This window comes from Cognatishimia sp. MH4019 (assembly GCF_020177595.1).
Taxonomy (GTDB): domain Bacteria; phylum Pseudomonadota; class Alphaproteobacteria; order Rhodobacterales; family Rhodobacteraceae; genus JAHTBL01.
The window spans coordinates 449,205-564,547 of the sequence record NZ_JAHTBL010000001.1; the positions used below are offsets into that span (position 1 = coordinate 449,205).

Below are 115,343 nucleotides of genomic sequence, written 5' to 3' on the forward strand. Positions count from 1 at the left end.
AGGGCAGGGGCGTGAACGTGGTTAAGGTGGGCGACGCTTGGGCGATGCGCACGGCTGGCGATCTGGGCTTCCTGATGCAAAAGGAAACTGTCGAGACGCGCAAGCTGAGCCGTGCCGCGATCGAGACCTTGGCCATCATCGCCTATCACCAGCCCGTGACGCGCGCCGAGATTGAGGAAATCCGCGGTGTAAGCGTCTCGCGTGGGACGATTGATCAGCTGTTGGAGATGGAGTGGATCAGGCTGGGCCGCCGCCGCATGACCCCCGGACGGCCCGTGACGTTTGTGGTCACGCAGGGCTTTCTGGATCACTTCGGCCTTGAAGCCGCCCGCGATCTGCCGGGGCTCAAGGAACTGCGCGCCGCAGGGCTGTTGGAGAACCGCCCACCCCCCGGCACTGGTTTGGGCGAGGCAGGCGACCTAGATGACAATGAAGACGACGATCAAAGCGAACTCTTTGAGGAGTAAAAGCAATGAATGCCAATCAGATCATCAATATGGTCCTGCGCATGGTGATGCGTCGGGTCATCGGCATGGGGGTCAACAAGGGGATTGATATGGCCACGAAACGCGGCGCGAAAGACCCCAAGGACATGACGCCGGAAGAGCGGATGCAGGCCCAGCAGGGGAAAGAGGCTGCGAAGAAAGCGCGTCAGACGGCGAAACTACGGCGGATGGGGCGGTTTTGAGGGGACAGGGTTCTTGCGTTGTTAAGAGATCATGTGAATTAGAAACAGACAACGAAGCGTATTCCGTTGTTTATAGATTCCCCTCCAAGTTTAAGTGCCCGAGCAATGATTTTTATAAGCTACGTTAGTGAAGACAGATCACGTGTCATGCCGTTTTACGATTTGTTGGACGCGCATAATTTAAACCCATGGATGGATCATAAGAGCATACTGAGTGGCCAGAACTGGGACTACGAGATTACAACAGCGCTTGAACGCTGTGACATCATAATCATTTTCGTTTCTCAGAATTCTGTGGATAAGAGAGGGTATGCACAGAAAGAAATCAGCTTTGCGCTAGAAAAAATCAAAGAGAAGCTGAAAGGTGATATTTACGCGATCCCGGTGCAGCTTGATCGCGTTGACTTCCCGGAACAGTTAAAAGGCATTCAATTTCTTCAGGCATACAATAAAGAACAGTCAGAAGTTGAGGCAGAGCTGCTGAGGTCTCTCAATGCCGCACAGAAAAAGTCGCTAGAGATAGCCTCGGATGCGCAATTGAAAGCAGAGGTACGTTGGCTGATCGAAGACTCCGAACTCAAGTACAATGGTATTCCTGGCTTTTCTACAAGTGTTCAACGGATCCGACTGTCCTCTACCAAATACGCTCAGCTCAAGGACATTGAAGATCACATCAATGGATCATTAGCTCGACATGCGATGGATGCTCGTTATTCCACACTCGAACCGCAGCCCTCGTTTTATAACTTGATGCAAGATGAGTGGAAAAGAACCAATACCTTCGACGCCATCTTTGGATCGGCAGATGTCGTCGGCAGAGTAATTTCGGTTGGGTACAGCCTACACTGGTATAGCGCTGGCGCGGCACACCCCGTACATGCGCCAAAGTCATTCAATTATCTATTAGAGCCAATCATACACTTACCTTCAATCAGAAACTTGTTTCAAAGCGATGATGCGCTCGGGCCGGTTCAAGCTCATGTGCAGCGGTTACTAGCGTCAGAACTAAAATTGAATGAAGCTGATTCATTCGATTTGAATTGGGTATGCGAAGGAACAAAAGACTGGGATTCTCTGTCCAATTTCATGCTCACCAAAGATGGCATTACCGTTGTTTTTGGATCATACCAAGTGGCTGCCTATGCTCTTGGAATGCCAAGAATAACTATCCCCTATGAGTTAGTTGTTGATTTACTTAATGAAAGTGTACTTCACGCTTTAGGACTGTACCGTACTGCGTAGTGCAAACCTCACGAAGACCCGTCGAACCAGCGCCTAGAGAAGTTAGCACGCACTGAAGCAGTCTTATACCCACTAAACCGCCTTAAAGTGCTTGCTCAACTTCAACCCTTGGCCTTGATAGTTCGACGCGATGCCGGCACCGTATAGCTGTTCCGGCACCTCGGCCATGCGCTCATAGACCAAACGACCGACGATCTGGCCGTGCTCCAAGACAAACGGCGCCTCATGGCAGCGGACTTCGAGGACGCCGCGCGAGCCTGCGCCTCCGGCGTCGTCATGGCCGAAGCCGGGGTCGAAGAAACCGGCGTAGTGGACGCGGAATTCGCCGACCATGGCGAGGTAGGGCGCCATTTCGGCGGCGCAGTCAGGGGGGATGGTGACGGCCTCTTGGGACACCAGAATGTAGAATGCACCGGGATCTAGGATGATGCAGCCCTCGGTCGTGTGGATGGGCTCCCAGTATTCCGACGGCTCGTAATGGGCGATTTTGTCCAGATCGATCACGCCGGTGTGGGGCTTGGCGCGGAAGCCGACCAGATCGCCAACCTCGGGGCGCAGATCGACGGAGAAGCCGAGGCCTTCGTCGATATGGGCGTCGCCGGAGACAAGCGATTCCTGTGCGTGTAGGTCGCGGAGTTCCAGATCGGACAGCACGGCTTGACCCTTGCGGAACCGGATCTGGTTGAGGCGTTGGCCGGGGCGCACGACGACGCTGAAGGAACGCGGGCAGATTTCGGCATAAAGCGGACCGGTGTAGCCGGGGGCGATGCGGTCAAACTCGACCCCTTCATCAGTGATCGTGCGGGTGAGCAGATCGAGCCGCCCGGTGGAGCTTTTCGCGTTGGCGACGGCTTGAACGCCATCGGGCAACGCAAGGCTTTCCATCAGCGGCACGACATAGACCGCGCCTTTTTCAAGGACTGCACCCCCGGTGAGGTCAATGCGGTGCATCTCAAATTCGGACAGACGGTCCTCGACCGTGTTGCCAGCACCTGCGAGAAAGGAGGCGCGGACGCGGTAAGCGACTGTTCCCAAACGCAGATCAAGGCTGGCGGGCTGGATTTGCTCAGGTGTGATGGCGGGGCTGCCGGACAGGGTGCCATCTGCAATCATGGCTTTGAGCGCTTGGCTGGGTAGAACGCCGGTCATGGTTTTAGCCCCTTCAATATGCAAACCGCCCGCAGCGCTGGGTGCGCGGCGAGCGGTGTGATTTGGTCGGGCTAGCAGGACTCGAACCTGCGACCTTCCGTCCCCCAGACGGACGCGCTACCAGGCTGCGCCATAGCCCGACTGGCGTGCAGTCATAACGATTTTGCGGCAGGGGGCAAGCGGGGAATCGCAGCAATTTAGCCGCGCACGCCGTGGTCGGTCATTTGCGCGCGCAGCGCTTTGAGACGTGTCAGAAGCGGGATGATCTGATCGGCTTTGGACGCAAGCTCTGCCGGGGTGCGGGAGAGTGCGAGGCCAATGGCAGAAGCCGCGTGCGGTGCGTCACCGGGCGTATCGTCGGGGATATCTGCGATCTCTACAATGCGCGGCTTGGGCGCGGTTGGCTCCGGCGCTGGGTCTTGCACGGCAGGGGCCGGTTCTGGCGCGGCCTCTTGCGGCTCTGGCTCGGGTGCGGGGCCGGGCGCTGGCGGTGTGGCAGGCTCAGTAGCGGCGGCAGGCTCTGGCGCGACTGTCGGCTCGAACGCGACGACATTGTCGTCTTCCGCAGTTTCAGGCGTTGCTTCGTGAACGATGTCATCAGCGCCATCAATCATCGGCGAATGCGCGGTGACCGCGCTGATCCCATCTTCGCGGATCATGCTTTGGACAGCCTTGATCGTTTGCCCCTGATCATGGAGCAACATTTTGATTCCGCCCAGTAATTCCATATCTGCCGGACGGTAATAGCGCCGCCCGCCCGCCCGTTTGACGGGTTTCACCTGAGTGAACTTGCTTTCCCAGAATCGCAACACATGGGGGGCCACATCGAGCCATTCAGCGACCTCGGAGATGGTGCGGAAGGCGTCGGGGGCTTTGCCCATGATGCGGTGTCCTACTTGCTGTTTCCGGTCGCCACGCGATCTTTCATAAGATGCGAGGGGCGGAAGGTGAGCACGCGACGGGGATGGATCGGAACTTCCTCGCCGGTCTTGGGGTTGCGGCCCACGCGGGCGGCTTTGTCACGCACGCTGAACGTGCCGAAGGAGGAGATTTTCACCGTCTCACCCGCTACCAGCGCGTCAGACATGTGATCCAGAACCGACTCAACCAGTTGAGAAGATTCGTTTCGAGACAGACCCACTTCGCGGAAAACCGCTTCGCTCAAATCCATCCGAGTCAGCGTTTTATCAGACATGTCACCCCCTTAGCTTTCCAGTCACACTAAGGCGCGGGCAATTTCCGAGTCAATATCAATGACTTGCGAATGGCTGTTACCAGCGCAAAACCACCGCGCCCCAGGCCAAACCACCTCCGATTGCTTCGGTGACGACCAAATCGCCTTGCTTGATCTGGCCACGGGCCTTGCCGACCGACAGCGCCAGCGGGATCGACGCGGCAGAGGTGTTGCCGTGATCCTGAACAGTGACCACGACCCGATCCATCGGAACGCCCATTTTTTGGGCAGTTTTGGTGATAATGCGCAGGTTGGCCTGATGGGGCACGATCCAGTCCACATCATCGCCGGTGAGGCCGATCTTTTCGAGGGCGGTGTCGGCGGTTCTGGCGAGCTTTTCGACCGCGTGTCGGAACACCTCTTTGCCCTGCATGCGCAGATGGCCGGTGGACTGGGTGGAGACACCGCCATCCACATAAAGAATATCGCGCTGACTGCCGTCTGAATTCAGATCGACCGACAGGATGCCGCGATCGCTCGGGGTGCCTTCGCCCTCGGCGGCTTCAAGGATCAACGCGCCTGCACCATCGCCAAAAAGTACGCAGGTGCCGCGGTCGGTCCAATCCATGATCCGGCTGAAGGTTTCGGCTCCGATCACCAGAACCCGCTTGGCTTGACCGCTTACAATCAACGCATTGGCATTGCTGAGAGCAAAAACGAACCCCGCACAAACGGCTTGCACATCAAAGGCATAGCCTTTGGTCATGCCAAGCGCGTGTTGCACCATGGTCGCGGCAGAGGGAAAGGTTAGATCGGCGGTGGATGTTGCGACGATGATCGCGTCGATATCGCCTGCGGTCAGACCGGCATCCTTTAGCGCTGCAGTCGCGGCTGCCGTGGCCATTTGCGATGTGGTCTCGCCATCAGCGGCCAGATGCCGGCGTTCAATGCCAGAGCGCGAGCGTATCCACTCGTCGCTGGTTTCCAGGCTTTCTTCAAATTCGCTGTTCTCGACAATGCGTTCCGGCAGGTAATGCCCAACGCCTTTGACAACTGCCCGAACGCTCATGCGTCTTGTCCGTTCTTCTCAAAATCCTGCAGTCCGTGCTGCGCCAAAAGAGCCGCTTGCGCGACCCGGGCGGCCAATTTCTCGGAAAAGCCTGCCTGACCCAGAGTAAACGCCAATTGCACGGCAGAGGCCACACCCAAAGCGTCGGCAGAGCCGTGTGATTTCACCACAGTGCCGTTCAGGCCCAAAAATACGCCACCATTGACGCGGCGCGGGTCGATCCGCTTGCTGAGGCGGCGCAGGGATGTCAACGCGAGAAGGGCTGCAATGCGCGAGAGCGGCGTGGCCTTGAACGCGTCCTGCAGGAAATCGCGGATCAGGCTGGCGGTGCCTTCGCCTGTTTTCAGGGCGATATTGCCGGTAAAACCATCGGTGACGATCACATCGACCCGGTCGGAGGGGATATCACCGCCCTCGACAAAGCCGACATAGTCAAAATCGGCAGAAGGTGCGATGGCCGCGATCATGTCATTGGCGACTTTAAGTTCAGCGCGGCCCTTATGCTCTTCCGTGCCGACGTTCAGCAGACCGATCCGCGGGCGTTTGAGGCCCAGACCGTTGCGCGCGTAAGACGCGCCCATCAGCGCATATTGCAGCAGATCCTGTTCATCCGCTTTGATATCGGCGCCTACGTCCAGCATGACATTGAAGCCACCGGCATTGCGGGATGGCCAAAGGCAGGCGATGGCGGGGCGGTTCACGCCCTCGACCTTGCGCAGACGGATCATCGACAGCGCCATCAGCGCGCCGGTATTGCCGCAAGACACCGCGACAGAGGCGTCGCCCGCGCGTACCGCTTCCACGGCAGACCACATCGAGGTGCCTTTGCCGTTGCGCATCACGTGGCTGGGTTTGGCATCCATTGTCACGACATCGGTCGTGTGGCGGATCTCGCAGCGGTTGGTCAGCTTGCGTTTTTCGACAAGCGGTTTCAGCTGCGCCTCATCCCCATGCAGAATGAACCGGATTGCTTCATTCTTGGAGGCCGCACGCGAAAGACCCGCAACAACTGCTGCGGGCCCGTTGTCTCCGCCCATGGCGTCGACAGAAATTGTGGTGCTTTGCCCGGTGGAGGTGTCAGATGACGTCATCGGGCGCGCGCCGCTGGATTATGCCGCGTCTTCTTCATCCAGATCGACTTCGTCGACCATCGCGACAACCTCGCGGTCATCGTAGTGGCCACAGGCCGCACAGACGTGATGCGGGCGCTTGAGCTCGCCGCAGTTCGGGCACTCGTTCGGATTGCCAGCGACCAGCGCGTCATGTGCGCGGCGGTTGTTGCGGCGCGATTTCGAAATTTTATTCTGAGGGACAGCCATGTCACAACCTCGGTCTATCTGGGCAAAAGCCCTGTTTCCTTGGGGTATCGCGGACGGATACGCCGTAGCGCGCATCCTGTCTACCCCTTTGTCAGAGGTGCGCGAACATACTGCGATTCCTCTGTAGCGCAACCCTTTTGTCTGACCCCTAGAAAACGCGATTATTCGCCTTTGTTTTCAAGTTGATCGCGCAGCCCGGCAAGGCCGGCGAAGGGTTTGACGTCTTCATCGGTCAGCGCGGCTTTTCCCGGCTCTGTGAAGACGGCTTGGCCAACCTCGGCCCCATCCGCGCGCGGATAGAGTGGAAGCGCCAAGGCCAGCGCCTCGGTCATAACGCCGCCAAGGTCGATGACGGCGGGAAGAGGCTCTACCGTATCGTCCTCGGGCATTTCTACCTCGCTGCCATCGGGGGCGGGCGTGTAATCAGTCACGTAAGAGCGGCTGACAACCTCGTCGATCCGGGTGGTCACGGGGGCCAGCGTGACAACGCAGGCCTGCACCACGGTCGCGCCCAATGTGCCGTCCAACTGCCAGTCGCGTTTACCCATCGGCTTCAACGTCACGTCAAAACGCAGCTTGCGCACCGCTTCGATGCCCAGATCGGCCGCGATGGCCTCGCAAACCTCTGCATCCGGGGACAGTGTCACGCGGCTGGGTTTGCGTGAAGGCAGATCGGCCACGCGCACAGGATGGGTGAAAGCAGGGGTGCCGGACGGGGTGTCAGACATAATCAGGAGTTTCCTTTCTTGAACCGCGCGCCGCTCGTGTGTAACCAAAGCACAGAAGAGGCCGGTGAAACGCGGTCACGAGCATGGGGAAGACAATGGCAAACTGGCCCGGATTGGTAAAGCAACTCGCAGCAGCGACGGTGATCTTGTCGCTGGCCGCATGTTCGGCGATCTATCGCAATCACGGGTATGCGCCCACGGATGATGAGTTGTCCTTCCTCGTGGTGGGCGTGGATACGCGCGCCTCGGTCGAGGAGAGCGTTGGCCGCCCCAGCGCGACGGGCGTTCTGAACGAAAGCGGATGGTATTACGTCTCTAGCCGCTGGCGTCACTTTGCATACCGCGCCCCCGAAGTGATCGACCGTCAGGTTGTTGCGATCAGTTTTGCCGGTGAAGAAGGCACGATTACCAATATCGAGCGGTTTACGCTCGAGGATGGTCAGATCGTGCCTCTGTCGCGCCGGGTTACGGATAGTTCCGTTCAGGGCATTAGCTTCCTGCGTCAACTGCTTGGTAATATTGGAAACTTCAACCCCGCGGGCCTTCTGGATTAATCGCTCTCGGGCTCAAATTCGAGCGCAACACCGTTGATGCAGTAGCGCAGCCCTGTGGGCTGCGGTCCGTCGGGAAAGACGTGTCCCAGATGCGCATCACAGCGGTTGCAATGCACCTCTGTGCGACGCATGAAAAAGCTGCGATCTTCTTTCTCGCCGACCATGTCGCCATCCACAGGCGCGTAGAAAGAGGGCCATCCCGTGCCGCTCTCAAACTTGGTGTCCTGATCGAAAAGCGGCGCACCGCAGCAGACACACATATAGGTGCCAGGATTTTTCGGAAAATTCTCATGGGTGCCGGCCCGCTCGGTGCCGTGTTTGCGCGTTACTTTATAGGCTTCAGGGCTAAGCTGTTCGCGCCATTCTGCATCGGATTTGATGATTTTGTCCATTTAGACCTCATTCGCCGTTTTCTGTCATCGCGATGACATCACTTGTGTGCCACGCCTTTGACACCATAGATATGGTGGTGGTCGCAAAGGCCAAGGGACGATCCAGAAACGGAGCGCCGAAAGATGATCTCACTCGGACGCGGGGCGTATAAGGCGCGCTTTACCAGCGAGGCTGTAGATGTCGCGGCCTGTCAGGCGCTGCGCCATCTTGCGTTTCACGGAAGTGAGGGGCGCGATGCGGATCCGTTTGATGCGACCTGCACCCATGTGATGGTCGAGCGGGGCGAGACGCTGGTTGCCTGCTACCGGCTACTGCGGCTGGAGAGCGGGCGCGAGATTGCGCGCAGCTATGCAGCGCAATTCTATGACCTCGGGGCATTGGAGGCTTTTGATGGTCCGCTGGTCGAGATGGGGCGCTTTTGCGTGCATCCCGATCATCCAGATCCGGACATCATCCGTGTCGCTTGGGCCGCGCTGACGCGCTATGTGGACGCGGATGGCATAAAGATGCTGTTTGGCTGCGCATCGTTCGAAGGGACACAGGCCGCGGATTACACCGACGCCTTCGCCATCCTCAAAGCGCGTCATCTGGCCCCGAAGCGGTGGTTGCCACGGGTAAAAGCGCCAAATGTTTTTCGCTATGCCAAACAGTTGCGCGGTGAAGCTAATGTCAAATCAGGTATGCTGCGGATGCCGCCATTGCTACGCACCTATCTGACGATGGGCGGTTGGGTCAGCGATCATGCGGTGGTCGACACGCAGATGAACACGCTGCATGTCTTCACCGGGGTCGAAATCGCAGCAATTCCGCCTGCGCGCGCGCGTCTTCTGCGCGCTGTCGCGACTTGACGGCGCGCACGCAGCCGCATAGCTGCGGCCCATGGCGCGTGCACCTCTTTTACAGCTTTCCGACATCTCCCTGACTTTCGGCGGGGAGCCGATCTTTTCCGATCTTGGACTGGTCGTCCAGCAAGGCGACCGGGTCGCCCTGGTGGGCCGCAACGGCTCTGGCAAATCGACATTAATGAAGGTCATGGCCGCACTGACGGAAGCCGATAGCGGCTCTCGCGTCGTGCCGCCCGGCACCTCGGTTGGCTATATGGAGCAGGACCCGGACATGTCGGGTTTTGCGACTATCGGCGATTACGCAGCCAGCGGATTGGACGAGACTGAAGCCTATAAGGTGGACATGGTGGCGGATGGGTTGAAGTTTGACCCCGCAACGCCTGTTGAAACTGCGTCCGGCGGGGAAAAGCGTCGTGCGGCCTTGGCGAAACTGATGGCTGAAGCACCGGATCTGATGCTTCTGGACGAGCCGACAAACCATCTGGATATCCAAGCGATCCAATGGCTTGAGGATGAATTGAAGGCGACACGGACGGCTTATGTCTTGATCAGCCATGACCGCGCATTCCTGCGCGCGCTGACAAAAGCGACGCTGTGGATTGATCGTGGTGCTGTTCGTCGTCAAGAGCAGGGCTTTGACGCGTTCGAGGCGTGGCGCGACAAGACCTGGGAAGAAGAGGACGACCAGCGCCACAAGCTCGATCGCAAGATAAAGGCCGAGGCGCGATGGGCGGTCGAAGGTATCTCGGCCCGACGCAAACGTAATCAAGGGCGCGTGCGCGCGCTGCAAGAGTTGCGCAAAACGCGCTCCAACATGATCCGGCGGCAAGGCGCTGCGGATATGGCGCTGGAGAGTGGGCCGAAATCCGGCAAGAAGGTCATCGAAGCGGAAGGTATTTCAAAGACCTACGGGGAGAAGCTCATCCTGAAGCCGTTTGATCTGAAGGTGCAGCGCGGGGATCGTGTGGCCTTCATTGGACCCAATGGTGCAGGCAAGACCACGCTTCTGAAGATGCTGATCGGACAGGAAGAGCCGGATACGGGCACTGTCAAAATGGGCACGAATCTGGAACTTGCGGTTTTCGATCAGACCCGCGCGCAACTGAACCCGGATATGACGCTTTGGGATAATCTGACGCTGGATCCTGAGATGGCGGTTTCCGGCAGGTCTGATCAGGTGATGGTGCGCGGGACGCCGAAACATGTGGTTGGCTATCTGAAAGACTTTCTGTTTGATGAACGGCAAGTGCGCGCGCCGGTGCGCAGCCTTTCGGGCGGTGAGAAGGCGCGGCTGCTATTGGCGCGGATCATGGCGCGGGAAAGCAATCTGCTGGTGCTCGACGAACCGACGAACGATCTGGATATCGAAACGCTCGATCTATTGCAGGAATTGCTGGACGACTATGACGGCACGGTGCTGCTGGTCAGCCACGACCGGGATTTTCTGGATCGTGTGGCGACGACGACCATCGCGATGGAGGGGCAGGGCCAAGCCACGGCCTATGCAGGGGGCTGGTCGGACTATCAGTCCCAGCGCGGCACAGTGGATGCGATGCCGGACCCGGTGAAGCGAAGGGCCAAGCAAGAAGAGGCGGCAAAGCCTGTTGCGACGGCAGATGCGTTGTCCTTCACCGAAAAGCACCGGTTGGAGGAATTGCCGACGGTGATCGAACGGCTGGAAGCGGAGATTGCCAAGCTTGAAGAGTTCCTCATGGACCCGGACCTTTTCACCAAGGCGCCGGTGAAGTTTCAGAAAGCCACCGATGCCTTGGTGGAACGGCAAGCTGCGTTGAGCGCGGCCGAAGAGGAATGGATGCTGCTGGAAGAAAAGGCTGGTTAGGGCATTCTAAGCGCACCATCGAGGCGGATCACCTCGCCGTTCAGATAGGGGCAGGTGACGATGAATTTCGCAAGATTTGCGAACTCTGCCGGATCGCCGAGACGTTTGGGAAAGGTCACATCGGCTGCAAGCCCGTCCATGATTTCCTCGCCCAGACCTTCAAGCATCGGCGTGCGAAAGATGCCCGGCGCAATCGCCATAACGCGTACCCCAACCGATGCCAGATCGCGGGCCATGGGCAGGCTCAATCCTGCGATACCGGCCTTTGAGGCCGCATAGGCGGCCTGACCCTTTTGGCCGTCAAACGCTGCAATAGAGGCGGTATTGATGATCACCCCGCGCTGACCATCCATGTCGGGATCGTTGGTGGCCATGCGTTCAGCCGCAAGACGAGCGACGTTGAAACTGCCCGCAAGGTTGATCTGCAGTGTCTTCTGAAAGCGCGCAAAATCATGGGGGCCGTTTCGGCCAAGCGTCTTCTCGCCAGTCGCGATCCCTGCGCAATTGACAGCTACATTCAGCCGACCGTGACGCGCGAGGGTGGCATCCAGTGCGGCGCTGACGGAAGCGGGGTCAGTGACATCGGTCTGGACGAACTGCGCCACGATCTCTGCGGCATAGGCCGTGCCTTGGTCTGCATCAAGGTCAAGAAGCGTGACGTCCGCACCTGCGGCGCGAAACGCCTTTGCAGTCGCAGCACCCAGACCGGACGCACCCCCTGTGATGATTGCGGCTACCGCGTTGAAATCCATGTCACCCTCCACTTTGTCTCGGGTTTTTCATACGATGTTCCTGCGCTAAGCGAAACCTCGCCATCAGGGCATTGACGCCGCCAGATCAGAGGTCTAGACCCCCGCCATTGGCCGGTGTGGCGGAATGGTAGACGCAGGGGATTCAAAATCCCCCGATAGCAATATCGTGTCGGTTCGAGTCCGACCACCGGTACCAATTTTCTTAAAAATTGATTCGCTCGTTTTGACGCAACTTCGCCAGCGCACGGCGGCTAATTTCGGAAAAAGAGCGGAATTATGCTCAATCCATGAACAGATGTCTTGACCGGGGTAAAAAAAGTGATTTGCGGCGCGCGGCGTTGCATTTTGCAAAGCAATTGTTTCTTGCGAAGAAACATACCGCTGCGGCGTGTTCTTGCAGGTTGTTAAAACCATGTCACGCGAGACGGGGAAATGCCGTTAATCCAATGGCGTATACAAAAGTGTTCATGAAGAAACGAGCCTACTTTGACGACCGGTACTGTCGCTAAAGTGCTGTTAATACTCTCCTTTAAGTAGAGCATGATTATGTCACTAAAAAGGCAAGTCCAGCGCAGTTAACCAGATTTTGGACACTTTCATGACAATTTCCCCTTTGTTTGAGGAAACCGCCCGCGTATTCAAATCAAGCCCAACTGGGGGGCGGATATTGGCGCTGGGGGGTGCTAAGGCCGACAGATTTGAAGTCGGAAACGATGTCTGCATGGGGTCATTTCTCCATAACGATTTTTTTTAAGAACGCCGAGCGCGTCGCTTGTGACCTTCGGGTTATGACTACGTGTCTCTTGTGACGATGGGATGGGGGACATTTTTATGTCTGACTACGTAATTAACTGGGGTCAGGTCGGCAATAACGGCCAGACAACGACGCTGCAGGATGGCAGCAACACGCTGGATGTGACGGTTTCGACACCGACCAACAGCGATCATCAGGAATTCGACACAACGCATGTCGATGGCAAAACCGTTCTGGAAGCGCGCTGCGTGGACGATCCGGTCAAGACGGTCATCACATTCGGTGAGCCGGTCAGCAATATCAGCTTTGACCTGCTGGATGTCGATCAGGGTCACGGGTGGGACGACAAGGTCACTATCATCGCACGCGACGCCCATGGCAACATTGTGCCGGTCTCGTTCAGCGGGCTGACCCATCATGACGTCGATAACAACACTGTGGAGGGCGGCGGCTCTTCGGGTGCAAATACTTCCCTCACATCGTCTGACAATGTGCATGTCTCAATCGCAGGTCCCATCGCCTCGCTTGAGATTGTTCTGGACGACGGCGCATCCGCTCATGAATCCGGCACCGTCGGAATTGGCCACATCTCGTTTGACGCTGCGGCAACGCCCGACGGCTATGTCAACGGCACCGACGCCGGCGAGACGATCGGCGCAGGCTTTATCGACACTGACGGCGACGCGATTGACGCCAACGACCAGATCCTGCCGGGCGAGGCCCTGAATGACGACATCATCCTCGCCGAAGGCGGGAATGACACGGTCTATGCGGGCAACGGCAATGACGAAGTGTTTGCCGGCACCGGCGATGATGTTGTTTATGGCCAGAGCGGCAATGACTACCTGAATGGCGGCGAGGGCAATGACATGCTCTTCGGTGGCAGTGGTGACGACGGGATCGTTGGCGGTGCTGGAGACGACAAGGTCGAAGGCTCGAAAGGCGATGACGCGATTGCAGGTGGCGACGGGGTTGACGATCTTTGGGGCGGCAAGAATGACGACGTGGTCAGCGGTGGCCGTGGCGATGACACTATCGACGCGGGCGACGGCGACGATCTGGTGTTCGGCGGCCAAGGCGCAGACACGATCACAGGCGGCGCAGGCAATGATACAATCTCAGGTGGGTCGCAGGACGTAAACGAGAATATAGACTTCAACGACCTGGCTGCAGGCGATCTGGTCACCACGCAGTTCATCGACAAAGGTTTCACGGTCACCAGCAGTGATCCAGCAAACCCGGTCATGGTCTTTGACAGCGCCAACCCCACGGGCGGTGATGATGATCTGGCGACGGATAATCTGGGCAATGTGCTGATCCTGTCCGAGGATCGCGATCCGACCGACCCCGATGACAATGGCTCGGGCGGCTCTTTCATCTTCGATTTCGAGAACCCGGCAAATATCGTCAATCTCGGTCTGCTCGATATCGAGCGCGGTGCCACGATTGATCTGACCTTTGCAGATGGCTCGACCCAGTCGATTGATGTTCCGGCGACCGCTGATAACGGTCAGGTCACGCAGTGGCTGAACGCCGACAATGTCATGCAGATGACGGTTTCAATCCCGACAAGCGGTGCGATTGATAATCTGTGCTTTGCAATGGATGCCGATGCAGGCGACGGCGACGATATCATCGACGCGGGCGCAGGCGATGACCTGGTCTTCGGCAATGCCGGTGACGACCAGATCACGGGCGGCGCGGGGGCTGACACGCTAGTGGGCGGTGACGATGCCGACACGATCTTTGGCGGCGCAGGCGATACGGTCGACGGCTCGGAAGGTGGTGATGACAATGACACGCTTGATCTGACCGGTCAGGGTCCGATCCGCGTGACCTTTGATCCCGACAACAACGAAAACGGCATGGTTGCGTTCCTTGATGCGGACGGTAACACCACCGGCACGCTCACCTTCACGAATATCGAGAATGTTGTGGGTGAGATCGTTGAGGATGGCGATGGCATCGTCGAGGGCACAAGCTCTGACGATCTGATCGACATCACCTATGAAGGCGATCCGGACGGCGACAAGATCGACAGCAATGATGCGCTGATTGGCAATGTCGGCTCAAACGACGATATTGTCGTGGCCAAGGGCGGGGATGATACCGTTCTGGCAGGCGAAGAAGATGACGTGGTCTATGCAGGCTCGGGCAACGACACGGTTGATGGCGGTGCGGGCGATGACACGATCTTCGGCGACAGCGACTTGGCTGGTACGGGCGAGCCCGTGCGCGAAAGCTTTGAGTGGGATCTGGCGGGCGCTGGCAACGATCAGGCTCTTGGCGGCTTCACACAGAATACTGGCAACGTGGATGTGACCTTCTCGGTCACCAATAGCGGCACTGATACCGCGTTTGAATCCGACGATCAAAACATCGACATGATCGACACGGGCGCTGGCCCGGCCGATGACAACAGCTCGCTCTACAGCGAGACTGGCGGGCAGGGAAACAGTGCGGAATATGCGCTCGATTTCTCGAACCTGGTGGAGGATGTGTCCTTCCGCATCAATGATGTGGATGGCGACGGTGTGGTGAAAGTCACAGCCTTTGATGCCGATGGCAATCCGGTCCCGGTCACGTTGATGGGCGGCAGCGATGTCACCATCTCGGACAGTGACGGCGCCAATGGTGTCGACACGATCGACAGCGATGGCGGCTATGCGCCCGATACCAGCCCGAATTATTCGACGCTTGTCAGCATCGCAGGCCCGGTTTCGCAGATCGTGATCGAGCACACGCAAGATGGTCCGAACAACTCCGGCATCAATGTCACTGACATCTATTATGACGCCTTCCCGGTTGATGATGGCCCGGCGGGCAATGATACGCTGATTGGCGGTGTCGGCGATGACACGCTCTTTGGTGAGGGTGGCGATGACACCCTGTCCGGCGGTGCGGATGACGACACGATTGAGGGTGGCGACGGCGACGATACGATCACGCTTGAGGATGGCTTCGGCAACGACACCATCGACGGCGGCGAAAACGGTCAGACAAATGGCGACACGCTGGATGCCTCCGCAGTCACCGAGGATACCACCGTTGTTCTGAGCGATCCTGAGGATGGCACGATCTCGAACGGTCCCGATACCGCGACGTTCGAAGAAATTGAGAACATCGTTTTGGGTTCGGGCGACGATACAGTCACCGGCTCGGATGGGGACGACACGGTTACGACAGACGCTGGTGAAGACACGGTCGAGGGTGGCGCAGGCGACGATACGTTCGATCTGGGCTCTGGTGCTGGCGGACCGGATGGCGATGCTGATACGGTCGTCTTCAGCGATGGCGACGGCAATGACACGCTGGTGAATTTCGACACGCCGATCACAAACCCGGACGGGACGCTGACCGGTGTGGATCAGCTGGACGTGTCGGATCTGACCGATGGGGACGGTAACCCCGTCTCGACCGAGGATGTCACTGTCACCGGTAACCCCAACGGCGATGCGGTCCTGACTTTCCCGAATGGTGAAACGATCACGCTGATCGGCGTCACGCCGGATCAGGTGGATGACATTGACGAGCTGGTGGCCATCGGTATCCCCGATGGGCGCGACGGGATCGTTCAAGGCACCGATGCGGGTGAATTGATCGACGTCAATTACGACGGCGATCCAAATGGCGACTTCGTCGACAATGGCGACGCGCTTCTGCCTGGTGAAGTTGGCGAGGACGACATTATCCAAGCCGGTGGTGGCGATGACAGGGTCATCGCAGGCGCAGGTGACGATGAAGTCTTTGGCGGCACTGGCGACGACCGCATCGAAGGCAATGTCGGTGATGACGAGCTCTTTGGTGAAGAGGGCGATGACCGGATTATCGGTGGGCTCGGCGATGACACCATCGACGGCGGGACCGGCAATGACGATCTGTCCGGCAATGTGGGCAACGACACCATCGACGGCGGTGAGGGTAACGACGAAATCGGCGGGGCCGAGGGCGATGACACGCTTCTGGGCGGCGCAGGCGAAGACACGATCACCGGCGGCTCGGGCGACGACACCATTGATGGTGGCGACGACAACGACACGATCGACGCAGGGTCTGGCGACGATACGATCGAGGGCGGTGCTGGCGATGACACAATCACCGGTGGCAATGGCAGCGATACCGTCACAGGTGGTGACGGCGACGACGTAATCAACACCTCTGGCCATCTGCCTCTGCTGGATCTGGGTTTCCCCGGCTATCCGAGCACCGGTATTCCGCCCATTCCCGCAGATTTCGCACCGAACAATGATGTCGACTTTGTCGACGGCGGTGCAGGGAATGACACGATCATCACAGGTGACGATGCCGACACCATTCTTGGTGGTGATGGTAACGACACGATTGATGCGGGCATCGACGCCGACACGATTGATGGTGGCGCAGGCGATGACCGGATCGTCGGTGGCGAAGGCTCTGACATCATCGACGGTGGCGATGGCGATGATACCATCTACGCTGGCATCGACCCCGATCTGGGCCTGCCCGATGATCTGGACATCCCCGATAGCGGCATCAACCAGCCTGCGGACCCCGAACAGGACAACGGTCGGGACGTGGTCAATGGCGGCGCTGGCAATGACACCATCTTCGGTCAGGACGATGATGACACGCTCTTTGGCGACGAAGGCGACGACTTCATCGATGGCGGCATCGACGAGGACACCATCTCGGGTGGTGAAGGCGACGACACCATCATCGGTGGCGAAGGCGCGGATACGCTGACGGGGAACTCCGGCGAGGATACGTTCCTTGTGGGCAGCCCGGAAGAAGGTATCGGCGACGTCATTGACGGTGGTCAGGCCGCCAGCGGTCCGGATGACGAGATTGATACGCTTGACCTGACCGGGTCCGGCAACATCAAGATCACCTACACCTCGCCCGATCAGGAAGACGGTTTTGTCGAGTTCCGTGACGAGAATGACGTCACCACCGGCACGCTAACCTTCAGCGAGATAGAGAACGTGATTCCCTGTTTCACGCCGGGCACGACAATCGCGACCCCGAAGGGCGAGCGTCTGGTCGAAGAGTTGCGGGTTGGTGACAAGATCATCACCCGTGACAATGGTCTGCAGGAAATCCGCTGGTTGGGCGCCAAGACGATGGACTGGAAAGCCCTGTCCGGTGAGCCGCATCTCAAGCCGATCCTGATCCGTGCGGGTTCGCTTGGAAATGGTCTGCCGGAACGCGATATGCTGGTGTCGCCGAACCACCGTGTGCTGGTCAGCAATGACAAGACTGCGCTTTACTTTGAAGAGCGAGAGGTGTTGGCAGCGGCCAAGCATCTGGTCAACAACAACGGCGTTCACGAAGTGGACACGATGGGGACGACCTATATCCACTTCATGTTCGATCAGCACGAGGTGGTGTTGTCGAACGGCTCGTGGACCGAGAGCTTCCAGCCTGGTGACTACTCGCTCAAAGGTATCGGCAACGCGCAGCGTAACGAAATCTTCGAGCTCTTTCCGGAACTTCAGAGCGCCGAGGGCATCGAAGATTATCGCGCAGCCCGCAAGACGCTGAAGAGGCACGAAGCCAGGCTGCTCATCAGCTAATCCAAATATGCAGCTCGGCCGCCCTTAGCGGGGCGGCCAAAGCCAAAGTGTCAGCCCTGTCGGTCGAGCAGGGCTGATTCCATTTTTTGCAAATTATTGTTTCAAAATCGCGGACAATTCTCTACACGCTGCAGTTTAGTGCATCTGCAGAAACACTTTTCGCAAGAAATTGCTCAGAAATTCGCCTATCACGCAACGTTGCAAAAATTTGGGCGAAATTCCCCGTAAGATGCGCCTAAGAACGGTTTAAGTTGATACCAACAGCGCTTTCCTGCATGGCGCGCTCTGTTTTGACCTCTGGGGGGTCTTTGGATGGCCAAGATTATTGGGACAGACGGCAATGACGCGCTGTCCGGGACCAGCAACAATGATGAGATACAGGGCCTTGGCGGCTCTGACACCATCAGTGGTGGCAATGGTCGCGATGTCATCTATGGCGACAGCGCCGCAGGTGCGAACCCTGATGCACTGGTTTACACACCGACCACCGGGCGTTTTACCTATGCCACGGGCAGCAATCTTGGGAACGGCAATCCGGGTGGCTCAAACCACCGGGCCAATGTGGCGGACAGTCAGGTCTCGAACCTGCAATTGATTCTGCCGACCGGTGATCTTACCTTGCAAGAAGGCGAAACCGTCGGGTTTTCCTTTGTCGATGAGAACGGCAACACGATCTACGTGGAAGAGGCGGAGATCCAGCAGACGGCCTTTGCCGCTCCGGGTGCCAATGAAACCGGCGTGCTGACGGCGCAGGGCGTCGATCAGAATGGCCGCGAGGTCGCCTTGTTGCTGGCATTCAACAACAATGACGGGACACCGCCGAACCCGCTACCGGCGGGAGCTGCATTTTTCGACAATGACAGTGACCCGGATCGTTTCAACGGCACCGATATCGAGCTGCCCGCCAGCGCGGTGCAGCCCATCGCGTCTCTGGACGGGGACGATGTCATCAACGCAGGCGGCGGCGACGATCAGGTCTTTGGCGGGGGTGGCGATGACACCATTGATGGTGATCAAGGCCAAGACCGTATTTTCGGCGGCACCGGCAATGACGTTATTGATGGCGGCCAAGGCAATGATCGCCTGTATGGCAATGAAGGCGATGACACGATTAGCGGTGGTCAGGGACAAGACCGGCTTTTTGGTGGCGATGGCGATGACACATTGGACGGTGGCGACGGCAATGACCGCGTTTTCGGCGAAGATGGCGACGACACGCTTGTGGGCGGCCCCGGCAATGACCGGCTGCGCGGCGGTGAGGGAGATGATCGCTTCACCTTTGCGCAAGCGGGCAACCACGATATTCGTGGCGGCGAGGATGCGGATGGCAATGACGTAGATGTCATTGATCTGACGGGTGTGCGTGCCAATGTCATCCAGACGGGTGCGGAATCCGGTCGTATCGAGTTTCTCGACAACAATGGCAACGTCACCAACCGTGCCAATTACCGCGAGATCGAGCAGATCATCATCTGCTTCACTCCGGGCACCCGGATTGCGACGCCGAACGGCGCACGGCAGGTCGAAACCCTGTGCCCCGGAGACAGCGTTTTCACTCGCGACAATGGCGTGCAGGAACTGCGCTGGGTTGGGGCCAAATCGTTGACTGGCCAAGAGCTGGCGCAAGACCCCAAGCTGCGCCCGGTACTGATCCGCGCAGGTAGCCTTGGCATGGGCCTGCCCGAGCGGGACATGATGGTCAGCCCCAATCACCGCATGTTGCTCAGCGGGACTGAGACCGCGCTGATGTTCGGGGAACGCGAAGTGCTGGCCTCTGCCAAGCACCTTACCAGGCGCGCGGGCATCGACACTGTTGAGGCAAGCGGCGTGACCTATCTTCATCTTCTTTTTGACCGCCACGAGGTGATCCTCGCCGATGGGGCCTGGACTGAAAGTTTCCAGCCAGGCGATTATTCGGTCGGTGGTCTCGACAAAGCGCAACGCTGCGAAGTGCTCAGGCTCTTTCCTGAGCTTGAGACGCAGGGGCAGTACAGCAGTTTTCCCGCTGCCCGTCAGGTGTTGCGCAAACACGAAGCGAAACTTTTGGCTTAGGAGAGTCTGCCTTCACTTTCGCTCTGGACGGGGTGGTCGGAAACGGCCACCCTTTCCTTTATCTGACAGGAGGCTTTTATGCGCGACACCCCATGGCATCTGTTCCCCGTGGCCGGTTTGGCTGTGATCTGGTTTTTGTTCAGCGGTCTGGATTATGTGATGACCCAGCTGCGTTTCGAGGGATATCTGGCGCTTTTCTCAGCCGAACAGGTCGCGTATTTCACAGCGCTGCCGCAATGGGTCAACGCCGCCTGGGCCATCGGCGTCTGGTTGGGCTTGCTGGGGGCTATCTTGCTGCTTTACGAGCAAAAAAGCGCGCCTGTGCCGTTGGCTTTGTCCTTTGTTGGCATGGCGCTCGCCTCGCTTTGGTTCACCGCGTTGTCGACGCCTTTGATGGTTGCGGTGACCGGGCCTTTGGGTTTGGTCGTGATCTGGGGCGCAACTTTGGTGAGCCTGCTCTTTTGGGTCTATGCCCGCGTGCAGCGTAAGAACGACATTCTGGAGTAAATACTAGCGCTTAGCGCCCGGTTTCGGCGCGCCAGGCGGCCCAGTCTTCGGGCGTGTCGAGGTCACGACGCGCGCGGGTGCCGGGCAGGGGGACAAGCTGGACACGCTCACCGGCGGCTTCGACAATTTCATGACCGCCGCCATCGCCTTTGAGTTTCGCAAATTCCGGGAAAAGTGCCCGATCAAAAAGGATCGGATGCCCCGGCGTGCCATCCTCGGTCGTACCGCGCCAGATCAGGGATCTGGGGTTTGCCGTGCGAGCGTCCAGAACCGCCTGCAGATCAGAGGCCTCCAGTTCCGGCAAGTCACCCAGCACCACCAGCACTGCGCGGGCATCGGCCAGATGCGCCATGGCCGAGCGCAACGTACCGGACATTCCTTCGAGCGAGCAGGCCGCGCTGAAAATATCGAGGTCCAGATCGTCAAGCATCTCGACCCCGGTAAGGTCCGGGGGCAAGGCGACCGTGACGGGCAAACCCAGCGCCATCGCCATCAACGCCTGCTTGCGCAAAAGCGGAACACCATCGACAGGTTCGGCCAGCTTGTTCTGCCCGTGCATCCGGGAAGACTTGCCAGCGGCGAGGATCAGGATATGGATCATGGGCGCAGCCTAGCCGCGCATCCGCGCCCCGTCAGCATCAAAAAGGGGCTCGGTGAGCAGGCGGGCCGGGCGGCGTTTGCCGAGGATCTCAATCTCGACCTCCAGCCCGTCTTGCGCTTGGTCGCGTGGCACGAAGCCCAGCGCGATGGATTTGCCAGCGTGATGGGAATAGCCGCCTGAGGTGCAGAAACCAACAACGTCATCGCCAATGAAAATGGGCTCATAGGCGGTGACATCGGCATCCTCGGCATCCACCTCGAAGGTGCAAAGCTGGCGGTCGGGCGGTGTCGCGCGGTCTGCCTCTGCGGCGGCACGGCCGATGAAATCCACGTTTTTCTTAAACCTGATGAAGCGGTCGAGGCCGGTTTCCGCAGCGGTGTAGTCGGGCGAAAACTCCGATAGCCACGAGCCGAAGAACTTGTCCAACCGCAGTGACATCATCGCGCGCATGCCGAAGGGTTTGATCCCCATTGGCTGGCCCGCCTCCCAAAGGGTCTGCCACAACGCGCGTTGCTCCATCGCGTCGACATAAATCTCGTAGCCCAGATCGCCTGTGTAGCTGACGCGCTGAACGATGGCGGTCGACAGCCCTATGGTCAGCTGGCGCACATCCATGAAGGCCATGTCGGTGACGTCTTCGCGCGTGACTGCTTGCAGGAGGTCGCGCGCGCGGGGACCTGCGATTTGAAAGCCGGTACGGCGGTCCGAGACATTGTCGAGCCTCACGTCGCCCTCAGGCGGATGCGCCATAAACCAGCGCATGTGATAGGCCTGCGCGCCGTAGGAGCCGGTAATCTGGAAATGCGTCTCTGACAGGCAAGAGATCGTGAAATCCCCGATCAGGCGGCCTTTTTCGGAAAGCATCGGCGTCAGTGACAGCCGCCCCGGTTTGGGAATGCGGCCTGCCATGACCCGGTCCAGCCAGTCGCGCGCGCCGGGGCCTTGCACGTCGTATTTGCCGAAGTTCTGGACTTCGTTAATGCCGACAGCCTCGCGCACGGCTTTGACTTCGCGGGCGGTTGCCTCAAACGCGTTGGAGCGGCGGAAGGACGGCGTTTCATAGCGCGGCTCGTCCCCTTGGGCGAAGTAATTGGCGACCTCCAGCCCGTATTGCTGACCCCAGACGGCACCTTGGGTGTCGAGCAGATCATAGCAAGGCGTCGTCCGACAGGGACGCGCGGCGGGGAGTTCTTCGTTCGGGTAGGAGACCGAGAAGCGGCGCTGATAGTTTTCGATCACTTTTGGCACCGTATAGCCTGGGGTAATCCAAGAGCCAAAACGGGCCACATCCATCGCGGTCACGTCGCGCTCTGGTTCGCCTTCGATCATCCATTGGGCCAGCGTCAGGCCCACGCCGCCGCCTTGGGAGAACCCAGCCATCACAGCACAAGCCGACCAGTAGTTGCGCATGCCGGGGACGGGGCCAACCAGCGGGTTGCCGTCGGGCGCAAAGGTGAACGGCCCGTGGATCACCGATTTAACGCCCGAGCGTTCGAGAACGGGGAAACGCTTATAGGCAAACTCAATCGAGTGTTCGATCTTGTCGAAATCGTCGGCCAGCAGTTCATGGCCGAAGTCCCAAGGCGTGCCGTTGACGGCCCAAGGACGGCAGGTTTGTTCATAAAAGCCGATGCACAGGCCGCGCCCTTCCTGCCGCAGATAGCTTTCGCCCGCGGGGTCCATGACGTGGGGATGTTCGCTGTCGCGCTCGTATATTTCGGGGATGTCGTCGGTGACGATATACTGGTGCTCCATTGGGAGAAGCGGGAAGTAAACGCCCGCCATTGCGCCCACTTCGCGCGCCCAGAGGCCCGCTGCATTGACGATATGTTCGGCGTGGACGGTGCCCTTGTCGGTCACCACATCCCAAGTGCCATCGGCGCGCTGAGTGGTGGCTTCGACCTTGCAATGGGTCACAATCTCGGCCCCGTTCATCCGTGCGCCTTTGGCGTAAGCATGTGTCGTGCCGGAGGGATCAAGGTGGCCGTCCAGTGGGTCGTAAAGCCCGCCGATAATGCCATCAATATTGGTCACAGGGGCGATTTTGGCGATTTCTTCGGGGCCAACGATTTCAGTCTCAAGCCCCATGTAGCGGTGCTTGGCGCGTTCCGCGACCAGCATGTCAAAGCGGTCTTGGTTATCGGCCAGCGTCACACCGCCCACATGGTGCAAGCCGCAGGACATGCCGGTCAGCTCTTCCAACTCGCGATATAGCCGGATCGTGTAGCCTTGAAGGGCCGCCATGTTGGTGTCGCCGTTCAGCGTATGAAACCCGCCTGCCGCATGCCATGTAGAGCCTGACGTCAACTCGGACCGTTCCAGCAGCATAACATCGGACCACCCCAGCTTGGTCAGGTGATACAGCACGGAACAGCCGACAACGCCGCCTCCGATAACGACAACGCGGGTGGTGGTTTTCATAAAGCTTTCTCCGGGCTGGGTTTACCCGCCCAAAGTGAGACGTGTCGCTGCTGAAGGATCGTCAAAACGCGACATCTTGCGTCGCATTCCTCAGCCGCATCCCGCGCGCTGCAATTCGCTTTGCGGCATTGACCCGGTACTGACAAAGCGGAACAGGCCGCGCAACTCAGGAAAGCTGGTCAAGAAATCCTCGATCCTGCCATCCGGGGAGCGTGTCGGGCGGCTGGTCGCGTCTTCCGGGTTCTGCACCATCATGCCGGATGCATAGACCACGTCACTGACATCAAGACCCAGATGAATGACTTCAAGCGTATCGGTTTCGGTCAGGCGGGTGACCTTGTCGTCATCCAACAGGCTTTGGGCTGGCAGAAAATTGGCTCGACACGCAAGCCCCGGGGCAAGCTGAAGATCATTGATATAGATCGAATGGGCGGGCATGAGCACCAGCGGATCTGTCGGGCAGCCGCGCCCGAACGCATCTGCGCAAACCTGAACCGGCAGGCTCTTTGGGTTATCAGCAAGTGTGTGGATTTGCCGGCGTGCGATCCACCGCACGGGCTGCATCCCGTGATGCATCGTCCAGAGCAGATCGCCTGCGGTCAGCTTTTCGACGGGGATAATACCCGCACGGCCAAGCATCTTGGTGCCGGTCACAAAGCCCGAGAGAGGTGTGTCCACGCGCAATTGGCTTGCCCGGTCGCCGGGAAACCCATTGAGTGCCAGAACGACCCGGGGGCCGCCATGCAGACCGAAAACGATGCAGGCAGGCGCGCAAAAAGCCGGGTCGCGCAAATCGCTGGCCAATGGGCGCAAAAGATCAGGAGTGCCGTCTGTATCGGCGATGTGCAGCGCATAGCTGTCGCCGGTCTGGTGCAGCACAGCGTGGCCCGTCTCATGGGTCAGCGCGGTAAGGTTTGACAACGCGTCCAGATGGTCAGGAGCTGTTGTGCTCCGAAGAGGCCCGAACTGGGCAAGTTGGGATAAAGATAAAGAAAAGAAGTTACCAGTCACAGTCACACTCCTTTTGATAGGGGCGGAAAACTGCCTAAGGTTGTTTTATTCGCAGCAATTGCGGCAGAAACAAGGCCTTGGCAACAGTCTTTCTGAAAAACCTGTCCTGTTTCCGCAAAGTAGGGGGGATTGCTGGAAAAATAGGCGAAAATCCGCATCCTCTCTGGCTTTCGCGGGTGCAGCGACTATGCTGCAGTGCAACAGAAATCTCTAGGACATTGCCATGACACTCACCGGAAAAACCGCCATCATCACGGGGTCAAACTCCGGCATCGGCCTTGGAATCGCCCGCGAGTTGGCCAAGGCGGGCGCGGATGTGGTGCTTAACAGCTTCTCTGACAATGACGAGGATCATGCCATCGCCAAAGAGATCGCGGACGAGACCGGAACCAACACCCGCTATATTCAGGCCGATATGTCAAAAGGCGATCAATGCCGCGCCTTGGTCGAGAAAGCGGGAGCCTGCGATATCCTGATCAACAATGCAGGCATTCAGCATGTCTCGGGCATTGATGAGTTTCCGACCGAGAAATGGGACGCAATTATTGCGATCAACATGTCGTCGGCCTTTCATACGACAGCCGCCGCGTTGCCGATGATGCGCAAGGCCGGTTGGGGGCGGGTGATTAACATCGCCTCGGCACATGGATTGACGGCCTCTCCTTACAAGTCCGCCTATGTCGCGGCGAAGCACGGTGTGGTCGGGCTGACAAAAGTGACCGCTCTGGAAACTGCGCAGGAGCCGATCACGGCGAATGCGATTTGCCCGGGTTATGTAATGACCCCGCTGGTCGAGGCGCAAATCCCCGACACGATGGAAAAATACAACATGGACCGGGAAACCGCGATCAAAGAGGTCATGCTGACGCGCCAGCCCTCCAAAGAGTTTGCAACGACCGAGCAGATGGGCGGCACCGCTGTCTTCCTGTGTTCGGACGCAGCAGCGCAGATCACCGGGACAACCATCAGCGTTGATGGCGGCTGGACGGCATTGTGAGCGCGACCAAGACCAAACCCAAACGCATTAACCTTGCGCTTCAAGGTGGCGGGGCACATGGCGCGTTCACTTGGGGCGTGCTGGACCGCATTCTGGAGGATGACCGGATCGAGATTGCCGCAATGTCAGGCACCTCTGCCGGTGCGCTGAACGGTGCGGCGGTCAAATCGGGCCTCGTTCAAGGTGGGGCCACGCAGGCGCGCGAGAATCTCGACTGGCTTTGGGGGCAGGTGGGTGCGATCAATGATATGCGCCTGGCCAGTTGGATGACGACCACGGGTCCGGGTCCCGGCGTGGTGGCCAAGTCGTTGGAATACTCCTTGCCTTTCTCGGTCATCGACGGGGCGACACGGATGCTCAGCCCCTATACCTACGGCCCGTTCTATCAAAACCCACTGCGCCGCATCGTTGAGCGGTTTGAGTATGATGCGGTTTGCGCGGATGGAGGCCCGCAATTTCATGTCTGCGCGACAAATGTGCGCTCGGGCAAGATCCGGGTCTTCACCCGCGATGAAATTTCGACCGATGTCATTCTGGCCTCGGCCTGCCTTCCGACGCTCTTTCAGGCGGTGGAATTCACAGATCCCAAAACGGGCAAGATGGAGGCGTTTTGGGATGGCGGTTATACCGGAAATCCCGCGCTTTTCCCGCTTTATCATGAGGACTTGCCGCGCGACATCGTCGTGGTCAATATCAACCCGCTGCATCGCGAAGAGCTGCCTTTGACCGCGCAGGCCATCCAGAACCGCATCAACGAGATCAGCTTTAACTCATCGCTCCTGCGCGAGATGCGCGCGATTTCCTTTGTAAAGCGCTTGATTGCGCAAGGCCGGATGGATCGCGATCAGATGCGCGATCCGCTGGTTCATATGATCGCCGATGACGGGCTGATGAATGAGCTGAGCGTGGCCACAAAGCTCGTGCCTTCTGCCTATATCCTCGCCACACTCAAAGACGCCGGGCGCGCGGCGGCAACCGCGTTTCTGAATGCCCATTTCGATGATCTGGGCGCGGTGGATACAGTCGATCTTGAAGAGATGTTCGGTTAGGCTTGGCGCGATCCGCCCCGGACCTGATCCGGGGTCTCGCGCTAACCCTGTCGGTCGCGAGAATACTGACGCGCACCCGGAACAGGGGACAGCCATGCCTCGCGGCGCAGGGTCCAACACTCATATTCCGGTGTAAACTGGTCTGGCATGTCCATCGCACCCAGATGCAGCTCAATCTCGTTTTCGGTGCGCGCAAAGACGGAGGATCCGCAGGTTTTGCAGCTATGACGACCCGCGTGATCCAGCGTTTCGCCTGTAAGTGTTACGGCCTTTTCAGGATAGATTGCGGCGGCATAGAACACTGCGCCGTGATGCTTGCGGCAATCCAGACAATGGCAGATCCCGACGCGGTCTGGCTGGCCTTGCGCTGAAAACCGCACTGCCCCGCAGGCGCATCCTCCGGTGACGGCGGCCATTTAGCTGGCCAGTTCCTTGACCTTCTCGGGCGTGATCTCAGGGGCTTTGTCGTCGCCATTGGGATAAACAAGCCCTGCCGAGATCACCAGTTTCGCCGCATCTTCGACAGTCATATCCAGCTCGATAATGTCTGCGGTGGGAAAGAACAGCAAAAACCCCGAGGTCGGGTTTGGTGTCGTTGGTACGAAGACAGAGGTCATCGGTCCGCTATCGGCCTTTGCTGCAACCTCACCTTTGGCGGTCGTAGAGATGAAGCCAATCGCCCAGATGCCTTTGCGGGGATATTCGATCAGGCAGGCCGTGTCGAAGCTTGTTTCGGTCTGGGCAAACACCGTCTCGGCGATCTGTTTCACACCATTATAGATCGAGCGCACGACAGGGGTGCGGTTCACCAGATGCTCGGCCCAGCTAATCAGAGAGCGACCCAGCAGGCCCTTGGCCATCCAGCCCACGATGATGGTGAAGATCAGGAAGAAGATCACACCGACGCCGCGCAGATTGATACCGATATACTGCTCGGGCTGCCATTGTGCCGGCACCAGTGGCAGCACGAAGCCGTCGATCCAGCCAACGACCGTCCAGATCAGCCAGATCGTCAGCCCGATGGGCGCGACCACGACCAGCCCGGTCAAAAAGCTCGACCGAAGGCGTGCGAAGAGGCCCGGTTTGCGGGGCGGTGGCACTTGCTCGTCAAATGGGGTGGTCATCAGGCGTCCTTGGCAGTGCCCGAAAGCGGTGGGCCTTTTGAAAATAGGGAGTTTTTGGCAGCTCTACAATGCGGCTTTCGGGCGTCGCGCTGCGTTTGAGCCGATTTAGCCGTGATCGCCTGCGGATTGGGCAGCCAAAGCGCCTGCGATTTGTGCGGCAAGTCGGGCGTTGTTCAGCACCAGCGCGATATTGGCCGTGAGCGACGCGCCTTCGGTCAGCTCAAAAAGACGGCCCAGAAGGAACGGTGTGACGTCTTTGGCGGTGATGTTTTGTGCGTCGGCCTCGGCCAGTGCCTGCTCGATCAGCGGGGCCAGCGTTTCGTGCGGGATCTGCGCGCCTTGCGGGATCGGGTTGGTGACCAATTGGCCACCAGGCAAACCCATGGCGGCGCGTGTCAGATGCGCTTTGGCGATTTGATCTGGGGTATCCATACGCAGCGGCGCGGGCAAGGGGGAGGTGGCGGACCAAAAGGCGGGCAGACTGTCTTGGCCGTAGGCGATGACCGGTACGCCGAGGGTCTCAAGCACTTCGAATGTCTTGGGCAAATCAAGGATCGCTTTCGCGCCTGCGGCCACGACGGTTACCGGCGTTTGCGCCAGTTCCTGCAAATCAGCAGAAACGTCGAACGAGCGTTCCGCGCCGCGATGCACACCGCCGATGCCGCCTGTGGCGAAAACGCCGATCTCGGCAAGATGGGCTGCGATCATGGTCGCCGCGACGGTTGTGGCGCCCGTGCCGCCAGTTGCAATGCACGCCGCGATATCCGCGCGGGAGAGTTTGGCGACGCCGGTCGCCTGGCCCAGCGTCTCCAGCATGTCGTCGCTCAACCCGATATGCAGATCGCCGTCGATCACCGCTATGGTCGCGGGAACCGCCCCTTCGGCACGCACCTCAGCCTCGACCGCACGGGCGGTTTCCACATTTTGCGGATAGGGCATCCCGTGGGTGATGATCGTCGATTCAAGTGCCACGACCGCGCGGCCTTCGGCCAAAGCCGCCGCCACATCTGGTGTCATCACCATGGGAAAGCTCATGCGACAGCCTCGCCAGAGACGTAAGCCGCAGCCGCCCCAATCGCGGCGGTCAGCGCGAGGGCGCGATCAGCGCCCTGGTATTCGGCAGCCAAATGAGCGGCCATGAACGTGTCGCCCGCGCCTGTGATGCGCTTGACACAAACCTCGGGTGGGATTTGCGTCATCAGATCGCCTTGGTGCAACTCGCACGCCACCGCACTGCCATCGGTGACAAGCACTCGCGCGGCCCCGCGCTTGGACAAAGCCAAGGCGGCTTCTGGCGCGCTGTCAAATGTCGTCCCGCATAGCAGACCGGCTTCTTCGCAGTTAACGTAGAGCGTGGCGTTGGGCCGGGCCAAAAGCGGCGCAAGCCGTTCCGCCTTGCCGGGTGAGGCCGGGGCGACCCGCAGATCGGCTTTGGCAAAAGCAGGGGAGGTCGCGATCTCGGCCAACACCTCTTCAGTCAGGTTGCCGTCCAGCGCGATGATCCCCTCGTAAGGGACGTCATCTTTGGCCAAGGGGCCTTGCGTGATCGGGATCAGGATCGTGTTGCCGGCAGCCTCCAGCGAATGGGCATCGGCGACGGCAGCGACCAGCCCACCGGGGCCTTCGATGGCCATATAACGGTCAGTCGGTTGATCTTTGGAGACGTGGATATATTCCGTCACCATCCCCATCTCGGTCGCTTTGGCGACCAGTTGCGCGCCTTGCGGGTCATCTCCAATTGCGCTCAGCAAGGCGGGTGTCAGCCCCATTTCGCGTAGGGTCATGGCCACATTCATCGCCACACCGCCGGGGATCATCGTAATCCGGCCTGGCACATCCGAGCCGACCCGCATCTCTCGCTCAGACCGGCCGATCACGTCCCACAACACCGCGCCGATGCAAATAATATCAAATCCGTCCTTCATGGTCGCTTGATGCAAGGGTTTGCGCGCCCTTGCAAGGACTTGCGTTCGCGCCTTTGCGTCAGAAGAGGTTAATCCAAGATATCGCCCGACATTGTCCTTGCAATTGGGCAAAAGCTGACGTAATTCGCGCTCACTTCGCAGACGGGGTCGGGCCGATGGGGGAGACATCCTCAAAGGTCCACCGGTTGGGTTTACGCCCGAAAGCCCCGTCGAGGATTGAAACCGGAAAGGAAAACGGACATGGCTCTTCCTGAGTTCACCATGCGCCAGCTGCTTGAAGCGGGCGTTCACTTTGGTCACCAAACACAGCGCTGGAACCCGCGGATGGCAGAGTTCATCTACGGCGACCGCAACGGCATCCACATCATGGATCTGACGCAGACCGTCCCGATGCTGGACGCCGCACTGAACGTCGTGCGCGAAACCGCTGCCAAAGGTGGCCGCATTCTGTTCGTCGGCACCAAGCGTCAGGCCCAGCGCCCCGTCGCGGAAGCCGCCGAGAAATGCGCACAGTATTACATGAACCACCGTTGGCTGGGCGGCACGCTTACCAACTGGAAAACCGTCAGCCAGTCGATCAATCGCCTCAAGCAGATCGACGAAGCCCTTGAAGGTGGCGCCGAAGGCCTCACCAAGAAAGAGCGTCTGGGCATGGAGCGTGACCAGGCCAAGCTGCAAGCCTCGCTGGGTGGTATCCGCGAAATGGGCGGTGTGCCGGACCTGCTGTTCGTCATCGACGTCAAGAAAGAGGATCTGGCGATCCTCGAAGCCAAAAAGCTGGGCATTCCGGTTGTGGCCATTGTCGACACCAACTGCTCGCCTGATGGCATCGACTATATCGTCCCCGGCAATGACGACGCGGCCCGCGCCATCGCGCTTTATTGCGATCTGGTCAGCCGTGCAGCGCTTGACGGTATGAGCGCCCAGATGGGTGCTGCTGGCATCGACATCGGTGAGTTCGAAGAAGCTCCGGTTGAAGAAGCCGTTGCCGAAGCGCCTGCCGAAGCTGCCGCCGAAGCGCCTGCTGAGAGCTGAGCGACGTCGCAATTCTGATACGGGCGGCTTATATGCCGCACGTTTATTGATACGGGCGGTTCATCTACCGCCCGGGCCACCCTGATTTAGAGGATGAAAACCATGGCAATCACTGCTGCATTGGTAAAAGAGCTGCGCGACACCACCGGCGCTGGCATGATGGACGCGAAAAAAGCGCTGACCGAAACAGATGGCGATATGGATGCCGCTGTTGACTGGTTGCGCACCAAGGGTCTGGCGAAAGCCGCCAAGAAATCCGGCCGCACGGCTGCCGAAGGTCTGGTGGCTGTCAAAGTCGAAGGCGGGAAAGGCGTTGCGGTTGAGGTGAACTCCGAGACCGATTTCGTCGGCAAGAACGCCGAGTTCCAGGAAATGGTCGCCGGTATCGCAGACGTGGCAATGGGTGTGTCCGATGTGGACGCGCTGAAGGCGGCTGACATGGGCGGCAAGACCGTCGAAGACGTTGTGACCGCCAAAGTCGCCACGATCGGCGAGAATATGAGCGTTCGCCGTATGGCCGCGCTGCAGGGCGACACGGTTGTCTCTTATGTGCACAACGCGGTGACCGACGGCATGGGCAAGATCGGTGTTCTGGTCGCGCTGAAAGGTGATGACAATGGCATCGGCAAGCAGATCGCGATGCACATCGCCGCTGTGAACCCCGCCTCGCTGGGTGCTGACGATCTGGACCCGACCGTGGTTGAGCGCGAAAAGCAGGTTCTGACCGAGCAGGCCCGCGAAAGCGGCAAGCCTGAGCAGGTGATCGAGAAGATGATCGAAGGCCGGATGAAGAAGTTCCTGTCCGAAGTCACGCTTCTGGGCCAGTCCTTTGTCGTGAACCCCGACCTGACGGTTGAGGCTGCTGCAAAGGAAGCCGGCGTTGAAGTGCTGGGCTTCAAGCGCCTGGAAGTCGGCGAGGGCATCGAGAAGGTCGAAGAAGACTTCGCCGCTGAAGTTGCCAAGGCAGCCCAAGGCTAAGTCCTTTCAATACCGAAAGTAAAAAGGCGCTGCCCCGGTTGGGACAGCGCCTTTTTTACTGGTCTTGCTGTAACTCGTTACCCTTTCGAAAAAAGCGGCACCGACCTGGGGAGATCGATGCCGCTAAATCCACGCCCCGACTTGTTGGGATGGGCGAGGCGCTTCAATTCTGCTGACTGTACAACGCGACCAATAACGTCTTGCGCCAGCTGCCCGGCAGAACCGGGACCGAGATGGAGAGCCTCGCTATTACGAGGGTTCGCACCCCAAAGTTCCCTGGCCTTAGGCCACCACTCACGGAACATCTGTAACATGCCTAACGTCTTGCCGTAGGGGAAGGCACTGTCCTGTCACGGTTTCAAAATTCACGGAGATTTCACGCTCCGACTGCACTTTTTTTGCCCAGATGGTCAATAATGGCATCGATCGCGAGTGTGTATCCAATTGCACCAAAACCACAAATTTGGCCCACTGCAACCTGAGCGATAAAAGACTTTTGTCGAAACGCCTCACGCGCGTGAATGTTGCTCAAATGAAGCTCGATTACAGGGATTTCGACGGATTGTATCGCATCCATCAACGCCACTGATGTGTGGGTGTACGCGCCCGCATTCAAGATGATTCCCTTGTGGGTACCTTTGGCTGCGTGGATCAGATCAAGCATCTCACCTTCATGGTTGGTTTGTGCGAACGCGATACTGATGCCGCGGGTCTTTGCATGGGCGGTGCAAGCGGCCTCAATGTCGGCCAGGGTCGTTGCGCCGTAAACCTCTGGCTGGCGGGTGCCCAGCAGGTTCAGGTTCGGTCCGTTCAGGATCAGCAATGACGTCATGACGCGCTCCTATTTTGCGGCTTTGTAGCGCTGTGCCTTGCGCGCTGTCGAGGCCAGCGTGCGAAGACGGCGCTATTGTGGTGTAAAATCAACGCGCTTGCGCTCAGGGCTTATGTCGCGTGGGGGCGGGGCCGCGATAGGTGGCGGTCTGGTCGCCTGGCAGCTCATCGGGGGAATAGACGCCCAGCAACACGCCTGTATCACGCCCCGGCCCATGGCGCGCGGCGATATCAGCGTCCGAAACGGTGACGCGCTGTGACATCCGCCGCGCCCAGCTGTTGAGCTTTTCGTAAAGTGCCGCGCGCTGATTTACATAGGCCGGGTCGCCGCCCAGATCGACCAACTCATCAGGATCATGTCGCAGATCATAGAGCATGGGGCGAAAGCCGCCCTCACAATGGACCATCTTCCAGTCATGATCGGCGACCATGATAAGCCGCGCATCTTTGGGCGCGACATCCAGCGACTTGGCGACGGGATGGGCGGAGTAATCATATTCGCTGATCACATAGTCCCGCAGGCTGCCGGCCGTGGTACCCTGCAGATAGGGCAGGAGGGAACGGCCTTCCACGATATGCTCTGGCACAGCGCCACCTGCCGCGTCGATAATTGTCGCGGTGACGTCAATCGCCTCGACCAGCGCGTCGCAGGTTGTCCCGCGGGTCGCATCTGCGCTGGTGCGAGGGTCATAGACAATCAGCGGCACCTTGACCGAGGGCGCATGGAAGAGGTCTTTCTCGCCCATCCAGTGATCGCCCAGATAGTCGCCATGATCTGAAGTAACGATGATCATCGTATCATCCGCGCGTCTGCTGTCTTCGAGATAGGCAAAGAGCCGTCCCATCTGGTCATCGCATTGCTTGATCAGCCCCATATAGGCCGGGATCACCGCCTCTCGGACAGCATCGCGCGCAAAGCTTTGGCCGACACGGCCTGCGGTGAAGGCCGCATAGATGGGGTGTGGGTCGTCCAGCTCTGCCTCTGCGCGGGTGACGGGCAGGATGTCATCTACCCCGTAGAGATCGTTATAGGGCGCTGGCACGATATAGGGCCAGTGGGGTTTGATGTAGCTGACATGGGCGCACCACGGGCCGTCTGTGGCCTCCATAAAGGCGATCGCTTTAGAGGTCAGCCACGGCGTCTCGCTATCCTGTTCATCAATATTGGCCGCATGGCGGGCGTTCTGCATGAACCAGCCGCTGGTCATCTCGCCGTCCTCAACCCCGGCATTGGCATGGGAGGCCCAAGGGTTCTCGGTGCCGTAGCCCTTGGCTTTGAGGTATTCATTATAGGGGCTGCGCTTTGTGTCATAGAAGCCGTCCGGCCCTTGCGCCCAAAGCCCATCATCGCGGCACCAGACATCAAAACCGCATTCGGCCTGCCGTGCACCAATAACGCTGTTGGGGGCGAGGCCGAGCCGTTCCATCCCTTTGGCGTCCACCGTCATATGGGTTTTGCCGACCAGCCAGCACCCCGTGCCACCCGCGCGCAAATGATCGCCTAAGGTCACTTCGCCGACGCGCAAGGGAAAGCCGTTCCAGGCCGCGCCATGGCTGCTGACATAGCGACCCGTATAAGCGCTCATCCGCGCGGCACCACAGATCGGCGATTGGGTGTAGGCGTTGGTAAAGCGCACGCCCTTGGCAGCGAGCCGGTCGATATGGGGCGTGTGCAGATGCGGATGGCCTGCACAGCTCAGGTAATCAAACCGCAACTGGTCAAACATGATGTAAAGGATGTTCATGGGCGGGATCGTAAGCGCGCGGCGGGCGAGCGCAAGCTCAGACCGGGATCAGGTCTGCCAGTTTCAGGCGCTGGATTTTGCCCGACGGACCTTTGGGTAACTCGTTCAGGAAATGGACGGCATCCGGGGCTTTGAACGCGCCCACGCGTTCGGCACACAGCGCAATCAGCGCTTTGGCGTTCAGGTCAGAGCCTTCGCGGATGCGCACGGCAGCCTCAATCCGCTCGCCGTAGCTGGCGCAAGGGCGCGCGAAAGCGGCGGCCTCGATCACGTCGGGGTGCGAATAGAGCGCCTCATCGACTTCGCGGGGGGCGACGTTTTCACCGCCCTTGATGATCAGCTCTTTCAGACGACCGGTGACGAAGACATAGCCATCGGAGTCCATTTTCGCGAGGTCGCCCGTGCGCAGCCAACCGTTGCGGAAGGTGGCCGCGGTGGCCTCTGGATTCTTGAGATACTCCAGCAGCGTGTTGGGGCCACGCACGACAATCTCCCCTTCGGTGTCGGCGGGCAGGGCGGTGCCATCGGGCCCCTGAATCGCGACCTCACAGCCATACGCTTGCCCCGGAGAGCCGATCTTGCGCGTGGCGGGGGGTAATGGGTTCGACAGGATTTGTGCGGCGGTTTCGGTCAGGCCCATCGTCTCGACAATCGGTATCGAAAAGCGGGCTTCAAACGCGGACTGTGTCTCGACGGCGAGCGCGGACGAGGCAGAGCGTCCAAACCGGATGGCGGCTTTGGCTTGGGCGGAGGGGTCGGCTTCGCCATGAAGAAGATGCGATATGATCGTTGGCACGGCAGAGAACCATGTCACGCCACCCGTCTCGGCCTGGGTCCAGAACCGGGACGCGGAAAAGCGCGAGACCATGGCGAGCGAGCCGCCCGACACGAGGCTGCCCATCACCGACACGCAAAGCCCGTTGATGTGATAGATCGGTAGCACGCAGAACCCGCGATCCTGTGGGTTCAACGCATGTGCGATGGCGGTGGTCCAGCCGCCAGCGAGCAAGCTCGCATGGGTGTGCACCACGCCTTTCGGCGTCCCCGTCGTGCCGGAGGTATACATCAGCAAGGCGTGATCATCGGGGCTGACGGCGTGGAGCAGAGCGTTGGATTGGCCCGTTAGCCCAACGGCTTCGGTGCTCGGGCTTTTGGCAGCCTCAAAAAGGGCGGCGCAGCTCTCATGCACGAAGGCAAAGCGGGCCTCCGAATGCTCCAACGCGTAGGAAATAGCGTCACGACCAGCGGCGAGGTTGATCATTGTGGCGCGAAACCCGCCATAAAGCGCGCCGTAAAAGGCCGTCACGGCTTCGGCACTGTTTGGGGCGATCACGGCGACGCTTTCGCCTTTCACAACACCCTTGGCAGTGAGTGTCTGGGCAAATCCGCGCGCATCATGGCGCAGGGCGGCCCAGCTTAGATCGGTGCCTGTTTCGGGGAAGTAGACGGCGACCCCACCGGCCTCTGCGCGCGCGTCCAGCCAGTCGCGCACGGTGCCAAGTGGTGGCCTGTGCGGGTCGAGCTTCATGATCCTGCAACGCTCCAATAGTCGGCAAAGATATCGTCTAGTGATGGCTCCCGTGCGGGGATTTCGCGCACGATCTTGGTGGTTTGCAGAAAGTGCTTCCAATGCAGGTTTTCGTCGATGACGTTGCCGCCCCACGCCCCGCACCCCATGCTGAGCGAGAAGGGCATGCCGTTGGTGAAAGCGCCGCCGGTGGCGAATGTATGTGCTTGATTGACGATGATCCGGCTGGTGGGGATCGTGGTGGCAAGCAGCATCACACGATCCGCATCGGTGGAGTGAATCCCGACCGAATGACCGGCCCCTTGGTGCAGTTGTAATGCGCGCGTCGTCTCTACCGCGGCGTCAAAATCAGATGCGCGGTAGAGCGCCAGCACGCGGCTGAGTTTCTCACCACTGAGGGGATGATCGGGGCCGATGCCCTGGGTGGGCACGGCGATATACTCGGTCCCTTCGGGCACGCGGCCTTGAAGGTCCAAGGCTGCGATCATGGGCGCCGCGTCTTGCGCAATGACTTCGCGGTTCAAATGGCCATCCGGCCAGAGCTTAGCGACGATCCCGGCCTCATCATCGACAAGCGCGCCGCCAGCTTGTGACATGGCCGCAACGAACGCGTTATAGACGGCGTCAACCACCACCACTGCGTTCTCGGATGAGCAGGACGTGGCGTTGTCAAACGTCTTGGAGGCGCGAATCTTCTCGGCAGCGGCGGCCAGATCGGCGGTCTCATCCACGATAACGGTGACATTGCCCGCGCCGACGGCCACCGCAGGGGTGCCGCAGGTTTGCGCTCGGCGGACGTTGTTCTGGCTACCTGTGCAAATGACCTTGTCGCAGGTCTCCATCAGGCGTTGTGTTTTCTCTTTGGAGCCGGGGGCCGGGATCATCTGCACCAGATCCGGGTCTTCGCCGATCTTGGCGAACTCGGCGTGGATAAACTGCAAAAGCCGCTCGCAAGAGGCCACGCCCTTCGGTGACGGGGCCACGACAATCGCGTTGCCGCATTTCAGCGCATTGATGATGTTATTGGCGGGCGTTGCAGCCGGATTTGTCGAGGGAACAATCGCACCGATCACGCCCATGGGGCGCGCGATCTCGGTGATGCCGCTCGCTTCGTCATCCTTGATAACGCCAAAAGTCGTCACGCCCTGAATGTCGCGCAGAAGACCAAGCGTCTTGCGGTGGTTCTTGGTAATCTTGTCTGCCACATTGCCCAGCCCGGTTGTCTGCACTGCAAGCTCAGCCAGCTCGCGGTTGCGGTCAGGCTCCATGATGGCCCAGCCGACAGCTTGCGCCGCAAGGTCATAGCGCGCCTGCGATCCATTTGCCTCAAACCGTGCTTGCGCAGCGCGGGCGCGGGCGAGAATAGCGTCAAGTTCAGACAGAGGGTCGGGGGCATTCATGGCGTTGGCTTTCATAAGTGGCGCCGCCCCGAATGGGCAGGACGACGCCTGTGGGTGTGCTACAGTCCTGCAAGCAGTTCCTTGAGAGTCTCTTCGCGCGCAGCCCACATCTCAAGCACCTCGTCACGGGTCATGATGTGCATGGGCGATCCGCCTGCTTTCATCTTGCCCGCAACGCGGCTGTTTTCGAACATGGCCGGGACGGTTTCGGCCAGCTTGTCGATGATCGGCTGAGGCGTGCCCTTGGGCACCATCACGCCGCGGAAGTTGACCGACGCATTGTCGATGTCAAAGCCTTGCTCGGCCATGGTGGGCACGTCGGGCAGGAAGTCATTCCGCTCCAGATCGAAGACGCCGAGGATTTTGACATTGCCTGCTTCCTGCGCGCGGAAGGCGTCAGACAGGTTGTTCACACCGCCCAACACTTCGCCCGCGATTACGGATTTCATGGCACCCGCACCGCCTTGGCTGCTGGGGATATAGGCCAGCTTCACGCCTGCAGCTTTCTCAAGCTGAAGCGCTGCGATGTGGTGGCCCACAAAGAGACCCGCACCCGAGAATGTCAGCCCGCCGGGGTTTTCCTTGGCGTAGTTGACGACATCTTCCATCGAGTTGAACTCGCTATCCGCACCGACCACGAACACGGCCGGGTCCGCGCCCCAGTTGGCAATCGGCTCAAAGCTGTCGGCGGAATACTCGACACCGCCTTCAATCGACTGGGCGATGAAATGGGGGATGTTATAGGCGCCAAGGGTGTAGCCATCGGCCTCGGCCTGCGTGGCAAACCAGTTCCAGCCAACACGACCTCCCGCGCCGGGCTTATTGATGATCGCAATGGGCATGCCCAGCGCATCCTCGTTGCCAGCGGTCATCGTCACGATGCGCGCCTGAAAGTCAGTGGCCCCGCCCGCGCCATAGCTGACCATCATCATGATGGGCCGCTCGGGATAGGCCTCATGGCCTTCCGCGATGGCAGTGCCGGTCATTGTCATCAGCGCCATAGAGGCGGCTGCTAGTAGCGTCTTCATGGGTTTCTCCTCCCTAGGGTTACTCTGCCGCTTTTGCGGTTCAGAAGAATATCTCTCGCGGTGTGAATACGTTCAAAAGCATCGCGAAGAGACCGTACATGACCGCCAGAAACCCGGCGGTGATCAGAGCGCGCTTGATCCATGTTTTCACCTCTGTGTGGGGTGCAGGATCATAGAGCGTTAACAGAATGAAAAAGACAGCCGTGGCGGCGGTGTAAAAACCAAGACCGTTCGCCGCCCAGAACACGAAGACCAGCGCCACGATCAGGCCTGGCAGGATGTTCATCATGGAGCGGCGATCCAGCCCGTTGCCGACCTTGGTCTTGCCAAGAACCGCCTTGCCGAAGGTCCAAAGCGCCAGCACCGCGAAAACGGTCGAGATGAGGCGCGGGAAGACAAAGGCGGCGGCAGGTTGCTGCGTGTAGCTGATATAACAGACGGTCAGGCCGACGGCGGCGACAAGCCCACTGGCCACGATATGCTGTGTGCGGGGCAGGTCGGTCATGACAACGCCTCCTCTTTCTTAACGGCGTCGTCTTTGGTGGTATAGCGGCGATTGCGCAGCTCCATCCAGACGGAATAGGCGATAGAGGCAACGACCACTCCGATCAGCGTCAGGTTTAACGCGCCTGTCAGGAAATAGGGGGCCATTCCAGAGGTCGCATTGGCGATCATGCTGCCTTGGATAAAGTTCGCCTCAGCAATTGGACCAAGGATCAGGCCCAGCACAAGGGGGGCTGCGGAAAAGCCGAACCGCTCAAGGAAATACATCGCCGTGCCGAGCGTCATCATCACATAGACATCGCCCATCGAGTTCTGCACCGAGTAGCTGCCAAAGACCGCAAGCCCCAGCACAACGGCGGCCATCACAGCGTTGGGCACTTGCGCGACACGCGCCGCAAGACCTGCCACGTAGAGCCCAAAGATGCACATCAAGATCTGGCCGATCAGCATTGAATTGATAAAGGTCCACGCCACTTGCGGGTGGTTGTCGAACAGATCGCTGCCCGGAAAAATCCCGTGGATCAGCAAGCCACCGAGCAGAACCGCCGCCGTGGGCGAGCCGGGGATCGACAGCGTCAGAAGCGGCACGAGCGATGGGCCAACCATTGCGTTGTTCGCGCTTTCGGCTGCGATCACGCCTTCGCTGTGCCCAGTGCCGAATTTTTCGCGTTCCGGGCTCATCTTCTTGGACTGGTCATAGGCCACAAGGCCCGCGATCTGGCCGCCGACCCCGGGGATCAGACCGATGATAGAGCCGGTGAGTGTGCCAATGCTCAACGCGCGGCCCCGGCGGACTACTTCGCGGATCGCCTCACCAATCGGGTGGTGCTGCACGGTCAGCACTTCGGCATCCAGCCGAGTGCGACCTTTGGCAAACATCGTGATGACCTGCGGGATCGCGAAAAGCCCGATCAGGGCAGGGATCACATTGATGCCGCCAGACACGCTGGGGTGAAAGATGAATCGCTGCGCGCCCATGATGTCGTCAAAGCCAATGGTGGCCAGCCACAGGCCGATACAGCCTGCCAAAAGGCCTTTCACAACGGAACTTGAATCGAGCGAGCCAATCACTGTCACCCCAAGAATGGCCAGCCAGAAGAGATGCGACGGCCCAAATGCAAGCGCCCATTGCGCCAGCATCGGGGTCAAAAAGATCAGCAGCATGACGCCAAAAACACCACCCACGGCAGAGGCCAGGAACGACAATTGCAAAGCCCGCGCGCCTTCGCCTTTCTGCGCCATTGTGTGCCCGTCAAGCGTGGTCGCGATGTTGGCGGGTGCGCCGGGGATTTTCAGCAAAATGGCACTCACTGCGCCGCCCGCCACGGTCGAGGTATAGGCGGCCCCTAGCAGGATCAGACCTTGCGCAGGCTCCAATCGAAAGGTGAACGGGATCAGCAAGGCGACGGCCATGGTTGGGGACAACCCCGGCGTTGCCCCAAGGATCAGGCCGCCGATTGTGCCCAAAAGTAGCAACCCGAAGTTGATCGGGGTGAACACGTCACCAAAGTAGGCCAGAAATTCCAAGGCGCTCCTCCCAAAGCAAAACCTCGACTTGACCGACAAGCGTATGTAATGAAAATAGTATTGCAAATGTTTTCATTTTTAACGTTAAGAGTGAGGCGCAGGGCACTGCTTTGAAAGATAAAAAGTCCGATATCGTGGCTGTGGCAAAGGCTGCGCGCGTGTCGCCATCGACGGTGTCGCGCAGCTTTAATCATCCCGAACTGGTCAAGGCATCGACTCGCAAGAAGATCGACACTGCTGTGCGCAGGTTGGGCTATATTCGAAACCGGGCTGCACAAACGATCCACGGCATTCGCAGTGGAACGGTCGGGTCGATTGTGCCAACGATTGATCACACGATCTTTGCCGAGCTGATCCAGAGCTTTTCGGACTCGATCGAGGATCTTGGCTTTACGATCCTGCTCGCGTCGCACGGCTATGACCTGCAGCGCGAATATGCGCTGACCCGCAAGATGCTGGAGCATCGCGTCGACGGTATGGCGCTGATCGGCACGCAGCATGAGGCTGAAACCGTACATCTTCTGCACAGTCAAAGCATACCGACCGTGCTGCTTTGGAACTATGCCGAGCAGACGTCCTTTCCTTGTGTCGGTTCGGACAATTATCGCGCCGGTTGGTTGGTTGGCGACCATATCGGGCGGTTGAAACACCGCAACGTTGCGGCACTTTTCCCGCCCGTTAACGGCAATGATCGCGCAGCGCAGCGCCGGGCAGGGGTGTTGGCAGCGTTGGCAGATCACGGCGTCGCGCTTCCAGCACATCGTCTGTTGGAGACGCCCTACAGCGTGGATGCGGCGAAAGTCGCGATCATGCGGCTGCTCGCCACCGGAGACAGGCCCAGCGCCTTGATCTGTGGCAATGACGTGCTGGCATGGGGCGCGCTTCATGCGCTCAACCGCGCGAATGTCCGAGTGCCGGATGAGATAAGCGTTGCAGGTATTGGCGACTTCAAAGGCTCGCGAGAGTTCGAGCCTGCCTTGACCACTGTTCGCATCCCGGCACGCCAAATCGGTGAAAAGGCTGCCACGCTGATCGCCGATCAGATCGTCAACCCAAATGCGACCTTGATGGGCGAACTTGTCGTACCTGAGCTGATGATCCGCGAGACATGCGCGCCTTTTGGCGCCAGGGTTGGCTGATCGGCAATCCTTTAGACCTTATGACGCTCCAAGAGCTACGATGCTTGCAGGTTGCAAAAACATCATACTGACCTCTCTAGATGCGTGGTTCAAATTTGGGCCACGACCGCTCTCCCAATACGCTGACGTGGCATCGGGAGCACTCGTATCGAGTAGTGTTTAAGACAAGGAAGCGCCGATCTGGCCATTTCCATACTGTCCCGGACTTGACCCCGGACCTCTGACAGCGACATGTGGCGCGAGACCCCGGATCAGGTCCGGGGCGGGCTGGTCGAAACGGTCCTTGATCTGGCAGAGGCATCTAGACGCCATGAGTGAGACGAAAACATGTTGTGGTCCTTCGCGCGGGCATGGCGGCAGGCCCGCGCATGATGAGATCACTCCGGCCCGCGACGCGCAGGATTTCGACACCGTGCTCATCCCCGAAGGCCGTGACCTTGTCGGCACCAGTGAGCCGCAAATCCCCGATGATGGCGAAAGCCCCCTGCGCACGGCACGCCACAAGGCATTTCGCATTGCGACGACTGCGGTGTCTAATGCCGAGTTTGAGGCATTTGTCACGGCCACTGGTTACGTGACCGAGGCGGAGCGCTTTGGGTGGTCTTTCGTTTTCTGGAGCGATGTGCCCGCCGCCTACGGCGCGACCGAGCGTTATGCCGAGGCGCAATGGTGGTGTCGGGTGGATCACGCCAACTGGCGCGATATCAACGGGTCAGGGACCGCAGATGTGGCATGGCACCCGGATCACCCGGTTGTGCAGGTCTCCTGGCATGACGCGCAAGCCTATGCGCGTTGGGTCGGGGGCCGTTTGCCCACGGAAGCTGAATGGGAAACAGCGGCACGCGGTGGGCAGGGGAACGTGCGCTTTCCGTGGGGCGATTTGGAACCTGACGATGACAGCATCATGCCCTGCAATATATGGCAGGGTGATTTTCCTCGCACCAATACCTGTGCCGACGGCTATGCGCGCACGGCACCTGTGCAATCCTTCGCGCCAAACCCCATGGGCCTCTATAATATGGTCGGCAATGTCTGGGAATGGACCGCCGATCCGTTTCGGATCAAGTCGGTGAAAAGGCATGTCCGCCAGAGGCTGGAAGGGATGAAAGGCTACCGGCTGTCCAAGGGGGGGTCGTATCTTTGCCACAAAAGCTATTGCTACCGATACCGGATCGCTGCGCGCTCGGGCTCATCGCCAGACAGCGCCACGCCGCATCACGGGTTTCGGATTGTCTGGCCCGCGTGACGCTCAGGCTGCCGGAATCGTCAGCCCGTATTCCGCGCAACATTCCACCAAGGCCGCATACATCCCGTCATACGCAGGATGATCCGGACCAAGGCTGTTGAGCTGCCAGAAATCTTCGCGCAGATCATACATCTGCGTGGAGCCGTCCTCGTAGCGGATGATCCGGTAATCGCCTTTGCGGATCGCAGCGTTGTCATGGTGGAAGGTCGGCACAGCCCGGTCGGGATCCGTGTCCCCCTCAAGATACGGCAAGAGAGATCGGCCAACGCACGCGTCCGGGGCAGGGAGGCCTGCGATATCCAGCACAGTCGGCCCTACATCCAAAAGCGCCACCGGGTCGTAAACATCCTGGTCCGTCGGATTGTCCGGGTCGTAAATCACCATCGGAACAGAGGCGACTTGCTCGAACAGGGTCGTTTTGCGGTAAAGATTGCGATTGCCCAGATGGAAGCCGTGATCAGACAGGATGACAACGATTGTGTCCTTGGCGTGGGGCGAGGCCTGCAGCGCGTCCCAGACCCGGCCAAGATGGTAATCGCCGTGGCTGTAGGCCGAATAATAGTTGCGCACGCTGTCGCGCCACCACTTCATATCACCCTTCTTTATATGCTCGTTCTCTCGCATCAGTTCATCTGAGAAAGCATTGTAATCATGTCCGTTTTTCCACTCCTCGGGGGGCTTGAGGTTGGTGGCGTCATACATCTCTTTGAAGCGGATAGGGGTGTAGTGGGGGCCGTGAGGGCTGTAAAAGCCGACCTCGCGATAAAATGGCGCGTCCTGGTCGTAGCTGTTAAAAAATTCAACCGCTGAATCGCCCGAATTGGCATCATAGAAAGCCTGATCGTCTTTCGGGTCGACGCTGGCCCAGCCGCCACGGTTGCCGCCAAAGCGCTTCTTTTCAGAGACTTCGGGGAAGTGCATATCCGCGCGGAAGCGCTTTTGGTTGTCCGAGTAAATCCAATTGTGAAACCGCCGCCGCAAGGGGCGGTAGCGATGGTGGACCTTGCCGCCAGAAGAACAGAAGAACCCGGCCTCTTTCAGCTTGTAAGACCAGACCTCCTGTGGCGCGATCTTATCGAAAAGCTCGTCCGCGTTCTCGAAGATGCCTAGCTGGTGTGGGGTCTTGGCCGACATGAAACTGGCGCGCGAGGGGCCGCAAATCGGCGCCTGACAATAGGCGGAATGGAAAACGGTGGATTGCGCGCAGATACGGTCCAGATTCGGGGTCTGCAACGGCTCGTTAAAAGCAGTCTTGTAGCGCCACGGCGCGGTTGCATCGTCAAACGAGATCAGAACCACGTTCTTCTGCCGCGTTGCCATAACCCACTCCTAACCCGATAGATCGTTTTTATTATGACGGGGTGATCGCCCCGAAACCTGTGTCTATGGAATAACGCGGTTCTGCCTGTGGTCTCAATGTCTTTTGTCGAGATAGATATCAGTGAACGATCCTCGAACCCGTGGCGTCCGGTTTGGACCGAGGGCAGGGAGATGGCTCAATCCGATCCATGGTTGTCTGTAAATGACTCTTGCCGGGTTTTATTGCCCGCTCACATGCCGGGGACTGGGTGAGTATCAACATCGGAACTGAGCGTTGGCTGCAGCGTAGAACAGACGACAGCGACGCTTGCGGGGTGTCGGTTTTCGTTCAGAAAACGCGCATCGATGCGCGGGAGCGTGTAAACGGTGTCCACGTGACCTTATCGTTTCCTATCAGCGACGAGATAGGGGAATTGGGTAGCTCGATAAGAGCATTCTACAGATGGTATATTTTTCTTATAATCGGTATTATGTAAATAATATGAATTGATGAAAAACATATAAATCAATGCGCTAAGCGTAACAGTTCATGTAAAACTGCCCTCGATTCAACGTCAGAAGAACAAAGGACAGATCCAGCACTGAGCGCATGCGAAACGCGCGTCAGTGAAGTAACCGCGCCTCGAAATGGCGCAGCGCCATACGTGCCGTGCCATAGCTGTTGCGTCCACGCTCTTGCTCAAGATCCGGAAACAGCGCGAAAAGCTCGGTGCGTTGTGCGTGATCAAGACCTTTGAGCGACAGATCACCGGGCTGGAAACTCTCAGACCAAGCGCCATCGCCATTGATGATCTCGTGTTGCGCGAACATGACGTGAATGTAGCTCTGCCCGTTCGTCGTGTTCGCCATTTCAACGCCAGCCATGCCCAGCATGTGCTTGGCCGCGACCAGAACCTCCGCTTCGCCAAAGTAAAGCTCGACCTCAGGGCCACTTACCAGCATCCGGTGTTGTGGTGACACGGTCGTGTCGCGTTCGGGCAGATCGTCGCCAAAACACCCTGCGCGGAACGTGATCGCGCCGAGAATTGGATTTTGCGCCAACTCGTCGGGGCTCAGGTGCCGCGTGCCAATCCAGCGGACCGGTTGATAGCCGTTGTCACGGGTCAAGACGCGATCACCGATTTGCAGATGCTCGACCGGGATCAGGCCTTGAACTGTGCGGATCTGCGTGCCGGGCGTGAAACACGGCACATGATTGACCGTCTCGATCTCCGAGAACGTCATGGTGCCGGTGACAGCCCCATTTCCGTCCAGGAACTCGACCGTGCCGGCCTCGCTGTCAGTTGGATCGTACTTGATCCGGGTTGGTCCCGCGCCTGTCAGATCAAGGGTGTCATTGTCATTGCCGCCTTCACCACCGATGACTGTATCGCCAACGCCGCCGATAAACGTGTCGGCATCGTCGCCACCATCCAAAGTGTCTGCGCCATCACCGCCTGTAAGCGTGTCGTCTCCGTCCAGTCCCAGAAGCACATCTGCGCCAGAGCCACCGGTGATCGCGTCATTGCCGTCGCCCGCAAAGACGTTGATGCCGGTGCTGTCACCGCTCAGATCGATCGTATCATCACCAGAACCGGTTGAGATCCGCTCAATCTCGGAAAAATCTGCGCTGTTTGGACCTTGGGTGAGCGTGCCAGTCTCGTCGCCATCAAAGACAACCGTGACGTCTTCGGATCCGGTGTAGGAGACCTCATCGCCATTCGTTTCGCCGGTTTCGCCGCCTGTGATTTCGTCATTGCCGAAGGTGCCATCCAGGATGAACTGGTCATCACCGGCCTCGCCCGACATCTCGTCATTGCCAAGCCCGCCCGTGATGGTGTCATCACCTGCGCCAGCCTCGATAATGTCATCCTCGCCGACCTCGCCTGCGATGATTGCATCATCATTGTCCACGCGGTCGCCGTCGGGATCGCCCGTATAGCTACCATCAATGATGTTATCAGAGGCATCGCCCGATACGATCCCGTCCCGTTCCACGACAGTGACGTTTTCGATATTGCGAAAATTCAGCGTGGTGCCGTCATCGAAATACACCGTGCCGTCTTCGTTATCCGTCGGGTTATACTCGATGCGGTCGACATCCTCGACAATCAGTGTGTCGTTGTCATCGCCCCCTTCGCTTCCGTTGACGGTGTCGCCACCATCGGCGCGGATCGTGTCGGCATCACTGCCGCCAATAACAGTGTCGGCACCTGTGCCGTCGCGCGCATCAATCTGGTCCGCGCCAACGCCACCGCGCAGCGTATCATCACCGTCGCCCCCCAGCAGAGTGTCATCGCCGCCCTGCCCCGACAAAAGATCATCGCCGGCACCCCCTTCAAGCCTGTCGGCCCCGCCACCCCCAAACAGATCGTCATTGCCGTCGCCGCCGAACAACTGGTCCTCGCCAGCGTTGCCGTTCAGCGTGTCATCGCCACCATAGCCGTAGATTGTGTCATTCCCGGCCCCGCCAGAGAGCGTGTCATCGCCCGGGGCGTCATCCACAACCGTGTCGAAATGTACATCCGTGACCCAAAGAGCCTGCGCACCGGTGCCCGCATTGTCGTAATCAATGAAGACTTGCTGAACAGGCCCGGCAATCGTCACCAGAACCGAGCCGCCAACGGTTTCCTGTGTGTCATTGCCTGCCGCGCCGTCCAGCGTATTGCCGCCTGTCAGCGTGTCGTTGCCGTCGATCTGATAAGTTACGGTTACAGGTTGCCCATCGACGCCGATGGCGGTCACGGTAACCTGATCGTCCCATGTGCTTTGATCGATATCGTTGATGCGGAACTGGACGTTCTCAACGCCAAAGCCAAACTCCGTCTGAGGCTTTACATCGAAATCGAGCGTTACCGTCGTTGTTTGCGACACGCCAGAGCCGCCATTGCCCGCGCCACGCAACTCAAGCGATGAATCGCTGGCAAAGGGTTCGGAGCCTTCGCGATATTGCGGAGCGGTGCTGCCTTCAGCAGAGTTAAGCCCGCCATCATCCGAGATACTGACCGTTACGTTGACCGACCCGGTATCTTGGGTGAAGCCCCCGCTTAGATCGACACCATCGCCGCCGGCTGTGGTCCAGTTCAGGCTCTCGCTCAGCTGGGTCGAAACCTGACTGTCGCCAAAAATCGTGTCGTCGCCCGCACCGGCCACAACCGTGTCATTGCCCGAGCCACCATAAATAGTGTCATCGCCCTGCCCGGACGTGATGGTGTCATTGCCTTGCCCGCCATAGACAATGTCGTCATTGGGCCCCTCGCCCGGCAAAAACCCGTCATTGCCGTCGATCTCGTCGCCATTCTCGTCGGTATATCCGCCGCCGATGACATCATCGCCTGCGGTGCCAGACACATAACCATCCGGCACAGCGCCCGTTTCTCCAGCAGCATTTGCTGTGGGGCTTCCCTCTGTCAGATCGCCATTGCCGTCGCGCTGGATCGAGGTGCCGTTGACAACGCTGGTGTTGATTGTCTCGGTGCCGACATCCGTGGTGCCGGGGAAACCGCTGGGCAGCGAGGGATTGGGTGGATCGCCGTAAGCAACCGCCACATATTCGCCGCTGCTGGTATCCACCAGAAAGATCGTGTCGTTCTGCGTGCCTTCGCCATCGGGGAGGAAGTTGACGCTGTTGTTATTCGTGGCCTCAAAGACGCCCGCCGGGGGTGTGCCGACATGTTCGCCGATAATTGTAGCGGTCCCGCCTGCGGGGATCGCATCGGTCGGGCCGAAGCTGTAAAGCAATCCTTCAGTCGCTGACCAAACCTCATACCCTGCAAGAGAGACCGCCGATCCGCTGGCATTCTGGATCTCAACGAACTCGTCGGCCTTGTTGGCCACGCCGTCACCATCGACATCTACGGCATTGGCACCGGCGTTGTCGGCCATAATCTCACTGATAAACAACACACCATTTAGAAAATTGGCCATCTGCAGCGCCCCTGAAGGTTAGTTTATAGTGATCAGACAATCGCGGACGAGAGAGGCATGAATTGGACAAAACTAAGTATAGAGTGTCATGGTTTTTTGGCATTTAAGTGAAACGCTGGCATTCCTCGATTACGCGAACGGCGAAAATGTTCGGTAAAGCCTTATTTTTCAGCTTTTATCCTTCCTTCGGACGGCGATCCAGAGCTGGAAAGGGTCATCTCATTTTCGCCTCAATCGTCGCTATTTCTTGGAAAAAAGAACCAGTCTGATGCGGTCTTCTACCGAGACCGTCATGCGCTTGCAACGGCAGGATGAAATGCATGGTAAGATGTCTCCCTCGCCGCGTATCTGTGCAGCCTCTTCAAAGCAGACTCGATGCTTTAACCTGGGCTCAAACCGGCTTAGGCTGGCCCCAATTGGGTCGCAGAGCATCCTGCCACAAGGCCCTTCCCGATCGGATGCTCCGATCCAACGTCATAAACTGGGAGTCACGCATGTCCTTCAAAACCACCACCGCAACGCTTGCCCTGATCGCGTCCGCCGGCCTCGCCCAGGCTGATTGCGGCACCGTCACCTTCTCGGACGTGGGCTGGACCGACATCACGGCCACCACGGCCGCAACATCCGTCGTGCTCAACGCGCTTGGCTATGAGGTGGACGTCAAGGTCCTCTCCGTGCCAGTGACCTACTCGTCGATGGCGGCAGGTGATATCGATGTTTTCTTGGGCAACTGGATGCCCACGATGGAGGCTGATATCGCCCCCTACCGTGAAGCAGGCACCGTGGATACGGTTCGCGAAAACCTGACCGGCGCGAAATATACGCTGGCCACAAATGCCGCTGGGGCTGCTCTTGGGATTGCAGACTTCGCTGATATCGCGACCCATATCGACGCGCTGGAAGGCAATATCTACGGCATTGAGCCGGGCAATGACGGCAACCGTTTGATCCTCGATATGATCTCGGCCAATGCCTTTGGGCTTGAAGAATTCGAGGTGCGCGAAAGTTCCGAGCAAGGCATGCTGGCCCAAGTGGATCGGGCCACGAAACGCGACGAGCCGGTGATTTTCCTCGGGTGGGAACCCCACCCGATGAACGCCAATTTCGACCTCACCTACCTGACTGGTGGTGATGACTATTTCGGCCCCGATCTGGGCGGTGCCACGATCTACACCAATACCCGCGCAGGTTATGTCGCGGAATGTCCCAATGTTGGCGCGCTGCTGAATAATCTTGAGTTCTCCCTCCCGATGGAGAACGAGATTATGGGCGCAATCCTGAATGATGGTGCAGACCCTGAAGAGGCCGCGACGGAATGGCTGAAGGCTAATCCGGATATGTATACGTCTTGGCTTGATGGTGTGACGACCGTTGATGGCGGCGACGCGGTCGCAGCGGTCAAAGCCTCTCTTGGTATGTAAAAAGAACGGCCTTGCAATGGCTTGCGGGGCCTTCTTAATCCAAGATGGATTGGTTGACAGAGACGAAAATTCCCATCGGAAAGGGGGCCGCGGCGGTCTTTGACTGGTTGCAGATCAATGGCGCTTGGTTCTTTGACGGGCTCGCGCTGGTGATGGAAGGCCTGATTGATGGCGTGTTGTGGGTGCTCCAAACGCCCCACCCATTTGTCATCATCTTGGCCTTTGCCGCGATCACCTATGCGATCCAGCGCAGCTGGAAGCTGTCAGTGTTCATCGTGCTCGGCTTCCTCTTCATCCTGAACCAAGGCTATTGGGAAGAGACCACGGAAAGTCTGACACTGGTCCTGTCGGCCTGTGTGGTTTGTATGGGGCTGGGCGTGCCCATCGGCATCGCCATGGCCCATCGCCCCCGTCTTTTCCGCGCGGCACGCCCGGTGCTCGACCTGATGCAGACCCTGCCTACGTTCGTCTATCTCATTCCTGCTATTGTCTTTTTTGGCATCGGCATGGTGCCCGGTCTGATTGCGACGGTCATTTTTGTGCTGCCAGCACCGATCCGGCTAACCCATCTTGGCGTCACCTCAACGCCCACGCCTTTACTGGAGGCCGCAGACGCGTTCGGAGCCACCCCCAGCCAGAAGCTCTGGAAGGTGGAATTGCCCTACGCCCTGCCCCAAATCATGGCCGGGTTGAACCAGACGATCATGCTGTCACTGTCGATGGTCGTCATCGCAGCCCTTGTGGGAGCTGATGGTTTGGGCGTTCCCGTGGTGCGCGCGCTCAACCAAGTAAACACCGCTCTGGGCTTTGAATCCGGTTTCATTATCGTAGTTGTCGCGATCATGCTGGACCGCATGCTGCGGGTCACCCGAAAATGAGTATCGCTGTTGAAATATCCAATGTTTCTATCGTTTTCGGAGACAAACCTAAAGTCGCTTTACCCTTGATGGATGAAGGGCAGTCGCGTGCAGAAGTCGCCGCAGATTGCGGACAGGTTCTTGGCGTTCATGACTGCACCCTGTCGATTGAGGAGGGTGAAACGCTTGTGCTGATGGGCCTCTCCGGCTCCGGCAAATCCACGCTTCTACGTGCGATTAACGGCCTCAACCCCGTCGTGCGCGGTCATGTGGAGGTCAACGATGGCGGCCGCATGGTTGATGTCACCAACGCTTCTTCGAAGCAGTTGCGCCATATCCGACAGCACCGCGTTGCAATGGTCTTCCAACAGTTTGGCCTGCTGCCTTGGCGCACCGTATCAGAGAATGTCGGTCTGGGGCTCGAACTGATGGGAGCACCCAAAGACACCCGTCAAGCCTGCGTCGCTGCCCAGCTAGAGCTTGTGGGCCTCACCGATTGGGCGAACAAGAAAGTAGGCGAGCTGTCGGGCGGTATGCAGCAACGCGTGGGCTTGGCCCGTGCTTTCGCCAATGAAGCCCCGATCCTGCTGATGGACGAACCCTTCTCTGCCCTCGACCCGCTGATCCGAACGCGGCTTCAAGATGAGTTGCTTGAGGTGCAAGAGCGCCTCAAACGCACCATTGTCTTTGTCAGTCATGACCTTGATGAGGCCTTCAAGATCGGTGACCGCATCGCCATCATGGAAGGCGGGCGCATCGTGCAATGCGGCACTCCACAGGATATCTTCACCAATCCGGTGAATGATTATGTTGCTGATTTCGTTGCCAATATGAATCCGCTTGGAGTGCTGACCGCCGCTGACGTCATGGGGCCGGCGAAAGGCCGACCTGCTCGAACCGTGGCGGCAGATTTGCCCGTCAAAGAGGTCATGCAATCGCTTGGCGAAAACGCCACTTTGGGGGTCTCGGATGGTGGTAATATCGTCGGAACGGTGACCAAGGATGACGTCCTGAAGCGGCTTTCCACTTAGTCCGGCAGTCTCTCGGCCACCACTTTTTGCAACAGATCGATAAAACCCGCGACCTGATGGTCGATGGTCATCTTGCCCTTCTCCGCCGTCGCCAGATGCGCATCGCCAACTGTTCCAGCAGGGTTCAGATCGCTGGAAATCCAGCCATAGGACACCGGTCCAATCGGCGAGATTGCTCCGCCCTCCGCGGTAGAACGAAAATCCTCAGCCACGCTCATATCGACCAGCTCAGGCCGCAACGCCAGCATGACCGACGTCTCCAAATCGCCACCATGAATGCCAAAGGTCGCCTCACGCTCTGAATAAATGCCATCTGGTTTGCCAAAACTGCCCCACTGGCACTTCACGGCCAGCATCCGCGCCTGCACCCGCAATTCGCGCGACAGGATCGAGATCAGGTCCAGATTGCCCCCATGGGAGTTCACGATCACAATCTTGCGGACCCCGGCGCGCGCCACCGATAGCCCGATCTCGGTCCAGGCGCGCAGGGCGTTTTCGGCGCTGATGGTGAGCGTTCCGGGCGCATGTAAATGCTCGTTCGATTTGCCAACGGCTTGGATCGGCAGGACGCGCAGATCAAGATCCTCAGGACAGTTCTGGCGCAGCGCGTCCAGCATCCCGTCCATTATCATCGTGTCGACGCCTACGGGCAAATGTGGCCCGTGCTGTTCGATGGCCGCTGTGGGCAGGATGGCCACCGTCTTCATCGGGTCGATTTGGTCGTATTCCGTGGTGCGGTAGTCCGCCCAATCCAGCCGTCGCATCAAAGCTCTTTCGGTGTGTAGGTCGCATCAAGCCGCGAGCGCAGATAGTCCGCACCCGTAACCGGCGGGTATTTCGGCTCTCCCGTCCCGGGCAGCGCGGAGACCACCGCATCAGGATCAGGATCGAGGAAGAACGCTATGGATTTACGCGCTTTTTTCGGCGCGAGCACCCGGTGGGGCGTGCTGACATAGATATCATTGGACCACCGCATCAGACAATCACCGATATTGACCACATAAGCCCCTTCGACATGAGGGACATCCGTCCAATCGCCGCCGCGTGGGCGCACTTGCAGGCCCGGCTCGCCATCAGTCATCAGGAGCGTGACAGACCCGTAATCCGTATGCGCGCCCGCACCGATCCCCGCGCCGGGCATCGCGGGATAAGACAGCATCCGCAGCGTCGACATTGGCGCCGAGAAACTGGACGCAAAGTGATCATCGGCCAGCCCCAGATCGCGGGCAATCGCCTTGTGCAGGCTCACGCCAAGGTTCTGAACGGCATCGAAATATTGCAGCAGTGTCTCTTTGAACCCCGGCAAATCAGGCCAGAGGTTCACGCCGCGAAATGGCTCTCCGGCCAACACACGCGGATCGTCGGGCGACAGATCGAGCCCGATATTGAAAGCCTCTTTCTGATCCACCTGCCCCGAGGTCTCATCTAGGCTTTCGCTACCCATCTGCGCCCAACCGCGATTATGCGGATTGTTCAGGATCGACAGCGGGGCCTTATCGGTCTCAGGCAACGCAAAGAAACTGTCCGCCTGAGTGAATACATCTTCGATCAAAGGAGCCGCCACCCCATGCCCTTTGAGCAAAAAGAACCCCGGCCCGCGCGCCGCCTGCCCCAGATCGGCAACAAAACCGTCCGTATCCGTGCCACCTGAAAAGCGGCTCCAGTCAAGGACAGGGATCATGCGGGCACTCCTTTGCCATGGCCCTTTCGTTGAGGGCTCTGGTCGATGAACCTGTCCATCTTGCGCGCGACAACCGCCAGATGCTTGGCGCGGCTCTGAGGGGTAGAGCTGTCCATCAGATGATGCGCTGCATAGGTCGTCTTGCAGCCCTTCGCACAGATTAGCCGCACGCCGCGCTGCAGGGTCCGCCGCCCCGGCGCCCCGATCAGCCGCGTCAGCCACCAGGACGCCCCACAGGTCGTGAAGATGCCTAGACGGGTCACATTGGTCAGCCCTGCGCGGATATCGGCATTCTCGGCATCCGGCATCAGGAATGCAACACCGGGCACCAGAACGCGGTCCAGCCAGCCTTTGAGCATCGCAGGCAACCCGTACCACCATGTCGGATAGACAAAGATCAGCGTATCGCACCAGCGCAGATCATCCACATGGCGTGCAACAGGGTCGCAATTGCAGCTGGTATCCTCATAAATCTCCAGCTCATGGGCGCTCAGCACAGGCGAGAACCCTTCCTTGTAAAGATCAATCAGCCGGACTTCAGCCCCGGCCCCATGCAGCTTTTCCAGAACTGTATCCCGAACGGCCGAATTGAAGCTGCCGTCCTTTGGGTGCGAATAAACCACGAGCGCGCGCATTCAGAATGCCTCCATCTCAGCGTTGACCTTGCGAAGAAAGGCGTCGCGAGTCGCGGTAGTGGCCTTGTTCATGTCGTATAATGCGAGATACCGCATTTTTTGCGGGCGGCATACATGCCAAACCGCCCGTGTGACGCATTTACGCGGCGGGTCGCCACACAGCATCGCGCGCATCCGCGTCCCGCCATAGGTCGTGACCGCCGCCAGCTTGGTGATATGGCGCAGGTTGGGGCGCACCTTACCGTCCTCGCCCAGCTTGAAGGAGACACCAGGCAGGAAGACGCGGTCCAAAAACCCTTTCAGAATAGCCGGATAGCCGAAATTCCAGACAGGAAACACCATGACCAGCGCATCCGCCGCGCGCACCCGCTCGACATAGCGCGCCACAGGCCCGGTATTGGTCGGCTCATCATGATAGCCGCGTCGCTCGGCCTCGGATAAAACCGGGTTGAAGCCTTCCGCGTTCAGGTCGCAATCATCGACGTCCCAACCGCGCCCCTGCAACACCGAAACAACCTCGGAATGCAGCGCGGCCGAGAAGCTCTCCCCACAAGGATGCGCAAACAAAACCAAAGCCCGTGTCATCTTACCCCTGTTTCATCTTTGCAAAAATACTCAAAGCTGCCTTACTCCGCCGCCTGCATTTTCGGATATGCATACATCTGCGCGAAATCATGGTCCGGATCGTCCCAGGCGATCATCTTGCCGGGGTTCAACAAACCCTTCGGATCGGCCTCTTTCTTGAAGGCCAGCTGGCGGTCATCCACCGTCTGCCGCCCACCTTCTTCCAAGGTATAGCGGTGCGGGTTAAAGATCATCGCACCGGCCTCTTCGTGGATCCGAATAATTTCGTCCAGCCGCTCTTCTGAGGTGAACTTCACCAAAGACAGCCCCGCAAACATCACCTTGCCGTTCTCGCGCAGCACTTCGAGATGCTGGAGAACCTCGGGCGAGAACTCATCGCGCATCTTTTCGATTAGTTTCAGATGCTCGGGGAAGCCGTAGCGCACTTGCAGATAGGTGATCGACGGATCGACCTTCAGCGCGCGTAGCGTCGTGTGGTTCCAGCCATATTCAAACACATGGCCGGGGCCGCGTTCCCAATCATTGTCGTCACTGCGGTAGACCATCTTGGCCGCCGGACGCCGCGCCATGAACGTTTCGAACCCGTCCATAGAGTGCGGGGCTACCATCAGCCCCACGGTTGTCGTCTCTGGGGTTACGTAGGGCTTCACGCGTTGGAAATAATCATGCGCCGTGGGCGCCTCATGCACCGTGGCCAGCTTGATAAGAATACCGTCCTCGTTGGCCAGCTCTTCGGTAAAGCGCGTGGCCTCCATGAAGTCATCAAAGCCCAGAAACATCTCGACCCAGTCGTAAGCGGGGGCTAGGGGAATCTCTAGTTCCGTGATGATCCCGTTGGTGCCATAGGCATGGCTGACGCGTGCCAGTTCTTCACCGCGGAATTCCAGAATGCGCGGCTCTTCCTCCATCGTCACGACCCGCAGACGGATAATGTTGCCCAGATCGCGCAAAGACCCCCATGTGCAGGACCCTACGCCGCCCGATCCACCTGCAATGAACCCGCCAATCGTCGCCGTCGCCCAGGTCGAGGAAAACATCCGCAACTCCTGCCCCGAATGCTCCTTCGTATGGGCATCCAGGTCTTTCAATAGACAGCCCGGCTGCACCACACAGCCACCCGGGTAGACCTTCGTGACCGACGCCATGTTTTTCAAATGCATCACACAGCCGCCCGCCAGAGGCATGGCTTGGCCGTAATTGCCCGTCCCTGCCCCGCGTGTCGTCACCGGCACGTCATGGGCATAGCACGTTTTCAAGACCTCGATCACCTCGGCCTCGTCTTTCGGGGCCACCACGAAATCCGCGACCACATGGTCCAGACGGTCTTTCAGCACCGGCGAGTACCAAAAGAAATCGCGGCTTTTCGATTTGATTGCAGCCTCCGAGGTTTCGATCTCCAGATGGCTCAGGGCCTCTTTGGCGGCGGCGACATTCGGTTGCATTCAGCTCTCCATCAGTTCGTCTAGTTCGGCGTAATCGGGCAGCGACGTGTCCATCGCTTGGCCCGCACGCAAGACAACGCGGTCGGCTTGGGGCCGCGCGTAAAATTCGGTCCATGAGCGGGCCGAGCAGATCACAAGATCAGCAGGCGCACCCACTGCGAGCGATGGCACCTCAAAGCCGCACGCCCTTGCCGGATTGGTGATAAAGCTATGCGCCCAATCCGTGCCGGTATGATCCAGATGCCCGATCCGCGTGGCCTGCCGCATCACTTCGATCATATCCAGATCGCCGTAAGCATAGAACGGATCGCGCGTGTTGTCCGAGGCAAACGAGACATTGATCCCGCGCGCCTTCATCTCATGCACCAGCGTAATCCCGCGCCCGCGCGGCGTGCGGTGCGCATGGCGGTCTTGCAGGTAAAGGTTGCACATCGGCAGGCTGACCACGTTGATCCCCGCCTTTGCCACCAGATCAAGCGTGTCCATCGCCCGGGCTTCATCCTGCGTGGACAGCGAACAGCAATGACCCACGACAATGGGCTTTTCGAACCCGATCTCTAACGCGGTTTCGGCAATCATCCGCAGCGTTTCCGAGGACGCATCCATCGTCTCATCCACATGGAAATCCGCGCTGAGGCCCCGCTCTGATGCCAGTTTGAAAAAGCCCAGAAGGCGGTCTTTCAAGTCAGGCACCGGATAGGTCACCATACCCAGCACGCCGCCTGATTCAGCAACGACATCTGCGGTGTGCTTAAACGTGCCATCTGCCTCCATGCTGTCACACCCGATCAGGCAAGCAGCTTGCAGGTCAATCCGCCCTGCCCATTCATCGCGCAAGTCGCGGAAGACGGGCCAAGAGATATCATCCTGCGGCGGGATACTGTCCAGATGCGTGCGGATGGCCCCTGTCCCGTAAGCAAATGCGCAGCGCAGGGAAAACTCCATCCGCGTGCGCACATCATCCGCCGACCAATTGGCGGCACGGTCGGCGGCCACGGTTGTCAACGCCCCCATAAACGTGCCATCGGGGTTCGGTGCACGCCCCCAGATATGCCCCTTATCCAAATGGGTGTGCATGTCGACGAATGTCGGAAACACCATCGCCCCCGCCATATCCACGGCCAGCGCTTGCGGTTCCGCAATCCGCCCATCGGCGATGCTGATATCGGTGCGGATCAGGTCCCCCTCCTGCCCGATCAGGCAGGCGGGGATCGTCACGTTTTGCAGTGTCAGATTGCCGCTGGGCAGAGCGCGCATCGCCATCAGGTCTCGCGGCTCAGCGCACTTTCGTGCCACTTGCGCAGCAGCAAGTGCGACAGCAGTGACAGGGCCGCAAAGATGAAGACGCCCATCGCAGCCACCAGCGTGAGTGCTGCGAACATTCGGGCGATATTCAAGCGATAGCCCGCCTCTTGAATGCGCGCCGCAAGCCCTGCGCCCACGCCACCCGTACCTGCGACCAGTTCGGCCACAACCGCACCGATCAGGCTCAGACCGCCTGCGATTTTCAAGCCACCAAGGAAGTAAGGCAAAGCCGAAGGGAGTTGCAGCATCCACAGCTTTTGCCAGCGACTGGCCCCGTAAATCCGATACAAATCGCGCAAGTTATGATCAACCGAGTTCAGCCCCAAGGTGGTTGAGCTCAGCACAGGAAAAAACGCCACAATCCACGCGCAGAGCAACATACCCGCTGTTTTGCTATCGACATAGATAAAAATCAGCGGCGCGATGGACACGACAGGCGTGACCTGCAAAATCACTGCGTAAGGGTAGAACGACATCTCGACCATGCGCGATTGGTTGAAGAGGATCGCCAAGCCAGCACCGCCGACAATCGCCAAGGCCAAGGCCATCAACGTGATCTTGCCGGTTAGCAAACCGGCCTCCCACAGGATGCCCCAGTCGTTGACAAGGCTGTCCCAAACTCGTCCCGGCCCCGGCAAGATATAATGCGGAATTTCGTTCCAGACGACGATCCGGTCCCACAGCAGCAGCGTGGCCAGCATGACGACAACTGGCAGCGACCAGCGACCCAGCTTCTCCATCCGTTTGGCGCGCTGGCGGCGGACCTCGTGACTGTCGACGACGGGTGTGTTTTCAGCAATGCTCACGCCGCTTCCCCCATCGCCAGATGCAGCGCGTCGGTCGCCTGTCGGCAATAGGCGGCATATTCAGCCGATGTTCGGAACTCTTCCGAGCGCGGATAGCCTTCATCCACGTGCAGTTCCTGAATAACCCGTCCGGGGCGCGCGGCCATGACGATAATCCGATCGCTCAGGAAGACGGATTCGAAAACCGAGTGGGTCACGAAGATCACTGTGCAATTGATTTTCGCTTTAAGTTCAAGAAGATCGTTGTTCAACTTAAAGCGCGTGATCTCGTCCAAAGCGGCGAATGGCTCATCCATCAGGATAAGCCGAGGCCGTGTCACCATCGCCCGCGCAATCGACACGCGCATCTTCATCCCACCGGATAACTCGCGCGGATAGCTGTTTTGAAACTTCTCCAATCCGACCAGTTTCAGTGCTTCCAGAACCTCGTCTTTCACACTTGCGTAGGACTTCCCACGCAGTCGGTAGGGCAGCCACACGTTCTGCGCCACCGTTGCCCATGGCATCAGTGTGGGTTCCTGAAAGACAACGCCCAGATCACCCACCTCATGGCCGCCTTCCCAGTCAATCTTTCCGCTGGTTGGCACCATCAGATCCGAGATTAGCCGCAACGCAGTCGACTTCCCGCAGCCCGATGGCCCCAGAAGCGAGATGAAATCGCCCTGACCGACAGTCATGGACATGCCGTTAAGCGCGACAACATTGCCGTTGAAGGTCTTGTTAACATTGGACATTCGCAAAACAGTTGGGCGCTGATCAATCGGTAACAACAGAGCTGCCTCCCTCGACAGATGTGGGACTTTTTATAAATTGGGGTGCGCATCCGCGAACGCGCACCCAGTGTTCTCTGCCAACATTAGCCGCCGGGCTTCAGATCCATGCCAACGCCATTGCCGACAAACTCCAGCGTGTAGGCGGCCGAAACGTCCAGCCCCTCTTCGATCACGCCGGCATTGACCATCTTGGCGTAGAAATCATTGACGACCTCATCGGTCATCACACCGATGCCCATCTCCAGCGCGTCGCCACTGTCGACGATGCCCCAATCCTTCATCTTGCCGATGGCATAGGCAATCTTGTCGTCGGTCATGTCGGGGTTGGCGGCCTTGATCAGCTCATTCGCACCGCTGGGATCGCCATACAGGTAGTTGTACCACCCCTTGATGGAGCCTTCGACAAAGCACTTCACCTGCTCGGGCTTTTCGTCAATCGTGGCCTGCATCGTCTCGATTGTGGTCGCGTAGCTGGAAAAGCCATTATCCGCGATCAGGAAGATGTTAGGTTCAAATCCACCCTCTTTTTCAACAAGATACGGCTCGGAGCTCAAGTAGCCTTGCATCGCAACGCTGGTATCGGCAAGGAAGGGCGCAGGGTTGAACGTGTAAGGCTGCCTCTGCTCAACAGTGAAGCCATGCTCTGCGATCATCCACTGGTAATAGCTGGTGAAGCCATTGTCGCCGATCAGCAGCGTGCGGTCTTTCAGACCTTCCCAGCTTTCCACATCTGGATGCGCCACCAGCACCTGCGGATGCTTCTGGAAGGTTGCGGCCACAGCGACCACCGGGATGCCCTCTTTCACAGCGTTGAACGCCTGCAGTAAATCACCACCCATATGGTAATCAATGCGCCCCGCCAGCATCAGCGCGCGGTTGTTCACTTGCGGACCGCCCGAGATGATCTCGACATCCAGACCGCATGCGGCATAGGTGCCATCGGCCACGGATTGATAAAAGCCGCCATGTTCGGCCTGTGCCAGCCAGTTTGTTCCGAAGACAACTTTGGCGTTCTCGGCGACGGCGGGTGTCGCTGCGACAGTGGCAAGCATCAGTGCTGTCAGAGTGGGTTTCAGTGACATTTTCATCCTCCAGATGTTGGTCGCTGCTCAGGATGGAGTCCGCCTGTCCCAAAGGAAAGACAGCGGAGGCAGGCAACTCTTGACCGGCAGCGTTACGCTTAACCTAGCGGCAGTTTCTTCAAACGTGCATAATTTTTTTGCGTTTTTTATATTGCCCCTCTGCAAACGCTTGCAACCCATCGGCGAGCAGGTCAGCCTAAGGCATGAAATCACTGATCCCGCAGACCATCGCCCCGCCATTTGCCCGCTACGCCCATGGCGCTGTCAGTGATCCAGGCGCGTCCATTCTTGTCACCTCTGGACAGCTGGGATTGGCTGCCGATGGCACGATTCCCGACAGTACGCAGGCGCAAGCACAGATCTGTTTTGCCAATATCGATGCGATCCTGACCGATGCAGGGGCGAGGCGGAGTGACGTGTTGCGGATCAATGCCTTTGTCACCGACCGCGCCCATATGGCAGGCTATATGGCGGCGCGCGATGCGTGGCTGGCCGAGGTCACGACCCTGCCCGCCTCCACACTTGTTATTGTCGCGGGCTTCACCCGACCAGAGTTTACGGTCGAGATCGAAGTGACCGCCCAGGCGCCGTCGCCGACCTAATCAATCCTTGCCGCCAGGGGCATTCTACGGCACGACCTGTGCAATCTGATTTTTGCCGCGACGCAGAATCGGCCATGAACCAACGGCCGGGGAAGCCAGAATGACCAACAAGATCGAAACCGTGAAAGCCCTATTCCCCGGCGTTCTGATCTCGGGCCTGATCGCCTTGGCCGCACAGTTCATTTCCGAGCATTACGGCGCGCCTGCCATGCTCATGGCCCTGCTTTTCGGGATCGCACTGAACTTCCTCTCCGAGGACGGCAAATGCGCCGACGGCATCGCGTTCTCCGCCAAGACCGTGCTGCGCTTTGGTGTGGCCCTGCTGGGCATGCGCATCAGTTTCGAGATGGCGTCGGAATTGGGTTGGCCCATCGTCACGTTGGTCGTCGGCGGCGTGATCGCGACGATCCTTTTCGGGATGAGCATCGCGCGCCTGTTTGGTCACGGCCCCCGTTTTGCGTTCCTGTCGGCGGGTTCGGTGGCGATTTGCGGGGCCTCGGCGGCAATGGCCATTTCCGCCATCTTGCCCAAGGACGAGCGCACCGAAGAGCGGTTGGTCTTCACCGTTGTCGGTGTCACGCTGCTGTCGACAATCGCGATGATCGTCTATCCGATCCTGGCCGATCTGTTTGGCTTCGGCACCCAGTTTGCTGGTATTTTCATCGGGGCAACGATCCATGATGTGGCGCAGGTCGTCGGCGCTGGGTTCTCTGTGTCCGAGGAAACCGGCGAGGTTGCAACCATCGTCAAGCTGATCCGCGTCGCGATGCTGGCGCCTGTGATCCTTGTCGCGTCCCTGATCATCCGTCGCTACGTCGTGCAAGACGCAGCAGCGGAGCGCCCGCCCATCGTGCCGTCTTTTGTCGTGGCCTTCGTTGTGCTGGTGACGCTGAATTCGTTTGGTGTGTTCCCTGCCCCGGTCATCGCCCTGGCCACGGAAACCTCTCGCTGGGCTCTGCTGACTGCCATCGCTGCAGTGGGTCTCAAGACATCCCTGCGCGATGTAATAGACGTGGGCGGCGCTGCCATCGCGCTTTTGATCGTCGAAACCGCCTTTATCGGAGCGCTCACCGTCTCTGTGCTGTTCTGGCTGCAAAGCGCTTAAGGCAAAAACAGCGTGTCCTCTGTGGCCTCCCAAAGGGCCACCAGTCGGCACAGCTGCGCATAACCGGAACAAACCTCGAGCTCGATACAAATCTTTACAAATGGTTAACGCCTGAGCGGGCGATTTCATAGCGATGCATCCTGACGAGGAAGACAGACAGCACTGCCCGGATCATGGATGGAAACCAAAGGTCGCGTTGGTGCGTTGGTGTCGCGCAATTGCTAAGGAGAAGACCGCTGGAACCCGTCGCAATCCTCTTTGACCAGCTCCGCGAAATCGCGCGTGGCTCGATTGAAATTCTGCCTCAGATCGCTGTCGCGATTGTTGTTCTTATTCTGACAGTTCTGCTGAACAAGCTGGTCAAATATGGTATGGGAAAGGCGCTTTCGAACACGAATCTGCGGCAAAGCCTGAAAGAGCTCTTTTCGCTTCTGATATCGATCCTGGTCTGGGTCCTTGGGCTGATGATTGCCGCTGTGATCGTCTTTCCGGGCCTTACACCGTCCAGCATTTTGGCCGGGCTTGGCATTGGTTCTGTCGCGATCGGGTTCGCGTTCAAGGACGTATTTGAGAACTTTCTGGCCGGGATCATCATTCTCTTTCGTCGCGAGATGCGCATCGGAGACTTTATCGAATGCGAAGATCTTGAAGGCAAGGTCGAGCAGATTGCGATCCGTGAAAGCCATATCCGCCAGACCGATGGGCAGCTTGTGATCGTGCCCAATTCCATTCTGTTCAAGAACCCTCTGACCGTGCGCACCGATCAGGACAAGCGCAGGGTCACCGTGATTTGCGGGGTCGCGTATGACGAAGATGTGGACCAGTCGCGCGATGTGATCCGCAAAGCCGTGGAAAGCTGCGACACGGTTTATCAGGACGACAAACCGATCCAGATTTTTGCGCAGGAGTTCGCAAGCTCCTCCATCAATTTTGAAGTGACGTGGTGGACAGGTTCGAAACCCGTTGATGTGCGCCGCTCCCGCGATCAGGTCGTGGGCGCTGTGAAACGTGCGCTGGACGATGCGGGCATCGAGATACCGTTCCCCTATCGCACGCTGACCTTCAAAGAAGCGTTGCCCGTGAAGCAGCAGAATCGCGACAGGTCGCCAGAAACGGGCGAGGCCGATCCTCAGCCAAGCGCGTAACCCGCACCGCGCACTGTGCGCACCGGGTCATCACCACCAAACTGGCAGAGCGCTTTGCGAAGCCGTCCGACATGGACGTCGACCGTGCGCGTATCGACATAGATATCGCGGCCCCAGACCCGGTCGAGCAGCTGATCGCGGGACCAGACGCGGCCCGGCTTTTCCATCAGCGTAGAGAGCAGGCGAAATTCGGTCGGGCCCAGCTTGAGCGCATCGCCATTGCGGGTCACCCGGTGGGTTTCGGCATCCAGAACAATGTCCTCAAACTCCAACCGCTCGCCAATCGCGGCTGGCCGAGTGCGCCGCAGCTGCGTGCGGACGCGCGCCATCAGTTCAACCACGGAATAGGGCTTGACCACATAGTCATCTGCGCCGGTCTCTAATCCGCGCACCCGGTCCACTTCTTCGGACCGCGCCGACAGCATGATCACCGGGATACCGCGCGTATCCGAGCGCATCTTCAAGCGCCGGCACACTTCGATGCCTGATACCGAGGGCAGCATCCAGTCCAGCACGATCACGTCCGGTGCTTCCTCGTCGACCAGAAGCAGGCCTTCTTCGCCATTCTCTGCACGCGCCACCCGGAAGCCTTCGGCCTCCAGATTATAGGCAAGCACTTCCCGCTGCGCAGGCTCGTCCTCGACCAGCAATACGGTGGGTTGATCGCCCGGCATGAGTTAGGCCTCCTTGATCACATCGACCGATGTGCGGTCTTTCTTGGCACGCATCTCGTCTGGGCGCTCGCCGGTGACCAGATAGATCACCTGCTCGGCGATATTGGTCACATGATCGCCCATGCGTTCGATGTTCTTGGCAATGAAATGCAGATGCATGCAGGCCGTGATATTGCGCGGGTCTTCCATCATGAAAGTCAGGAATTCGCGAAACAGCGCGTTATACATCTGGTCCACGTCGATATCGCGGTTGATGACGTCTGCAGCCAGTTCGGCATCGCGCTGGATATAGGCGTCCAGCGCGTCTTTCAGCATCACCTCAACCTCTTTGGCCATCCGCCGGATCGCCGCCGGAGAGCCATTGACGGGTGCCATCTGCACCAGAACGCCCGTGCGCTTGGCCATGTTCTTGGCGTAATCGCCGACCCGCTCCAGATTGGCGCTGATCTTCATCACGCTGAGAACCGTGCGCAGATCGCCTGCAGTGGGCGCGCGCAAAGCAATGACGCGGGCCGCCTCGTCATTGATCCGCTCTTCCAGATCGTCGATGGCGCGGTCCGCAAGGCGCACCTTTTCCGCAAGATCGACGTCGCGTTCTTCCAGCGACTTCGCGCTTTGGATGATCGCGGCTTCCACAAGCCCGCCCATTTTCATGATCAGGGCCTGAATGGCCTCCAGATCACGATCATATGCCGATGCGATGTGTTGTTCGTCCGTGTTCATTTATCCGATCCGCCCTGTGATATAGCTTTCGGTCCGGGGATCTTCGGGGTTGGTGAAGATCGTGCCGGTTTCTCCGTATTCGACGAGATATCCGAGATGGAAGAATGCCGTTTTCTGGCTGACCCGCGCGGCCTGCTGCATCGAGTGCGTGACGATCACCACGGAATAGTTCTGGCGCAGCTCGTCAATCAGCTCCTCGACCTGTGCGGTCGCAATCGGGTCGAGCGCGGAACACGGCTCGTCCATCAGCAAAACCTCCGGCTCTGTGGCGACAGCGCGCGCAATGCACAAGCGCTGTTGCTGACCACCCGACAGGCCGGTGCCGGGTTCATGCAGGCGGTCCTTGACCTCGTCCCAGATCGCGCCACGGCGCAGGGATTGCTCGACGATGTTGTCCAGATCGGCCTTGTTCTTGGCCAGACCGTGGATGCGCGGGCCGTAGGCGATATTGTCATAGATCGACTTGGGGAACGGATTGGGTTTCTGAAACACCATCCCCACCTTGGCGCGCAGTTGCACCGGATCGACCTTGCGGTCGTAGATATCTTCGCCATCAATGGCGATGTCTCCTTCCACGCGGCAGACATCAATCGTGTCATTCATCCGGTTGATGCAGCGCAGGAAGGTCGACTTGCCACACCCCGAAGGGCCGATAAACGCCGTCACGGTCTTGTCTGCAATCTCGACATTCACGTCCTTGATGGCGTGGTTGTCGCCATAATAGACCTGCACATTCTTGGCCGAGATTTTGGTCTCTTTGGCGTCCACGTCTCTCTCCACTATTCTTAGATCGTCCATGTTTCGTCCCCCTTACCAGCGACGCTCAAAGCGGCGACGTAGGAAAATTGCCAGTGCGTTCATGCTGACCAAGAAGATCAGCAGCACGATGATGGCCCCGGAGGCACGTTCCACAAAGGCAGGGTCCGAGCGTTGGGTCCAGTTGTAAATCTGCACCGGCAAGGCCGAAGCAGGGTCGAAAAAGCCTTCCGGCGGGCCGGAGGGGTATTCGCGCACGAACGCCACCATGCCGATCAGCAACAGCGGGGCCGTTTCACCCAAAGCCTGCGCCAGCCCGATGATGGTGCCTGTCAGAATGCCCGGCGCGGCCAGCGGCAGAACGTGGTGAAAGACGCTCTGCATTTTCGAGGCCCCGACACCAAGTGCGGCATCCCGAATGGACGGCGGCACTGATTTCAGCGAGGCCCGCGTGGCGATGATGATCGTGGGCAGTGTCATCAGCGTTAGCACCAGACCGCCCACGATGGGCGCCGATTGAGGCAAGCCTGCAAAGTTGATGAAGATCGCAAGGCCCAGAATACCGAACACAATCGACGGCACCGCGGCGAGGTTCGAGATGTTCACCTCGATGATATCCGTGATCCGGTTCTTTGGCGCGAACTCCTCCAGATAGATCGACGCAGCCACACCGATGGGCAGCGCCAGCCCCAACACGATCAGCATCATGTAAAGCGAGCCCATGATGGCCACACCCAGACCCGCCGCTTCGGGCCGCTGGCCTGACGCATCGGGCATCGTCAGGAACGCCCAGTTAAAGCGTTGCTCTAGGATGCCTGCCTCTTGCAGCGCATCTGTCAGATCTAACTGCCCGGGCGAGACGTTCTTGTCCAGAGCAGCGGTCTCGCGGGTCACGCGGTCTTTCAGATAGCCATCAATCCGGCCATTGGCGAGGAACTCAAACGTGATCGTCTCGCCCACCACGTTTGGATTGGCGAGGACGAAGTTGCGCAGTTGAGCCGCCGCCTCTTTCGAGATGATGTCGCCTTGGTCTTGCGGCGACAGCTCTGTTTCGATCCCGGCTTCGGTGACGGCATTTTCAACCGCGACCGCGATCAGCGGTGAATACCCAAAGGTCGACACTTTCGCCATCTCGTCGCGATTGCGGTTGCCTTCCTTGTCCAAGGTCTCGGCGGGCAGTTCGACCTGCAGCGTTACATAGGTCTGCTGAAAGGCGCTCAGACCGTTTCCGAGGATCGAGATCAGCAACATGACCAGCGCCGCCACACCCAAAAGCACAGCGCTCAGGCCGTATATCTTGAAGCGCCGTTCGGCTGCGTTGCGTTTCTTGGTGCGGGCGTCCTCGGTCAGCAAAGACGACTTGGGACGGGCGGCGGGGATGCCGCCAGCGGACAGATCGGTCATTCGTACTGCTCCCGGTATTTGCGCACGATATAAAGCGCGAAGACATTAAGCCCCAGCGTGATGACGAACAGCGTCAGGCCAAGGGCGAAGGCGACCAGCGTCTCGGGCGAGGCAAAATCAGTGTCGCCGGTCAATTGACTGACGATCTTCACGGTGACGGTTGTCATCGCCTCGAACGGATTAAGGTCCAGTCGGGCCGCGGCCCCTGCCCCCAACACCACGATCATCGTCTCGCCAATCGCCCGCGAGGCGGCCAGCAGCACAGCGCCCACAATGCCCGGCAAGGCGGCGGGTAACACCACTTGGCGGATCGTCTCGGAATGGGTCGCCCCGATCCCCAGCGAGCCATCGCGCATGGATTGCGGCACGGCGTTGATGATGTCGTCAGACAGCGAGGACACGAACGGGATCAGCATAATGCCCATCACCAGCCCTGCCGTCATCACCGACGAGGCGCTTTCGCCCAGGCCAGAGGGTTGCGCAAAGTAATCCCGCAAGAACGGCCCAACCGTGATCAGTGCGAAAAGGCCGTAAACGATGGTCGGGATACCGGCGAGGATCTCAATCGCGGGTTTGGCAAAACTGCGGAATTTATGAGTTGCGTATTCGCTTAGATAGATCGCGGCGAACAGACCGATCGGCACCGCCACCAGCAGCGCGATGAAGCTGATGTAAAGCGTGCCCCACAGCAACGGGATAATGCCCAGATCGCTGTCACCCCGGAAATTGGGCGACCACGTAGTGCCAAAGAAAAAGTCTGTCCAATGATAGTCCTGAAAGAAGTTGCGCGTCTCGAAGACCATCGAAAAGACGATACCAAGCGTCGTCAGGATTGCGATGGAGGCGGCAGCCATCAGCAGCACCAGCACCCCGTTCTCGACCACATTGCGTGCGCGGAATTCCCGGTTCGTGCGCAGAAACGAGATCGCGAACCCTCCGATAGCCACGCCGATAATCAGAAAAGTCGTCCAGAGCTGCGCCGCCGCGGCCTGCGCGCGATAGCTTTGTGCAGCACGCAGCACGAACGGCTCTACGTTCGAGCCAAGTGCGACGCCGACCGCGCCCAGACGTTCGCGCACATCGGTGGTCTCTGTGCTGACCGTTTGCGCCTCGTCCTCGGTCATGGCACCTGCGGCGACGGCCGTATCAAGCCCGTCCGCCACCCGGCGCACATCAGACATGACCAGTGACCGGGTCGTATCCTCGGAAATGCTGTCAGCGGGAATGAACGTCGACACGCGGTTGTCAATCAGGATCGGCAGAACCAGCGACAGGATGGCCAGCAATCCCAGCGCAGGGATGATCGTGCTCAACGCGACATTGAAGCCATAGTAATTGGGCAGCGAATGCAGGTTGCGAATATTGCCATCGGCAGAGGCCAACGCCCGGCTGCGGCCCAGCACAAACCCAAGCGCGCCAAAGCCAAGCACAATGATCAAAAGGAAGAAAACGGACATCTAGGCAGCTCCGCAGATGTGGGTCGTCAGACAAGACGGGGGCCATAACAGCCCCCGTCCGTTTTGCTGAGGCATTGCGCCTGATTACATGCTTGCGTCCATGACCTGCTCGTCAGCCACCATCTGCTGGGTGTCTGCCAGCTCGGGGTCCGAGACGAGGCCATACTGGGCCAGCGGGCCAGACCCACCTGCGATCTCGTCGGACACGAAGAACTCAGCGAATTCTTTCAGGCCGGGGATCACGCCGATATGTGCTTTCTTGATGTAGAAGAACAGCGGACGCGACACGGGGTATTCGCCGGTCGAGATCGTCTCGGTGGACGGTGCGACACCGTTCATCGTGGCAACTTTCAGCTTGTCGGTGTTGTTCTCGTAGAAGGCCAGACCAAAGACGCCAACGCCTTCTGCGTTGCTGTCGATGCGGGCCAGCGTTTCGGTGTAGTCACCGTCGATGTCCACGGATTTGCCGTCGGTGCGCACAGCCATGCAAGCGCCTTCAGCGTCGTCCTCGGACATGCCGGCTTCCATCATGGCTGCCATGGCGCCGGTGTCTTCGCAGCCCTGCAGCAGGACCTTCTCTTCGAAGACTTCGCGGGTGCCGTGCTTGGTGCCGGGGATGAAGGCTGCGATATCAACAGCAGGCAGGTCACTGTTGAAGTCGGCCCACTGCTGGTGCGGGTTGTCGACGATTTCGCCATCAACCAGTACCTGAGTGGCCAGCGCGTTGAACCAATCAGAGGGCTCGAACGCGGTGAATGCGGGGCCGGTCAACTGGCTGGCAAAGACGATGCCGTCATAACCAATGCGGACTTCGATGATGTCGGTGACACCGGCTTCTGCACATGCAGCTACTTCTTTTTCGCGGATCGCGCGGGAAGCGTTTGCAATGTCGATTGTGTTGGCGCCAACACCCTCACAGAAACGCTTCAGACCAGCCGAGGAGCCGCCCGATTCAACAACGGGGGTCGGGAAGTCGAAGTTTTCGCCGAAGGCTTCGGCCACGATGGCCGCGTAAGGCAGAACGGTGGAGGAACCGGCAACCTGCACGTTGTCACGTGCATAAGAAGCGGTTGCAGAAATGGTCGCGATTGCCAGAGCAGATACGGACAGTTTCGCAAAAGACATGAGTGAACTCCTGTAATGTCTGTGACCGCCCAAAACAGCGGCCTTGAGGGCTGCCTATGGGTCCGGTGCAATGCTTTTGTGACAGATACGTAACAGTTTTATGACAGCGCCCGGTGCGTTCCTGAGATGATCCGGTGCAGCCTTGGAAAAAAGGCTTTAGCTGTTCGTTTTTAGGGGCAAAACCACTGTAAACTTAGCACCCTCACCCACCGCACTTTCCACGCGAATACGGCCTCTGTGACGGTTCACCATATGCTTGACGATGGCCAGACCCAGCCCGGTGCCACCCATTTCCCGCGAGCGGTGCGAATCCACCCGGTAAAACCGCTCGGTGAGTCGCGGAATATGGATCGGATCGAAGCCTTCGCCTTTGTCGATGACGCTGATTGCAACGCTGGGAGCGCGCAGCCGCGCGTCGCGGTCGCTCAAGCTGAACTCCACTGCGACTTCGCCCCCTTTGGAGCCATACTTGATTCCGTTCTCGATCAGGTTGGTGAAGACCTGCCGCAACTGGTCCCCATCGCCCTGCACCATGATTGGCCCTGACGCGCCGCGCATCTGGAACTGGACGCCCGCGGTTTCCGCCATGGGCGTCAGCGCGTTCAGCGTCATGCTGACCGTGTTGTAGATATCCACGTCCTGCGTGGGGCGCATCCGCTCTTCGGTCTCGACCCGGCTCAGCGACAGCAGGTCCTGGACCAGCCGGTTCATCCGCGCGGCCTCCCGCGCCATGATGCCCAAAAATCGCTCATGCGCCGCCGCGTCATTCTTCGCAGGGCCTTGCAGCGTCTCGATAAAGCCCAGCAAAGCCGTCAGCGGCGTGCGCAGCTCGTGGCTGACATTGGCCACGAAATCGCGCCGGATCTGCTCGGCTTCGCGCAGATGGGTGATGTCATCAAAGGTCAGCAGCACGCCGCCCCCTTCCACCGGGGCGCAATCGACCTGAAACATCGTCTCGCGCCCGGCCTCGTTCGAAAAATGCCGCGCGCTGTGCAGTTTTTCGTCCACCAGAACCCGCTCGATACTGTCGATCAGCGATGGCTGGCGCAGCACGGTCACGAAATGCCGCCCTGTGATGGTATCGCCAAACATGGCGCGGGCCTGGGCATTGGCTTGAGCGATCCGCTCATTCGCGCCGATCAGGATCAACGGGCGCGGGATACCCTCCAACAGTGATGCGGTCAGCGAGCTGTTCATCGTCTAGCCGCGCGCCGCCCGGATGGCTGCCTCGAACTCGGCTTTCAGCAACCCGATATCTTCGCACCCCACAGAGACCCGGAAGAACCCTTCGCTGATCCCAATGGCCGCGCGCGCCTCTGGCGTCAGACCCCGGTGCGAGCTGGAGGCGGGATGCGACAGCGTCGTGCCGATATCCCCCAGCGTTGGCGCGAAAGCGATGTTTTCAGCCGCTTGCGTAAGCCGGTTCGCCGCCCCACGCCCGCCTTCGACCTCAAAACTGACCATATTGCCGCCGCGCGCACCCAGCAGATGCGCCGCGCGGTTGTGATCTGGATGATCGGGCCGCGTCGGATACAGCACCCGCGTCACCCCCGGCAACGCCGCGATATGATCGGCCAGCGCTGCCGCGTTCTCCTCGGCGCGGTCATAGCGCAGGTTGAAACTGTAAAGCCCCCGCTCGGCCAGCCAGCAATCAAAGGGGCTGGGTGTCAGGCCTGTCGTGACAGCCGTCACATAGATGGCCTCGCGATGCGCGGGATCGGCGGCGGCCACATAGCCCAGCGTCACGTCCGAATGCCCTGCCAAAAGCTTGGTGACCGAATGGATCACCACATCCGCACCATGCTCAAACGGCTGGTAGCTGCGCGGCGTCGTGAAGGTGTTGTCCACGACCAGCAGCAGCCCCTTTTCCTTGCAGAGCGTCGCGATAGCCTCGATATCGGCCACCCGCAGCGTCGGATTGCTTACCAGCTCGACCAGCACCAGCTTGGTGTTGGGTCGCACCGCAGCCGCCATCGCGGCACCATCGGTTGGGTCGGCCAGCGAGGTTTCGACGCCAAAGCGCGGCAACTCCTCGCGCATCATTCGCAAGCTGCGCCCGTATAGCTGATCGCCGCCCAGCACATGATCGCCTGCCTTCAGCAGCCCGAGCATCGTCGCTGTGACAGCCGCCATGCCAGAGCCTACGATCAAGCCGCCTTCGGCCCCTTCCAGCGCATCAATCTTGCGTGCAAGCACTTCCGCATTGGGATGCCCTTCGCGCGCATAGGTGAACCCCTTGGCGCGGCCTTCATATTGATCGTCCAACGCATCGGGGCTGTCGGACGCATAGACAACCGACGGCTGCAGCGGCGTCACCACGGCGCGCGATGAGCTTTCCGGCCACGGTGTTCTGCGGATCAACTCATCGCTCATAGCGCGGTCAGTCCTTCGCGAAAGCGGCGCATGTTGGCCTGATATCCCAGCGCCGAGGCTTTAAGCCCTTGGATTGCCTTGTCGTCCAACTCCCGCACAACCTTGCCCGGTACGCCCATCACTAAAGAGCCATCGGGGATCTCTTTGCCTTCGGTGATCAGCGCCCCCGCCCCAATCAGGCAGTTCTTGCCAATTTTTGCGCCGTTCAACACGGTCGCGCCCATCCCGATCAGGCTTTGATCGCCAATCGTGCAGCCATGCAGCATCGCCTTATGCCCAATCGTACAATCGCGTCCGATGGTCAGCGGAAATCCCATATCCGTGTGCAGAACGCTGTTCTCCTGCACGTTCGAGCCTTCGCCCACGACAATCGCCTCATTGTCCCCGCGCAACGTCGCGCCGAACCAGATCGACGACCCAGACCCAAGAACCACCTTGCCGATGACATTGGCATCCGGTGCCACCCAGAAATCCCCATTCTCGGGCAGAACAGGCGCATGATCTTCCAGCGTGTAAAGCGTCATTGGCGGTCCTCGAATTCAGCGTTGAGTGTGCGCACGGCGTCGGCCAGATCAGGCTGCTGCGTTCGGCGCATCCGTTCCGACATGATGATGGTTTTCAGCTTTTCTTCGGTCTCATCGAGATTGTCGTTGATCAGCACGAAATCATATTCGGCCCAATGGCTGATCTCATCGCGGGACTTCTGCATCCGCGCGGCGATCACCTCGTCGCTATCTTGCGCCCGCGCCCGCAAGCGGCGCTCCAACTCGTGGATCGAGGGCGGCAGAATGAAGATCGACAGCACATGCTTGTCCAATGGCGAGTTGCGCACCTGCTGCCCACCTTGCCAGTCGATATCAAACAGCACATCTCGCCCGGCATTGATCGCGTCTTCTACAGGCGTTTTTGGTGATCCGTACAGATTTCCAAAAACCTCGGCATGTTCCAGCATCTCGCCGGTGTCGATCAAATGGCGAAATTCGTCATGGCTGCGAAAATAGTAATGCTCGCCTTCCACTTCGCCGTCCCGCGGCAGGCGTGTCGTGGCCGAGACAGAAAAGCGCAAACTGTCATCCCAGGCCATCAAACGGCGGGCCAGTGTGGATTTTCCCGCCCCCGACGGTGAGGACAGGATAATGAGAAGACCACGCCGGCTCATGTTTCACTCCACATTCTGAACTTGCTCCCGCATCTGGTCGATGGTCGCTTTCAGGTCAAGCCCGATTGCCGTCAGCGCGGTATCTTGCGACTTGGAACACAGCGTATTGGCCTCGCGGTTGAACTCCTGCATCAGAAAGTCGAGCTTGCGCCCGATGGGGCTGCCTTGCGCCAGCAAAGCGCGCGCCGCGTCAACATGGGCGCCAAGCCGGTCAATCTCTTCGGTGACATCTGCCTTCACGGCCAGCATTGCGAGCTCTTGCGCGACCCGGTCCGCATCCACACCATCGGCGTTTTCCATCACTCGGGCCAGATTAGCCTTAAGCGTGTCAGCCACATGGGCACGCCGCGCCTCCGCCGCCTCAGCCGCCGCTTTTGTCAGGCTCTCAATCGTGTCGATCTGACCGTTCAGCACCGTTTCCAACGCGCGGCCTTCGGCGGTGCGCATCTTGACGAAATCCTCCAGCAGACGATCCAGATCAACCAGCAGCGCGGCTTTGAGCGGCGCCGTGTCCTGCGCCGTCTGGCTCGCATCCATCACCCCGCGCGCCGACATCAGATCAAGCGCGGTCACGGGTGCGACAGAGATCCCTTGCATCTGCGCATGGCTCTCGATCTGGCGCAACGTGCCCAAGACTGCGTTCAGCGTGTCTTGATTGATCGACAGCCCGCTCGCACCCTCTTCGCGGCTGATCCGCAGACCCAATGTGACATTGCCCCGCGCCACATGCTGCGCGATCTTGGCCTTCACGCTTTGCTCAAGCCCTTCGATCCAGTCAGGCAGTCGCAGCCGGATATCGAGACCTTTGGCATTGACCCCTCGCAGGTCCCAGCTCCATGCGTGGTGTTCGCCCGCATTGGAATGCGCGGTGAAGGCGGTCATGGAGGCGAGCATGGCTGTTAACCTTTTAGTTCTTTTTCACACCAAATTTGAAACAAACCGTGCGATATTAACGCCCGAGTAAGGTTTGTGACGCAATTGTTAGGCAATGGTTAAGCATGAATGACCCACGCCGACAAGCGCCGCCGCCCCTGCAGGCCGCAGGTACGGTGGTCAGATGAAAGGGTCTGAATTGTCATATGTTATACCGTTCTCGAACGGTCAGAAAGGACGCCAGATGCGCCGCAACTCTGCCCCTCGTGCCGCCGGTCACTCTCTGATTGCGCAGGTCGAGGCGTATTGGTCCGAGCAACGCAAAGGCGCGCTTGTGCCAACACGCGCCGACATCAATCCCCGGGGTATCGAAGCGGCCCTTCCCAGTGCCTTCATTCTGGAACGCGTCGCGCCGGGTATCGCGCGGTTCCGCCTTGCCGGTGGGAATTTGTGCGATCTGATGGGCATGGATGTGCGTGGCATGCCGATCACCGCGATGATGGATGTGGATGCGCGGGTCAAGCTTGTCACCCCGTTGGAGGCCGTGTTCAAAAAGCCCGCCATTGCAAGGTTTAGCTTACTCAGCCCGCGTGGCATCTCGCGTCCTGCGCTGGACGCTACGATGGCGCTTTTCCCGCTGACGGATGGCAACGGGAATGTCACCCGTGCGCTTGGCTGCTTTGTCAGCAATAGTCGTGCGGGCCGCACGCCGCGCCGCTTTGCCATCGAGGATATGCAAGTCGACGCGATCGGCGCACCGCGTCCCAAGGTCTACACCAATGGATCACATCTGCGGCTTGTCAGCTCTCGTGACTAATCGTGATGCGCCGTCACGTTGACGGTTTGTGCAAGAAAACCGATCGGCCCGTAGCTTGTCAGAAATGACACCTCAGCCGCGTCCATTCCGACGCCTATCCGTGCGATTGTGTCCGCAGGGGCCATGCCTGTTGCATCTACCAGATGCCATGTGCCGTCCAGATAGACCTCTGCGACAGCGTGGAAATCCTGCGGCGTGACATCGGGCGCATAGACGCTGACGAACCGCGCGGGAATGGCCGCCGCGCGGGCAAAACAAACCATCAGATGTGCGAAATCCCGACACACGCCCTGACGCTGCACGAACGTATCCAACGCGGTCGTTTGCGGGCCGGACACCCCCGGCACGTAGCCGAGTGTGTGGTTTAACCAATCGCGCATCGCCTTGATCAGCGCACCGCCCTGCAGGCCCCCAAACTCGGACGCCACGAAGGTCTGAAACTCATCCGAGGGACAATAGCGCGAGGGCATTAGATAGCGCACCGTATCTCCGGGCAACAAATGCGGCGGCACAGCGCCGAGCGGCGCGAGATCAAGCCGGGGTCGGTCCACCAGCACTTGAGCCGTGTAATTGCAGCGCAGCGCATCGTCACAGCGTAGCCAGGCACGCTCTCCTAAACCATCCTCGGCGGTGACGCGGATGAAATGATCCACCGGATCAGTCAGCATCTGCCGAGAGATGACCTTTTGGTCGGCCAGGTCAGCCGCTTCGATCTGCAGCAAAAGATCGGTCGGGTTCGACATGGTGTAATGCAAATGGACATCGATATCGAGCCGCATAAGATACACCTTTCAAGGCAAGCGACCTGTTCCCCGTGGGGAACAGGTTACCGTTTTGTAAAGAGCCGTGGGCGTTAAGCCGACTGCGCTTCTTTCAAATCGCCACGACGATCCGACAGTTGTTCTGCTACCAAAAACGCCAGTTCCAACGATTGCGAGGCGTTCAGACGCGGGTCACATGCCGTGTGATAGCGATCCGACAGATCCTCATCCGACACGGCCCGCACGCCGCCAGTGCACTCGGTCACGTCCTGACCGGTCATCTCGAAATGCACACCGCCGGGGATTGTGCCCTCGGCCTTATGCACGCCAAAGAATTCGGTTACTTCGCGCAACACGCTCTCAAATGGACGGGTCTTGTAGCCCGACGCTGCCTTGATCGTGTTGCCATGCATCGGATCGCAGGACCAGACGACATTGGCACCCTCTTCCTGAACCGCCTTGATGAGGCGCGGCAGATGCTCGCCCACCGACCCCGCGCCAAAGCGCGCGATCAGCGTCAGACGTCCGGCTTCGTTTTCAGGGTTCAGCTTCTGCATCAGAACCTTGAGATCATCAGCCGTCGTCGTCGGACCACATTTCAAACCGATCGGGTTCATCACACCGCGACAGAATTCCACATGAGCGCCGTCAGGCTGGCGGGTGCGATCCCCGATCCAGATCATGTGACCCGAACCTGCGATCCACTGTCCCGAGGTGCTGTCCACGCGGGTCAGCGCCTCTTCATATTCCAGCAAAAGCGCCTCGTGGCTGGTGTAGAAATCCACCGATTGCAGCGTGTGGGCAGTGGCTTCATTCACGCCGGCGGCTTTCATGAAATCCAGCGTGTCGCTGATCCGGTTGGCCATATCGCGGTAGCGCGCGGCCTCGGATCCTTCGGTGAAGCCCAGCGTCCAGCCATGCACCTGATTGACGTCCGCATAACCGCCTGTCGAAAAAGCACGAACAAGGTTCAAGGACGCGGCGGCCTGCGTGTAAGCACGCAGCATCCGCTCTGCATTGGGGATGCGCGCCTCAGGCGTGAAGTCGATATTGTTGATGATATCGCCGCGGTAGCTGGGCAGCTCTACGCCATCCTTCGTCTCGGTCGGGGCGGATCGCGGTTTGGCGAATTGCCCGGCCATGCGGCCGACCTTGATGACAGGCACTTTCGCGCCATAGGTCAGCACCATCGCCATTTGCAACATCACCTTGAACGTGTCGCGGATCGTATCGGCGGAGAACTCCTCAAAGCTCTCGGCACAGTCGCCGCCTTGCAGCAAAAATGCTTCCCCACGGGACGCCTTGGCCAGTTGCGCCCGCAATGTGCGCGCCTCACCTGCAAAAACCAGCGGCGGATAGCTCGACAAACGGCTTTCCACTGCAGTCAGCTGGTCCGTGTCGGTATAGTCCGGCATCTGAACCCGCGGTTTCGCGCGCCAGTCAGATTTGTGCCACTCGGTCATTGTTTTTGCTCCTGTTAGCGTTAGCAGCGGACAATATATGTCAGATCGCCCGCCGAGGCCACCGCAGATATCACGTCGCTTCCGTCGCGCCTACCCCTTTGGACATGTCATGCGATTGCTCTTGATCCGGTTCGGCAAACCTGACTTAGCTGCACATTATCACCTACGAAGAAGACGACCCGATGACAGCAGACAGCCCCTTGGTAGAGATCGACACTGGCGGCCAGAAACCGCGCCGCTTTGTGTTCGTTCTGCTCGAGAATTTTACGATGCTGTGTTTCGCCTCTGCTGTGGAATCACTGCGCATCGCCAACCGCATGGCCGGGCACCCGCTTTATGAGTGGCGGCTGGTTGGAGAAGGCGGCGATTTTGTCACCTGTTCGGCGGGCACCAGCTTCAAAGTGGACAACGATCTGGACGAGACGCTGCGCGATGACACGATCCTTGTGTGCGGCGGCATCGACGTGCAAGTCGCGACCACCAAGCGGTTGTTGAACTGGCTGCGCCGCGAGGCGCGCAAAGGGGCCACGATTGGTGGCCTGTGCACTGCGGGCCATGCGCTGGCCTCTGCGGGGCTGCTGGATGGCAAGAAAGCCACGATCCACTGGGAGAACCAGGACAGCTTCGCCGAAGAGTTTGACGAGGTCGAGCTGACCAAATCTGTCTTCGTCATCGACGGCAACCGCTACACGACCGCAGGGGGCACGTCGTCCATTGATCTGATGCTCAAGCTGATCGCCAACGATCATGGCGAGGAGCTGGCGAACGCCGTGGCCGACCAGTTGATCTACAGCTCGATCCGCACCGATCAGGATACCCAACGCTTGTCGATCCCCACCCGCATCGGTGTGCGGCACCCGAAGCTGTCTCAGGTCATCCAGATGATGGAGGCGAACATCGAAGAGCCGATCAGCCCCTCGATCCTCGCCCGAGATGTCGGCATGTCGACCCGCCAGCTAGAGAGGCTGTTCCGCCGCTATCTCAATCGCTCGCCCAAGCGCTACTACATGGAACTGCGCCTGCAAAAAGCGCGCAATCTGCTCATGCAAACGGATATGAGCGTGATCAACGTGGCGCTCGCCTGCGGCTTCGCCAGCCCGTCGCATTTCTCCAAATGCTACCGCTCGCACTATGACACGACGCCCTACCGCGAACGCGGGGCGCAGGCGGCACGATTGTCGATTTAACCCGTCCCGGACCTGATCCGGGACCTCGACATCAGAGGCCCCGGTTCAAGTCCGGGGCGCGGACCGCTTTGATTGGCGCGCCTCAAACTGTTCCCAGACGTGCATCCGACCTTTCTGACGTGCATCAGCCAGCCACATGCGTTTGCGTGCATCAACTACCTCAAGGATTTTGTAGCGACCGCCTGAGAATTTTGGCCAGTCAATTGCTAACCCTTCCTTGACCATTTCCGCAGACAGGTCCCGGCCATCAGGAAGCCAACACCTTGCGACGGTTCGCCCATGCGTGTCTTCTTCGATGATATCAGCCTTTAACATGTGGCCCTTACACAGCCGCACCAGCGCCCATTTCGCTTTCTGGCCGTAAGGATGGTTCAGCTCAGGCGCATCAATGCCGAACAGCCTAATCTGAAGTTTATTGATAACGATCGTGTCGCCATCGACAACAAAGGCGCGTCCGCAAACCGTCTCTATACTGGGCTCGGGCTTGGTGAGCTTTACGTCGTAGGGTTTCTTAAATTGCTTCTGGTCAGGAGGCGTTGCGGGCTTGACAAGCGGAGCGACAACCTTCGTTTCGGGATGCGTGTTTTTACCTAGTGATTGTTTTCGCTTTGGCGATTTAGCCGTTTTCAGCAACCAGAGCACTATGCCCGCTATCGCCAAAACCGCGATAAGACCTTCAATCTCTTCCATAATTCCCTCAATACAATCTATGGGGGAATTATCAGATCAACTGTAATCTGTCTTGTCTGGATCGACTGATGCGACCTATTTGCTCAGCCGGTAAATCGCTCCGTTCCCCACAGACATCACCCAAATCGACCCGTCTGGTGCTTGGCGGATATCCCGAACACGGTCGGTCTCCGGCCCTGCGATGCGTTCTTCCTCATCCCCTGCCGCAGACAAGCGGCTGATCAGACCGAACTTGAGCGAACCCACAAACATGTCGCCCTCCCATTCAGGAAACATCTCGCCTGTGTAAATCATCATTCCCGACGGCGCGATGGACGGGTCCCAGTAATGCACAGGCTGTTGCAGCCCGATTTTGGTCGTGCCCTCGCCAATCGGTAGGCCCGAGTAGTGCCGCCCGTAGGAAATCACCGGCCAGCCATAATTCGCCCCGCGTTGCACGCGGTTCACTTCGTCACCACCGCGCGCGCCGTGCTCGTTGACCCAAAGCTGGCCGGCTGTATCTAAAGCAGCCCCTTGCGGATTGCGATGCCCATAAGACCAGATCTCGGGCTGGGCGCCCTCTTCATCGACGAACGGGTTATTCGACGGCACAGACCCATCGCGATTGAGCCGCAAAACAGACCCGTTATGCACGCCCAGATCCTGCGCAGAAGGTCGGTCGCCGCGATCTCCTACTGTCATGAAGATCGTCCCGTCATTGGCCTCCACCAGCCGCGAGCCGAAATGCCGACCCCCGTTGGAACCGCGCTCGATCTCAAAGAGAACGCGCACGTTCTGCAACGCCGTGCCATCGGCGCTCAGAATACCCGCAGCAAGCGCTGTGCCTTCCCCGCGCCCTTGCGCCTTGGCGTAGGTGAACAGAACTTCGCGGGTTTCGGCAAAGTCACGCGGGATCAGGATATCCAGCAAACCGCCTTGCCCACCCACAGCAATCTCGGGCAAGCCGCTGACCGCGATGCGCCGCCCGTTGGGGCGGAAATGCAGCAACGTGCCGCCGCGTTCTGTCACCAGAAATCCGCCGCCCGGCAAAAAGCCCATGGCCCAGGGCGCGTCCAGATCATCGGCCATGACCGAGACCTGCAGCGGCCCGCTTTCGCTCTGCAAGGCCTGCGCTGCCATCGGCATCGCCACCAGAACGCTCATCACCAGGAGTAGTCTGCGCATCACAACCTCCGCGTGTCTGTCATTATACCTAGCCACGCAACAGCGCGCACCAAGAGCCGTAACTGTCTTGTGAGATCGGCTTCCTTTAGGAAATTTCCCCGTTTATCCACTTTTCTTTCCCACAAGACGCGATAGTCTTCGGCATGGATTTGGTATCCAACATGGGAGAATACAAATGAAAAAATTGCTACTTGCAACGACCGCTGCTGCTTTGACGGCGGGCATGGCGCAAGCCGAAGACATCAAAATCGGCGTGATCCTCGGCTTCACAGGCCCGATTGAATCGCTGACCCCCTCGATGGCCGATGGTGCTGAACTGGCAATGTCCGAAGTGACCGAATCCGGTATGCTTCTGGATGGTGCCTCTGTCACCCCGGTGCGCGCGGACAGCACATGCGTCGACGCGGGCGCAGCCACGGCGGCTGCCGAACGTCTGATCACATCCGATGGTGTCAAAGGGATCATGGGCGCAGACTGCTCTGGTGTGACCGGCGCGATCCTGTCTAATGTCGCACTGGCCAACGGCGTTGTAATGGTGTCGCCCTCTGCCACGTCGCCCGGCCTGTCGGACGCCGAAGATAACGGTCTCTTCTTCCGCACAGCCCCCTCTGACGCGCGCCAAGGTGCCGTGATGACCGAAGTGCTGATGGAGCAAGGCCTGAAAGAGGTCGCGCTGACCTACACCAACAACGACTACGGCAAAGGTTTGGCCGACGCGTTCCAAGCCGAATGGGAAGCCGCTGGCGGCACCGTGACCATCTCGGCGGCCCATGAAGACGGCAAGGCCGATTACTCTGCCGAAGTTGGCGCATTGGCGGCTGCCGGCGGTGAGCGTCTGGTCGTGGCCGGTTACGTGGACCAGGGTGGTTCGGGCATCGTGCGCGCAGCGCTTGATTCTGGCGCGTTTGACACGTTCCACTTCCCCGATGGCATGATCTCGGCCCAGCTGGCTGAGAACTTCGGCTCCGAGATTGACGGCTCCACCGGGCAGCACCCCGGCACCGACAGCCCCGGTAAAGAGCTCTTTGCCGAACTGGTCGGCGACGCGTTCGATCCCAGCTCGCCTTTCACACCGGAAAGCTATGACGCCGCAGCGCTGATGATGCTGGCCATGCAGGCCGCAGGCTCTGCTGAACCGGGCGATTACAAGGATCACATCATGGATGTGGCCAACGCACCGGGCGAGCAGATTTTCCCCGGTGAGCTGGCCAAAGCGCTGGAGATTATCAAAGGCGGCGGTGACGTGGACTATGTCGGTGCATCGGCTGTTGAGCTGATCGGCCCCGGCGAATCGGCTGGTAACTACCGCGAAATCGTGGTCGAAGGCGGCGAGATCACGACAGCGAAATATCGCTAAGTCCGAACGTTTGAAAAACGACAGCGCGAGGGTGAAACCTCGCGCTGTTTCAATAATATAACGCGCGTTTTTTAAGTGCGAAAGGGATCCATATGATCGTCGTTGAAGACGTCCACAAGCATTTCGGCGGCTTTCACGCGGTCGATGGCGCGACGCTTGAGATCAAAAGCGGCTCGATCACTGGGCTGATTGGTCCGAACGGTGCCGGAAAAACCACTCTTTTCAACGTGATTGCGGGCGTTCTTAAGCCAACATCTGGCCGTGTGTTCATGGACGGTGAAGACATCACCGGGTTGGAACCGCACGATCTCTTCGGCAAAGGCCTTTTGCGCACTTTCCAGATCGCCCATGAGTTCAGCTCCATGAGCGTGCGCGAAAATTTGATGATGGTCCCCGCCGGGCAGACCGGCGAGACACTTTGGAACACGTGGTTCGGTCGCAGGCGCATCGCAGACGAGGAACGCGCCCTTCTGGCAAAAGCCGATGAGGTGTTGGAATTTCTGACCATTGACCATTTGAAAGACGAAAAAGCGGGCAATCTCTCAGGCGGGCAGAAGAAGCTTCTGGAGCTGGGGCGCACCATGATGGTCGACGCCAAGATCGTCTTTCTGGATGAAGTCGGCGCTGGCGTGAACCGCACGCTTCTCAACACGATCGGCGACGCAATCCTGCGTTTGAACAAAGAACGTGGCTACACCTTCTGCATGATCGAGCATGACATGGACTTCATCGGTCGTCTCTGCGATCCGGTCATCTGCATGGCCGAAGGCAAGGTGCTGGCCGAAGGTACAATCGACGAGATAAAGGCCAACGAACAGGTGATCGAAGCCTATCTGGGCACCGGTTTGAAAAACAAAGACGCGGTGAGCGCGTGACGAGGTGGGATTTGAGTATTTTTGCAAAGATGAACCCCCATGGCTGAGCCGTTTCTGATCGGGAAAGGGATGACCGGGGGCTACGGCTCTGGCGCGGACATCCTGCATGACTGCACCTTGGCCGTGGACAAGGGCGAGATCGCGGTCATCGTGGGGCCGAACGGGGCTGGCAAGTCTACCGCCATGAAGGCGGTGTTTGGGATGCTCAACATCCACACCGGTGGCGTGTTTCTGGATGGCGAGGATATTACCGCGCTGACCCCGCAGGCGCGTGTTGCCAAAGGCATGGCTTTCGTGCCGCAGACCAGCAACATCTTCACCTCCATGACGGTTGAAGAGAACCTTGAAATGGGCGCGTTCCTGCGCCGCGATGACATCGGCAAGACGATCGCACAGGTCTATGATCTGTTCCCGATCCTGGGCGATAAGCGCCGTCAGGCTGCGGGCGAATTGTCAGGTGGCCAACGCCAGCAGGTCGCCGTGGGCCGCGCTTTGATGACGCAACCGGATGTGCTGATGCTGGACGAGCCGACCGCAGGCGTCTCCCCCATTGTAATGGATGAGCTTTTCGACCGGATCATCGAAGTCGCTCGCACAGGCATCTCGATCCTGATGGTCGAGCAAAACGCACGGCAAGCGCTGGAGATTGCCGACAAAGGCTACGTGCTGGTTCAAGGCCGCAACGCCTTCACCGACACCGGCAAAGCGCTTCTGGCCGACCCAGACGTGCGCAAGAGTTTTCTGGGAGGGTGATGATGCGACGGCTTTGCTCCCTGATCTTCTTGTGTTTGACACCTATCGCTGCACAGACCCAAACTATAGAATGCAACGTCGTCAAGTTTTGCCATTTGGATGATCCGTGCCAAACTCCCCCTGTTGAGACCTGGATTGACTTAGATATTGATGAGAATGCTCGATCCGCCGTTTATTCACCGCGCGGCGGGTCCAGTCTACAATTGAAACAGATAGATGGATCTTTGCCACAGACGCTTCACTATGCTGGGAAAGACGCAGGTGCGGGCGCCGTTTTCGTGAGCATGTTTCCGAGCAGGCACGCAATTTTCGTTCACCATAGTCTGATCGAAGACGTTCCTGGCTCAATCACCTTCCTGACCCGTTGTGAGGACTCGTAACATGAGATTATCTCTTATTGCGCTCGGGTTGCTCGCCCCCCTGCCCGCCTTCGCCCTGACCTGCGAATATACAGTCGAGTGTTTCGAGGAAGAGGCCTGCCAGCCTACCGATTTCACCATCGACATCATCCCCGGTGATCTCGACACGCTCGAAGGCGTGACCTCCGGCCTGGCCGAGTTGCGGGATGTCGCGGGCACCCAAGGCGCGCATTATGTCTCGACCGATGATTTCACCGTGGTCGAGAACCGCGCGACAGGCGATGACACGCTTTTTCGCATCGTGATCGGCCCCGAAGGCGTCAGCCGGTATCAGGTGCTGATCCTTGAAGGCCCTCTTGCCGTCACCTATCACGGCCAATGCACGGAGACCGACTAGATGGATTTTCTGAACGCGATTGTTGCGCTGTCAAACTTCGTGCTGATTCCGGCGATTGCCTATGGCAGCCAGTTGGCGCTTGGCGCGCTTGGCGTCACGCTGATCTACGGCATCCTGCGGTTTTCCAACTTCGCCCATGGCGACACGATGGCTTTTGGTGCGATGGTCACGATCCTTGTGACATGGGCGATGCAGGCCGCTGGCATCTCTTTCGGGCCGCTGCCCACCGCGCTTTTGGCGCTGCCGTTTGGCATTATCGGGGCGGCTGCGCTGCTACTGTTGACCGACAAGTTTGTTTACCAGTTTTACCGCCGTCAAAAGGCTGCCCCGGTGATCCTTGTGATCGTCTCCATGGGGGTGATGTTCATCATGAATGGCCTTGTGCGCTTTATCATTGGACCCGATGATCAGCGGTTTGGCGATGGCGCGCGCTTCATCATTTCTGCGCGCGATTTCCGCGAGATGACGGGCCTGCGCGAAGGACTGGCGATCAAGACCTCCCAAGGGATCACCGTGATCACGGCCGTCATCGTGGTCGCAATCCTCTTCTGGTTCCTCAACCGCACGCGCACTGGCAAATCCATGCGCGCATTTTCCGATAACGAGGATCTGGCGCTTCTGTCTGGTATCAACCCGGACCGCGTCGTGATGTATACGTGGCTGATTGTGGCGGCACTGGCGACGGTCGCTGGTACGCTCTACGGCCTCGATAAGTCGTTTAAACCGTTCACCTATTTCCAACTGCTTCTGCCAATCTTCGCTTCCGCCATCGTGGGTGGCCTCGGCAGCCCCTTAGGCGCCATTGTCGGGGGCTTCGTGATCGCCTTTTCCGAGGTGACGATCACCTATGCGTGGAAAAAAGTTCTGGGCTACATGATGCCCGAAAGCCTCGAGCCGGACGGCCTCGTCCAGCTTCTCTCCACCGATTATAAATTTGCGGTCAGCTTTGTGATCCTGATCATCGTGCTGCTGTTCCGACCCACAGGATTGTTCAAAGGAAAAGCGGTATGAGCGAGACGATGCGCAACGTAGCCCTTTTCGCGCTTGTCGGCGGGCTGATCGTTTTGACCGGCGTGATGCAAAGCTGGAACTCGGCCTTAACCATTCTGAATATGGGGCTGATCTCGGCCATCATGGCGCTTGGCGTTAACCTTCAATGGGGCTTTGCGGGGCTCTTTAATGTCGGCGTCATGGGCTTTGTCGCCTTGGGCGGGCTTGCCACCGTCCTGATCTCAATGCCCCCGGTGGAGGGCGCTTTCGCAGCGGGCGGCGTGCGCATCCTGACGGCGCTTGTGCTGGGGGCGGCGACCATCGTCGCCGCTGTCCTTGTGCAATCGCGCCTGCATGGAAAGGCCAAGGCGTTGGCCACTGTAGTCATCCTTATTGCGGGCTTTTTCATCTTCCGTGCCGTGCTCGACCCGGGCGTCGCTGCGGTCGAGGCGATCAACCCCGCGCTTCAGGGCAATCTGGGCGGGCTTGGCCTGCCGGTTATCATCGCATGGCCCGTGGGCGGGCTGCTGGCCGCAGGCGTCGCTTGGGTGATTGGCAAAACCGCCCTCGGCCTGCGTTCTGACTATCTGGCGATTGCAACGCTTGGCATTGCCGAGATTATCATCGCTGTTATGAAAAACGAAGACTGGCTCGCGCGCGGCGTCAAAAACGTGGTCGGCCTGCCGCGCCCCGTCCCGCGCGAGATTGATCTGCAAAACGATCCGGGCTTTGTAGAGCAGGCCGCAGGCTTTGGCGTTGATCCGGTCACCGCCTCCACGCTCTTTGTGAAAACCCAATACGGCCTGCTATTCGCGCTGGTTCTCGTGATCCTGCTGCTGGGCGCACAGCTTGCGCTGAAATCGCCATGGGGCCGCATGATGCGCGCCATTCGCGACAACGAGGTCGCAGCCGAGGCGATGGGCAAGGACGTCAAAGCGCGCCATCTGCAAATCTTCATCCTCGGCTCGGCCATTTGCGGCATTGCAGGCGCGATGATGACCACGCTCGACGGGCAACTGACACCGGGCAGCTACCAGCCGCTGCGCTTCACTTTCCTGATCTGGGTGATGGTGATCGTTGGCGGCTCAGGCAACAATTTTGGCGCCGTTCTGGGCGGTTTCCTGATCTGGTTCCTCTGGGTGCAGGTCGAACCGGTCGGGTTGTTCCTGATCGAGACGCTGACAGCGGGCCTGTCCGAAGACAGCGCCCTGCGTCTGCATCTTCTCGACAGCGCCGCCCATATGCGGCTTCTGACGATGGGTCTGATCCTGCTGCTTGTTTTGCGTTTCAGTCCGCGCGGTCTGATTCCCGAACGCTGAACCATCGCGCGTACGCCCCGGACATGATCCGGGGCCTCTCACCGCTCAAGGTCCCGGATCATGTCCGGGACGCATGCTATATTGTGTTTTCCGCGTGAGATATGCCCAAAAAAAACGCCCGCACGAAGCGGGCGTTAAGTTATTGAGGCAGGTTTCATACAGGCAAGAAACCTATCGAGCAGTGCCTTAGTTATAAGCAATCTGCCGCCCCGTTCCAAGCTAAAAGTTTGAAAAGGCTGGAACACCCGAATAGGCTCTGGCTCAAAGAAACAATGGGGCACGAGGATTGTTGCGCAAATGAGATCGGTTTTTTTCCAACATATCAGAACTCTTGCCGCCGTGGTCGGGCTTTCGGCGGTCGCGGGATTCGCAAGCGCCGAGCCGCAGCACGGCATAGCTATGTATGGCGACCCGGTGCTTCCACCTGATTTTGTGTCTCTGCCTTATGCCACCCCCGACGCGCCGAAGGGTGGCAGCATCCGCTTTGGAGAGCCTGGGGGCTTTGACAGCCTCAACCCGCATATCCGAAAAGGCCGCGCGCCCTGGGGTGTGCGCACCCATGTTTTTGAAAGCCTGATGGGCCGATCTTACGACGAGCCGTTCTCGCTTTACGGTCTTTTGGCCGAATCGATTGAGGTCGGCGAGAACCGTGAATGGGTTCAGTTCACCCTCCGCCCCGAGGCCCGATTCTCTGATGATAGCCCGGTGACGGTTGAAGACGTGCTTTGGTCTTACGAAACCCTCGGGACCGTCGGCCATCCGCGCTATCACACCGCTTGGAACAAGGTCGCCACATCCGAGGCCGTCGATGACCGCACCGTGCGCTTCACCTTCAACACGGTGGATGCAGAGTTGCCGCTGCTTATGGGGATGCGTCCGATCCTGCAGAAGGCACAATATGAAGGCGTGGATTTTGCAGAAAGCACGCTGGAAATAGTGCCCATCGGCTCTGCCCCTTACGTGATCGCCGACTTCGAGCCGAACCGCTACGTCATCCTCAAACGCAATCCGGATTACTGGGGCAAGGACCTGCCCTTCATGAGCGGCCAAGCCAACCTTGATGAGATCCGCTACGACTTTTTTGGCGATGGCGATGTGGTTTTCGAGGCTTTCAAAGCCGGAGAGATCACCAGTTACCGCGAAACGAACGCCGCCAAGTGGGAGGCACAATACGACTTTCCCGCCGTGCGGTCGGGTGACATCGTCCAGTCATTGATCCCGCATCAGCGCCCGTCGGGTATCGAGGGCTTCGTGATGAACACCCGCCGCGACGTTTTTGCCGACTGGCGCGTGCGCGACGCGATGCTGCATGCGTTCAATTTCGAATTCATCAACCAGACGCTCAATGGCGGCGTGCAGCCGCGCATAACCTCTTACTTCTCGAATTCTGTTCTGGGCATGCAAGAAGGTCCCGCGGAAGGCCGCGTGGCCGAGCTGCTGGAGCCTTTCGCGGAAAGCCTCCTGCCCGGCGCGCTTGAAGGCTACACCCTGCCTGTCTCAGACGGGTCCGCCCGCAATCGGGGCAACATGCGCCGTGCGCTGGGGCTGTTGGAAGAGGCCGGATATACCGTCGAAAACGGCGTGATGATCGGCCCTGATGGCCAGCCCATGCGGTTCGAGATTTTGCTGCAACAAGGCGCCACGGCAACCGGGCAGATCATGGACCTCTTTGCCGATGCGCTCAAACAGATGGGGATCACACCGCAGATCACCACCGTCGATAGCGCCCAATTTCAGGAGCGCACCACGAATTACGATTTCGATATGGCCTATTATCGCCGCGGACTGTCGCTCAGCCCCGGTAACGAGCAATTGCTCTATTGGGGCAGCGACGGGGTTGATCAGCCCGGCACCCGCAACTGGATGGGTGTCAGCAACCCCGCGATCGAGGCGATGATCAACGAGATGCTCAACGCCTCCGATCAGGATGATTTCCGCGCCGCCGTGCGCGCATTGGACCGGGTGCTGACCTCGGGGCGCTATGTGATCCCGATCTGGCACAATCCGGTCTCGCGACTGGCCCATGTTAAAGAGTTGAAATTCCCCGAGCGTTTGCCGATGTATGGTGACTGGCCCGGCTTTCAGCCCGACGTCTGGTGGTATGAGGAGTGACACCGATGATACGTGTTCTTGCAATTGCGATGTGTTTGATGGCCGCTGGATGCGGCACGGTTGAAGGTGTCGGGCGGGATATCTCGGATGGCTCACGTACGGTGCGTGGCTGGTTCTGATCTGTCACAAGGCTGTTACACTGGCGACCTAGGGCAAGGGCATGAATATCCTCGTCCTGTGCACCGGCAACTCGGCCCGCTCGATCATCCTTGAAAAGCTGTTGGATCGCCTTGGCGGCGATGGTGTGACCACCTATTCGGCGGGCTCCACGCCGGCCGGCAAGGTGCATCCGCAAACGCTGATAATGCTGGGCGACAAGGGCTATGACCTCTCCGATGCCCGCTCCAAAAGCTGGGACGAATTTGCCGAACCCGGCGCGCCGGGGATGGATGTGGTCATCACCGTCTGCGGCTCTGCGGCATCAGAGACCTGCCCGATCTGGCCCGGTGCGCCTGTGCGTGGCCATTGGGGCGTCGAAGACCCCGCCGCCGCTGCAGAACCCGATTGGGACGCCGCCTTTGCGACCGCCTATGACGAGTTGGAAAAGCGCGCAGAGGCCTTTGTCGCTGCCGATATCCACACCATGAGCCGTGCCGATCTGCAAGCCCATGTCAGCAGCATCGAGGCGACCGCCTGAGACAGGCTGACCCATGTGACAGCCTGTCTGTTCCACTCGCACCCTGACTGCGCATAATCTGATCCATGCGAGGGCGACCGAGGAGGCGTCCGATGTTTTGGGACCACTTAATCAAATCATGGCAGATCAGTCTGCCCATGATCCGTTCACGATTTCCCCATGCTGATGAGCGCGCTCTGGACGCCCTCCACAAAGGGCATCACTGCTTTGCGGAACTCATGGCCCGCACCCACGATCTGACAGTGTTTGAGGCCCGCGAAGAGGTGGAGGATTGGCTCCACATTCTGCATATCTCGGAATTTGAGAGGTCAGACGTGGCCTAGCTGGCAAGCGACGTGACCCACAGGATCGTGGCATCCTCGGCACTGGTCGAGACCACGTTATGACCCATGCTGGCGTCGTAATACGCACTGTCGCCGCGGGCCAGATCGACGGGTTCGTAGAACTCGGTGTAAAGCCGCAAGGTGCCGGTCAGCACATATAAAAACTCTTCGCCGTCATGGCGCACCCAGCCTTCGAATTCCTCAAAACTGCGCGCCCGGATCGTGGCACGGTAGGGCAGCATCTGCTTTTTGCTCAGCGACGCGGCCAGCAACTCATGCTCATAGGTCGTTGTGGCATGGCCTGACCCCTGCCCCGAAATCGTGACCGCCATCCGCCCATTGGCCTGCGTCTTGGCAGGCGGCGTAAAAAGCTGCGGGACCGAGATTTTTAGCCCTTCCGCCAGCTTTTTCAGCGCCTCATAGGTGGGCGACATCTGACCGTTCTCGATCTTTGACATGGTCGACCGGGCCAAACCCGCCTGGCTGGCCGCCTGCTCCAGCGTCCAACCGCGCGACTTGCGCAGATCACGGACACGCTGGCCCAGATCAACGGGTTCAGCCGGGGTCGCATCGCCGCTTTCGCGCGCGATCTGGATCAGTCTCTTGGGGTCACTATCGGGCATGCCGTCATATAGGAGGGTTTTGCCATGCCTTGCAATGCCAGCAGCGCGGGGCTAGCGGTGGGGCATGCTCTCTGTCCGCGATACCGGCCCGTTCAAACCCGCGCCTGCCAGCTTCAACATGGCGCAATACGTGCTGTTCGCCGCGGCCCGGACGCCCGAAAAGGATGCGCTCTGCATCCTTAGCGCAGACGGCGTGCAAAGCTGGAGCTACCGCGCGCTTGAGGCCGCCATACGCGGCACCGCGACAGGCCTCTTGCAGTTGGGCCTGACCGAAAGCGACCGCGTGGTGATGCGGCTTGGCAATACGGTTGAATTTCCCATCGTCTATCTCGCCTGCATCGCCGTCGGCCTGATCCCTGTGCCTACGTCCTCCCAACTGACCCAAGGTGAGGTTGACGGCATCGTCGCCCAAATCGCGCCTGTGCTGATCGTGCAGGACCCGGCCATAACCGGGACGACCGCAGATGTGCCGACGCTTAACGCCAGCGCCCTCGCTGCGTTGCACGACCTGCCTCAAGCAGAGTTTGCGATGGGCGATCCTGAACGCCTTGCCTACATCATTTTTACCTCCGGCACGTCAGGTAAGCCGCGCGCTGTCTGCCATGCCCACCGTGCAATCTGGGCGCGCCAGATGATGTTCGATGGCTGGTACGGCCTCAGCGCCGAGGACCGCGTTTTGCACGCGGGCGCATTCAATTGGACCTACACGCTCGGCACCGGTCTGATGGACCCATGGACCGTCGGTGCGACCGCGCTGATCCCCGCTGCGGGCACGACGCCGGACCAACTGACCGGGATGATTTCTGCCCAAAATGTCAGCATTTTTGCCGCTGCCCCAGGCGTTTATCGCCAGATGTTAAAGTCAGATTCCCTGCCCGAGATGCCTGCCCTTCGCCATGGGCTTTCCGCAGGCGAACGGATGCCCGCCAGCACGCGCGCCCGCTGGAAAGCGTTGAGCGGCGTCCCGGTCCATGAGGCTTATGGCATGTCCGAATGCTCCACCTTCGTCTCCGCCAGCCCCGCGCACCCGGCCCCGCCCGGCGCGTCTGGCCGCCCTCAAGATGGCCGTCGCGTGGCACTTCTGGGCAAAGACGGCCCCGTCCCGCTCCATGACGAAGGCGTCATCGCTGTTCACCGCTCTGACCCCGGCCTCATGCTGGGCTATCTCGACCAGCCCGAGGAAACCGCCGCCCGCTTTCAAGGCGACTGGTTTCTCACGGGCGACACCGGGTCCATGGCCGAAGACGGCGCGATCACCTATCTGGGCCGCGCCGACGACATGATGAACGCAGGCGGCTACCGCGTCTCCCCGCTGGAGGTTGAGGCCGCGCTGAACGCCCATCCCCAGGTCCACGAGACCGCCGCAATCGAGCTGCGCGTGAAAGCCGACGCCTCGGTCATTGCCGCCGTCTACGTCGCCGACACACCCCTTGACGACGACATCCTCAACCGCTTTGCGTCTGCCCATTTGGCGCGTTACAAGATGCCTCGGATCTACATCCATCGCGACACCCTTCCCAAAAGCGCAAATGGCAAGCTGAACCGCCACGCCTTGCGCGCGCAATATGAGGCCAAACATGGTTAAGCTCGATATCATCTCAGACCCGATCTGCCCGTGGTGCTATATCGGCAAGACCCGCCTGGACGAGGCGTTGGCCCAACATCCCGATCACCCGTTCACCATCGAATGGCACCCGTTTCAGCTGAACCCCGACATGCCCGAAGGCGGCATGGGGCGGCGCGAATACCTTGAGGGCAAGTTCGGTGGCAAAGATGGCGCTGTGAAGGCCTATGCGCCTGTCGTGCAAGCGGCTGAAGAGGCCGGTCTCAAGATCGACTTTGAAGGCATGCAGCGCACCCCCAACACCATCGACGCGCACCGCCTGATCCACTGGGCGGGTATCGAAGGCCGCCAAACCGCCGCTGTCTCCGCCCTCTTTGGGGCCTATTTCGAAGAGGCGCGTGATATTGGCGACTGTGAAGTTCTGGCCGACATCGCCGACAGTATCGAAATGGACGCCGCTGTGGTCGCCAAGCTGTTGAATTCAGACGCCGATATCGAAGACATCCGCAAACGCGACGCCCATTCGCGTGAGATGGGCGTGAACTCTGTCCCAACCTTCATCGTCGCTGGTCAGCACGCCGTTCCGGGTGCCCAACCGGCCGACCTTTGGGCCAAAGTCATCGGCGAGATCAAAGAGCAAGTCGCCGAATGAAACCCACATTCAACACCTCGACCGTTCTGGGCATGCTCGCGGTGTTGATCGGCTCTGGCACGGTGTTTTTCCGTTGGGCCGAAGGCTGGAGCTGGATCGACGCCTATTTCTTCACCGTCGTTACGCTGTCCACCGTGGGTTACGGTTCGCTCGTCCCTGAAACCGTGATCGGCAAGCTCGGAACGACCGTGTTCATCATCACCGGGCTTGGAGTCTTCGCCCTCGCCATCAGTCATTTTGGGCAACTTGCCCTGCGCCGCCGCTTCCGCCAACGCAACCGCGATCAAGGTCCCGACGCATGACCACTCCGGGCCGCGCCGAGTTTATCGCGCTTATGGCCATGATCAGCGCAACCGTCGCCTTTTCCATCGACGCGATGCTGCCCGCCCTACCCGAAATCGCGGCAGAGCTTACGCCTGACGCGCCCGAAGGCGCGACGCTGATTATCACCAGCTTTGTCTTCGGCATGGGCCTCGGCACGCTTTTTGCAGGCCCGCTTTCGGATGCTCTGGGTCGCCGCCCGGTGATCTTTGCGGGTTTCGCGCTCTATTGCGTCGGCGCGGTCCTCGCCGTGCTCGCCAACACGCTCGAACTGGTGCTCGCCGCACGCGTCATCCAAGGCCTTGGCGTTGCAGGCCCGCGCATCGTCGCCCTCGCCGTGATCCGGGACCTCTTTTCGGGCCGCGAAATGGCGCGGCTGATGTCTTTCGTGTTGCTCGTCTTTTCCTTGGTCCCGGCCATCGCCCCGGCCCTTGGCGCGGTCATCATCTGGGGCGTCGGCTGGCGTGGCATCTTCGGCGCATTCGTCATTTTCTCGCTGCTAATCGGCAGTTGGTACGCCACACGCATGCCTGAAACCCTGCCAGCAGAAGCCCGCCGCCCGATCCGTGTCACCCTCCTTTGGAGCGCACTGGTCGAGATGCTCTCCATCCCCATGGTGCGCCTGTCGATGCTCACCCAAGCGCTCTGTTTCGGGATGCTCTTCGCGGTCCTCTCGACCACACAGCAAATGTTCGATCTGGTCTTTGACAAGGGTGCGAGCTTTCCCCTCTGGTTCGGCCTAATCGCGCTACTGGCGGCGACCGCAAGTATCGTAAACGCCCGGTTCGTCATGCGGCTTGGCATGCGCAAACTGGTGATGACGGTGCTTGGCACTCAGATCCTGATCTCATCCGCATCACTCATATCTTTCAACATGATAGAGAACGAAGCTCATCTCTTTCCGATCTTCCTCTTCTGGATCACGTCGCTCTTTTTCCTCGCAGGGATGACGCTGGGAAATCTCAATGCCCTTGCGATGGAACCCGTGGGGCACATAGCGGGCATGGCCGCCTCCCTCATGGGCTCCGTATCAACCATCGGCGCGGTGTTCGTGGCTGTTCCCATCGGATTGGCCTTCACCGGCAGCCCGATCCCGGTCGCCATCGGAACACTTACCTGTTCGATACTGGCGTTCTTGTTGACCTTGCGGATGCGCCAGTTGGAGCGCGTTGTGGTGACAGGTTAAAAACGTCCCTCAAGCCTTTGCTTTTTTGCGCTTTTTCTCTTCGATCAACTTCTCGGCCAGATCACGGGCAATCGCAAACGCGCCTTTGATCTTGTCGCTGTCTTTCTTCCAATCGCGCCGAATGACGATCTTGTTGTCTTTCACTTTGGCCAGCCCACGCTGATGCTCGATGAACTCCACCAGCCCCTGGGGCGAGCCGAACTTGTCATTGTGAAACTGGATCGTGGCCCCTTTCGGCCCACCATCCAGCTTCGCAATGCCTGCGCGTTTGCACATCGCCTTGATGCGCACGATCAGCAACAGCGTGTTCACCTCTTTCGGCAACGGACCAAACCGGTCGATCAATTCGGCGGCGAAGCCTTCCAGTTCGACCTTTGTCGTCAGCCCCGAAAGACGCCGATAAAGCCCCAGCCGTACATCCAGATCAGGCACATACTCATCCGGGATCAGCACCGGCACGCCCAGATTAATCTGCGGCGCCCATTGCCCGTCTGCCTCGTCCAGCCCGGTCAACTCACCCGTTTTGATCTTGGCAATCGCCTCTTCCAGCATCGTCTGGTAAAGCTCGTACCCCACTTCGCGCATTTGGCCGGATTGCTCTTCCCCGATCAGATTGCCAGCCCCGCGAATGTCCAGATCCTGCGAGGCTAGTGTAAAGCCCGCCCCCAACGTATCCAAGCTGCCCAGCACCCGCAGACGCTTTTGCGCGGTCGGCGTCAGTGGCGCGCGCGGCTTGGTCGTCATATACGCATATGCCCGGGTTTTTGAGCGCCCGACCCGTCCGCGAATTTGGTAAAGCTGCGACAGCCCGAACATATCCGCGCGGTGCACGATCATCGTATTCGCGGTCGGAATGTCGAGGCCACTTTCCACAATCGTGGTCGCCAGCAGCACGTCGTATTTACCGTCGTAAAACGCGTTCATCCGGTCGTCCAACTCGCCCGCTGCCATCTGGCCATGGGCGGTGATGAACGTCACCTCCGGTACTTCCTTGCGCAGGAACTCCTCGATATCCGGGATGTCCGACACGCGCGGCACCACAAAGAACGACTGCCCGCCGCGGTAATGCTCGCGCAGCAACGCCTCACGCAGGGTCACCGTATCAAACTCGCTGACATATGTGCGGATCGCCAGCCGGTCGACCGGAGGCGTCCCGATGATCGACAGCTCACGCACGCCGGAAAGCGAAAGTTGCAGCGTCCGCGGAATCGGCGTCGCCGTCAGAGTCAGCACATGAATATCCGTGCGCATCTGCTTCAGACGCTCTTTGTGCTGCACCCCAAAATGCTGTTCTTCGTCGATAATCAGCAGGCCGAGGTTCTTGAACTTGACCGTCTTGGCCAACAAAGCATGGGTGCCGATCACGATATCCACCGTGCCACGATTGATGCCGTCGCGGGTCGCCGTAGCCTCTTTTGCCGAGACAAACCGCGACAGTGTGCGCACCTCCAGCGGGAAGCCTCGGAACCGCTCCGCAAAGCTCTTGTAGTGCTGCCGTGCCAGCAGCGTCGTCGGTGCGATCACCGCGACTTGAACGCCTGACATGGCCGCCACAAAGGCTGCGCGCATCGCGACCTCGGTCTTGCCGAATCCCACGTCGCCGCAGACCAGCCGGTCCATCGGCTGCCCGCTGGCCATATCGGTCAGCACGTCTTCGATCGCATTTAGCTGATCGTCTGTTTCCTGATAGGGAAAGCGCGCCGAAAACGCGTCCCACATCCCCGGCGGAGGCTCCATAATCGGCGCCGTGCGCAACGCCCGCTCTGCCGCCACGCGAATAAGCCGGTCCGCGATGTCGCGAATGCGCTGCTTCAGCCGTGCTTTCTTGGCCTGCCACGCGCCACCCCCCAGCTTGTCCAGCAAGCCTTCCTCATGGCCAAACTTCGACAGCAGTTCGATATTCTCGACCGGCAGATAGAGCTTCGCGTTCTCTGCATATTCCAGCAGAATACACTCATGCGCGGCCCCGGCGGCGGTGATCACTTCAAGACCTTTGTAGCGCCCGACGCCGTGATCCACGTGAACGATCAGATCGCCAGGGCTTAGGCTTTGCGTCTCCGTCAAGAAGTTCTCGGCGCGCTTTTTCTTGCGCGGTGCACGGATCAGACGATCGCCCAAAACATCCTGTTCCGAGATCACCGTCAGCCCCGGCGCCTCAAAACCCGCTTCCAACGCCCAAACCGCCAGATGCACGCCCTTGGGCTGCACATCGCGCATGTCCTTGATCAGGCTGACATCACCCAGACCCTCATCATCCATCAGCCCCGACAGCCGCTCGCGCGCGCCTTCGGAATAGCTGGCGATGATTACCGATCCGTCCGCGCGTTTTGCTTTAACATGATCCGCCAAGGCACCGAAAAGGCTTATGTTTTCCTGTTGGCGTTCTGGCGCGAAACTGCGCCCGATCCGCCCGCCCGCGTTGATCACACCGGGGCCAGAGCCTTGCGCCAAAGGATTGAACTGCAACACCCGCCGATCCGTGACCGCCGTTTCCCACGCGGCATCGTCCAGATAAAGCAACTCCGGAGGGCACGGCTTGTAAACGGTATCCATGCGGCCCTTTGCCGTCATCGCCTCGCGCCGTGCGTCATACTGATCGGCAATGCTCTCCCAGCGCGCCAGACGTTGGGGTGTCAGCTGATCATCCAGCGCAAAGGACGCCTCTGGCAGATAGTCGAACAGCGTCTCCAGCTCTGCATGAAAGAACGGCAACCAATGCTCGATGCCCTGGTGCTTGCGCCCTGCACTGACCGCCTCATACAGCGGATCATCTGTGCCTGCCGCGCCAAATTCGATCCGGTAGGATTGCCGAAACCGGGTGATTGCGGCGTCATCCAGAATGACCTCGGACACTGGGGCAAGCTCGACGATCTCCAGCTTTTCGGTCGTCCGTTGGGTCGCGGGATCAAAGCGCCGCGCGCCATCCAACACATCGCCGAACAGATCAAGCCGCACAGGCCCCGCCTCGCCCGGGGGATAAATGTCGATGATCCCACCACGCACCGCATAATCCCCCGGCTCCATCACCGTGGGGCTTTGCGTGAAGCCCATGCGCACCAGAAACGCCTTCAGCGCCGCCTCATCAATCTGCTGGTTAACGCGAGCCGTAAACGCCGCCTCCCGCAGCACATCACGCGCTGGCACCCGTTGGGTTGCGGCATTCAGAGTGGTCAGCAGAATAAACTGTGACGGCATCCCATGGGCCAGCCCCGCCAAGGTCGCCATCCGCTGGGCCGAGATATCGGCATTGGGCGAGACCCGGTCAAACGGCAGGCAATCCCAGCCCGGAAAGGCGATCACCGGCACATCGGGCGCGACAAAGGCCAAAGCTGCGCGCATCGCCGCCAACCGCTTGTCATCGCGCGCGACATGCACCACCGGCGCGCCAGAGCGTTCCAGCTCTTGCACCAGCAGCGTTGCGTCAAACCCCTCAGGAGCCCCGCCAATCGTGATATGTTTCGGATCCGCCATAGGCGACGTGACCTACCCCGCCCGCCCGCGATGTCAACCGCGATCAGCCGCCAAGTGCGCCGACATTCATGTTCACATACATCCCATACATCGCGGTGATGAAAATCGCGACGATCCCGATCAGTTGCACATGAAACCGGTGGCGCGTCAGACGGCGCAGCAGGTCGTCGCCGCTCAGGTCCTTGTCGCGGATCAGACGCGCCGCAGACAGGGTCAACAACCCCACAAAGCTCATCGGTGCGAGCAGCAGAAAGACTGCCTGACTGAACTCTACCCCATAGTAGAAGCCCAAGATGCCCAGACCCGTCACCATGAAAGACGCAAAGCCCAGCAGCCACAGCCCCGAGACACGCCCGATCAGCAGATACCGGTTGGCATTCAGTCGCGTCAGCGTCTCCACATCCTCCAGCGTCGTGCCCCCCTGCCGCTTGGCGCGCAGCACCATGTCATAGGGCACGCCCAACACGTAGTGACTGGCCGACGACCACAGCACAGCCAACACGATCCAATACCAAAGATTGGAGAAAGATCGCATGTCGATCAGTTCAAAGACGGTTTGATACCAGTCCACTCGAAGGCCTTTACGTCGGTTTTTCGGCACATTAGCCGCGCAATGCGGCAATTCCTAGGCTTGAGATGGGTCTAATTCCGTGTCACCCAGATGCAACCAAGATTGCGACCAGGAAGCTCATGACCCCAGTTGTTGCCCCTTTCCCGCTCATCCGGCTGCGCCGGACCCGGAGAACCCCCGCCTTGCGCGCGCTTACACGTCAAAACACGCTCACTGTGGATGATCTGATCTGGCCCGTCTTCGTGATGGAGGGGCAGGACGAGGCCCATGCCGTCCCGTCGATGCCGGGGGTGGAACGACTGACCATCGACCGTCTCGTCGACGCCGCGCGCAGCGCTGCCGATCTGGGCATCCCCGCGATCTGCATCTTTCCCTATATCGACCCCGCATTGAAAACCGATCAATGCGAGGAAGCGTGGAACACCGACAACCTGTCGAACCGCGCCATCCGGGCCATCAAGGATGCGGTGCCCGACATCGCTGTGATGACGGATGTGGCGCTCGATCCCTACAATGCCCATGGCCATGACGGCATCGTCCGCAACGGCGAAATCGTGAACGATGAAACCGTCGACGCCCTTGTGAAAATGGCGCTGGAGCAAGCCCGCGCAGGTGCCGACATTCTTGGCCCCTCTGATATGATGGACGGCCGCATTGGTGCGATGCGCTCCGCTTGCGAGGCCGATGGCCACAAAGACGTCGCCATCCTCAGCTATGCCGCCAAATACGCCTCCGCCTTCTATGGCCCGTTCCGCGATGCGGTTGGCGCCTCTGGTGCGCTGACCGGCGACAAGAAAACCTATCAAATGGATCCGGGCAATTCTGACGAGGCCCTGCGTCTTATCCACCGCGACCTGATGGAGGGCGCGGATATGGTCATGGTCAAACCCGGCCTGCCTTATCTCGACATTTGTCGCCTCACCAAAGACCAGTTTGGTGTGCCGACCTACGCCTATCAGGTCTCGGGCGAGTTCGCGATGGTCAAGGCCGCCGCCGCCAATGGCTGGATCGACGGGGACGCGGTGATGTTCGAAAGCCTGATGGCTTTCAAACGCGCAGGCTGCGACGGAATCCTGACCTATTTCGCCATGGATGTCGCCCGCGCGCTTGATGCGTGACAGGGCGACCGAATTGCCGTATATTGCGTCACAATCCCGCCCGTCAGAGGCGGGTCAGTCAGGCAACCGAGCAGGTAACACCATGAACACCCCTTCCCGACGCAATTTCCTTGCGGCCACTGGCGCACTGACCCTTACCGCAGCCTGCGGCAACGGCGTCGGCTCCCGCGGCGCTGAAACCATTGACGCCCGCGTGGATGCTACGCTGAACTTCATGTATCGCGAGTTTCCCGGCACGCAGGACCTGCGCCGCAAATCCACCGGCATGCTGGTGATGCCGCTTGTGACCGAAGCAGGGCTCGGCATTGGCGGCTCCTACGGGCGCGGCGCGCTGCGCATCAACGACACGACGGTAGATTATTACTCTGCCGCTCAGGCCAGCATCGGCTTGCAGATCGGTGCGCAACAATACGCCCATGTGCTCTTTTTCATGACAGACGGCGCTTTGATGGATTTCCGCCGTTCCCAAGGCTACGCTGCGGGGGCCGATCTGGAATACGCGCTGCAAGGCGAAGGTCAAAGCCTCAAGGCTGGCACCACCACATCGCTCGCACCTGTCATCGCCGTGGTCTTTGGCCAAGCTGGCCTGCGCGTTGGTGCCACGCTCGAAGGCACCAAATACACCCGCATCATCCCCTGATACTGGTTTCACTTTGGCGAAAATACTCTCGCCGAAGGCAAAAGGGCCGCCCTCACAGGCGGCCCTTGAAATAACAAAAACAAATGCGCCGCAGGCGCGTAATTGGTTCAGCTGAGCGCGCGCAACCGCTTAATCAGCGACGACGTATCCCAGCGCCCGCCGCCCATCGCCTGCACGTCCTTATAGAACTGATCCACCAAGGCCGTCACCGGCATCGGCGCCCCAATCTCGTCGCCTGTCTTTAGACAAATCCCCAGATCCTTGCGCATCCAGTCCACCGCAAAGCCCAGATCAAACTCATCATCGATCATCGTCTCATAGCGATTGCTCATCTGCCAAGATCCGGCGGCCCCGGCAGAGATCACCTCGACCACCGCCTTGCCGTCCAGCCCCGCCTTATCGGCAAAGTTCAACGCCTCAGACAGGCCCTGCATCAGCCCCGCGATGCAAATCTGGTTGACCATTTTGGTCAACTGACCCGAGGCACTCTCGCCCAGCCGTTTACACACTTTCGCATACGCCGCCATCACCGGCTCTGCGCGGGCGTAAATGTCCTCATCACCGCCGCACATTATCCCCAGCTGACCGTTCTCAGCCCCCGCCTGACCACCGGAAACCGGCGCGTCCACAAAGCCCACGCCGATCTCTTTGGCGGCTGCGTAAAGCTCGCGCGTCACGGCTGCCGACACTGTCGTATGGTCCACGAAAATCGCGCCAGACCCCATGCCCGCAAACGCGCCATCCTCGCCCAGACAGACCGAGCGCAGATCGTCGTCATTGCCCACACAGGCCATCACGAAGTCACACCCCTCAGCCGCCTCGCGCGGGGTCGCGGCATGGCTCCCGGAATGCTCACCAGTCCAAGCCTCCGCCTTTGCCGTGGTGCGGTTATAGACCACGACCTCATGGCCTGCCGCCGCCAGATGCCCGGCCATCGGATATCCCATCACGCCCAGCCCTAAAAATGCAACTTTCGCCATCGGCTTTTCCCCTCGCTCTTTCGCAGTTATAGCAAGCCAGACGTAACGGACCCGCCGGGTCTGTCAATGGTGAGGGCAAGATGGCCATTCTCTTTCGCTGGCTGTTCCGTTTGGTGACTGCAGGCTTCGTCCTTGCCGGTCTGGCCATGGCGCTTGTCTATTATTTTGGCTCCCGCTCGCTGCCCGATTACAGCGGCGAGGTTAGCCTCGAAGGCCCCAACGCCCCGATCGAGATCGTGCGCGACAACGCCAACGTCCCGCATATCTTCGCGCAAACCGATGCGGATGTGTTCTTCGGCCTCGGCTATGCCCACGCTCAAGACCGCCTGTGGCAAATGACGATGCTGCGCCGGACCGTCCAAGGCCGCCTGTCCGAGCTGTTTGGCGACCGCACCATCCAGATCGACGCGCTGCTGCGCCGCCTTGATCTTTATAACCTCGCCGTCCAATCAGTGGAGGCGCAAGACGCCCCCACGCGCGTCGCGCTGCAAGCCTATGCTGATGGCGTCAATGCGCGCCTGCGTCAGGTTAATGAGGACGCATTGGGTCGCGGCGCGCCTGAGCTGTTCCTTTTCTCCAACCGCATCGCCCCGTGGCAGCCTGCTGATTCCGTCGCCGTCATCAAGCTGATGGCCTTGCAACTCAATGGCCAGATCGAAGCCGAAGTGCTGCGCGCCCGCGCCTCCCTCACGCTGGAGGCCGACCGCGTGAAGGATATCCTGCCCGACATGCCCGGCACCGGCGTCGCTGCCCTGCCCGAATATGCCCAGCTCATTCCCGGCGCAGTCCCGAATATCCGCACGGCCTCCTTGCCCCATGACCCGCTCAACCCCGCCAAGCCCCGCGCCTTTGCCGGGGCCTCCAACGGCTGGGCTGCCGCACCTGCGCGCTCTGCCAGTGGCGGCACACTTCTGGCCAACGATCCGCATCTGGGCTTCACCGCGCCGTCGATCTGGTATCTCGCGCGGCTTGAGCTGGCCAGCGGCGGCGTCATCGGCGGCACGATCCCCGGCGTGCCCGTCGTCATGACGGGCCGCAGCGAGACGCTTGGCTGGGGCATCACGTCCTCCTACATGGATGATCTCGACCTGCATATCGAGAAGCTCAACCCCGACAATAGCAGCGAATACGAGACCCCGACCGGCTTTGCCGAATTCCGCTCCCGCCCGTCTATCATTCAGGTCAAAGACGCCGATCCCGTGACCTTGACTTTGCGCTGGACTGAAAACGGCCCCGTCCTGCCCGGCACCCAGTTCGATCTGAACACCATAACCCCGCCGGGTCATGTCGTCTCCGTCGCGTGGACGGCGCTGACGCCCAACGACACCACGATGAGCGCGGCCATGGCCCTCATGAAGGCACAGGATATCGACACCGCGCTTGAGGCCTCCGAAGACTACATCGCGCCTTCCCAAAACCTCACGCTGGCCGATGGCGACCGCATCGCCATGCGCACCATCGGCGCGATGCCCCGCCGCGACGTCCGCCACCAATCCAAAGGCCGCCTGCCCAGCCCCGGCTGGCGGTCCGAGAACCGCTGGAAAGGCCGTCTCGACAGCGCGATCAATCCGGTTTTTGTCGCGCCCGACGGCGGCATCCTTGGCAACACGAATAACAAAACAGTCGAGCGCCCTTTCCCCAATCACGTCTCCTACGATTGGGGCGACAGCCAGCGCATCCAACGCTGGCAAAGCCTCATGCAATCGCGCGAGGTCCACACCCGCGAAAGCTTTATCGAGGCGCAGCTTGATACCGTCAGCATCACCGCCCGCAGCCTTCTGCCGCTGATCGGCGCAGACCTGTGGTTCACCGGCGAAGCTGCTCCCGATGGCACGCCCGAACGCCAACGCGAGCGCGCGCTGACCCTGCTCGCCAACTGGAACGGCGAGATGAACGAGCATCTGCCCGAACCGCTCATCTACGCCGCTTGGGTCCGCGCCTTGCAAGAGCGTCTGATCCGCGACGATCTCGGCCCCCTCGCGGATGAGTTCACCCATATCGAACCGCTCTTCATCGAACGCGTCTACCGCGATATCGACGGCGCCTCTGCATGGTGCGATATCCGCCAGTCCGCCGCGACTGAGGACTGCACCCAGATTGCCCGCCTTGCCCTTGATGATGCGATCATCTGGATCGAGGAAACCTACGGCACGACCCTCGAAAGCCTGCGCTGGGGCGATGCGCATCAGGCCACGCACGATCACCCGGTTCTGGGTGAAGTGCCCGTGCTGAACTGGTTCGTGAACATCCGCCAGTCCACCTCCGGCTCCGACAACACGCTGCTGCGCGGGCGCACCCTTGGCACCGGGCCGAACCCCTTCCTCAATGTCCATGGCGCGGGCTATCGTGGCGTCTACGATTTCGCCGATCCCGACAGCTCGGTCTTCGTGATTTCAACTGGCCAGTCCGGCCACCCGCTGTCGCGCCACTATGACGATCTGGGAGAGCTCTGGCGGCGCGGCGAATACATTCCCATGACGCTTGACCCCGATCTCGCACGGGCCGCCGCCGTGGGCGTCACGACACTTGTCCCACGTTAATTCGTTAAAATATCGTTTATTTACAGTGCGCTAAGGGTGCTGTCGGTATTATGTTAAGCTCTGCGATACCGCGTGGAAAATAACCCAGCGTTATCAACACCCGCCCCTCAATCCGCATGGTTTCGCACGCGAAACCTATAGTTGCGCGAACCGGTCTTTCTGCAACTGAGTCCAGCGCAGTTCAAACCGCTGACCCGTCTCCAACTGCTCTTCGTGCTGCACCACATCCTGCTCATAAAGCCATGCGCGCTTGCGCCCCTCGGCAAATTCCAGCGTGATCTCATCCTCAAACCGCGGCGCTTCCAATGTTGCGGTGATCGCCTCCAGCAAGGTCGCCATTCCCGCACCTGTCAGAGCTGAACATGTGAACACATGCTCCATCCGGTCGGCTTGCACCTGCAACGCCACGCCTGCCTCTCCCTCGACCAGATCCATCTTGTTCCAGACCTCCAGCAAAGGTGCGGCTTCGGCCACGCCCAAGGCCGTCAGAATGTCGCTCACATCCGCTGCCTGCTCTGCCGTTTCGGGATGCGAGATATCGCGCACGTGCAAGATCAAATCGGCGTCCAGCACTTCCTCCAACGTCGCGCGGAACGCGGCGACCAATTCGGTTGGCAAATCGCTGATAAAGCCCACCGTGTCCGATAGGATCACCTCTGGCCCATCGGGCAACTGCACCGCCCGCATCGTCGGGTCCAGCGTGGCGAACAGCATGTCTTTCGCCATCACCTTCGCCCCGGTCAGCCGGTTGAAGATCGACGACTTGCCCGCGTTCGTATAACCCACCAGCGCCACCACCGGATACGGCACTTTCGCCCGCGCCGCCCGGTGCAGTGCCCGCGTCTTCACGACCTTCGAAAGCTGCTTTTTGATCCGACCAATCGCGTCATCAATCGCGCGCCTGTCCGCTTCGATCTGCGTCTCGCCAGGACCACCCACAAAGCCAAGGCCACCGCGCTGCCGCTCAAGGTGGGTCCAGGCCCGCACCAGACGCGTCCGCTGATAAGACAGCGCCGCCATCTCGACCTGCAGCACGCCCTCCCGCGTCCGCGCCCGGTCCGAGAAAATCTCGAGGATCAGCCCCGTGCGATCCAGCAGCTTCACACCCCACGCCTTTTCAAGGTTTCGCTGCTGAACCGGCGTCACAGGCCCGTCGATCAAAACCAGCTCGACCTCATGGGCCTCAAAGAGCGCCTTCAGCTCCTCGATCTTTCCCGTGCCAAACAGCAACCCCGGATGCGCGCGCGGCAGGCGCACCACATCCTCGCCCACGACCTCAAGACCGGGCAAGGCCACAGCCAGCGCCACGGCCTCTGCCAAAGCATGAGCGGGCAGTCGCCGCCCTCGGTCATTTGAGATGTCGGGGTGTAAAACCCAGGCCCGGGTCACCCCGCGCCCGTGTTCTTCCATCGCGGTTATTCTTCGCCGTCGTAGAGGCTGATCGGAGCACCCGGCATGATTGTGCTGATCGCATGTTTGTACACAAGCTGGGATTGACCGTCGCGGCGCAAAAGCACGCAGAAATTGTCAAACCAGGTGATAACGCCCTGCAATTTCACACCGTTTACCAGAAAGATCGTCACCGGAACTTTCTGTTTGCGGACGTGATTCAGGAATGCGTCCTGCAGATTTTGTTTATCACCAGCCATGATTTTAGGCCCTTTTTTCTTGCGATGACCCCGGACGGGCCATGAGGAGTGTCAAGTCAGGGCGACAATGCGGGAACATTGAGGAAGAATCCAGCCCCAATATCAGCCTGTTATCCAGATACTTCGCACCTGCAGCATCAGCGCCTCCAGAAATCAGGGTTCAAAAGCGCGATGATGGCCAAAGTCTCAAGCCGTCCCAGCACCATAGCGGCGATCAGGATGCTTTGCGTCGCAGTGCTGAGGGCGGCGTAGGAAATCGGAAACGCCGCGGCCTCGGTCGCCAGCGGCCCGGTTGTAGAAAGTGCTGCAACCGTCAGTACAGTGGCCGTTTCAAAGTCCAGCCCGCTCATCGCCAGAAGCGTCATGATCAAGGCCAGCGTCACGGCAAAAAGCATAAAAAAGATCCATGCGATATAGGCACCTTGGCGCCGGATCCGCCGCGCCTCCCCACCGCTGCCCGCAATCGAGGACGGATGCACCAGCCGGTCAATCTCGCGCCGCCCGTGCTTGTAAAGCGCATAGACCCGCAGCAGTTTCACGCCCCCAGCCGTCGTGGCCACCCCGCCCCCGACAAGCGCCAATCCCATCAAGATCAAGCCCGGTGTCTGCAAGCCCGACCAGCTTTGTGCATCGCCCCAAAAGCCGCTCGCAAAGCCTGTCGTCGTCAGAAAGGAAATCGTGGTGAACAAACTGCCCCATAGCGCGCGAAACGCGCCGGCGGCGTTCTCGATCTGGTCGCCCTCATAGGCCCCCACCCAATGGCGCAGGAACAGCAGCATCGGCACGACACCCGCGATCAGCAAACCAATGCGAAACTCAGGATCTTCGCGCAGCCGGTTCGAATAGGTCGTCAACTGGTCCGTCCCGAAGGTTTGGCGCGACAGCGCAAAGAGGAAAAAGAGGATGATCAGAACTTCCCCCGCCAAGCCCGAGCTGCCATTGGCCACTCCGCCTACAGGCGAGATACCGCTTGTCGACAGGATTGCCATGGCATGGCAGATCGCCACGAACGGTGTCTCGCCCACCATCACAAGCCCGATCCACAGCACCAGCGTCAGCACCGTATAAATAGGCAGCAACCGCACGCCGTAGCGGGCCAGCCGGTCTGACAAGGTGGTCATCTGGCTGATCTGCGTGTAACGGCCCTGCGTGTCATCGCCCGAGCCCACCTCGAACCCGCCTAGATTCAACGGGGCAAGGATCGCCAGCGCCGAAACCCACAGGAATGCGCCCCCCAGCCAGCCGATGATGGCGCGCCAAAGGTGTAGGCTGTCGGGCAACACGGCGGGATCATCGAACAGCGTCGCTCCGGTCGTGGTCAGGCTTGAGACCATCTCGAAATAGGCGCCCAGATAGGTGCCGCTTTCCAGCGCTTCATAAAACGGAACCGCCGCCAGCGCGGGGATCAGCGTGAACGCTCCAAGTACGTTCAACAACTGATTGCGCGCAGGTTGGCGGATCGGCGTGTCGCGGGTCGCAATGCCCACAAGGATTGTCAGAAAGCTGAACAGGATCGCCCCGTAAAAGAAGGTGCGCGCCTCGTGCAGGTCGCGCACCACCAGCCCTTGCGCCGCAGGCACCAGCATCGCTAGCGACACCACTCCTGACAGGAGCACCAGCAGAGGAAGCTCCAGCAGGCGCGCCATCAGAAAAAGTCGATAGAGACCTGAAGCAACCGCTCGACCTCGCCCACATCCGCGGCCAGGGCGAACAGCGCGATCACATCACCCTCTTCAATGCGGGTCCCGCCTTTGGGCCGGATCATCTCGCCGCCCTTGATGATGCCGCCCACCAGCACGCCTTCGGGAAAGTCGATATCGCGGACCCTCTGGCCCGCGATTGGCGAGGTCGACAGCACCTGCGCCTCGATCATCTCGGCCTCAGCGTCGCCTATGGAGTAGACGTTTCGCACGCGCCCATGGCGGATGTGGCGCAGGATCGAGCTGACCGTCGTGGCGCGCGGGTTGATATATGCGTCCACCTCCAACGGCTGCATCAAAGGCACCAGTGTCGGATCATTCACCAGACAAATCGTCATCGAGCACCCGGCAGTCTTGGCGCGTACCGCGGCCAAAAGGTTGGTCTTGTCATCATCGGTGACGCACAACACCGCGTCGGCGCGGTCGATATTTGCCTCGGCCAGCAAAGCCTGATCCAGACCGTCGCCATTCAGCACAATCGTGCGCTCCAGCGCGTCTGCGGCCCGTTCGGCGCAAGGACGGTTCTTTTCGATAACCTTGACCCGAACGCGGTTCGTGCGCGCCTCCAGCGCTTGCGCGACGGTGAGGCCCACATTGCCACCGCCAACAATCACCAGTCTGTCCTGACGCATGGTGGTCTTGCCAAAAATCTCCAACGCGCGGGTCATGTCCTCGGTATGGGTGAAGATGTAGCATTCATCGCCCGCAAAGATCTGATCGCCCGCTTCAGGCGCGAAAAGCTTACCGTCCCGCCGAATGCCAACGACCACGCAGCGCAGCGTCGAAAAGAGGTCCGTCAACTGGCGCAGGGGCGTGTTGATAACCGGGCAATCCTCGTCAATCGTGATGCCCAAAAGCTGGGCTTTGCCTTCAAGGAATTCCTCAGTGTCAAAAGCGGCAGGCGCGGCAAGGCGCTGCAAAGCGGCCTCCGCCACCTCTTTCTCGGGGCTGATGACCACATCAATCGGCAGGTGGTCGCGGCGATAAAGGTCCGAATAAATCGCATCCAGATAGGATTGCGAGCGCAGACGCGCGATCTTGCGCGGGATCGAAAAGACCGAGTGCGCGATCTGGCAGGTGACCATGTTCACCTCGTCCGAATGGGTCGCCGCGATAATCATGTCGGCGTCATCGGCCCCTGCACGATCCAGAATATCGGGGTAGCTGGCAAAGCCCGCGATGCCCTGCACATCCAGCGTTTCGGTTGCGCGACGCACCAGATCGGCATTGTTGTCGACCACGGTTACGTCGTTGTTTTCACCGGACAAATGGCGTGCGATTTGCCAGCCGACCTGCCCTGCACCGCAAATGATTACCTTCATCGCCGATCCCTCGCGCTATCGGTCCTGTTGCGTCGCATGGCTTGCCCGAAAGGTCAAACCTTACCCGTCATCCTCAACATGCGCGACCCGCGCGCCGGATTTGTTGGACGTCACAACCCCAAGCGACTTGAGCTTGCGGTGCAAGGCAGAACGCTCCATCCCGACAAAGGTTGCGGTGCGACTGATATTGCCGCCGAAGCGATTGATCTGGGTCAGCAGGTATTCCCGCTCAAAGAGCTCGCGCGCCTCGCGCAAAGGCAACGTGGCCAGCGCGCCCGACAGGACAACGCGCCCCTCGTCGACCACCGGCTCTTCATTTGCTGGCAGCTCGCGCGCGGCGATGGGGCCAGTGCCATCACCCAGAATCAGCACCCGCTCGATCACGTTCTTGAGCTGACGGACATTGCCGGGCCACGGCATGGTTTGCAGCAGGGCCTGCGCCTCGTCGCTGATTTCTCGGGCGGGCAAGCCCTGCTCGCGGTTGAACAGGTCGATGAAGAAGTCGGCCAGCACCGGGATATCTTCGCGGCGGTCCTCAAGCGAGGGGACGTCGATCGGGACCACGTTCAGGCGGTGAAACAGCTCTTGGCGGAACGTGTCGGCTGCAATCGCGGCCTGCAGATCGCGGCTGGTCGAGCTGATGACCCGCAGATCGACGCGCACCTTATCGGTGCCGCCCACGCGTTGGAATTGCTGGTCCACCAGAACGCGCAGGATCTTGGATTGGGTGCCCATGGGCATATCCGCGATCTCGTCGAAATAGATGATGCCGCCATGGGCCTGCTCCAGCAGGCCCTGCTCGACCCCGCGTTCTGGCGTTTCACGGCCAAAGAGCCGTTCTTCCATCTGCTCAGGCTCAATGGAGGCAGAGCTGACTACGATGAACGGGGCATTCTGGCGATCCGAATGGGCGTGGATATAGCGCGCGGCAACCTCTTTACCGACGCCTGCAGGGCCTGTGAGCATCACGCGGCCATTCGACTTGGTGACCTTTTCCAGATGCGATTTCAATGCCTTGAAGGACGCACTTGATCCAACCATTTCAAGCTCGCCCACATCCTTGCGCTTGAGCACGGAGTTCTCGCGACGCAGGCGAGACGTCTCCATCGCGCGGGTGATGACGACCATGAGCTGGTCGATATTGAAGGGCTTTTCGATGAAATCGTAAGCGCCCTGCTTGATCGCAGCGACCGCAATTTCGATATTGCCATGGCCTGAAATGATGACGACCGGCACATCCGGGTTGTCGCGTTTGACGGCTTTCAGAATGTCGATGCCGTCCATCTGGCTGTCTTTCAGCCAGATGTCCAAGATCAGCAGAGCGGGCGGCTCTTTGTTGATCTCGGCCATCGCGGCGTCCGAGGTGCCTGCCAGCCGGACACTGAACCCTTCGTCTTTCAGAATATCCCCGATCAGCTCGCGGATATCGCGTTCGTCATCGACAATCAGAATGTCGCTCATGCCACCCTCATACGGTTTCTTCTTGTTTCAATTCGCTCGCGTCACGCGCGGCGGAGACAGGCAGCGTGATATGCGCCTGCGCCCCGGCATGGGAGTCGTTCTCAAATAGCGGCGCGTCATCCAGCGTCAGCGTGCCGCCATGTTCTTCGATGATTTTCTTGACGATGGGCAGGCCCAGCCCGGTGCCTTCGGACCGCGTGGTCACATAGGGCTCAAAGAGGCGGGACCGGTCAGCGGGCAGCCCGATGCCATTGTCTGCGATGCGGATATGCGCCTTGCCGGCATCCAATGTCAGGGAGACTTGAATCTGACCGTCATAGTCCGGATCAGCGGTCTTTTCTTTATATCCATCAATGGCTTCCCCGGCGTTCTTAATCAAATTCGTCAGCGCCTGGGAGATCATCGTATCATCCAGCGAGGTCACGACCGGGGTTTCCGGCAAATCGGCGGTGATCGTCACCGTCTCCTGGCCAGCGTCCTGCAACAGCACGGCGCCGCGCACCAAGGCGGTCAGGTCATGATCGCGGCGGTCAGGTTCGGGCATCCGCGCGAACTTGGAAAACTCATCAACTATGCGCCGTAAGTCATTGGTCTGACGCACAATCACCTCGGTCATCTGGTCCAGCTGATCGGCATCCTCCACCTCTTTGCGGAATTTGCGCTTGATGCGCTCGGCGCTGAGCTGGATGGGCGTCAGAGGGTTCTTGATTTCATGCGCGATGCGGCGAGCCACGTCGCCCCATGCGGCCATCCGCTGGGCCGACACCAGATCGGTCACGTCATCAAAGGCGACCACATAGCCTTCCAGGCTGCCATCCTCGCGCCGCCGGGTAGAGACGCGAACCAGCAGGTTTTCCATCTTGCCGTTACGGGTCAGACGCGTTTCTTGCTGGGCGACCTCGCTGCCCGCCTCGCGCAGACGCTCCAGAAGCGGGCCGAACTCGGGCACCGCGACGCTCAGCGGGCGCGCTTCTTGGTCGGCATCCCAATCCAGCAACCGCTCGGCTGAGCGGTTTACGAACGTGACCTTGCCGTTCTCGTCCAACCCGATCACGCCGGAGGTGACGGAGGTCAGCACAGAGTCAAATAACCTGCGACGGCGTTCGATCTGACGAGTGTTGTCCAGCAGCGTCTCGCGCTGGCCTTTCAACTGCTCCGTCATCTGGTTGAAGTAGCGGCCCAGCATGGCGATCTCGTCATCGCCCTCTTCCTCGCGCACGCGCATGTCCAGATTGCCGGTGCCCACCTGCTGTGCGGCCCCCGCCAGCGCGCCGATGGGGCGCGAGAGCCGTTCGGCGAACCAAAGCCCAAGCCATATAGCGGCAAGGATCAGGATCACGGCAAAGCCCAGATAGATCAGGCCGAATTGATAGAAGATGCGGCCCCGTTCCTGTTCCAACTGGTTATAAAAGGCCGCCGTTTCCTGCGTTTCGTCCAAAAGGTTCAGGATATCGCCATCCACGGTCCGTGAGACATAAAGGAAACGGTCCAGAAAGGCCGTTAGCGGGACAAGCGCGCGAAACTCGTTATTGTCCCAATCCGCGATGATCAGCAGGCCGGTGTCGCGTGCGGTGTCGATGTCGGTGCGGGATGGAGCTTCGAAATCAAAGAGGTATGAGCGTTCACCGCGGGCCCTGATCTCAGCATCGCTGTCGATGATATACGCCTCGCGCAGGCCGCGCTGAATCTGCGCCTGGCCTTGAGCAAGGATGCGGCGCACATCGCTGGCGGCCATGACCCCCGACTGGCGGCGCGTGATGTTCATGAATTGCGCCAGCGCGCGCGCGTCTTCGGTCAGATCGACGCGTTGCTCTTCCTCATAGGCCTCAGCCGCAGCGAGGGAGGAGCCCACAACCTCGCGGACCCGGTCCGAAAACCAGCCTTCGATGCCCACATTCAGTGTCAGGCCCGCGAAGATCGCCACCAGCACCGTGGGGATCAGCGCGACCGAGGCGAAGATGCTGGTCAGGCGCAGGTGCAGACGCGACCCCGCCGAGCGCGCGCGCCGCGCGGCGATCATGCGCGCGATGCGGAAAGCGACCAGTGTCGCGACAACCAGAACATAGACCAGATCGGCGATCAGGATCAGACGCAAAGAGGGCGACGTCGCGCCCATATCGAGAGGTCCCAGTGCCAGAAATGTCAGAAGGGTCAGGATTGGTCCAAGCAGGACCAGCCCCAAAGTGGCTGCGTTTTGAACCCGCCTGCGTCGCCTGAAACGACTCAATCGGTCCAGAACAGACCGTTGCTGGAGTGCCAAAGGCACCTCCCCTTATCCTGTGCCCCCGAAGGGGATGACCGCCATATCTGCGGGCTCTCAACCAGATTTCAGTCAGACTGACGCCCGCGGGCCACGCTATTGTTGCCCTTTTACATCAACTTGCGGCGGCGTGTCACGCGGATATCGAGATCGGTGATCTTCTTTCTGAGCGTGTTCCGGTTGATGCCCAGCAGATCGGCGCATTTGGCCTGATTTCCACCCGTGGCATCCAGTGCAATTTCGATCAGCGGCAGCTCCACCTCGCACAGAATACGCTGGTACAGGCCGGGTGGCGGCAGCACGCCGCCATGCAGATCGAAATAGCGGCGCAGGTGTTTGTTGACAGACGCGCTAAGCTTCTCGGTATCGCCGCCGCCCACAAGCGGTTCGATCTCGGGTTGGTTGCCCAGCATCATCTCGACCTCGGCGCGGCCAATCTCTTCCTCGGGCGAGGTCACCACCAAGCGGCGGATCGCGTTCTCCAACTGGCGCACATTGCCGGGCCAGCTATAGGCGCGGATCAGCTCTTGCGCGTCTTCGGAAAAGCGGCGTACGGGCGCGCCGTCGCGTTCGGCGCGGGCCATGAAATGCTCGGCCAGAAGCGGGATGTCATCGACACGTTCGCGCAAGGACGGCACCGACAGGCTGACGCCGCCGAGCCGGTAGAACAGGTCCTGTCGGAAGCTGCCCTGCTCCATCCGGTGCATCAGGTCGCTCTGGCTGGTGGCCATGATGCGTGGCGCGTTGTCAGACAGCGCATCCAGCATGCGGACGATTTTGCCTTGCGCCTCGTCGCTCAAATCCGCGACCTCATCAAACAGGATCGAGCCACCCTTGGCACGGCTCAAGACGGCAGAGGGGCCATCGACCCCTTCCAGATCAGCGGCGCTGACAGTGACAAATGGCAACGTGCGGCGGTCGGAAAAATCGTGGATCGCGCGGGCAATCAGGGATTTGCCGGTGCCGCTTTCGCCGGTGATCAGTACAGCCAGTTCGGTGTTCATCACGCGGGCCAAAAGGCGGTAGATCGCTTGCATCTGGGGCGTGCGGCCAATAAGCGGCAGGTCATCGCCTCTGGTCGCAGGCTCCTCGCGGGAGGTGGGCGCGCGGCGCTTGACCTCAAGCGCGCGCGAGGCGCGTTTCATCAGGTCGGGCAGATCAAACGGTTTGGGCAGATAGTCGTAGGCGTCGGCTTCGGTCGCCTGAATTGCCGTCATGATTGTGTTCTGGGCCGAGATCACGATGACCGGCAGGCCGGGGCGTTTCTGACCGATATGGGGCAGCGCATCCAGACCATTGCCATCGGGCATCATCACATCCGAGATGACCAGATCGCCCTTCCCTTCCTCGACCCACCGCATCAGCGTCATCAGCGAAGAGGTCGCGTGCACCTTGCAGCCCGCGCGGGTCAGCGCCTGGGTCAGAACGGTGCGGATTGTGCGGTCGTCATCAGCGACCAGAACGGTTCCATCCATCTATTCGGTCCTCAACTCTTTGGGGGCGACAGGCAAGGACAGGCGGAACACCGTCTTGCCGGGCACGGAATCAACGGCGATCCAGCCGTCATTTTCGTTAATGATCTTCGACACAAGCGCGAGGCCCAGACCGGTGCCATTTTCGCGACCCGAGACGAACGGATCGAAAATGCTGGAGGCCAGATCGGGCGGCAGGCCGGGGCCGTCGTCGATAATCTCGACCTGAAGGGGCAGTTTGGAGCCGGTCCCATCGGCGCGGCGCATCCGCAGGGAATGCTCGTAATAGGTGCGAATGCGGATCGTGCCGCCACTTGGATCAGCGGCTTGAGAGGCGTTTTTCAGCAGGTTCAAAAGGACCTGCACCAGTTGATCCGGGTCTACATAGGTCAGCGGCAGCGAAGGGTCGTAATCCTCCACCAGTTTCATATGCGCCCCGAACCCCACGGCTGCGGATTTGCGCGTGCGGTCCAGCAAATCGTGGATGTTGACCGGCTTGCGCTGGGGGGGACGCAGGTTGCCAAACTGCTCGACCTGCTCCAGCAATTTCACGATGCGGCGGCTTTCATCGACGATCAGATCGGTCAGTTCCTTGTCATCCTTGCTCAAGTTCATCGACAGCAATTGCGCAGCCCCGGTGATCCCTGCGAGCGGGTTCTTGATCTCATGTGCCAGCATCTCGGACATGCCGATGGCCGATTTCGCGGCGGCCTTGGTGGTCTGGCCGGAATTGGCGCGGCTGGCCAATTCGCGCGGAGAAATGATCAGGATCATATGGCCCGGCGCGCCTTGCAGCGGGGCGATCTGGATATTGCAGACCATCGGCGGGCGTTCCCCGCCGCCGGCTTCCACATCGTTGATATAAAGAGGGGTTTCGTCGCGACGCGCGCGGGCGTAGGCATCCTCGATCGAGACGTTGACGGCAATGCGGTCCCAGACAGGCGTGTCCTGCAGGGCCTTGGTTGACAGGTTCAAAAACGTCTCGGCCGCCGGGTTGCAATCAAGGATCGTGTCCTCTGGCCCGATCAGCAAGGCGGGCATCGGCAGAGAGGCCCAGATGGCGCTGGTTTTCGTCATGCCACGGCCCCCGCTTCGATGCTCAAAGCGTCGCCCAGAAGGGCTATAACGCGGTTCGGGTCGGCTTCTGTCAGGACGGCTTTGCGCAGGCCTGTGGGCGTGTTGGCCACGTCCATATACCAGCCCAGATGCTTGCGCGCGACGCGGGCACCAAGGGTGGCTCCGTAAAAAGACAGCATCGCTTCATAATGGGTGATAACCATGTCGATCAGCGCGGTCCCGGTCGGGATATCTGGTGCCGGGGTGCCATAAAGATCGGCGGCGATCTGCGCCAAAAGCCACGGTTTGCCTTGTGCGCCGCGCCCGATCATCACGCCATCACAGCCTGATTGCGCAAGCGCTTGCCGGGCGGTGGCGCTGTCTACGATATCGCCATTTGCAATAACCGGAATTGAGACTGCGTCTTTCACGGCGGCAATCGCGGCCCAATCCGCGCGGCCTTTATAGAACTGGCACCGGGTGCGGCCATGGATCGTCAGCATCTGGATGCCCGCCGCCTCGGCCCGTGTGGCTAGGCTGGGCGCGTTCAGTAAATCATCGTCCCAGCCCAGCCGGGTTTTAAGCGTAACCGGCACGTCAACCGCCGCCACCACAGCGTCGATCAGCGTCAGCGCGTGGTCCAGATCGCGCAGCAACGCAGAGCCGGAATAGCCGTTGGTCACTTTCTTGGCCGGGCAGCCCATGTTGATGTCGATGATGCTGGCTCCATTGGCCGCGACCATGCGCGCAGCCTCGGCCATCCAATAGGCGTCGCGGCCTGCGATCTGAACGGCGGTGCCGTCTGCCTCAAACCCCAACTCGGCCCGTTCGCGCACGCCGGGCTTGGCCTGCACCATCTCTTGGCTTGCGACCATTTCGCTGACCACGAGACCTGCACCAAAAGAGGCCACCAGATCGCGGAACGGCAAATCAGTGATCCCGGCCATCGGTGCGAGCAAAACAGGAGGCGTGAAGCCAAGCGACGACTTGACCGGTTCGGAAGGCATGTGAGGTGCTTAATCCTTATGCAGACCCTCTTGGAGTAGGTCTGCACGCACCGGAAATCAACGAAACACGCCATAATCTTGGGCGGAATTCAGCAAGTGATTAATTTTTAGGCATATAGTCCTCACGTTCGTGACCCATTGCTTGCCCAAAGCGCAACGCCTAGACAGAACGCCATGACAGATCAGCAGGATAATACGTGATGCGGACCGCCGCTTTGATCGTTGCCGCAGGGCGCGGCACACGTGCGGGTGGCGAGATTGCCAAGCAATGGCAACCGCTTGCGGGACGTCGCGTCGCGGAGTGGACGGTTGACGTCTTCGAAACACATCCGCGCGTGGACCGCATCGTGATTGTCCACGCGGCAGAGGATTTGACCGAGGTGCAGGGCTTTGCCGCGCGCGGGCATCTGTGCGTGCCCGGAGGCGCGACAAGGGACGCCTCGGTCCGCGCGGGGCTGGAGGCTTTGGCAGGTGATCCGCCAGAGCGTGTTCTGATCCATGATGTTGCACGGCCTTGCTTGACAGGGGCAGTGATCGACCGGGTTCTGGACGCTTTGGAGACCACCGAAGGTGCGGCCCCTGCCCTTGCTGTCACCGACGCATTATGGCGCGGCGCTGAAGATGCGGTCACCGGGACGCAGGATCGCGCCGGGCTTTACCGCGCGCAGACGCCTCAGGGCTTTCGCTTCGATGCCATTCTTGCTGCCCATGCCGCCCATCCCGGCGGGGCTGCTGATGATGTGGAAGTCGCGCGCGCCGCAGGTCTGCGCGTGGCGATTGTAGAGGGCGATGAGGCCAATCTGAAAATCACCGGACCCGACGATTTTGCGCGGGCCGAACGGATCATGAGACAGAATATGGATATTCGACTTGGAAACGGTTTTGACGTGCATCGCTTTGGTGACGGGGATCATGTGATCCTGTGCGGTGTGCGGGTGCCGCATGGGCGCAGTCTGCAAGGGCATTCGGATGCGGATGTCGGCATGCATGCCGTGACCGACGCGATCTACGGCGCTTTGGCTGATGGCGATATCGGCCAGCATTTTCCGCCAAGTGACCCTCAATGGAAAGGTGCGGCGAGCGAGATTTTTCTGCGCCACGCGGTGGAACTGGCCAGTTCGCGCGGCTACCGGATTGCAAATATGGACTGCACGCTGATTTGCGAACACCCGAAGATTGGCCCCCATGCCGCTGATATGAAAGCGGAAATGGCGCGGCTAATGGGGTTGGAGCCGGGACAGGTCAGCGTCAAGGCCACCACGTCCGAGCGGTTGGGCTTTACCGGGCGCGGGGAAGGCATCGCCTCGATTGCCACTGTTACGCTGGTCGCCGCATGAGCCGCGCGATTGCGACGTTTTTCTACGTCGGCCTGTTGCGGCCTGCGCCGGGGACCTGGGGTTCGGCGGCGGCGATTCCGGTGGCATATGTGCTGCACGCCTTGGGAGGCTTCCCGCTGTTGTTTGTGGCAACACTCGCGGTCTTCGCACTGGGCTGGTGGGCCACGGTCGAGGCCACGCGCGGGGCCGAGGATCACGACCCGTCCGAGATCGTGATTGATGAGGTTGCCGGCCAGTGGGTCGCGCTTTGGCCGGTCTCGCT

104 protein-coding genes and 2 tRNA genes (2 of these 106 cut by a window edge) are annotated in these 115,343 nt (G+C 59.6%); 43 read left to right on the top strand and 63 right to left on the bottom strand.

The features are described 5' to 3' along the window. From scpB to KUW67_RS02205, 3 genes are all read left to right on the top strand, one after another. On the top strand, positions 1–467 hold the 3' portion of the coding sequence (gene scpB / locus KUW67_RS02195) for an SMC-Scp complex subunit ScpB (RefSeq protein WP_224823625.1). It extends 175 nt beyond the left edge of the window; 467 of the gene's 642 nt are visible here — the last part of the coding sequence; its start codon lies beyond the left edge, outside the window; the stop codon is at positions 465–467. A gap of 5 nt (positions 468–472) precedes the next feature. Continuing rightward, positions 473–688: a hypothetical protein gene (locus KUW67_RS02200; RefSeq protein ID WP_224823626.1), complete on the top strand. Its 216-nt coding sequence runs from the start codon at positions 473–475 to the stop codon at positions 686–688. Positions 689–793: 105 nt separating this feature from the next. After that, positions 794–1,930 carry a TIR domain-containing protein gene (locus tag KUW67_RS02205; RefSeq protein WP_224823627.1) on the top strand — a complete coding sequence of 379 codons (1,137 nt, stop codon included), beginning with the start codon at positions 794–796 and terminating at the stop codon, positions 1,928–1,930. Positions 1,931–2,002: 72 nt separating this feature from the next. On the opposite strand, the gene KUW67_RS02210 is transcribed toward KUW67_RS02205, so the two are convergent. The 8 genes from KUW67_RS02210 to KUW67_RS02245 form a co-directional block, all read right to left on the bottom strand. Beyond that, entirely contained in the window at positions 2,003–3,079 is a 1,077-nt protein-coding gene (locus tag KUW67_RS02210) for a 2'-deoxycytidine 5'-triphosphate deaminase (RefSeq protein ID WP_224823628.1), read from the bottom strand. A gap of 63 nt (positions 3,080–3,142) precedes the next feature. After that, a tRNA-Pro gene (locus tag KUW67_RS02215) sits at positions 3,143–3,219 on the bottom strand. Between the two features lie 57 nt (positions 3,220–3,276). Then, positions 3,277–3,960 (bottom strand): MerR family transcriptional regulator, encoded by a 684-nt coding sequence (locus tag KUW67_RS02220; protein ID WP_224823629.1) that lies wholly within the window; start codon positions 3,958–3,960, stop codon positions 3,277–3,279. Positions 3,961–3,971: 11 nt separating this feature from the next. Next, positions 3,972–4,274, bottom strand: coding sequence for an integration host factor subunit alpha (gene ihfA / locus KUW67_RS02225; protein ID WP_224823630.1), 303 nt, complete (start codon positions 4,272–4,274; stop codon positions 3,972–3,974). Positions 4,275–4,350: 76 nt separating this feature from the next. Next, positions 4,351–5,322, bottom strand: a complete 972-nt coding sequence (locus KUW67_RS02230) for a beta-ketoacyl-ACP synthase III (RefSeq protein ID WP_224823631.1) — start codon at positions 5,320–5,322, stop codon at positions 4,351–4,353. Beyond that, positions 5,319–6,413: a phosphate acyltransferase PlsX gene (plsX, locus tag KUW67_RS02235; protein ID WP_224823632.1), complete on the bottom strand. Its 1,095-nt coding sequence runs from the start codon at positions 6,411–6,413 to the stop codon at positions 5,319–5,321. Before plsX ends, KUW67_RS02230 begins: the two co-directional genes overlap by 4 nt. 18 nt (positions 6,414–6,431) lie before the next feature. Beyond that, a complete protein-coding gene (gene rpmF / locus KUW67_RS02240) occupies positions 6,432–6,641 on the bottom strand; it encodes a 50S ribosomal protein L32 (RefSeq protein WP_224823633.1) in 210 nt (69 codons plus the stop codon). A 161-nt stretch (positions 6,642–6,802) separates the two neighbouring features. Further along, positions 6,803–7,369: a DUF177 domain-containing protein gene (locus KUW67_RS02245; RefSeq protein WP_224823634.1), complete on the bottom strand. Its 567-nt coding sequence runs from the start codon at positions 7,367–7,369 to the stop codon at positions 6,803–6,805. Positions 7,370–7,464: 95 nt separating this feature from the next. Between KUW67_RS02245 and KUW67_RS02250 the strand changes: the two genes are divergently transcribed. Beyond that, positions 7,465–7,923, top strand: a complete 459-nt coding sequence (locus KUW67_RS02250; RefSeq protein ID WP_224823635.1) for an outer membrane protein assembly factor BamE — start codon at positions 7,465–7,467, stop codon at positions 7,921–7,923. On the opposite strand, the gene msrB is transcribed toward KUW67_RS02250, so the two are convergent. After that, positions 7,920–8,315, bottom strand: a complete 396-nt coding sequence (msrB, locus tag KUW67_RS02255) for a peptide-methionine (R)-S-oxide reductase MsrB (protein ID WP_224823636.1) — start codon at positions 8,313–8,315, stop codon at positions 7,920–7,922. The genes KUW67_RS02250 and msrB overlap by 4 nt on opposite strands. 123 nt (positions 8,316–8,438) lie before the next feature. Here msrB and KUW67_RS02260 point away from each other — a divergent pair, with 123 nt between their 5' ends. Beyond that, a complete protein-coding gene (locus tag KUW67_RS02260; protein WP_224823637.1) occupies positions 8,439–9,164 on the top strand; it encodes a GNAT family N-acetyltransferase in 726 nt (241 codons plus the stop codon). Positions 9,165–9,195: 31 nt separating this feature from the next. Further along, positions 9,196–11,001: an ABC-F family ATP-binding cassette domain-containing protein gene (locus KUW67_RS02265; protein ID WP_224823638.1), complete on the top strand. Its 1,806-nt coding sequence runs from the start codon at positions 9,196–9,198 to the stop codon at positions 10,999–11,001. On the opposite strand, the gene KUW67_RS02270 is transcribed toward KUW67_RS02265, so the two are convergent. Beyond that, the gene (locus tag KUW67_RS02270) at positions 10,998–11,753 is read right to left on the bottom strand and encodes an SDR family NAD(P)-dependent oxidoreductase (RefSeq protein WP_224823639.1); all 756 of its coding nucleotides are present in this window, start codon (positions 11,751–11,753) and stop codon (positions 10,998–11,000) included. The two genes, KUW67_RS02265 and KUW67_RS02270, sit on opposite strands and share 4 nt — an antisense overlap. A 110-nt stretch (positions 11,754–11,863) precedes the next feature. Between KUW67_RS02270 and KUW67_RS02275 the strand changes: the two genes are divergently transcribed. From KUW67_RS02275 to KUW67_RS02295, 4 genes are all read left to right on the top strand, one after another. Beyond that, positions 11,864–11,949 (top strand) — tRNA-Leu (locus KUW67_RS02275). A 635-nt stretch (positions 11,950–12,584) separates the two neighbouring features. After that, positions 12,585–18,059, top strand: a complete 5,475-nt coding sequence (locus tag KUW67_RS18455) for a Hint domain-containing protein (RefSeq protein WP_370634872.1) — start codon at positions 12,585–12,587, stop codon at positions 18,057–18,059. Positions 18,060–18,371: 312 nt separating this feature from the next. Further along, positions 18,372–20,111 (top strand): Hint domain-containing protein, encoded by a 1,740-nt coding sequence (locus KUW67_RS02290; RefSeq protein ID WP_224823640.1) that lies wholly within the window; start codon positions 18,372–18,374, stop codon positions 20,109–20,111. Between the two features lie 78 nt (positions 20,112–20,189). Then, positions 20,190–20,618: a hypothetical protein gene (locus KUW67_RS02295; protein ID WP_224823641.1), complete on the top strand. Its 429-nt coding sequence runs from the start codon at positions 20,190–20,192 to the stop codon at positions 20,616–20,618. A 10-nt stretch (positions 20,619–20,628) separates the two neighbouring features. Here KUW67_RS02295 and KUW67_RS02300 read toward each other — a convergent pair whose 3' ends face one another. The 3 genes from KUW67_RS02300 to KUW67_RS18460 form a co-directional block, all read right to left on the bottom strand. Next, positions 20,629–21,219 (bottom strand): NTP transferase domain-containing protein, encoded by a 591-nt coding sequence (locus tag KUW67_RS02300; protein WP_224823642.1) that lies wholly within the window; start codon positions 21,217–21,219, stop codon positions 20,629–20,631. A gap of 9 nt (positions 21,220–21,228) precedes the next feature. Beyond that, complete coding sequence (locus tag KUW67_RS02305; RefSeq protein WP_224823643.1) at positions 21,229–23,640, bottom strand: FAD-dependent oxidoreductase; 2,412 nt, start codon at positions 23,638–23,640, stop codon at positions 21,229–21,231. A gap of 90 nt (positions 23,641–23,730) precedes the next feature. Next, complete coding sequence (locus KUW67_RS18460) at positions 23,731–24,651, bottom strand: Hint domain-containing protein (protein ID WP_224823644.1); 921 nt, start codon at positions 24,649–24,651, stop codon at positions 23,731–23,733. A 223-nt stretch (positions 24,652–24,874) separates the two neighbouring features. Here KUW67_RS18460 and KUW67_RS02315 point away from each other — a divergent pair, with 223 nt between their 5' ends. After that, positions 24,875–25,648: a 3-hydroxybutyrate dehydrogenase gene (locus KUW67_RS02315; RefSeq protein ID WP_224823645.1), complete on the top strand. Its 774-nt coding sequence runs from the start codon at positions 24,875–24,877 to the stop codon at positions 25,646–25,648. Next, positions 25,645–26,697 carry a patatin-like phospholipase family protein gene (locus KUW67_RS02320; protein WP_224823646.1) on the top strand — a complete coding sequence of 351 codons (1,053 nt, stop codon included), beginning with the start codon at positions 25,645–25,647 and terminating at the stop codon, positions 26,695–26,697. The genes KUW67_RS02315 and KUW67_RS02320 overlap by 4 nt, the downstream gene beginning before the upstream one ends. A gap of 41 nt (positions 26,698–26,738) precedes the next feature. Here the strand turns inward: KUW67_RS02320 and KUW67_RS02325 are convergent, their stop codons facing one another. The 4 genes from KUW67_RS02325 to KUW67_RS02340 all read right to left on the bottom strand — a co-directional run bounded on the left by KUW67_RS02325 (position 26,739) and on the right by KUW67_RS02340 (position 29,746). Next, positions 26,739–27,113, bottom strand: a complete 375-nt coding sequence (locus KUW67_RS02325) for a GFA family protein (protein WP_224823647.1) — start codon at positions 27,111–27,113, stop codon at positions 26,739–26,741. After that, positions 27,114–27,821: a DUF502 domain-containing protein gene (locus KUW67_RS02330; RefSeq protein ID WP_224823648.1), complete on the bottom strand. Its 708-nt coding sequence runs from the start codon at positions 27,819–27,821 to the stop codon at positions 27,114–27,116. 105 nt (positions 27,822–27,926) lie between these two features. Beyond that, the gene (locus KUW67_RS02335; RefSeq protein ID WP_224823649.1) at positions 27,927–28,856 is read right to left on the bottom strand and encodes a pseudouridine-5'-phosphate glycosidase; all 930 of its coding nucleotides are present in this window, start codon (positions 28,854–28,856) and stop codon (positions 27,927–27,929) included. After that, entirely contained in the window at positions 28,853–29,746 is an 894-nt protein-coding gene (locus tag KUW67_RS02340) for a PfkB family carbohydrate kinase (protein ID WP_224823650.1), read from the bottom strand. Before KUW67_RS02340 ends, KUW67_RS02335 begins: the two co-directional genes overlap by 4 nt. Positions 29,747–29,986: 240 nt before the next feature. Here KUW67_RS02340 and rpsB point away from each other — a divergent pair, with 240 nt between their 5' ends. Next, entirely contained in the window at positions 29,987–30,781 is a 795-nt protein-coding gene (rpsB, locus tag KUW67_RS02345) for a 30S ribosomal protein S2 (RefSeq protein ID WP_224823651.1), read from the top strand. 102 nt (positions 30,782–30,883) lie between these two features. Continuing rightward, the gene (tsf, locus tag KUW67_RS02350; RefSeq protein WP_224823652.1) at positions 30,884–31,759 is read left to right on the top strand and encodes a translation elongation factor Ts; all 876 of its coding nucleotides are present in this window, start codon (positions 30,884–30,886) and stop codon (positions 31,757–31,759) included. A gap of 376 nt (positions 31,760–32,135) precedes the next feature. Here the strand turns inward: tsf and aroQ are convergent, their stop codons facing one another. From aroQ to KUW67_RS02385, 7 genes are all read right to left on the bottom strand, one after another. Continuing rightward, on the bottom strand, positions 32,136–32,591 hold the full coding sequence (gene aroQ / locus KUW67_RS02355) for a type II 3-dehydroquinate dehydratase (protein WP_224823653.1): 456 nt from the start codon (positions 32,589–32,591) through the stop codon (positions 32,136–32,138). A gap of 103 nt (positions 32,592–32,694) precedes the next feature. Beyond that, positions 32,695–34,335 carry a sulfatase-like hydrolase/transferase gene (locus KUW67_RS02360; protein WP_224823654.1) on the bottom strand — a complete coding sequence of 547 codons (1,641 nt, stop codon included), beginning with the start codon at positions 34,333–34,335 and terminating at the stop codon, positions 32,695–32,697. 37 nt (positions 34,336–34,372) lie between these two features. Further along, the gene (locus tag KUW67_RS02365) at positions 34,373–35,863 is read right to left on the bottom strand and encodes an AMP-binding protein (RefSeq protein ID WP_224823655.1); all 1,491 of its coding nucleotides are present in this window, start codon (positions 35,861–35,863) and stop codon (positions 34,373–34,375) included. After that, a complete protein-coding gene (locus tag KUW67_RS02370; protein ID WP_224823813.1) occupies positions 35,860–37,263 on the bottom strand; it encodes an aldehyde dehydrogenase family protein in 1,404 nt (467 codons plus the stop codon). The genes KUW67_RS02365 and KUW67_RS02370 overlap by 4 nt, the downstream gene beginning before the upstream one ends. A 59-nt stretch (positions 37,264–37,322) precedes the next feature. Then, the gene (locus KUW67_RS02375) at positions 37,323–38,291 is read right to left on the bottom strand and encodes a tripartite tricarboxylate transporter substrate binding protein (RefSeq protein WP_224823656.1); all 969 of its coding nucleotides are present in this window, start codon (positions 38,289–38,291) and stop codon (positions 37,323–37,325) included. 40 nt (positions 38,292–38,331) lie between these two features. Beyond that, a complete protein-coding gene (locus KUW67_RS02380; protein ID WP_224823657.1) occupies positions 38,332–38,796 on the bottom strand; it encodes a tripartite tricarboxylate transporter TctB family protein in 465 nt (154 codons plus the stop codon). Further along, positions 38,793–40,322 carry a tripartite tricarboxylate transporter permease gene (locus KUW67_RS02385; protein WP_224823658.1) on the bottom strand — a complete coding sequence of 510 codons (1,530 nt, stop codon included), beginning with the start codon at positions 40,320–40,322 and terminating at the stop codon, positions 38,793–38,795. The genes KUW67_RS02380 and KUW67_RS02385 overlap by 4 nt, the downstream gene beginning before the upstream one ends. A gap of 110 nt (positions 40,323–40,432) precedes the next feature. Between KUW67_RS02385 and KUW67_RS02390 the strand changes: the two genes are divergently transcribed. Together KUW67_RS02390 and KUW67_RS02395 are read left to right on the top strand one after the other, a co-directional pair. Continuing rightward, positions 40,433–41,461 carry a substrate-binding domain-containing protein gene (locus KUW67_RS02390; protein WP_224823659.1) on the top strand — a complete coding sequence of 343 codons (1,029 nt, stop codon included), beginning with the start codon at positions 40,433–40,435 and terminating at the stop codon, positions 41,459–41,461. A 310-nt stretch (positions 41,462–41,771) separates the two neighbouring features. Beyond that, positions 41,772–42,707, top strand: coding sequence for a formylglycine-generating enzyme family protein (locus KUW67_RS02395; protein WP_224823660.1), 936 nt, complete (start codon positions 41,772–41,774; stop codon positions 42,705–42,707). A 3-nt stretch (positions 42,708–42,710) separates the two neighbouring features. On the opposite strand, the gene KUW67_RS02400 is transcribed toward KUW67_RS02395, so the two are convergent. Both KUW67_RS02400 and KUW67_RS02405 read right to left on the bottom strand, forming a co-directional pair. Then, positions 42,711–44,027: a sulfatase-like hydrolase/transferase gene (locus KUW67_RS02400; RefSeq protein WP_224823661.1), complete on the bottom strand. Its 1,317-nt coding sequence runs from the start codon at positions 44,025–44,027 to the stop codon at positions 42,711–42,713. A gap of 603 nt (positions 44,028–44,630) precedes the next feature. Further along, positions 44,631–47,933, bottom strand: coding sequence for a Hint domain-containing protein (locus KUW67_RS02405; protein WP_224823662.1), 3,303 nt, complete (start codon positions 47,931–47,933; stop codon positions 44,631–44,633). Positions 47,934–48,427: 494 nt separating this feature from the next. Between KUW67_RS02405 and KUW67_RS02410 the strand changes: the two genes are divergently transcribed. From KUW67_RS02410 to choV, 3 genes are read left to right on the top strand one after another with little or no spacing between them, the layout of a single operon-like run. Then, positions 48,428–49,354, top strand: coding sequence for a choline ABC transporter substrate-binding protein (locus tag KUW67_RS02410; RefSeq protein WP_224823663.1), 927 nt, complete (start codon positions 48,428–48,430; stop codon positions 49,352–49,354). A 44-nt stretch (positions 49,355–49,398) separates the two neighbouring features. Beyond that, positions 49,399–50,232 carry a choline ABC transporter permease subunit gene (gene choW / locus KUW67_RS02415; RefSeq protein WP_224823664.1) on the top strand — a complete coding sequence of 278 codons (834 nt, stop codon included), beginning with the start codon at positions 49,399–49,401 and terminating at the stop codon, positions 50,230–50,232. Then, positions 50,229–51,242, top strand: coding sequence for a choline ABC transporter ATP-binding protein (gene choV / locus KUW67_RS02420; protein ID WP_224823665.1), 1,014 nt, complete (start codon positions 50,229–50,231; stop codon positions 51,240–51,242). The genes choW and choV overlap by 4 nt, the downstream gene beginning before the upstream one ends. Here choV and KUW67_RS02425 read toward each other — a convergent pair. From KUW67_RS02425 to KUW67_RS02465, 9 genes are all read right to left on the bottom strand, one after another. Beyond that, the gene (locus tag KUW67_RS02425) at positions 51,239–52,006 is read right to left on the bottom strand and encodes a creatininase family protein (protein WP_224823666.1); all 768 of its coding nucleotides are present in this window, start codon (positions 52,004–52,006) and stop codon (positions 51,239–51,241) included. The genes choV and KUW67_RS02425 overlap by 4 nt on opposite strands. Then, positions 52,006–52,923 carry an isopenicillin N synthase family oxygenase gene (locus tag KUW67_RS02430; RefSeq protein WP_224823667.1) on the bottom strand — a complete coding sequence of 306 codons (918 nt, stop codon included), beginning with the start codon at positions 52,921–52,923 and terminating at the stop codon, positions 52,006–52,008. The genes KUW67_RS02425 and KUW67_RS02430 overlap by 1 nt, the downstream gene beginning before the upstream one ends. After that, positions 52,920–53,558 (bottom strand): NAD(P)H-dependent oxidoreductase, encoded by a 639-nt coding sequence (locus KUW67_RS02435; RefSeq protein WP_224823668.1) that lies wholly within the window; start codon positions 53,556–53,558, stop codon positions 52,920–52,922. Before KUW67_RS02435 ends, KUW67_RS02430 begins: the two co-directional genes overlap by 4 nt. After that, on the bottom strand, positions 53,559–54,143 hold the full coding sequence (locus KUW67_RS02440) for an NAD(P)H-dependent oxidoreductase (RefSeq protein WP_224823669.1): 585 nt from the start codon (positions 54,141–54,143) through the stop codon (positions 53,559–53,561). A gap of 41 nt (positions 54,144–54,184) precedes the next feature. Then, on the bottom strand, positions 54,185–55,585 hold the full coding sequence (locus KUW67_RS02445) for an FAD-binding oxidoreductase (RefSeq protein WP_224823670.1): 1,401 nt from the start codon (positions 55,583–55,585) through the stop codon (positions 54,185–54,187). Then, on the bottom strand, positions 55,586–56,848 hold the full coding sequence (locus KUW67_RS02450; RefSeq protein WP_224823671.1) for a cytosine deaminase: 1,263 nt from the start codon (positions 56,846–56,848) through the stop codon (positions 55,586–55,588). Then, positions 56,848–57,696 (bottom strand): ABC transporter permease, encoded by an 849-nt coding sequence (locus tag KUW67_RS02455; protein ID WP_224823672.1) that lies wholly within the window; start codon positions 57,694–57,696, stop codon positions 56,848–56,850. Before KUW67_RS02455 ends, KUW67_RS02450 begins: the two co-directional genes overlap by 1 nt. After that, positions 57,693–58,430, bottom strand: a complete 738-nt coding sequence (locus KUW67_RS02460; protein WP_224823673.1) for an ABC transporter ATP-binding protein — start codon at positions 58,428–58,430, stop codon at positions 57,693–57,695. The genes KUW67_RS02455 and KUW67_RS02460 overlap by 4 nt, the downstream gene beginning before the upstream one ends. A gap of 122 nt (positions 58,431–58,552) precedes the next feature. Further along, positions 58,553–59,551, bottom strand: a complete 999-nt coding sequence (locus KUW67_RS02465; protein ID WP_224823674.1) for an ABC transporter substrate-binding protein — start codon at positions 59,549–59,551, stop codon at positions 58,553–58,555. 203 nt (positions 59,552–59,754) lie between these two features. On the opposite strand from KUW67_RS02465, the gene KUW67_RS02470 reads away from it, so the two are divergent. From KUW67_RS02470 to KUW67_RS02480, 3 genes are all read left to right on the top strand, one after another. Beyond that, entirely contained in the window at positions 59,755–60,153 is a 399-nt protein-coding gene (locus tag KUW67_RS02470) for a RidA family protein (RefSeq protein WP_224823675.1), read from the top strand. A gap of 100 nt (positions 60,154–60,253) precedes the next feature. Next, positions 60,254–61,258 carry a YeiH family protein gene (locus KUW67_RS02475; protein WP_224823676.1) on the top strand — a complete coding sequence of 335 codons (1,005 nt, stop codon included), beginning with the start codon at positions 60,254–60,256 and terminating at the stop codon, positions 61,256–61,258. Between the two features lie 236 nt (positions 61,259–61,494). Beyond that, positions 61,495–62,403 (top strand): mechanosensitive ion channel family protein, encoded by a 909-nt coding sequence (locus KUW67_RS02480; RefSeq protein ID WP_224823814.1) that lies wholly within the window; start codon positions 61,495–61,497, stop codon positions 62,401–62,403. Here the strand turns inward: KUW67_RS02480 and phoB are convergent. The 11 genes from phoB to KUW67_RS02535 all read right to left on the bottom strand — a co-directional run bounded on the left by phoB (position 62,388) and on the right by KUW67_RS02535 (position 72,968). Next, entirely contained in the window at positions 62,388–63,077 is a 690-nt protein-coding gene (gene phoB / locus KUW67_RS02485) for a phosphate regulon transcriptional regulator PhoB (protein WP_224823677.1), read from the bottom strand. The genes KUW67_RS02480 and phoB overlap by 16 nt on opposite strands. A 3-nt stretch (positions 63,078–63,080) precedes the next feature. Next, positions 63,081–63,800 (bottom strand): phosphate signaling complex protein PhoU, encoded by a 720-nt coding sequence (phoU, locus tag KUW67_RS02490; RefSeq protein ID WP_224823678.1) that lies wholly within the window; start codon positions 63,798–63,800, stop codon positions 63,081–63,083. After that, a complete protein-coding gene (gene pstB / locus KUW67_RS02495; protein ID WP_224823679.1) occupies positions 63,801–64,598 on the bottom strand; it encodes a phosphate ABC transporter ATP-binding protein PstB in 798 nt (265 codons plus the stop codon). A gap of 12 nt (positions 64,599–64,610) precedes the next feature. Continuing rightward, positions 64,611–65,960 carry a phosphate ABC transporter permease PstA gene (gene pstA, locus KUW67_RS02500; protein WP_224823680.1) on the bottom strand — a complete coding sequence of 450 codons (1,350 nt, stop codon included), beginning with the start codon at positions 65,958–65,960 and terminating at the stop codon, positions 64,611–64,613. Continuing rightward, entirely contained in the window at positions 65,957–67,417 is a 1,461-nt protein-coding gene (gene pstC, locus KUW67_RS02505; protein ID WP_224823681.1) for a phosphate ABC transporter permease subunit PstC, read from the bottom strand. The genes pstA and pstC overlap by 4 nt, the downstream gene beginning before the upstream one ends. Positions 67,418–67,501: 84 nt before the next feature. Then, positions 67,502–68,542 carry a substrate-binding domain-containing protein gene (locus KUW67_RS02510; RefSeq protein WP_224823682.1) on the bottom strand — a complete coding sequence of 347 codons (1,041 nt, stop codon included), beginning with the start codon at positions 68,540–68,542 and terminating at the stop codon, positions 67,502–67,504. A 156-nt stretch (positions 68,543–68,698) separates the two neighbouring features. Then, complete coding sequence (locus KUW67_RS02515) at positions 68,699–69,739, bottom strand: cell wall metabolism sensor histidine kinase WalK (RefSeq protein WP_224823683.1); 1,041 nt, start codon at positions 69,737–69,739, stop codon at positions 68,699–68,701. Between the two features lie 3 nt (positions 69,740–69,742). Continuing rightward, positions 69,743–70,915 carry a PLP-dependent aspartate aminotransferase family protein gene (locus KUW67_RS02520; protein WP_224823684.1) on the bottom strand — a complete coding sequence of 391 codons (1,173 nt, stop codon included), beginning with the start codon at positions 70,913–70,915 and terminating at the stop codon, positions 69,743–69,745. After that, positions 70,912–71,439: a gamma carbonic anhydrase family protein gene (locus KUW67_RS02525; protein WP_224823685.1), complete on the bottom strand. Its 528-nt coding sequence runs from the start codon at positions 71,437–71,439 to the stop codon at positions 70,912–70,914. Before KUW67_RS02525 ends, KUW67_RS02520 begins: the two co-directional genes overlap by 4 nt. Further along, positions 71,436–72,074 (bottom strand): guanylate kinase, encoded by a 639-nt coding sequence (gene gmk / locus KUW67_RS02530; RefSeq protein WP_224823686.1) that lies wholly within the window; start codon positions 72,072–72,074, stop codon positions 71,436–71,438. Before gmk ends, KUW67_RS02525 begins: the two co-directional genes overlap by 4 nt. A gap of 3 nt (positions 72,075–72,077) precedes the next feature. Then, complete coding sequence (locus KUW67_RS02535; protein WP_224823687.1) at positions 72,078–72,968, bottom strand: YicC/YloC family endoribonuclease; 891 nt, start codon at positions 72,966–72,968, stop codon at positions 72,078–72,080. A gap of 223 nt (positions 72,969–73,191) precedes the next feature. Here KUW67_RS02535 and KUW67_RS02540 point away from each other — a divergent pair, with 223 nt between their 5' ends. Beyond that, positions 73,192–73,764 carry a PAS domain-containing protein gene (locus KUW67_RS02540; RefSeq protein WP_224823688.1) on the top strand — a complete coding sequence of 191 codons (573 nt, stop codon included), beginning with the start codon at positions 73,192–73,194 and terminating at the stop codon, positions 73,762–73,764. On the opposite strand, the gene KUW67_RS02545 is transcribed toward KUW67_RS02540, so the two are convergent. Continuing rightward, entirely contained in the window at positions 73,761–74,543 is a 783-nt protein-coding gene (locus KUW67_RS02545; protein ID WP_224823689.1) for a transglutaminase family protein, read from the bottom strand. The two genes, KUW67_RS02540 and KUW67_RS02545, sit on opposite strands and share 4 nt — an antisense overlap. 74 nt (positions 74,544–74,617) lie before the next feature. After that, positions 74,618–75,988: a class II 3-deoxy-7-phosphoheptulonate synthase gene (locus tag KUW67_RS02550; protein WP_224823690.1), complete on the bottom strand. Its 1,371-nt coding sequence runs from the start codon at positions 75,986–75,988 to the stop codon at positions 74,618–74,620. A 182-nt stretch (positions 75,989–76,170) separates the two neighbouring features. Between KUW67_RS02550 and KUW67_RS02555 the strand changes: the two genes are divergently transcribed. After that, positions 76,171–77,175 carry a GlxA family transcriptional regulator gene (locus KUW67_RS02555; protein WP_224823691.1) on the top strand — a complete coding sequence of 335 codons (1,005 nt, stop codon included), beginning with the start codon at positions 76,171–76,173 and terminating at the stop codon, positions 77,173–77,175. 45 nt (positions 77,176–77,220) lie between these two features. Here KUW67_RS02555 and KUW67_RS02560 read toward each other — a convergent pair whose 3' ends face one another. Both KUW67_RS02560 and KUW67_RS02565 read right to left on the bottom strand, forming a co-directional pair. After that, complete coding sequence (locus tag KUW67_RS02560) at positions 77,221–77,865, bottom strand: thermonuclease family protein (protein ID WP_224823692.1); 645 nt, start codon at positions 77,863–77,865, stop codon at positions 77,221–77,223. Between the two features lie 75 nt (positions 77,866–77,940). After that, positions 77,941–79,029 carry a PQQ-dependent sugar dehydrogenase gene (locus KUW67_RS02565; RefSeq protein ID WP_224823693.1) on the bottom strand — a complete coding sequence of 363 codons (1,089 nt, stop codon included), beginning with the start codon at positions 79,027–79,029 and terminating at the stop codon, positions 77,941–77,943. Between the two features lie 175 nt (positions 79,030–79,204). On the opposite strand from KUW67_RS02565, the gene KUW67_RS02570 reads away from it, so the two are divergent. The 10 genes from KUW67_RS02570 (at position 79,205) to KUW67_RS02615 (ending at position 88,151) form a co-directional block, all read left to right on the top strand. After that, positions 79,205–80,386 (top strand): ABC transporter substrate-binding protein, encoded by a 1,182-nt coding sequence (locus KUW67_RS02570; RefSeq protein ID WP_224823694.1) that lies wholly within the window; start codon positions 79,205–79,207, stop codon positions 80,384–80,386. A 92-nt stretch (positions 80,387–80,478) separates the two neighbouring features. Further along, the gene (locus KUW67_RS02575) at positions 80,479–81,261 is read left to right on the top strand and encodes an ABC transporter ATP-binding protein (protein ID WP_224823695.1); all 783 of its coding nucleotides are present in this window, start codon (positions 80,479–80,481) and stop codon (positions 81,259–81,261) included. Positions 81,262–81,300: 39 nt separating this feature from the next. After that, on the top strand, positions 81,301–82,014 hold the full coding sequence (locus KUW67_RS02580; RefSeq protein WP_224823696.1) for an ABC transporter ATP-binding protein: 714 nt from the start codon (positions 81,301–81,303) through the stop codon (positions 82,012–82,014). 381 nt (positions 82,015–82,395) lie between these two features. Further along, positions 82,396–82,770, top strand: coding sequence for a hypothetical protein (locus tag KUW67_RS02585; RefSeq protein WP_224823697.1), 375 nt, complete (start codon positions 82,396–82,398; stop codon positions 82,768–82,770). Continuing rightward, on the top strand, positions 82,771–83,781 hold the full coding sequence (locus KUW67_RS02590; RefSeq protein ID WP_224823698.1) for a branched-chain amino acid ABC transporter permease: 1,011 nt from the start codon (positions 82,771–82,773) through the stop codon (positions 83,779–83,781). Beyond that, complete coding sequence (locus KUW67_RS02595; RefSeq protein ID WP_224823699.1) at positions 83,778–85,079, top strand: branched-chain amino acid ABC transporter permease; 1,302 nt, start codon at positions 83,778–83,780, stop codon at positions 85,077–85,079. The genes KUW67_RS02590 and KUW67_RS02595 overlap by 4 nt, the downstream gene beginning before the upstream one ends. A gap of 297 nt (positions 85,080–85,376) precedes the next feature. Continuing rightward, positions 85,377–87,191, top strand: a complete 1,815-nt coding sequence (locus KUW67_RS02600) for an extracellular solute-binding protein (protein WP_224823700.1) — start codon at positions 85,377–85,379, stop codon at positions 87,189–87,191. A gap of 5 nt (positions 87,192–87,196) precedes the next feature. After that, on the top strand, positions 87,197–87,310 hold the full coding sequence (locus tag KUW67_RS02605) for an entericidin EcnA/B family protein (protein ID WP_224823701.1): 114 nt from the start codon (positions 87,197–87,199) through the stop codon (positions 87,308–87,310). Between the two features lie 41 nt (positions 87,311–87,351). Continuing rightward, positions 87,352–87,828 carry an arsenate reductase ArsC gene (locus KUW67_RS02610; RefSeq protein ID WP_224823702.1) on the top strand — a complete coding sequence of 159 codons (477 nt, stop codon included), beginning with the start codon at positions 87,352–87,354 and terminating at the stop codon, positions 87,826–87,828. Positions 87,829–87,965: 137 nt separating this feature from the next. Further along, entirely contained in the window at positions 87,966–88,151 is a 186-nt protein-coding gene (locus tag KUW67_RS02615) for a hypothetical protein (protein WP_224823703.1), read from the top strand. Here the strand turns inward: KUW67_RS02615 and KUW67_RS02620 are convergent. After that, positions 88,148–88,774 (bottom strand): helix-turn-helix domain-containing protein, encoded by a 627-nt coding sequence (locus KUW67_RS02620; protein WP_224823704.1) that lies wholly within the window; start codon positions 88,772–88,774, stop codon positions 88,148–88,150. The two genes, KUW67_RS02615 and KUW67_RS02620, sit on opposite strands and share 4 nt — an antisense overlap. 64 nt (positions 88,775–88,838) lie before the next feature. On the opposite strand from KUW67_RS02620, the gene KUW67_RS02625 reads away from it, so the two are divergent. Genes KUW67_RS02625 through KUW67_RS02640 form a run of 4 tightly spaced genes read left to right on the top strand, consistent with a single transcriptional unit; the run spans position 88,839 to position 92,497 of the window. Continuing rightward, positions 88,839–90,359, top strand: coding sequence for a class I adenylate-forming enzyme family protein (locus KUW67_RS02625; protein ID WP_224823705.1), 1,521 nt, complete (start codon positions 88,839–88,841; stop codon positions 90,357–90,359). Then, positions 90,352–90,990: a DsbA family protein gene (locus tag KUW67_RS02630; RefSeq protein ID WP_224823706.1), complete on the top strand. Its 639-nt coding sequence runs from the start codon at positions 90,352–90,354 to the stop codon at positions 90,988–90,990. The genes KUW67_RS02625 and KUW67_RS02630 overlap by 8 nt, the downstream gene beginning before the upstream one ends. Continuing rightward, positions 90,987–91,292 carry a potassium channel family protein gene (locus tag KUW67_RS02635; protein WP_224823707.1) on the top strand — a complete coding sequence of 102 codons (306 nt, stop codon included), beginning with the start codon at positions 90,987–90,989 and terminating at the stop codon, positions 91,290–91,292. Before KUW67_RS02630 ends, KUW67_RS02635 begins: the two co-directional genes overlap by 4 nt. Next, the gene (locus tag KUW67_RS02640) at positions 91,289–92,497 is read left to right on the top strand and encodes a multidrug effflux MFS transporter (protein ID WP_224823708.1); all 1,209 of its coding nucleotides are present in this window, start codon (positions 91,289–91,291) and stop codon (positions 92,495–92,497) included. The genes KUW67_RS02635 and KUW67_RS02640 overlap by 4 nt, the downstream gene beginning before the upstream one ends. A gap of 9 nt (positions 92,498–92,506) precedes the next feature. On the opposite strand, the gene mfd is transcribed toward KUW67_RS02640, so the two are convergent. Together mfd and KUW67_RS02650 are read right to left on the bottom strand one after the other, a co-directional pair. Next, positions 92,507–95,968, bottom strand: coding sequence for a transcription-repair coupling factor (gene mfd / locus KUW67_RS02645; protein WP_224823709.1), 3,462 nt, complete (start codon positions 95,966–95,968; stop codon positions 92,507–92,509). A 43-nt stretch (positions 95,969–96,011) separates the two neighbouring features. Then, complete coding sequence (locus KUW67_RS02650) at positions 96,012–96,539, bottom strand: component of SufBCD complex (protein WP_224823710.1); 528 nt, start codon at positions 96,537–96,539, stop codon at positions 96,012–96,014. 119 nt (positions 96,540–96,658) lie between these two features. Between KUW67_RS02650 and hemB the strand changes: the two genes are divergently transcribed. Next, the gene (hemB, locus tag KUW67_RS02655) at positions 96,659–97,657 is read left to right on the top strand and encodes a porphobilinogen synthase (RefSeq protein ID WP_224823711.1); all 999 of its coding nucleotides are present in this window, start codon (positions 96,659–96,661) and stop codon (positions 97,655–97,657) included. An 82-nt stretch (positions 97,658–97,739) separates the two neighbouring features. Next, positions 97,740–98,297, top strand: a complete 558-nt coding sequence (locus KUW67_RS02660) for a YSC84-related protein (protein ID WP_224823712.1) — start codon at positions 97,740–97,742, stop codon at positions 98,295–98,297. A gap of 107 nt (positions 98,298–98,404) precedes the next feature. Here the strand turns inward: KUW67_RS02660 and KUW67_RS02665 are convergent, their stop codons facing one another. Further along, positions 98,405–99,277, bottom strand: a complete 873-nt coding sequence (locus tag KUW67_RS02665; RefSeq protein WP_224823713.1) for an NAD(P)-dependent oxidoreductase — start codon at positions 99,275–99,277, stop codon at positions 98,405–98,407. An 80-nt stretch (positions 99,278–99,357) separates the two neighbouring features. Between KUW67_RS02665 and KUW67_RS02670 the strand changes: the two genes are divergently transcribed. Further along, positions 99,358–101,817 carry a penicillin acylase family protein gene (locus KUW67_RS02670; RefSeq protein ID WP_224823714.1) on the top strand — a complete coding sequence of 820 codons (2,460 nt, stop codon included), beginning with the start codon at positions 99,358–99,360 and terminating at the stop codon, positions 101,815–101,817. A 135-nt stretch (positions 101,818–101,952) separates the two neighbouring features. Here KUW67_RS02670 and hflX read toward each other — a convergent pair whose 3' ends face one another. The 9 genes from hflX to dusB all read right to left on the bottom strand — a co-directional run bounded on the left by hflX (position 101,953) and on the right by dusB (position 113,744). Next, the gene (gene hflX / locus KUW67_RS02675) at positions 101,953–103,227 is read right to left on the bottom strand and encodes a GTPase HflX (RefSeq protein ID WP_224823715.1); all 1,275 of its coding nucleotides are present in this window, start codon (positions 103,225–103,227) and stop codon (positions 101,953–101,955) included. A 5-nt stretch (positions 103,228–103,232) separates the two neighbouring features. Next, positions 103,233–103,466, bottom strand: coding sequence for an RNA chaperone Hfq (gene hfq / locus KUW67_RS02680; protein WP_224823716.1), 234 nt, complete (start codon positions 103,464–103,466; stop codon positions 103,233–103,235). 137 nt (positions 103,467–103,603) lie between these two features. Continuing rightward, positions 103,604–105,112, bottom strand: a complete 1,509-nt coding sequence (locus KUW67_RS02685; RefSeq protein WP_224823717.1) for a TrkH family potassium uptake protein — start codon at positions 105,110–105,112, stop codon at positions 103,604–103,606. Continuing rightward, complete coding sequence (gene trkA, locus KUW67_RS02690) at positions 105,112–106,488, bottom strand: Trk system potassium transporter TrkA (protein ID WP_224823718.1); 1,377 nt, start codon at positions 106,486–106,488, stop codon at positions 105,112–105,114. The genes KUW67_RS02685 and trkA overlap by 1 nt, the downstream gene beginning before the upstream one ends. A gap of 60 nt (positions 106,489–106,548) precedes the next feature. Next, positions 106,549–107,949 (bottom strand): sigma-54 dependent transcriptional regulator, encoded by a 1,401-nt coding sequence (locus tag KUW67_RS02695; RefSeq protein WP_224823719.1) that lies wholly within the window; start codon positions 107,947–107,949, stop codon positions 106,549–106,551. Positions 107,950–107,956: 7 nt separating this feature from the next. Further along, positions 107,957–110,209 (bottom strand): PAS domain-containing sensor histidine kinase, encoded by a 2,253-nt coding sequence (locus tag KUW67_RS02700; RefSeq protein ID WP_224823720.1) that lies wholly within the window; start codon positions 110,207–110,209, stop codon positions 107,957–107,959. A gap of 110 nt (positions 110,210–110,319) precedes the next feature. Next, on the bottom strand, positions 110,320–111,684 hold the full coding sequence (locus KUW67_RS02705; RefSeq protein ID WP_224823721.1) for a sigma-54 dependent transcriptional regulator: 1,365 nt from the start codon (positions 111,682–111,684) through the stop codon (positions 110,320–110,322). Next, positions 111,685–112,758 (bottom strand): nitrogen regulation protein NR(II), encoded by a 1,074-nt coding sequence (locus KUW67_RS02710; RefSeq protein WP_224823722.1) that lies wholly within the window; start codon positions 112,756–112,758, stop codon positions 111,685–111,687. Beyond that, positions 112,755–113,744: a tRNA dihydrouridine synthase DusB gene (dusB, locus tag KUW67_RS02715; RefSeq protein ID WP_224823723.1), complete on the bottom strand. Its 990-nt coding sequence runs from the start codon at positions 113,742–113,744 to the stop codon at positions 112,755–112,757. Before dusB ends, KUW67_RS02710 begins: the two co-directional genes overlap by 4 nt. Before the next feature lie 200 nt (positions 113,745–113,944). Here dusB and KUW67_RS02720 point away from each other — a divergent pair, with 200 nt between their 5' ends. Further along, positions 113,945–115,081: a bifunctional 2-C-methyl-D-erythritol 4-phosphate cytidylyltransferase/2-C-methyl-D-erythritol 2,4-cyclodiphosphate synthase gene (locus KUW67_RS02720; RefSeq protein WP_224823724.1), complete on the top strand. Its 1,137-nt coding sequence runs from the start codon at positions 113,945–113,947 to the stop codon at positions 115,079–115,081. Beyond that, a protein-coding gene (locus KUW67_RS02725; protein ID WP_224823725.1) for a phosphatidylglycerophosphatase A crosses the window boundary here: on the top strand, positions 115,078–115,343 show its 5' portion. The gene runs 229 nt beyond the window's last position; 266 of the gene's 495 nt are visible here — the first part of the coding sequence; the start codon lies at positions 115,078–115,080; its stop codon lies beyond the right edge, outside the window. Before KUW67_RS02720 ends, KUW67_RS02725 begins: the two co-directional genes overlap by 4 nt.

Excerpts from the sequence above, each read along its gene's own strand:
- KUW67_RS02605 (WP_224823701.1), top strand. The coding sequence starts at position 87,197 with ATGATACGTGTTCTTGCAATTGCGATGTGTTTGATGGCCGCTGGATGC.
- KUW67_RS02305 (WP_224823643.1), bottom strand. The coding sequence starts at position 23,640 with ATGAAAACCACCACCCGCGTTGTCGTTATCGGAGGCGGCGTTGTCGGC.
- KUW67_RS02435 (WP_224823668.1), bottom strand. The coding sequence starts at position 53,558 with ATGCGCGCGCTCGTGGTTTATTCGCACCCAAAGGACGGCAGCTTCAAT.
- KUW67_RS02540 (WP_224823688.1), top strand. The coding sequence starts at position 73,192 with ATGCGCCGCAACTCTGCCCCTCGTGCCGCCGGTCACTCTCTGATTGCG.
- gmk (WP_224823686.1), bottom strand. The coding sequence starts at position 72,074 with ATGAGCCGGCGTGGTCTTCTCATTATCCTGTCCTCACCGTCGGGGGCG.
- hflX (WP_224823715.1), bottom strand. The coding sequence starts at position 103,227 with ATGGAAGAACACGGGCGCGGGGTGACCCGGGCCTGGGTTTTACACCCC.
- KUW67_RS02580 (WP_224823696.1), top strand. The coding sequence starts at position 81,301 with ATGGCTGAGCCGTTTCTGATCGGGAAAGGGATGACCGGGGGCTACGGC.
- KUW67_RS02705 (WP_224823721.1), bottom strand. The coding sequence starts at position 111,684 with ATGGATGGAACCGTTCTGGTCGCTGATGACGACCGCACAATCCGCACC.
- KUW67_RS02440 (WP_224823669.1), bottom strand. The coding sequence starts at position 54,143 with ATGACACGGGCTTTGGTTTTGTTTGCGCATCCTTGTGGGGAGAGCTTC.
- KUW67_RS02550 (WP_224823690.1), bottom strand. The coding sequence starts at position 75,988 with ATGACCGAGTGGCACAAATCTGACTGGCGCGCGAAACCGCGGGTTCAG.
- KUW67_RS02590 (WP_224823698.1), top strand. The coding sequence starts at position 82,771 with ATGGATTTTCTGAACGCGATTGTTGCGCTGTCAAACTTCGTGCTGATT.
- KUW67_RS02220 (WP_224823629.1), bottom strand. The coding sequence starts at position 3,960 with ATGGGCAAAGCCCCCGACGCCTTCCGCACCATCTCCGAGGTCGCTGAA.
- KUW67_RS02620 (WP_224823704.1), bottom strand. The coding sequence starts at position 88,774 with ATGCCCGATAGTGACCCCAAGAGACTGATCCAGATCGCGCGCGAAAGC.
- ihfA (WP_224823630.1), bottom strand. The coding sequence starts at position 4,274 with ATGTCTGATAAAACGCTGACTCGGATGGATTTGAGCGAAGCGGTTTTC.
- KUW67_RS02330 (WP_224823648.1), bottom strand. The coding sequence starts at position 27,821 with ATGACCACCCCATTTGACGAGCAAGTGCCACCGCCCCGCAAACCGGGC.
- trkA (WP_224823718.1), bottom strand. The coding sequence starts at position 106,488 with ATGAAGGTAATCATTTGCGGTGCAGGGCAGGTCGGCTGGCAAATCGCA.
- KUW67_RS02360 (WP_224823654.1), bottom strand. The coding sequence starts at position 34,335 with ATGAACATCCTTTACATCATGTTTGACCAGTTGCGGTTTGATTACCTG.
- hfq (WP_224823716.1), bottom strand. The coding sequence starts at position 103,466 with ATGGCTGGTGATAAACAAAATCTGCAGGACGCATTCCTGAATCACGTC.
- KUW67_RS02430 (WP_224823667.1), bottom strand. The coding sequence starts at position 52,923 with ATGATCCCTGTCCTTGACTGGAGCCGCTTTTCAGGTGGCACGGATACG.
- KUW67_RS02710 (WP_224823722.1), bottom strand. The coding sequence starts at position 112,758 with ATGACGAAAACCAGCGCCATCTGGGCCTCTCTGCCGATGCCCGCCTTG.
- KUW67_RS02720 (WP_224823724.1), top strand. The coding sequence starts at position 113,945 with ATGCGGACCGCCGCTTTGATCGTTGCCGCAGGGCGCGGCACACGTGCG.
- rpmF (WP_224823633.1), bottom strand. The coding sequence starts at position 6,641 with ATGGCTGTCCCTCAGAATAAAATTTCGAAATCGCGCCGCAACAACCGC.
- KUW67_RS02585 (WP_224823697.1), top strand. The coding sequence starts at position 82,396 with ATGAGATTATCTCTTATTGCGCTCGGGTTGCTCGCCCCCCTGCCCGCC.
- rpsB (WP_224823651.1), top strand. The coding sequence starts at position 29,987 with ATGGCTCTTCCTGAGTTCACCATGCGCCAGCTGCTTGAAGCGGGCGTT.
- KUW67_RS02425 (WP_224823666.1), bottom strand. The coding sequence starts at position 52,006 with ATGCGACGGCTGGATTGGGCGGACTACCGCACCACGGAATACGACCAA.
- KUW67_RS02365 (WP_224823655.1), bottom strand. The coding sequence starts at position 35,863 with ATGAAGCTCGACCCGCACAGGCCACCACTTGGCACCGTGCGCGACTGG.
- KUW67_RS02205 (WP_224823627.1), top strand. The coding sequence starts at position 794 with ATGATTTTTATAAGCTACGTTAGTGAAGACAGATCACGTGTCATGCCG.
- KUW67_RS02380 (WP_224823657.1), bottom strand. The coding sequence starts at position 38,796 with ATGACCGACCTGCCCCGCACACAGCATATCGTGGCCAGTGGGCTTGTC.
- dusB (WP_224823723.1), bottom strand. The coding sequence starts at position 113,744 with ATGCCTTCCGAACCGGTCAAGTCGTCGCTTGGCTTCACGCCTCCTGTT.
- KUW67_RS02210 (WP_224823628.1), bottom strand. The coding sequence starts at position 3,079 with ATGACCGGCGTTCTACCCAGCCAAGCGCTCAAAGCCATGATTGCAGAT.
- KUW67_RS02570 (WP_224823694.1), top strand. The coding sequence starts at position 79,205 with ATGAAAAAATTGCTACTTGCAACGACCGCTGCTGCTTTGACGGCGGGC.
- KUW67_RS02260 (WP_224823637.1), top strand. The coding sequence starts at position 8,439 with ATGATCTCACTCGGACGCGGGGCGTATAAGGCGCGCTTTACCAGCGAG.
- KUW67_RS02555 (WP_224823691.1), top strand. The coding sequence starts at position 76,171 with ATGACAGCAGACAGCCCCTTGGTAGAGATCGACACTGGCGGCCAGAAA.
- KUW67_RS02300 (WP_224823642.1), bottom strand. The coding sequence starts at position 21,219 with ATGATCCATATCCTGATCCTCGCCGCTGGCAAGTCTTCCCGGATGCAC.
- KUW67_RS02290 (WP_224823640.1), top strand. The coding sequence starts at position 18,372 with ATGGCCAAGATTATTGGGACAGACGGCAATGACGCGCTGTCCGGGACC.
- pstA (WP_224823680.1), bottom strand. The coding sequence starts at position 65,960 with ATGACCGATCTGTCCGCTGGCGGCATCCCCGCCGCCCGTCCCAAGTCG.
- KUW67_RS02200 (WP_224823626.1), top strand. The coding sequence starts at position 473 with ATGAATGCCAATCAGATCATCAATATGGTCCTGCGCATGGTGATGCGT.
- KUW67_RS02270 (WP_224823639.1), bottom strand. The coding sequence starts at position 11,753 with ATGGATTTCAACGCGGTAGCCGCAATCATCACAGGGGGTGCGTCCGGT.
- mfd (WP_224823709.1), bottom strand. The coding sequence starts at position 95,968 with ATGGCGGATCCGAAACATATCACGATTGGCGGGGCTCCTGAGGGGTTT.
- KUW67_RS02595 (WP_224823699.1), top strand. The coding sequence starts at position 83,778 with ATGAGCGAGACGATGCGCAACGTAGCCCTTTTCGCGCTTGTCGGCGGG.
- KUW67_RS02685 (WP_224823717.1), bottom strand. The coding sequence starts at position 105,112 with ATGGCGCGCCTGCTGGAGCTTCCTCTGCTGGTGCTCCTGTCAGGAGTG.
- KUW67_RS02695 (WP_224823719.1), bottom strand. The coding sequence starts at position 107,949 with ATGAGCGACATTCTGATTGTCGATGACGAACGCGATATCCGCGAGCTG.
- KUW67_RS02515 (WP_224823683.1), bottom strand. The coding sequence starts at position 69,739 with ATGAACAGCTCGCTGACCGCATCACTGTTGGAGGGTATCCCGCGCCCG.
- choW (WP_224823664.1), top strand. The coding sequence starts at position 49,399 with ATGGATTGGTTGACAGAGACGAAAATTCCCATCGGAAAGGGGGCCGCG.
- KUW67_RS02340 (WP_224823650.1), bottom strand. The coding sequence starts at position 29,746 with ATGAAGGACGGATTTGATATTATTTGCATCGGCGCGGTGTTGTGGGAC.
- phoU (WP_224823678.1), bottom strand. The coding sequence starts at position 63,800 with ATGAACACGGACGAACAACACATCGCATCGGCATATGATCGTGATCTG.
- KUW67_RS02400 (WP_224823661.1), bottom strand. The coding sequence starts at position 44,027 with ATGGCAACGCGGCAGAAGAACGTGGTTCTGATCTCGTTTGACGATGCA.
- KUW67_RS02670 (WP_224823714.1), top strand. The coding sequence starts at position 99,358 with ATGGCCATTCTCTTTCGCTGGCTGTTCCGTTTGGTGACTGCAGGCTTC.
- KUW67_RS02475 (WP_224823676.1), top strand. The coding sequence starts at position 60,254 with ATGACCAACAAGATCGAAACCGTGAAAGCCCTATTCCCCGGCGTTCTG.
- KUW67_RS02250 (WP_224823635.1), top strand. The coding sequence starts at position 7,465 with ATGGCAAACTGGCCCGGATTGGTAAAGCAACTCGCAGCAGCGACGGTG.
- pstB (WP_224823679.1), bottom strand. The coding sequence starts at position 64,598 with ATGGACGATCTAAGAATAGTGGAGAGAGACGTGGACGCCAAAGAGACC.
- KUW67_RS02630 (WP_224823706.1), top strand. The coding sequence starts at position 90,352 with ATGGTTAAGCTCGATATCATCTCAGACCCGATCTGCCCGTGGTGCTAT.
- KUW67_RS02370 (WP_224823813.1), bottom strand. The coding sequence starts at position 37,263 with ATGAATGCCCCCGACCCTCTGTCTGAACTTGACGCTATTCTCGCCCGC.
- KUW67_RS02265 (WP_224823638.1), top strand. The coding sequence starts at position 9,196 with ATGGCGCGTGCACCTCTTTTACAGCTTTCCGACATCTCCCTGACTTTC.
- KUW67_RS02405 (WP_224823662.1), bottom strand. The coding sequence starts at position 47,933 with ATGGCCAATTTTCTAAATGGTGTGTTGTTTATCAGTGAGATTATGGCC.
- choV (WP_224823665.1), top strand. The coding sequence starts at position 50,229 with ATGAGTATCGCTGTTGAAATATCCAATGTTTCTATCGTTTTCGGAGAC.
- KUW67_RS02295 (WP_224823641.1), top strand. The coding sequence starts at position 20,190 with ATGCGCGACACCCCATGGCATCTGTTCCCCGTGGCCGGTTTGGCTGTG.
- KUW67_RS02665 (WP_224823713.1), bottom strand. The coding sequence starts at position 99,277 with ATGGCGAAAGTTGCATTTTTAGGGCTGGGCGTGATGGGATATCCGATG.
- KUW67_RS02565 (WP_224823693.1), bottom strand. The coding sequence starts at position 79,029 with ATGCGCAGACTACTCCTGGTGATGAGCGTTCTGGTGGCGATGCCGATG.
- pstC (WP_224823681.1), bottom strand. The coding sequence starts at position 67,417 with ATGTCCGTTTTCTTCCTTTTGATCATTGTGCTTGGCTTTGGCGCGCTT.
- plsX (WP_224823632.1), bottom strand. The coding sequence starts at position 6,413 with ATGACGTCATCTGACACCTCCACCGGGCAAAGCACCACAATTTCTGTC.
- KUW67_RS02470 (WP_224823675.1), top strand. The coding sequence starts at position 59,755 with ATGAAATCACTGATCCCGCAGACCATCGCCCCGCCATTTGCCCGCTAC.
- KUW67_RS02600 (WP_224823700.1), top strand. The coding sequence starts at position 85,377 with ATGAGATCGGTTTTTTTCCAACATATCAGAACTCTTGCCGCCGTGGTC.
- KUW67_RS02610 (WP_224823702.1), top strand. The coding sequence starts at position 87,352 with ATGAATATCCTCGTCCTGTGCACCGGCAACTCGGCCCGCTCGATCATC.
- KUW67_RS02625 (WP_224823705.1), top strand. The coding sequence starts at position 88,839 with ATGCTCTCTGTCCGCGATACCGGCCCGTTCAAACCCGCGCCTGCCAGC.
- KUW67_RS02525 (WP_224823685.1), bottom strand. The coding sequence starts at position 71,439 with ATGACGCTTTACACGCTGGAAGATCATGCGCCTGTTCTGCCCGAGAAT.
- KUW67_RS02660 (WP_224823712.1), top strand. The coding sequence starts at position 97,740 with ATGAACACCCCTTCCCGACGCAATTTCCTTGCGGCCACTGGCGCACTG.
- KUW67_RS02520 (WP_224823684.1), bottom strand. The coding sequence starts at position 70,915 with ATGAGCGATGAGTTGATCCGCAGAACACCGTGGCCGGAAAGCTCATCG.
- KUW67_RS02460 (WP_224823673.1), bottom strand. The coding sequence starts at position 58,430 with ATGTCCAATGTTAACAAGACCTTCAACGGCAATGTTGTCGCGCTTAAC.
- KUW67_RS02545 (WP_224823689.1), bottom strand. The coding sequence starts at position 74,543 with ATGCGGCTCGATATCGATGTCCATTTGCATTACACCATGTCGAACCCG.
- KUW67_RS02535 (WP_224823687.1), bottom strand. The coding sequence starts at position 72,968 with ATGCTCGCCTCCATGACCGCCTTCACCGCGCATTCCAATGCGGGCGAA.
- tsf (WP_224823652.1), top strand. The coding sequence starts at position 30,884 with ATGGCAATCACTGCTGCATTGGTAAAAGAGCTGCGCGACACCACCGGC.
- KUW67_RS02245 (WP_224823634.1), bottom strand. The coding sequence starts at position 7,369 with ATGTCTGACACCCCGTCCGGCACCCCTGCTTTCACCCATCCTGTGCGC.
- KUW67_RS02375 (WP_224823656.1), bottom strand. The coding sequence starts at position 38,291 with ATGAAGACGCTACTAGCAGCCGCCTCTATGGCGCTGATGACAATGACC.
- KUW67_RS02395 (WP_224823660.1), top strand. The coding sequence starts at position 41,772 with ATGAGTGAGACGAAAACATGTTGTGGTCCTTCGCGCGGGCATGGCGGC.
- KUW67_RS02230 (WP_224823631.1), bottom strand. The coding sequence starts at position 5,322 with ATGAGCGTTCGGGCAGTTGTCAAAGGCGTTGGGCATTACCTGCCGGAA.
- KUW67_RS02615 (WP_224823703.1), top strand. The coding sequence starts at position 87,966 with ATGATCCGTTCACGATTTCCCCATGCTGATGAGCGCGCTCTGGACGCC.
- KUW67_RS02465 (WP_224823674.1), bottom strand. The coding sequence starts at position 59,551 with ATGTCACTGAAACCCACTCTGACAGCACTGATGCTTGCCACTGTCGCA.
- KUW67_RS02450 (WP_224823671.1), bottom strand. The coding sequence starts at position 56,848 with ATGGCGATGCGCGCTCTGCCCAGCGGCAATCTGACACTGCAAAACGTG.
- KUW67_RS02640 (WP_224823708.1), top strand. The coding sequence starts at position 91,289 with ATGACCACTCCGGGCCGCGCCGAGTTTATCGCGCTTATGGCCATGATC.
- KUW67_RS02560 (WP_224823692.1), bottom strand. The coding sequence starts at position 77,865 with ATGGAAGAGATTGAAGGTCTTATCGCGGTTTTGGCGATAGCGGGCATA.
- msrB (WP_224823636.1), bottom strand. The coding sequence starts at position 8,315 with ATGGACAAAATCATCAAATCCGATGCAGAATGGCGCGAACAGCTTAGC.
- aroQ (WP_224823653.1), bottom strand. The coding sequence starts at position 32,591 with ATGACGTCATTGCTGATCCTGAACGGACCGAACCTGAACCTGCTGGGC.
- KUW67_RS02335 (WP_224823649.1), bottom strand. The coding sequence starts at position 28,856 with ATGAGCTTTCCCATGGTGATGACACCAGATGTGGCGGCGGCTTTGGCC.
- KUW67_RS18455 (WP_370634872.1), top strand. The coding sequence starts at position 12,585 with ATGTCTGACTACGTAATTAACTGGGGTCAGGTCGGCAATAACGGCCAG.
- KUW67_RS02410 (WP_224823663.1), top strand. The coding sequence starts at position 48,428 with ATGTCCTTCAAAACCACCACCGCAACGCTTGCCCTGATCGCGTCCGCC.
- KUW67_RS02635 (WP_224823707.1), top strand. The coding sequence starts at position 90,987 with ATGAAACCCACATTCAACACCTCGACCGTTCTGGGCATGCTCGCGGTG.
- KUW67_RS02510 (WP_224823682.1), bottom strand. The coding sequence starts at position 68,542 with ATGTCTTTTGCGAAACTGTCCGTATCTGCTCTGGCAATCGCGACCATT.
- hemB (WP_224823711.1), top strand. The coding sequence starts at position 96,659 with ATGACCCCAGTTGTTGCCCCTTTCCCGCTCATCCGGCTGCGCCGGACC.
- phoB (WP_224823677.1), bottom strand. The coding sequence starts at position 63,077 with ATGCCGGGCGATCAACCCACCGTATTGCTGGTCGAGGACGAGCCTGCG.
- KUW67_RS02325 (WP_224823647.1), bottom strand. The coding sequence starts at position 27,113 with ATGGCCGCCGTCACCGGAGGATGCGCCTGCGGGGCAGTGCGGTTTTCA.
- KUW67_RS02315 (WP_224823645.1), top strand. The coding sequence starts at position 24,875 with ATGACACTCACCGGAAAAACCGCCATCATCACGGGGTCAAACTCCGGC.
- KUW67_RS02575 (WP_224823695.1), top strand. The coding sequence starts at position 80,479 with ATGATCGTCGTTGAAGACGTCCACAAGCATTTCGGCGGCTTTCACGCG.
- KUW67_RS02445 (WP_224823670.1), bottom strand. The coding sequence starts at position 55,585 with ATGCAACCGAATGTCGCCGCCGCCAAAGAGGCCCTGAGCCATCTGGAG.